Source organism: Chloroflexota bacterium, from assembly GCA_020161265.1.
In the GTDB taxonomy this organism is placed as follows: domain Bacteria; phylum Chloroflexota; class Chloroflexia; order Chloroflexales; family Herpetosiphonaceae; genus Herpetosiphon.
Genome location: JAIUOC010000005.1, coordinates 346,027 through 461,369, shown reverse-complemented (window position 1 = coordinate 461,369; position 115,343 = coordinate 346,027). Strand labels below are relative to the sequence as shown.

The 115,343-nt window shown below is 49.5% G+C and carries 96 protein-coding genes, 4 tRNA genes and 1 CRISPR repeat array (1 of these 101 running past the window's edge); of the genes, 54 read left to right on the top strand and 46 right to left on the bottom strand.

What is annotated here, in order from left to right:
• Positions 1–169: 169 nt before the first annotated feature.
• Positions 170–2,428: a discoidin domain-containing protein gene (locus LCH85_14010; protein MCA0353103.1), complete on the top strand. Its 2,259-nt coding sequence runs from the start codon at positions 170–172 to the stop codon at positions 2,426–2,428.
• Between the two features lie 92 nt (positions 2,429–2,520).
• Entirely contained in the window at positions 2,521–2,886 is a 366-nt protein-coding gene (locus LCH85_14005; GenBank protein ID MCA0353102.1) for a cupin domain-containing protein, read from the top strand.
• Between the two features lie 49 nt (positions 2,887–2,935).
• Here LCH85_14005 and LCH85_14000 read toward each other — a convergent pair whose 3' ends face one another.
• Together LCH85_14000 and LCH85_13995 are read right to left on the bottom strand one after the other, a co-directional pair.
• Positions 2,936–3,337, bottom strand: coding sequence for a hypothetical protein (locus LCH85_14000; GenBank protein MCA0353101.1), 402 nt, complete (start codon positions 3,335–3,337; stop codon positions 2,936–2,938).
• 125 nt (positions 3,338–3,462) lie between these two features.
• Positions 3,463–7,605: a hypothetical protein gene (locus LCH85_13995; protein MCA0353100.1), complete on the bottom strand. Its 4,143-nt coding sequence runs from the start codon at positions 7,603–7,605 to the stop codon at positions 3,463–3,465.
• Between the two features lie 588 nt (positions 7,606–8,193).
• On the opposite strand from LCH85_13995, the gene LCH85_13990 reads away from it, so the two are divergent.
• Entirely contained in the window at positions 8,194–10,095 is a 1,902-nt protein-coding gene (locus tag LCH85_13990; protein ID MCA0353099.1) for a cellulase family glycosylhydrolase, read from the top strand.
• Between the two features lie 293 nt (positions 10,096–10,388).
• Here the strand turns inward: LCH85_13990 and LCH85_13985 are convergent, their stop codons facing one another.
• Genes LCH85_13985 through LCH85_13970 form a run of 4 tightly spaced genes read right to left on the bottom strand, consistent with a single transcriptional unit; the run spans position 10,389 to position 14,600 of the window.
• The gene (locus tag LCH85_13985; protein MCA0353098.1) at positions 10,389–10,940 is read right to left on the bottom strand and encodes a sigma-70 family RNA polymerase sigma factor; all 552 of its coding nucleotides are present in this window, start codon (positions 10,938–10,940) and stop codon (positions 10,389–10,391) included.
• The gene (locus LCH85_13980; protein ID MCA0353097.1) at positions 10,937–12,031 is read right to left on the bottom strand and encodes an NAD(P)/FAD-dependent oxidoreductase; all 1,095 of its coding nucleotides are present in this window, start codon (positions 12,029–12,031) and stop codon (positions 10,937–10,939) included. The genes LCH85_13985 and LCH85_13980 overlap by 4 nt, the downstream gene beginning before the upstream one ends.
• Positions 12,024–13,250: an MFS transporter gene (locus tag LCH85_13975; GenBank protein ID MCA0353096.1), complete on the bottom strand. Its 1,227-nt coding sequence runs from the start codon at positions 13,248–13,250 to the stop codon at positions 12,024–12,026. The genes LCH85_13980 and LCH85_13975 overlap by 8 nt, the downstream gene beginning before the upstream one ends.
• A 45-nt stretch (positions 13,251–13,295) precedes the next feature.
• Positions 13,296–14,600 (bottom strand): NAD(P)-binding domain-containing protein, encoded by a 1,305-nt coding sequence (locus tag LCH85_13970; GenBank protein MCA0353095.1) that lies wholly within the window; start codon positions 14,598–14,600, stop codon positions 13,296–13,298.
• A gap of 278 nt (positions 14,601–14,878) precedes the next feature.
• On the opposite strand from LCH85_13970, the gene LCH85_13965 reads away from it, so the two are divergent.
• Together LCH85_13965 and LCH85_13960 are read left to right on the top strand one after the other, a co-directional pair.
• Positions 14,879–15,190, top strand: coding sequence for a hypothetical protein (locus LCH85_13965; protein ID MCA0353094.1), 312 nt, complete (start codon positions 14,879–14,881; stop codon positions 15,188–15,190).
• Positions 15,191–15,328: 138 nt separating this feature from the next.
• Entirely contained in the window at positions 15,329–17,458 is a 2,130-nt protein-coding gene (locus LCH85_13960) for a M12 family metallo-peptidase (protein ID MCA0353093.1), read from the top strand.
• Positions 17,459–17,544: 86 nt separating this feature from the next.
• Here the strand turns inward: LCH85_13960 and LCH85_13955 are convergent, their stop codons facing one another.
• The 3 genes from LCH85_13955 to LCH85_13945 all read right to left on the bottom strand — a co-directional run bounded on the left by LCH85_13955 (position 17,545) and on the right by LCH85_13945 (position 21,413).
• Positions 17,545–17,931: a response regulator gene (locus tag LCH85_13955; GenBank protein MCA0353092.1), complete on the bottom strand. Its 387-nt coding sequence runs from the start codon at positions 17,929–17,931 to the stop codon at positions 17,545–17,547.
• A 222-nt stretch (positions 17,932–18,153) separates the two neighbouring features.
• The gene (locus tag LCH85_13950; GenBank protein ID MCA0353091.1) at positions 18,154–20,556 is read right to left on the bottom strand and encodes a DUF3488 and transglutaminase-like domain-containing protein; all 2,403 of its coding nucleotides are present in this window, start codon (positions 20,554–20,556) and stop codon (positions 18,154–18,156) included.
• Between the two features lie 86 nt (positions 20,557–20,642).
• Positions 20,643–21,413 carry a TatD family hydrolase gene (locus tag LCH85_13945; protein ID MCA0353090.1) on the bottom strand — a complete coding sequence of 257 codons (771 nt, stop codon included), beginning with the start codon at positions 21,411–21,413 and terminating at the stop codon, positions 20,643–20,645.
• A gap of 140 nt (positions 21,414–21,553) precedes the next feature.
• On the opposite strand from LCH85_13945, the gene LCH85_13940 reads away from it, so the two are divergent.
• The 8 genes from LCH85_13940 (at position 21,554) to LCH85_13905 (ending at position 30,364) form a co-directional block, all read left to right on the top strand.
• Entirely contained in the window at positions 21,554–21,982 is a 429-nt protein-coding gene (locus LCH85_13940; GenBank protein MCA0353089.1) for an OsmC family peroxiredoxin, read from the top strand.
• 247 nt (positions 21,983–22,229) lie between these two features.
• Positions 22,230–22,769: an SCP2 sterol-binding domain-containing protein gene (locus tag LCH85_13935; GenBank protein MCA0353088.1), complete on the top strand. Its 540-nt coding sequence runs from the start codon at positions 22,230–22,232 to the stop codon at positions 22,767–22,769.
• Positions 22,770–22,864: 95 nt separating this feature from the next.
• Positions 22,865–23,956, top strand: a complete 1,092-nt coding sequence (locus LCH85_13930; GenBank protein ID MCA0353087.1) for an acyl-CoA dehydrogenase family protein — start codon at positions 22,865–22,867, stop codon at positions 23,954–23,956.
• A gap of 170 nt (positions 23,957–24,126) precedes the next feature.
• Complete coding sequence (locus tag LCH85_13925) at positions 24,127–25,398, top strand: acyl-CoA dehydrogenase family protein (GenBank protein MCA0353086.1); 1,272 nt, start codon at positions 24,127–24,129, stop codon at positions 25,396–25,398.
• 67 nt (positions 25,399–25,465) lie between these two features.
• Entirely contained in the window at positions 25,466–26,617 is a 1,152-nt protein-coding gene (locus tag LCH85_13920; protein MCA0353085.1) for a DUF2236 domain-containing protein, read from the top strand.
• A gap of 80 nt (positions 26,618–26,697) precedes the next feature.
• Complete coding sequence (locus LCH85_13915) at positions 26,698–28,002, top strand: NAD(P)/FAD-dependent oxidoreductase (protein MCA0353084.1); 1,305 nt, start codon at positions 26,698–26,700, stop codon at positions 28,000–28,002.
• The gene (locus tag LCH85_13910) at positions 27,999–28,859 is read left to right on the top strand and encodes a sigma-70 family RNA polymerase sigma factor (protein ID MCA0353083.1); all 861 of its coding nucleotides are present in this window, start codon (positions 27,999–28,001) and stop codon (positions 28,857–28,859) included. The genes LCH85_13915 and LCH85_13910 overlap by 4 nt, the downstream gene beginning before the upstream one ends.
• A 131-nt stretch (positions 28,860–28,990) precedes the next feature.
• Positions 28,991–30,364 (top strand): dipeptidase, encoded by a 1,374-nt coding sequence (locus LCH85_13905; protein ID MCA0353082.1) that lies wholly within the window; start codon positions 28,991–28,993, stop codon positions 30,362–30,364.
• A gap of 61 nt (positions 30,365–30,425) precedes the next feature.
• Here LCH85_13905 and LCH85_13900 read toward each other — a convergent pair whose 3' ends face one another.
• Complete coding sequence (locus LCH85_13900) at positions 30,426–31,310, bottom strand: GNAT family N-acetyltransferase (protein ID MCA0353081.1); 885 nt, start codon at positions 31,308–31,310, stop codon at positions 30,426–30,428.
• Positions 31,311–31,629: 319 nt separating this feature from the next.
• On the opposite strand from LCH85_13900, the gene LCH85_13895 reads away from it, so the two are divergent.
• Together LCH85_13895 and LCH85_13890 are read left to right on the top strand one after the other, a co-directional pair.
• Positions 31,630–32,208: a cupin domain-containing protein gene (locus LCH85_13895; GenBank protein ID MCA0353080.1), complete on the top strand. Its 579-nt coding sequence runs from the start codon at positions 31,630–31,632 to the stop codon at positions 32,206–32,208.
• A gap of 66 nt (positions 32,209–32,274) precedes the next feature.
• The gene (locus LCH85_13890) at positions 32,275–33,627 is read left to right on the top strand and encodes a hypothetical protein (GenBank protein ID MCA0353079.1); all 1,353 of its coding nucleotides are present in this window, start codon (positions 32,275–32,277) and stop codon (positions 33,625–33,627) included.
• Between the two features lie 122 nt (positions 33,628–33,749).
• On the opposite strand, the gene LCH85_13885 is transcribed toward LCH85_13890, so the two are convergent.
• Positions 33,750–34,346: a histidine phosphatase family protein gene (locus tag LCH85_13885; GenBank protein ID MCA0353078.1), complete on the bottom strand. Its 597-nt coding sequence runs from the start codon at positions 34,344–34,346 to the stop codon at positions 33,750–33,752.
• Positions 34,347–34,558: 212 nt separating this feature from the next.
• Between LCH85_13885 and LCH85_13880 the strand changes: the two genes are divergently transcribed.
• On the top strand, positions 34,559–36,397 hold the full coding sequence (locus tag LCH85_13880; GenBank protein ID MCA0353077.1) for a HAMP domain-containing protein: 1,839 nt from the start codon (positions 34,559–34,561) through the stop codon (positions 36,395–36,397).
• Positions 36,398–36,466: 69 nt separating this feature from the next.
• Here the strand turns inward: LCH85_13880 and LCH85_13875 are convergent, their stop codons facing one another.
• On the bottom strand, positions 36,467–37,468 hold the full coding sequence (locus LCH85_13875; protein MCA0353076.1) for an ABC transporter substrate-binding protein: 1,002 nt from the start codon (positions 37,466–37,468) through the stop codon (positions 36,467–36,469).
• A gap of 203 nt (positions 37,469–37,671) precedes the next feature.
• Between LCH85_13875 and LCH85_13870 the strand changes: the two genes are divergently transcribed.
• Entirely contained in the window at positions 37,672–38,097 is a 426-nt protein-coding gene (locus tag LCH85_13870) for an ester cyclase (GenBank protein ID MCA0353075.1), read from the top strand.
• An 88-nt stretch (positions 38,098–38,185) separates the two neighbouring features.
• On the top strand, positions 38,186–39,079 hold the full coding sequence (locus LCH85_13865; GenBank protein ID MCA0353074.1) for an SDR family oxidoreductase: 894 nt from the start codon (positions 38,186–38,188) through the stop codon (positions 39,077–39,079).
• A 33-nt stretch (positions 39,080–39,112) separates the two neighbouring features.
• On the opposite strand, the gene LCH85_13860 is transcribed toward LCH85_13865, so the two are convergent.
• Complete coding sequence (locus LCH85_13860; protein MCA0353073.1) at positions 39,113–39,697, bottom strand: TMEM175 family protein; 585 nt, start codon at positions 39,695–39,697, stop codon at positions 39,113–39,115.
• A gap of 119 nt (positions 39,698–39,816) precedes the next feature.
• Between LCH85_13860 and LCH85_13855 the strand changes: the two genes are divergently transcribed.
• Complete coding sequence (locus LCH85_13855) at positions 39,817–40,842, top strand: hypothetical protein (protein ID MCA0353072.1); 1,026 nt, start codon at positions 39,817–39,819, stop codon at positions 40,840–40,842.
• Here the strand turns inward: LCH85_13855 and LCH85_13850 are convergent.
• Positions 40,839–41,351: a hypothetical protein gene (locus LCH85_13850; GenBank protein ID MCA0353071.1), complete on the bottom strand. Its 513-nt coding sequence runs from the start codon at positions 41,349–41,351 to the stop codon at positions 40,839–40,841. The two genes, LCH85_13855 and LCH85_13850, sit on opposite strands and share 4 nt — an antisense overlap.
• A 555-nt stretch (positions 41,352–41,906) precedes the next feature.
• On the opposite strand from LCH85_13850, the gene LCH85_13845 reads away from it, so the two are divergent.
• The gene (locus LCH85_13845) at positions 41,907–43,115 is read left to right on the top strand and encodes a metallophosphoesterase (protein MCA0353070.1); all 1,209 of its coding nucleotides are present in this window, start codon (positions 41,907–41,909) and stop codon (positions 43,113–43,115) included.
• 55 nt (positions 43,116–43,170) lie between these two features.
• Here the strand turns inward: LCH85_13845 and LCH85_13840 are convergent.
• The 4 genes from LCH85_13840 to LCH85_13825 form a co-directional block, all read right to left on the bottom strand.
• Positions 43,171–43,247 (bottom strand) — tRNA-Glu (locus LCH85_13840).
• Positions 43,248–43,293: 46 nt separating this feature from the next.
• A complete protein-coding gene (locus tag LCH85_13835; protein ID MCA0353069.1) occupies positions 43,294–43,971 on the bottom strand; it encodes a hypothetical protein in 678 nt (225 codons plus the stop codon).
• Between the two features lie 90 nt (positions 43,972–44,061).
• Positions 44,062–44,874 carry a WYL domain-containing protein gene (locus tag LCH85_13830; GenBank protein ID MCA0353068.1) on the bottom strand — a complete coding sequence of 271 codons (813 nt, stop codon included), beginning with the start codon at positions 44,872–44,874 and terminating at the stop codon, positions 44,062–44,064.
• 144 nt (positions 44,875–45,018) lie between these two features.
• Complete coding sequence (locus LCH85_13825) at positions 45,019–45,495, bottom strand: aminoacyl-tRNA deacylase (protein MCA0353067.1); 477 nt, start codon at positions 45,493–45,495, stop codon at positions 45,019–45,021.
• 108 nt (positions 45,496–45,603) lie between these two features.
• On the opposite strand from LCH85_13825, the gene LCH85_13820 reads away from it, so the two are divergent.
• From LCH85_13820 to LCH85_13790, 7 genes are all read left to right on the top strand, one after another.
• Positions 45,604–45,676 (top strand) — tRNA-OTHER (locus tag LCH85_13820).
• 104 nt (positions 45,677–45,780) lie between these two features.
• A tRNA-Arg gene (locus LCH85_13815) sits at positions 45,781–45,852 on the top strand.
• 104 nt (positions 45,853–45,956) lie between these two features.
• Positions 45,957–46,028 (top strand) — tRNA-Trp (locus tag LCH85_13810).
• Between the two features lie 170 nt (positions 46,029–46,198).
• Entirely contained in the window at positions 46,199–47,518 is a 1,320-nt protein-coding gene (locus LCH85_13805; GenBank protein MCA0353066.1) for an SDR family oxidoreductase, read from the top strand.
• Between the two features lie 12 nt (positions 47,519–47,530).
• Complete coding sequence (locus LCH85_13800) at positions 47,531–48,694, top strand: ribonuclease inhibitor (GenBank protein MCA0353065.1); 1,164 nt, start codon at positions 47,531–47,533, stop codon at positions 48,692–48,694.
• 30 nt (positions 48,695–48,724) lie between these two features.
• Complete coding sequence (locus tag LCH85_13795; GenBank protein MCA0353064.1) at positions 48,725–49,309, top strand: hypothetical protein; 585 nt, start codon at positions 48,725–48,727, stop codon at positions 49,307–49,309.
• 149 nt (positions 49,310–49,458) lie between these two features.
• Positions 49,459–49,983 carry a hypothetical protein gene (locus tag LCH85_13790; protein ID MCA0353063.1) on the top strand — a complete coding sequence of 175 codons (525 nt, stop codon included), beginning with the start codon at positions 49,459–49,461 and terminating at the stop codon, positions 49,981–49,983.
• 117 nt (positions 49,984–50,100) lie between these two features.
• Here the strand turns inward: LCH85_13790 and LCH85_13785 are convergent, their stop codons facing one another.
• The 4 genes from LCH85_13785 to LCH85_13770 are packed head-to-tail and all read right to left on the bottom strand — an operon-like array spanning position 50,101 to position 53,927.
• On the bottom strand, positions 50,101–50,277 hold the full coding sequence (locus tag LCH85_13785) for a hypothetical protein (GenBank protein ID MCA0353062.1): 177 nt from the start codon (positions 50,275–50,277) through the stop codon (positions 50,101–50,103).
• A 19-nt stretch (positions 50,278–50,296) separates the two neighbouring features.
• The gene (locus LCH85_13780; GenBank protein ID MCA0353061.1) at positions 50,297–51,403 is read right to left on the bottom strand and encodes a YihY/virulence factor BrkB family protein; all 1,107 of its coding nucleotides are present in this window, start codon (positions 51,401–51,403) and stop codon (positions 50,297–50,299) included.
• Between the two features lie 41 nt (positions 51,404–51,444).
• Positions 51,445–52,653: an AI-2E family transporter gene (locus LCH85_13775; GenBank protein MCA0353060.1), complete on the bottom strand. Its 1,209-nt coding sequence runs from the start codon at positions 52,651–52,653 to the stop codon at positions 51,445–51,447.
• Positions 52,650–53,927, bottom strand: coding sequence for an AI-2E family transporter (locus LCH85_13770; protein ID MCA0353059.1), 1,278 nt, complete (start codon positions 53,925–53,927; stop codon positions 52,650–52,652). Before LCH85_13770 ends, LCH85_13775 begins: the two co-directional genes overlap by 4 nt.
• 216 nt (positions 53,928–54,143) lie before the next feature.
• On the opposite strand from LCH85_13770, the gene LCH85_13765 reads away from it, so the two are divergent.
• Together LCH85_13765 and LCH85_13760 are read left to right on the top strand one after the other, a co-directional pair.
• Positions 54,144–54,854: a response regulator transcription factor gene (locus LCH85_13765; GenBank protein MCA0353058.1), complete on the top strand. Its 711-nt coding sequence runs from the start codon at positions 54,144–54,146 to the stop codon at positions 54,852–54,854.
• Complete coding sequence (locus LCH85_13760) at positions 54,851–56,323, top strand: HAMP domain-containing histidine kinase (protein ID MCA0353057.1); 1,473 nt, start codon at positions 54,851–54,853, stop codon at positions 56,321–56,323. The genes LCH85_13765 and LCH85_13760 overlap by 4 nt, the downstream gene beginning before the upstream one ends.
• 128 nt (positions 56,324–56,451) lie before the next feature.
• Here the strand turns inward: LCH85_13760 and metG are convergent, their stop codons facing one another.
• The 3 genes from metG to LCH85_13745 all read right to left on the bottom strand — a co-directional run bounded on the left by metG (position 56,452) and on the right by LCH85_13745 (position 61,013).
• Positions 56,452–58,176: a methionine--tRNA ligase gene (metG, locus tag LCH85_13755; GenBank protein MCA0353056.1), complete on the bottom strand. Its 1,725-nt coding sequence runs from the start codon at positions 58,174–58,176 to the stop codon at positions 56,452–56,454.
• Between the two features lie 468 nt (positions 58,177–58,644).
• Complete coding sequence (locus tag LCH85_13750) at positions 58,645–59,934, bottom strand: NAD(P)/FAD-dependent oxidoreductase (protein MCA0353055.1); 1,290 nt, start codon at positions 59,932–59,934, stop codon at positions 58,645–58,647.
• Positions 59,931–61,013 (bottom strand): flippase-like domain-containing protein, encoded by a 1,083-nt coding sequence (locus tag LCH85_13745; GenBank protein MCA0353054.1) that lies wholly within the window; start codon positions 61,011–61,013, stop codon positions 59,931–59,933. Before LCH85_13745 ends, LCH85_13750 begins: the two co-directional genes overlap by 4 nt.
• Positions 61,014–61,418: 405 nt before the next feature.
• Here LCH85_13745 and LCH85_13740 point away from each other — a divergent pair, with 405 nt between their 5' ends.
• A complete protein-coding gene (locus LCH85_13740; protein MCA0353053.1) occupies positions 61,419–61,574 on the top strand; it encodes a hypothetical protein in 156 nt (51 codons plus the stop codon).
• Positions 61,575–61,618: 44 nt separating this feature from the next.
• On the opposite strand, the gene LCH85_13735 is transcribed toward LCH85_13740, so the two are convergent.
• Together LCH85_13735 and LCH85_13730 are read right to left on the bottom strand one after the other, a co-directional pair.
• Complete coding sequence (locus LCH85_13735; GenBank protein ID MCA0353052.1) at positions 61,619–62,767, bottom strand: hypothetical protein; 1,149 nt, start codon at positions 62,765–62,767, stop codon at positions 61,619–61,621.
• Positions 62,768–62,792: 25 nt separating this feature from the next.
• The gene (locus tag LCH85_13730; protein ID MCA0353051.1) at positions 62,793–63,779 is read right to left on the bottom strand and encodes a flippase-like domain-containing protein; all 987 of its coding nucleotides are present in this window, start codon (positions 63,777–63,779) and stop codon (positions 62,793–62,795) included.
• A 180-nt stretch (positions 63,780–63,959) separates the two neighbouring features.
• On the opposite strand from LCH85_13730, the gene LCH85_13725 reads away from it, so the two are divergent.
• From LCH85_13725 to queA, 6 genes are all read left to right on the top strand, one after another.
• Positions 63,960–64,514: an NAD(P)H-dependent oxidoreductase gene (locus tag LCH85_13725; GenBank protein ID MCA0353050.1), complete on the top strand. Its 555-nt coding sequence runs from the start codon at positions 63,960–63,962 to the stop codon at positions 64,512–64,514.
• Positions 64,515–64,524: 10 nt separating this feature from the next.
• Positions 64,525–65,517, top strand: coding sequence for a sulfonate ABC transporter substrate-binding protein (locus LCH85_13720; protein ID MCA0353049.1), 993 nt, complete (start codon positions 64,525–64,527; stop codon positions 65,515–65,517).
• A 103-nt stretch (positions 65,518–65,620) separates the two neighbouring features.
• On the top strand, positions 65,621–66,766 hold the full coding sequence (gene ssuD / locus LCH85_13715; GenBank protein ID MCA0353048.1) for an FMNH2-dependent alkanesulfonate monooxygenase: 1,146 nt from the start codon (positions 65,621–65,623) through the stop codon (positions 66,764–66,766).
• A gap of 295 nt (positions 66,767–67,061) precedes the next feature.
• Positions 67,062–67,880 (top strand): ABC transporter permease subunit, encoded by an 819-nt coding sequence (locus tag LCH85_13710; GenBank protein ID MCA0353047.1) that lies wholly within the window; start codon positions 67,062–67,064, stop codon positions 67,878–67,880.
• A 27-nt stretch (positions 67,881–67,907) separates the two neighbouring features.
• On the top strand, positions 67,908–68,663 hold the full coding sequence (locus tag LCH85_13705; protein ID MCA0353046.1) for an ATP-binding cassette domain-containing protein: 756 nt from the start codon (positions 67,908–67,910) through the stop codon (positions 68,661–68,663).
• 272 nt (positions 68,664–68,935) lie between these two features.
• A complete protein-coding gene (queA, locus tag LCH85_13700) occupies positions 68,936–69,976 on the top strand; it encodes a tRNA preQ1(34) S-adenosylmethionine ribosyltransferase-isomerase QueA (protein ID MCA0353045.1) in 1,041 nt (346 codons plus the stop codon).
• Positions 69,977–70,095: 119 nt separating this feature from the next.
• On the opposite strand, the gene LCH85_13695 is transcribed toward queA, so the two are convergent.
• The gene (locus LCH85_13695) at positions 70,096–70,344 is read right to left on the bottom strand and encodes a hypothetical protein (GenBank protein MCA0353044.1); all 249 of its coding nucleotides are present in this window, start codon (positions 70,342–70,344) and stop codon (positions 70,096–70,098) included.
• A gap of 50 nt (positions 70,345–70,394) precedes the next feature.
• The gene (locus LCH85_13690) at positions 70,395–71,369 is read right to left on the bottom strand and encodes a hypothetical protein (GenBank protein ID MCA0353043.1); all 975 of its coding nucleotides are present in this window, start codon (positions 71,367–71,369) and stop codon (positions 70,395–70,397) included.
• 42 nt (positions 71,370–71,411) lie between these two features.
• On the opposite strand from LCH85_13690, the gene LCH85_13685 reads away from it, so the two are divergent.
• Positions 71,412–71,768, top strand: coding sequence for an OsmC family protein (locus LCH85_13685; GenBank protein MCA0353042.1), 357 nt, complete (start codon positions 71,412–71,414; stop codon positions 71,766–71,768).
• A 253-nt stretch (positions 71,769–72,021) separates the two neighbouring features.
• Here LCH85_13685 and LCH85_13680 read toward each other — a convergent pair whose 3' ends face one another.
• Positions 72,022–72,753: an SIMPL domain-containing protein gene (locus LCH85_13680; GenBank protein MCA0353041.1), complete on the bottom strand. Its 732-nt coding sequence runs from the start codon at positions 72,751–72,753 to the stop codon at positions 72,022–72,024.
• Between the two features lie 220 nt (positions 72,754–72,973).
• On the opposite strand from LCH85_13680, the gene ltaE reads away from it, so the two are divergent.
• The 3 genes from ltaE (at position 72,974) to LCH85_13665 (ending at position 76,224) form a co-directional block, all read left to right on the top strand.
• Positions 72,974–74,008 (top strand): low-specificity L-threonine aldolase, encoded by a 1,035-nt coding sequence (gene ltaE / locus LCH85_13675; GenBank protein MCA0353040.1) that lies wholly within the window; start codon positions 72,974–72,976, stop codon positions 74,006–74,008.
• 87 nt (positions 74,009–74,095) lie between these two features.
• On the top strand, positions 74,096–75,175 hold the full coding sequence (locus LCH85_13670; protein MCA0353039.1) for a M24 family metallopeptidase: 1,080 nt from the start codon (positions 74,096–74,098) through the stop codon (positions 75,173–75,175).
• A gap of 11 nt (positions 75,176–75,186) precedes the next feature.
• On the top strand, positions 75,187–76,224 hold the full coding sequence (locus tag LCH85_13665) for a UDP-glucose--hexose-1-phosphate uridylyltransferase (protein MCA0353038.1): 1,038 nt from the start codon (positions 75,187–75,189) through the stop codon (positions 76,222–76,224).
• A 57-nt stretch (positions 76,225–76,281) separates the two neighbouring features.
• On the opposite strand, the gene LCH85_13660 is transcribed toward LCH85_13665, so the two are convergent.
• From LCH85_13660 to LCH85_13650, 3 genes are read right to left on the bottom strand one after another with little or no spacing between them, the layout of a single operon-like run.
• Complete coding sequence (locus LCH85_13660; GenBank protein ID MCA0353037.1) at positions 76,282–77,328, bottom strand: Gfo/Idh/MocA family oxidoreductase; 1,047 nt, start codon at positions 77,326–77,328, stop codon at positions 76,282–76,284.
• A 27-nt stretch (positions 77,329–77,355) separates the two neighbouring features.
• Positions 77,356–78,000: a DUF6483 family protein gene (locus tag LCH85_13655; GenBank protein MCA0353036.1), complete on the bottom strand. Its 645-nt coding sequence runs from the start codon at positions 77,998–78,000 to the stop codon at positions 77,356–77,358.
• A 53-nt stretch (positions 78,001–78,053) separates the two neighbouring features.
• Positions 78,054–80,099, bottom strand: a complete 2,046-nt coding sequence (locus tag LCH85_13650; GenBank protein ID MCA0353035.1) for a thioredoxin domain-containing protein — start codon at positions 80,097–80,099, stop codon at positions 78,054–78,056.
• A 263-nt stretch (positions 80,100–80,362) separates the two neighbouring features.
• On the opposite strand from LCH85_13650, the gene LCH85_13645 reads away from it, so the two are divergent.
• A complete protein-coding gene (locus tag LCH85_13645; protein ID MCA0353034.1) occupies positions 80,363–81,124 on the top strand; it encodes a hypothetical protein in 762 nt (253 codons plus the stop codon).
• On the opposite strand, the gene LCH85_13640 is transcribed toward LCH85_13645, so the two are convergent.
• The 6 genes from LCH85_13640 to LCH85_13615 all read right to left on the bottom strand — a co-directional run bounded on the left by LCH85_13640 (position 81,099) and on the right by LCH85_13615 (position 88,054).
• Positions 81,099–81,926: an NAD(+)/NADH kinase gene (locus LCH85_13640; protein MCA0353033.1), complete on the bottom strand. Its 828-nt coding sequence runs from the start codon at positions 81,924–81,926 to the stop codon at positions 81,099–81,101. The two genes, LCH85_13645 and LCH85_13640, sit on opposite strands and share 26 nt — an antisense overlap.
• Positions 81,927–81,996: 70 nt before the next feature.
• The gene (locus LCH85_13635; GenBank protein MCA0353032.1) at positions 81,997–83,004 is read right to left on the bottom strand and encodes an alpha/beta hydrolase; all 1,008 of its coding nucleotides are present in this window, start codon (positions 83,002–83,004) and stop codon (positions 81,997–81,999) included.
• Positions 83,005–83,272: 268 nt separating this feature from the next.
• Positions 83,273–84,079, bottom strand: a complete 807-nt coding sequence (locus tag LCH85_13630; GenBank protein MCA0353031.1) for a tetratricopeptide repeat protein — start codon at positions 84,077–84,079, stop codon at positions 83,273–83,275.
• Positions 84,080–84,183: 104 nt separating this feature from the next.
• Positions 84,184–85,122, bottom strand: coding sequence for a CPBP family intramembrane metalloprotease (locus tag LCH85_13625; GenBank protein MCA0353030.1), 939 nt, complete (start codon positions 85,120–85,122; stop codon positions 84,184–84,186).
• The gene (miaB, locus tag LCH85_13620) at positions 85,123–86,439 is read right to left on the bottom strand and encodes a tRNA (N6-isopentenyl adenosine(37)-C2)-methylthiotransferase MiaB (protein MCA0353029.1); all 1,317 of its coding nucleotides are present in this window, start codon (positions 86,437–86,439) and stop codon (positions 85,123–85,125) included.
• A 160-nt stretch (positions 86,440–86,599) separates the two neighbouring features.
• Positions 86,600–88,054, bottom strand: coding sequence for a DUF4832 domain-containing protein (locus LCH85_13615; GenBank protein ID MCA0353028.1), 1,455 nt, complete (start codon positions 88,052–88,054; stop codon positions 86,600–86,602).
• Between the two features lie 80 nt (positions 88,055–88,134).
• On the opposite strand from LCH85_13615, the gene LCH85_13610 reads away from it, so the two are divergent.
• Positions 88,135–88,488 (top strand): response regulator, encoded by a 354-nt coding sequence (locus LCH85_13610; protein MCA0353027.1) that lies wholly within the window; start codon positions 88,135–88,137, stop codon positions 88,486–88,488.
• A gap of 195 nt (positions 88,489–88,683) precedes the next feature.
• Here LCH85_13610 and hflX read toward each other — a convergent pair whose 3' ends face one another.
• The 3 genes from hflX to LCH85_13595 form a co-directional block, all read right to left on the bottom strand.
• Entirely contained in the window at positions 88,684–90,018 is a 1,335-nt protein-coding gene (gene hflX, locus LCH85_13605; GenBank protein MCA0353026.1) for a GTPase HflX, read from the bottom strand.
• Between the two features lie 191 nt (positions 90,019–90,209).
• Positions 90,210–91,310: a hypothetical protein gene (locus tag LCH85_13600; GenBank protein ID MCA0353025.1), complete on the bottom strand. Its 1,101-nt coding sequence runs from the start codon at positions 91,308–91,310 to the stop codon at positions 90,210–90,212.
• On the bottom strand, positions 91,303–91,599 hold the full coding sequence (locus LCH85_13595; protein MCA0353024.1) for a helix-turn-helix domain-containing protein: 297 nt from the start codon (positions 91,597–91,599) through the stop codon (positions 91,303–91,305). The genes LCH85_13600 and LCH85_13595 overlap by 8 nt, the downstream gene beginning before the upstream one ends.
• Before the next feature lie 89 nt (positions 91,600–91,688).
• Between LCH85_13595 and LCH85_13590 the strand changes: the two genes are divergently transcribed.
• Both LCH85_13590 and LCH85_13585 read left to right on the top strand, forming a co-directional pair.
• Complete coding sequence (locus tag LCH85_13590; GenBank protein ID MCA0353023.1) at positions 91,689–92,672, top strand: DNA cytosine methyltransferase; 984 nt, start codon at positions 91,689–91,691, stop codon at positions 92,670–92,672.
• Between the two features lie 38 nt (positions 92,673–92,710).
• Complete coding sequence (locus tag LCH85_13585) at positions 92,711–94,786, top strand: molybdopterin oxidoreductase family protein (protein ID MCA0353022.1); 2,076 nt, start codon at positions 92,711–92,713, stop codon at positions 94,784–94,786.
• 209 nt (positions 94,787–94,995) lie between these two features.
• Here the strand turns inward: LCH85_13585 and LCH85_13580 are convergent, their stop codons facing one another.
• The gene (locus LCH85_13580) at positions 94,996–95,607 is read right to left on the bottom strand and encodes an RNA polymerase sigma factor (GenBank protein MCA0353021.1); all 612 of its coding nucleotides are present in this window, start codon (positions 95,605–95,607) and stop codon (positions 94,996–94,998) included.
• A gap of 107 nt (positions 95,608–95,714) precedes the next feature.
• On the opposite strand from LCH85_13580, the gene LCH85_13575 reads away from it, so the two are divergent.
• The 7 genes from LCH85_13575 to LCH85_13545 all read left to right on the top strand — a co-directional run bounded on the left by LCH85_13575 (position 95,715) and on the right by LCH85_13545 (position 104,766).
• Complete coding sequence (locus LCH85_13575; protein ID MCA0353020.1) at positions 95,715–98,870, top strand: tetratricopeptide repeat protein; 3,156 nt, start codon at positions 95,715–95,717, stop codon at positions 98,868–98,870.
• An 11-nt stretch (positions 98,871–98,881) separates the two neighbouring features.
• Positions 98,882–99,478 carry a hypothetical protein gene (locus LCH85_13570; GenBank protein MCA0353019.1) on the top strand — a complete coding sequence of 199 codons (597 nt, stop codon included), beginning with the start codon at positions 98,882–98,884 and terminating at the stop codon, positions 99,476–99,478.
• A 13-nt stretch (positions 99,479–99,491) separates the two neighbouring features.
• Positions 99,492–100,268, top strand: coding sequence for a hypothetical protein (locus LCH85_13565; GenBank protein ID MCA0353018.1), 777 nt, complete (start codon positions 99,492–99,494; stop codon positions 100,266–100,268).
• A 198-nt stretch (positions 100,269–100,466) separates the two neighbouring features.
• A complete protein-coding gene (locus LCH85_13560; protein MCA0353017.1) occupies positions 100,467–101,504 on the top strand; it encodes a hypothetical protein in 1,038 nt (345 codons plus the stop codon).
• A 201-nt stretch (positions 101,505–101,705) separates the two neighbouring features.
• Positions 101,706–102,791 carry a peptide chain release factor 1 gene (prfA, locus tag LCH85_13555; GenBank protein ID MCA0353016.1) on the top strand — a complete coding sequence of 362 codons (1,086 nt, stop codon included), beginning with the start codon at positions 101,706–101,708 and terminating at the stop codon, positions 102,789–102,791.
• Between the two features lie 11 nt (positions 102,792–102,802).
• Entirely contained in the window at positions 102,803–103,843 is a 1,041-nt protein-coding gene (gene add, locus LCH85_13550; protein ID MCA0353015.1) for an adenosine deaminase, read from the top strand.
• A gap of 218 nt (positions 103,844–104,061) precedes the next feature.
• Positions 104,062–104,766 carry a hypothetical protein gene (locus tag LCH85_13545; GenBank protein ID MCA0353014.1) on the top strand — a complete coding sequence of 235 codons (705 nt, stop codon included), beginning with the start codon at positions 104,062–104,064 and terminating at the stop codon, positions 104,764–104,766.
• A gap of 63 nt (positions 104,767–104,829) precedes the next feature.
• On the opposite strand, the gene LCH85_13540 is transcribed toward LCH85_13545, so the two are convergent.
• The gene (locus LCH85_13540; protein MCA0353013.1) at positions 104,830–106,860 is read right to left on the bottom strand and encodes a hypothetical protein; all 2,031 of its coding nucleotides are present in this window, start codon (positions 106,858–106,860) and stop codon (positions 104,830–104,832) included.
• A 166-nt stretch (positions 106,861–107,026) separates the two neighbouring features.
• Between LCH85_13540 and LCH85_13535 the strand changes: the two genes are divergently transcribed.
• The 3 genes from LCH85_13535 to LCH85_13525 all read left to right on the top strand — a co-directional run bounded on the left by LCH85_13535 (position 107,027) and on the right by LCH85_13525 (position 111,157).
• Entirely contained in the window at positions 107,027–109,633 is a 2,607-nt protein-coding gene (locus LCH85_13535) for a CHAT domain-containing protein (protein MCA0353012.1), read from the top strand.
• Positions 109,634–109,720: 87 nt separating this feature from the next.
• Complete coding sequence (locus LCH85_13530) at positions 109,721–110,500, top strand: sigma-70 family RNA polymerase sigma factor (GenBank protein ID MCA0353011.1); 780 nt, start codon at positions 109,721–109,723, stop codon at positions 110,498–110,500.
• A 21-nt stretch (positions 110,501–110,521) separates the two neighbouring features.
• Positions 110,522–111,157 carry a hypothetical protein gene (locus tag LCH85_13525; GenBank protein MCA0353010.1) on the top strand — a complete coding sequence of 212 codons (636 nt, stop codon included), beginning with the start codon at positions 110,522–110,524 and terminating at the stop codon, positions 111,155–111,157.
• Between the two features lie 83 nt (positions 111,158–111,240).
• Here LCH85_13525 and LCH85_13520 read toward each other — a convergent pair whose 3' ends face one another.
• Together LCH85_13520 and LCH85_13515 are read right to left on the bottom strand one after the other, a co-directional pair.
• Positions 111,241–111,885, bottom strand: coding sequence for an HD domain-containing protein (locus tag LCH85_13520; protein MCA0353009.1), 645 nt, complete (start codon positions 111,883–111,885; stop codon positions 111,241–111,243).
• Positions 111,886–111,889: 4 nt separating this feature from the next.
• Positions 111,890–113,017, bottom strand: a complete 1,128-nt coding sequence (locus LCH85_13515; GenBank protein ID MCA0353008.1) for a glycosyltransferase family 4 protein — start codon at positions 113,015–113,017, stop codon at positions 111,890–111,892.
• Positions 113,018–113,556: 539 nt separating this feature from the next.
• Positions 113,557–115,343: a CRISPR direct-repeat array (repeat unit 37 nt; unit sequence GTTTTAATCCCCTTCCGAGGATTTTGGTTATTTGAAT) (it continues 10,815 nt past the right edge of the window).

Below are 115,343 nucleotides of genomic sequence, written 5' to 3'. Positions count from 1 at the left end.
TACACGGCAAAAAGGTCTTTGTATATAGCTATTCAAACAGCAGTGTCAAGTAGCAGACAAATTTTGTAGCTGTTTTTGTAGCACCTGTGGCATTGCAGCAGCAACTATTAATATGTTTTAATACTCTCACTGGAATAAGTCCGGTCTTTTCACCAAAGGAGCGACAACGATGTTCTCGAATGTACGGTTTTCTTCCCGTGGAGCATCACGCCTAGCTTTATTAGCATGTTTGGTGCTCAGCCCACTGCTCTTGTTGGGCCAGCCTCAAAGCACATTTGCCGCCACCAACCTCGCGCTCGGCAAAACTGCCGTCGCCTCGACCAGTGAAAACGCCGATTTTGGCGCAGCCCTGGCGCTCGACGGCAACGTTAATACCCGTTGGAGCAGCACGTTTGCCGATGGTCAATGGCTGCGCGTCGATCTTGGCAGCGTCCAAAGCTTCAATAATGTGGTGCTGCGCTGGGAAGCTGCTTACGCCAGCAGCTATCGCATTCAAACCTCAAACGATGCCAACACATGGACAACCATCCAAACCATCACCAATAGCGATGGTAATGTTGACGATTTGAATATCAGCGGCACTGGTCGCTATGTTCGCGTCGAAAGCATCACCCGCGCCACCCCCTATGGCATCTCACTATTTGAATTTGAAGTTTATGGCAATGCTGGCAGCAGCAATATTGCCTTGAACAAAACGACTAGCGCCTCAAGCAGCGAAAATGCCGCAACCACGGCCAATTTTGCGGTTGATGGCAATGTTAATACTCGCTGGAGCAGCACATTTGCTGATGGTCAATGGATTCGAGTTGATCTTGGCAGTGTGCAAAGTTTCAATCGGGTAGTCTTGCGCTGGGAAGCAGCCTACGCCAGCAGCTATCGCGTGCAAACCTCGAACGATGCCAACACTTGGACAACCATCCAAACCGTTACCAATAGGGATGGCAATGTTGACGATTTGAGCATCAACGGCACAGGTCGGTATGTCCGAATCGAAAGTGTTACTCGCGCCACCCAATATGGCATTTCATTATTCGAGTTGGAAGTTTATAGCGGCAGCATCCAACCAACGGTACAACCAACGGCGCAGCCAACTGCCCAACCGACGGCGCAGCCAACTGCCCAACCAACCAACGTTCCAGGCAACTGCACCACCTCAACCAATATTGCCTTGAACAAACCCGCTTACGCTTGGTTCTATGAATCGAAAACCTCGACCCCAGCCCAAGCCGTTGATGGCAACGCCACAACCACCCGCTGGAGCCATCTCTGGTATCCAAGCGGCCCAGCCAATGCTTGGTTGTATGTTGATTTAGGCTCAACCAGCGCCACGATCAACCGTGTGCGAATTCTGTGGGAATCAGCCTACGCCGCCGATTACCAAATTCAAGTTTCGAATGATCGCAGCAACTGGTCAAATATTCGCAGCGTGGTTGGCAACACCCAAACCACCAACGACTACAACCTCACTCCAGTCACAGGCCGCTACTTGCGGATCAACATGACCAAAAAGGGTACCGAATATGGCTACTCAATGTGGGAACTCGAAGTCTATGGCTGTAATGCAGGCAATCCCAGCTATGATCCAGCGCCAACCCCATTGACTGGTAGTTTCAGCCGCGTTTGGGTCGAAAACTTCGATGGCAACAGCCTGAACATGAACAATTGGGCCTATGATAACGATGTTCATGTCAATGGTGAACAACAACAATACACCAGCAACAACGTCGCTGTCAGCGGTGGCACCTTGAAAATCACCGCCCGCAAAGAAACCGCCAACGGTTATCCTTTCACCTCAGGCCGGATTTTCGGCTTAGGCCGCCAAAGTTTCTTGTATGGCAAAATGGTTGCCCGCATGAAAATGCCAGTTGGCGAAGGCTACTGGCCAGCCTTCTGGATGATGGGTGCAAATATCAATGAAGTTGGTTGGCCTGGCAACGGCGAGCTAGATATTATGGAAAATATCGGCTATGGCAACTGGACTTCAGGGGCACTGCATGGCCCAGGCTACTGGGGAGCAGGCTCGGCAGGCGGCTTAGTCAATTTGCCAGCAGGCCAAACCACTGGCGCTTGGCATACCTACGCCGTCGAATGGGACCCAACCTATATCAAATGGTTCGTCGATGATCGTGAAATTCTGAGCTTCACCCGTGCCCAAATCATCGCCGATTATGGTCAATGGACTTATAACAATCCTAAGTTCTTTATCTTGAATTTGGCCTTGGGTGGCGAATATCCCGCTGGCTACAACGGCTGTACTGGCAATCCATTGCCAGCAGGCTGTGCCTACTTCGGTATCAAACAATCAACCGTCGATAGCATCGTGGCGGGCAATGGCCTGCTCGAAGTTGATTACGTTGAAGTATGGCAAAAACCAGGTGCAACAACCCAAGGTGCTCAATATTTGCCTTTGGCACAACAAGAAAACTAACCAACTGTTAGTTCGATCAGCAACCCGACGGATGCATTAGTGCATTCGTCGGGTTATAGTTTAAGTGGCAAATCCTATCAAGGAGCGAATTCATGTCCACAGTTATCAATCTCGTCGAGAAATTTGGCCATTTCAACGATTATTGTAACCCCCGAGTCGTCGGCGAACTCAACGATCAGCAGGTCAAGCTAGTCAAACTTCAAGGGGCTTTCGAGTGGCATCATCATGAGCATGAGGATGAATTATTTTTCGTGGTACAAGGCCGTTTGCGCATGCAGTTACGTGATGGAGACCAAGTGCTCAACCCAGGCGAAATGATCATTGTTCCGCGTTGCGTAGAGCATTGTCCGGTTGCCGAAACCGAGGAAGTTTGGTTGATGTTGTTTGAGCCAGCCACCACCCTTAACACTGGCAACCTACAAAATGAGCGCACTCGCACAGAGCTAGAACACATTTAATAGCATCAGCCGCTCAGAATAGTAAATACTGAGCGGCTGATCACTTCGATTAAATCGAGCCGCTCACATAGGCTTGGCCGATCGTGAAAGTCATCAACACAAACAAAAATGAGCCAACCGTGACTAGTGCGGCAAAACGGGTTTTGATCTGTGGCCGCGCAATTGGAATCCAGTAGAACAACGAGCAAAAGAAGAGTGGAGCCAGCCCGCCCACATAATGGATATACAACTGCACAACACCCAAGCCCTGATCAAGCAGCTTAATGCCTAATAGTGCTTGCAGCATAATCACCAGTTGCATGCTAATAATTGCCAAATTTGCCCAACGATTAAGCTGTTTGCCCTTCCAAGCCAACCAACAGACATAGCCCATCGTCAAAATACTGACCGTTACCACCAGCATCCCCATGTTCAGGTGGACAGTCGGCGAAAGGAACAAGCGATCGATCACGAAGACCTCCTAAATAGATTCTGAGAACCATTCTCACCACAATCCGAACTGTATCATAAAAAGCCAGCTTAATAAAAAAACTGCCCTGTTCGTTGAATGAACAGGGCAGTCGCGATTTAGGAGATTTATTCGCCTTTCATTGCCATTGGCAAATAAATCAGGTTCGGAGTTGGCTGCGTTATATTGGTCGCCGTTGGCACTGGCGTATTGGTTGCCGTTGGCACTGGCGTATTCGTCATCGTCGGCACTGGTGTATTGGTTGCCGTTGGCACTGGTGTATTGGTTGCCGTTGGCACTGGTGTATTGGTTGCCGTTGCAATCGCGGTTGCAGTTGCGGTTGCAATTGCCGTCGCCGTCGCCGTTGGCACTGGTGTATTCGTTACGGTTGCAATTGCAGTTGCGGTCGCGGTTGCAATTGCGGTTGCCGTTGCCGTTGGGACATCGGTTGCCGTTGCCGTTGGGACATCAGTTGCCGTCGCCGTCGGGACATCGGTCGCTGTTGCAGTCGGAACATCGGTTGCCGTCGCCGTTGGCACATCGGTCGCTGTTGCTGTTGGCACATCGGTCGCCGTTGCTGTTGGCACATCGGTCGCCGTTGCAGTCGGGACATCGGTTGCCGTCGCCGTCGGGACATCAGTTGCCGTTGCCGTCGGGACATCGGTCGCCGTTGCCGTCGGGACATCGGTCGCCGTTGCAGTCGGGACATCGGTCGCCGTTGCCGTTGGCACATCAGTCGCCGTCGGTTCTGGTGTGTTGGTTGCCGTCGCGGTTGGCACATCGGTTGCTGTCGCGGTTGGCACATCGGTTGCTGTCGCCGTTGGTATATCGGTCGCCGTTGGTTCTGGCGTGTTAGTTGCCGTTGGTTCTGGCGTGTTGGTGGCCGCAGGAGCATCAAACACGATCGGGCTAGTACCGTTAGCAAACTCAGTTGCGTTATCGTAGCTATCACCATCAGGATTGCCACTAGCACCATCATCACCAACTGAACTCAATGGATCTAAGCCATAATTTACTTCCCAGCCATCAGGCAAGGTGTCGTTATCACTATCGCTATCATTTGGATTGGTATTGTTGGTAAATTCGCCAGCATTACTCAAACCATCGTTATCAGGGTCGCCAGCGGCACCATCATCACCAACACTGCTCAATGGATCAAGGCTATTTCCAACTTCCCATCCATCGGGCAAGCCATCATTATCACTATCACTGTCATTTGGATCAGTTCCAGCAGCGGCTTCTTGACCATCGTTCAAGCCGTCATTATCACTATCAGCATCTTGAGGATCGGTGTTATTGGCAAATTCAGCAGCGTTGGTTGAACCATCGCCATCGGGATCACCAGCGGCACCATCATCACCAACACTGCTCAATGGATTGAGGCTATTTCCAACTTCCCATCCATCGGGCAAGCCATCATTATCACTATCACTATCATTTGGATCAGTTCCAGCCGCAGCTTCCTGGCCATCGTTCAAGCCGTCATTATCGCTGTCAGCATCTTGAGGATCGGTGTTGTTGGCAAATTCAGCAGCGTTGGTCGAACCATCGCCATCGGGATCACCAGCGGCTCCATCATCACCAACACTGCTCAATGGATCAAGGCTATTCGCCACTTCCCAACCATCGGGCAATCCATCATTATCGCTATCACTGGCATTTGGATTCGTGCCAGCAGCGGCTTCCTGTCCATCATTCAAACCGTCGTTATCGCTATCAGCATCTTGGGGATTCGTGCCATTTTGATATTCTTGTAAGTTGGTCGAGCCATCGCCATCAGGATCGCCAGCGGCTCCATTACCTTCGGTTGTACTGGTTGGATTAAGATTATTGCTGATTTCCCAGCCATCAGGTAAGCCATCACCATCGGTATCAGCATTATTGGGGTTGGTTCCCAAACCAGCCTCTTGACCATCAGTCAGGCCATCGTTATCGCTATCAGCATCGTTGGGATTAGTGCCATTTTGAAATTCTTGCAAGTTGGTCGAGCCATCGCCATCGGGATCACCAGCGGCTCCATCATCACCAACACTACTCAATGGATCGAGGCTGTTGGAGACTTCCCAACCATCGGGCAAGCCATCGTTATCGCTATCACTATCATTTGGATTTGTGCCAGCGCTAATTTCAGCACCATCATTCAAGCCATCATTATCGCTGTCAGCATCCTGGGGATTGGTATTGTTGGCAAATTCAGCGCTATTATCCAAACCATCATTATCTGGGTCACCAGCAGCATCGTTTGGATTTAGCGGATCAAGCCCGTTGCTCACTTCCCAACCATCGGGCAAGCCATCATTATCAGTATCGCTGTCGTTTGGATTTGTACCAGCAGCAGCTTCTTGACCATCATTCAAACCGTCATTATCGCTGTCGGCATCGTTCGGATTAGTGCTGTTAGCAAATTCAGCGGCGTTGTTTGAACCATCGTTATCAGGATCGCCTGCGGCCCCATCATCACCAACATTGCTCAATGGATCGAGGCCATTGGCCACTTCCCATGCATCAGGCAAGCCATCGTTATCAGTATCACTGTCATTTGGATCAGTTCCGGCAGCGGCTTCTTGACCATCATTCAAGCCGTCATTATCGCTGTCGGCATCGTTTGGATCGGTATTATTAGCAAATTCAGCGGCATTGTTTGAACCGTCATTATCAGGATCACCAGCGGCTCCATCATCGCCAACACTGCTCAATGGATCGAGGCTGTTGGAGACTTCCCAACCATCGGGCAAACCATCGTTATCGCTGTCACTGTCATTTGGATCAGTTCCAGCAGCGGCTTCTTGACCATCATTTAAGCCATCGTTATCGCTGTCAGCGTCATTTGGATTGGTACCTGCGGCAAATTCAGCGGCGTTGTTTGAACCATCATTATCTGGGTCGCCCGCAGCACCATTGTTACCAGCATTGCTCAATGGATCAAGGCTATTGGCAACTTCCCAACCATCTGGCAAGTCATCGTTATCAGTATCAGTATCATTGGGATTCGTACCAGCAGTAGCTTCAGCACCATCGTTCAAGCCGTCATTATCACTGTCGGCATCATGAGGATTGGTACTATTTTGATATTCTTGCAAGTTGGTCGAGCCATCATTATCGGGGTCACCAGTAGCACCCTGGTTGCCGGTAGCATTCAATGGATTGAGACTATTCGAGACTTCCCAGCCATCGGGCAAGCCATCACCATCACTATCAGCATTATTGGGATTCGTGCCCAAAGCGGCTTCAGCGCCATCATTCAAACCGTCATTATCACTATCAGCATCGTTTGGATGCGTGCCAGCGGCAAATTCAGCAGCATTGCTTGAACCATCGTTATCAGGATCACCAGCCGCGCCGTTGTTCCCTGTTGCATCCAATGGATTCAGGCCATGATTGACTTCCCAGCCATCAGGTAGTCCATCATTATCGCTATCGTTATCCAATGGGTTTGTGCCCGCACTATCTTCGGCACCATCATTCAAACCATCGTTATCGCTATCGGGATCATTGGGATCGGTGCCATTCTGATATTCATCCAAATTACTGGAGCCATCATTATCGGGATCACCAGATGCACCATTACCACCAGTACCATTATTTGGATTCAGGCCGTTATCAACTTCCCAACCATCGGGCAAGCCATCATTATCGCTATCTGAATCATTGGGGTTGGTGCCATTGGTAATTTCTTCGCCATCGGTCAAGCCATCATCATCACTATCTGGATCGAGAGGGTTAGTGCCGTTGGTAATTTCATCAACATCATTCACCCCATCATTATCGCTATCAGGGCGAAACGTTGTTGCTGAAACTGCATCAATTTGATATGCAGTCAATAAGGAAACAAAGCGCACGTACCGATAGGGAGTAGGACTTTGGGGATAATCAACTGTAGTCGTATAGATAGTACCAAGTGATAAACCAACGATATCTAATGATGACGAGGCGATCACTTGGCGGCTAGCATTCAGAAACTGAACAGTCGCTGCCAGCTGCACGCCAATCCCGCCATAATGTACCACTAGATCGCCAGTACCTTCTTCATTAGCACCCATATCGAGAGTCAGGTTTTGTCCGAGCAAACCAATAACTGTTGCTACAGTACCATTTGGTGCTCCAACAGAATTAGCAGCATTAACAATTAGACCACTAGTACTCGAATCAACCGCATTAGCGTAGGGAGTCTCTCCAGCAGCAGCGGCAGAGCGCACCATACCAAGGTGAAGAACCACGATGAAGGCGAGTAAAAGTCGCCCATAATTACGCCGAGACCGATCGAAATTCATACGATTGCTCCTCTGAAATGGCTACATGTCGCGTTCAATGATGATGAAATCTGAGTATAGTAGGTCTGCTAGCCGCATCACATTCGTTAATCGCTGCATTTGATAGTGATCAATCGCTCCGATTAGGTGATGCAGCCTAAACGCTGGCTCACTCAAACTTCAAAGCTACGAATATCAATCACATAGACCACAAGACACTACATCAAATCATGGATGTATGCATATCAATCACAAGCTTGTTATCGATCAACGTTGATCGCCAATTGGCTGAAAATGCAGCTACATCCTATACCATACCGATTCAAATCTCGGTAATCTTTAGTCCTATCTCACCCAATAACCATGGTAATAGAGGGGATGGGCTAGTCCCACAAATTACTTGGGAATACTCCCCCAAAGTGGGATATTCTAGCTCTAGGTGGTTAGTTAGTTTTGCTATCAAATCTGGCTAAAACAGGGCTTCACAAATCAAAAATATTAAGGTATTTTTAGAATTGAATTGATTTGGGATGACCTTTCTTAGGGATCGGTCTCAATCAAGCTTGCTCTAATCGGTTCTGCTATCATTTCAAATACAAGGGAGTATCTATGTCGCAGAAACAACGTTCGTTTCGCACCCGCCTAGCCATAATCGGCGGGCTAGTTACCCTACTCTTGGCTGGTCAGCCTGCTACTACCAAGCCAACCGCTGCCGCCGCTGTTTGCGAGGTCACTTACACAATCTCGAATCAGTGGGATACTGGATTCACCGCTAATGTGAGTGTTAAGAATCTTGGAATCGGTCTCAATAATTGGCAGGTTGGCTGGAAATTTGCGGGCAATCAGGCAATTACCAATCTTTGGAATGGGGTGCTAACGCAAACTGGCGCTCAGGTCAGTGTGGCAAATCCGGCATGGGCCGCCAGTTTACCCAGCAATGGTACTGCGAGCTTTGGCTTCCAAGCTTCGTACAGTGGTAGTAATGCGATTCCAGGCGCGTTTACTCTAAATGGCGTTAGTTGTAACGGCGATCAGCCAAGCCCAACGCCTACCAACACTGCTATTCCTAGCATTCCACCTGCCACCAACACCCCTAATCCGCCAACCAATACGCCAATTGCTACCACAACCGGAACTCCCCGCCCAACTAATACGCCAACCAGCGTCATTCCAACAGTCACAAATACCCCCCGCCCAACCAATACGCCGATTCCAACCACGGTCAATCCAACGGCTACCAGTACCCCAACTGGCAATAACAATAATGACGATTGGCTGCACACCAACGGCAATCAAATTGTTGATAGCGCAGGTCGCCCAGTTTGGTTAACCGGAGTCAATTGGTTTGGATTTAATGCAACTGAACGAGTGTTTCATGGCTTGTGGTCGGCCAATTTGACCACCATGATGCAAAGCATTTCGCAACGCGGCTTGAACATTATTCGCGTACCAATCTCAACTGAATTGATTTTGGAGTGGAAAGCCGGGGTTTTCAAAACACCAAATGTCAACACTTACGCCAATCCTGAGTTGGAAGGCTTAACCTCGTTGCAAATCTTTGATCGCTTCGTGATGCTTTCAAAGCAATTTGGCATCAAGGTGATGATCGATGTGCACAGCGCCGAAGCCGATAATTCGGGCCATTATGCTCCACTCTGGTACAAAGGTTCATTTACCAGCGAGCAGTTTTATCAGGCTTGGGAGTGGATTACTGATCGTTACAAAAATGACGATACGGTAATCGCAATGGATATTAAGAACGAGCCACACGGCACAGCCCACGATAATCAAACCAGTGGTCAATTTGCCAAATGGGATAACTCGACCGATATCAACAATTGGAAATACGTTTGTGAAACTGCTAGCAAACGAATTTTGGCGATTAACCCTAATGTCTTGGTGTTGTGCGAAGGCAACGAGGTTTATCCAAAGGCAGGCGCAAGCTATACCTCAAGCAATAAAAACGATTATCACTTTACCTGGTGGGGTGGCAATTTACGTGGCGTGCGCGATTATCCAGTCAATCTTGGCAGCAACCAAGATCAATTGGTCTACTCGCCACACGATTACGGCCCGTTGGTCTTCAATCAATCGTGGTTCTACCCTGGTTTCACCAAAGAAACGCTTTACAACGATGTTTGGTATCCTAACTGGTTCTTTATCCATGAAGAAAATATTGCGCCATTGTTTATTGGCGAATGGGGTGGATTTTTGGATGGTGGTGCAAACGAGCAATGGATGAAGGCGCTGCGCGATTTGATCAAAGAGCACTATCTGCACCATACCTTCTGGGTACTCAACCCCAATTCGGGTGACACTGGCGGTTTGCTCGGCTACGATTGGGCCACCTGGGATGAGGCTAAATATGCCTTGCTCAAGCCAGCCTTGTGGGCCGATCGCAATGGTAAATTCGTCAGCCTTGATCATCAGATTCCGCTCGGTGGCGCAGCTACTGGCACAACCATCACCCAATATTATCAACAGGGCAACCCGGCTCCAAGCAATCCCTAATTGATCGATGAGCAACAAGACAAAAGCCTTGACAACTTAGGTTGTCAAGGCTTTTGCGACGTATGTCAATAAAATCTAGCGACAACCACAGCTGCTCGCTTGGCTTGAACCACAACAGTTGGTTTTTTCATCGGCTGAGCAGCAGGTTGCTTGTTCTTCGGCTGAGCAGCAATCGTTGTTCGATTTGGTGGTTTCGGTCGTTGGCATAATCGTTCTCCTTAGCATAAATTCAGTTGAAGCAGTATTCAAACGCTTCTACTATTAAAGACGGCCAATTTGCCAAAGGACGCAGCTTATTCGAATTGAATTAATTGGCGATGGGGATGACAACCCAAAACATGGCCAGCAGGATCACGCTCCACCGCACAACATTGATCGAACAATATCCGCAACTTTTGACGCGCCCGCTGAACCCGCGATTTTGTACCTGAAAACGATAAGCCCAACTCGCTACTCAAGGCTTGTTGGCTGATGCCCTCGAAGGCCGTGCGCTGCAAAACCCAACGATCTTGGCTTGGCAAACGATCCAACATTTGCTGAACACAAGCATCAAAGCCTGCTAAGATTGGCGGTTGCTGGTTGTTTTCGGCTACCTGCATTTCATCAAGCGTGCTAGTTTCACGCCGCACACGATAATGATCAATTAATTTGCGTCGGGCAATTTGCCAAAGCCAAGCCTCGCTACGCTCAGAATCCTGCAATTGCTCAGATTTGAGATAGGCCGCTAGAAAAATATCTTGCAACAAATCTTCGATTGCCGCTTGATCGGCTAAACGAGACTGCAAAAATCGCCGAATTGGTTGCGCTAGGTTTTGCCAAAGGTTGGTCAGATCAAGCTGATTCATCGCCCCACCGCCCAGCGACAACAACCTGCTGGTTGCTGCATGCGAGCTTGAACTTGGCGTACCACCCGCGCCGCATCTGGCCCAACTCCACGCAACGTAGCCGAGGCAAAATTGGTTTGTTGCTCCAAGCCAACGTAATACAAGCCCTCAACCGTGGTACTAACACCTGCCCGATGCAAGGGCAAACCAGCCTGATCAAGCGCATTGAGGCCTTGCAAATAGCTCAAATGAGGCCGATAGCCTGTCGCAAACAATACTATGTCAACTGCTTCGTGCTGTCCATCAGCCCAAACTACACCCGTTTCGCTAAAATATTCGAACATGGCTCGGCGTTGGGGTTGGTTTTGATTGATTTTTCTGCTGTACAGACCAGTATCGAGGACAATTCCTTGGGTTCGTTGCTGAATCCAACGGCCAACTCGCGTGTTAAGTGCCAGCCGATCAAAACCTGTCAGCCACCACCACCAATGGATATCACGGCCTGCAATCCGTTGGGCTTGAAAGCGAATTGGCTGGCGCGTAGCTAGGGTCACATCGGCAACTTGAGCCAATTCGATCGCAATTTGAATCGCCGAATTGCCCGCACCAACCACCACAACCCGTTTGCCAACGAAATCTGCTGCATCGCGATAGCGAGCACTATGTAAAATCTTGCCTTGAAATGCAGCTTGGTTGGGCAATTTGGGCATAAATGGCCGCGCAAACGCTCCACTGGCGGCAATAATTTGGCTAGCATGAAATACGTGTCCAGTAGTGCTCACTAGGCGAAAGCCACCATTCTGAGCTTCGATTGTGCTAATTGTCGTATTCGTCTGAATCGGCAAATCGAAATGTTCAGCATAGCGCTGCAAATAGGCCACAACAGCATCGCGCTGCGGGTAGCTATCGGCAGGCGCAGGGAAAGCCATGCCTGGCAAACTTGAAAATCGCGCAGGCGAAAACAAGCTCAAACTATCGTAATAGGCGGGCCACGAGCCACCAACGCTGGCTTGGGCCTCGATAATTTGAAATGGAATTTTAGCTTGTTGCAGCCAATAACCAGCCGCTAAGCCAGCCTGACCAGCCCCAATCACAATCGTTTGATTAGCCATTACTTGCACCTCGAATCAAATAAATTGCCGCTGCACTGATCAAACACATCAGCAACAACAAGCCAAACAGCGGTTGATAGCTATGCCACAATCCCACCAACAAGCTAGCCAAAACCGGAGCCAAGGCCCGAGCTGTTGTGGTCAACAATGCCAACGCCCCGCTAATGCTGGCATATTGGGCTGTGCCAAAAACATCGGCAACCAATGCTGCTCGCGTCGGGGTCAATGCACCTGATCCCGCCCCAAACAAGCAAGCAAACAGCAGCAGCCCTGTCACATTGGGCACAAACAGAAAGATGGCAAACGCAGCACTTTGCAGCAAACACAACATCCATGCCAATTGAACTTGGGGCCAACGTCGCCCAACACTGCCAATAACAATTCGACTGGGGATTTGCGAACCACCCAGCAACGCCACGGCCAAGGCTTGAATCTCTGGGGCATAGCCTTGGGCCTGAATCGCTGAAATCAAATGCACGCCCAAGGTGAATGTTGCCATTGTGGTCAGGCCAAAAGCCAGCGCCAACCACCAAAATGCGCCCGCTCGAACTGCTGTACCCAACGACATCGAAGGCTGAATCGTGGGATTTGGTGTAACGGTTGCCACTGCCAGCGATCCACCATCAGGCAATAAGCCCAAATCGGCGGGCTTACCACGCAACACCAAGCCATGCAACGGAATCGTTAGCACTGCCAAAATCGCTGCCAGCCACAGCAACACTTCACGCCAATTCAGCGTGCCGAGCAACCGTGTGATCAAGGGCACATACACGACGCTGGCCAAGCCCCCACCAACCGTCAAAATTGTCAGGGCATGTTGGCGTTTTTGCTGAAACCAGGCTGCCACCACGGCAAACGCTGGCTCATACAAAATTGCCGCCATCACCAAGCCTAAGCCAGCCCAAATCAGATACCAAGCCAAGAGCGATTGAACATTGGCCCATGCCACCACCAAAATCGTCGCCAAACATGAGCCAAGCGTCATCAAACCGCGTGCACCATACTGATCGAGCCAACGGCCAACTGGCAAAGCCACAATGCCTGAAATAAACACTGCTAGCGAAAATCCGCCAGTAAAATGAGCTTGCGACCAACCCAACTCACGCTGCATCGGGGTTAAGAGCACGCTAAATGCGTAGTAAATCACGCCCCATGAAGTCATCTCGGTAAATCCCAGCGTGCTCACAATCCACCAGCCATAAAACGGGCTTCGCCGCATAACCAAAATCCTTCAGCATTGCAAAAACGATGTTAAGCGACCATGCTACAACTGCAAAAGAATCTCGCTGCGGGTTGGAGTTGTACCACAGCAGGCTTCACCGCCGAATTGGGTTTTGCAAACGCCAGTTTCTGGTAGCACCAATTGCACCTCACGCGCCGCTTGCCAATCGCCAGCAATCGCCGCTACCACCGAGCGCACTTGCTCATAGCCTGTGCGCATAAGGAAGGTCGGGGCGCGGCCATAGCTTTTCATGCCCACAATATAGAAATTTGGCTCGGGCTGTTGCAATTCTTCTGCACCATGCGGGCGTACCGTGCCGCAACTATGCTCATTTGGATCAATCAAGGGAGCCAAAACGCGTGGACTTTCAACCGCCGCATCAAGATCTAAACGAATTTCACTGAGCATGCTTAAATCTGGGCGAAAACCGGTGGTTGAAATTAATTGATTAAAGCCAGTTAATTGCCGTTCGCCTGCCTGCAAATCAAGTTTGCCATTCAGTTGAGTAATGCGCTCAATACCAAAGCCTGTAACCAGTTTAAAGCGCCCGCTTGCCACTAATTGCTCAACCCGACCACCTAAAAGGCCACGTTGGACTAATTGATCGTTAGCTCCGCCACCATATAAGGTTGCATCAACCTGCCCACGCCGCATAATCCAAGTAACGCTGGTTTCAGGTGCTTGCTCAGCCAATTCAGCTAGATCGAGCAAGGCATTGAAGGCTGAATGGCCGCTACCAACGACCGCCACCGAGCGATTGGCATAACGAGCGCGATCGTTGCCCAAAATGTCGGGGATTCCATAGTAAATTTGGTTGTTAGCCGCTGTTTCGCCCAAAGCTGGCACGCCCGCCGCACCCAATGGATTGGGGCTGCGATAGGTTCCCGAAGCATCGATCACAGCTTTGGCAGATACTTGGTGGGTTGCACCAGCGGTTTCAATCGTCAACACAAATGGCGTGGTGGCGCGTCCAGCATTCTTTAATTTATCCAAGCCCAAACGGGTAATTGCCACAACCTTGCTATTGAGCTGTAAATGGGGTTGAATTTGGGGCAATTGGGCTAAAGGCTGCAAATAATTGCGCACCAATTCTGCGCCAGTTGGAAATTCGGCTAAATTGGGAGTTTGCCAACCTGCACCAATCAAAAGCTGCTCCGCCACAGGATCGATATTAAATTCCCAAGCCGAGAATAAACGCACATGGCCCCAACGTTGCACCGAATCGGCGACCCGTAGACCTGCTTCAAAAATAATCGGCGTTTCGTTACGGGCCAACAAATGGGCTGCCGCCGCCAAACCAACTGGCCCCGACCCGATCACCGCCACTGGTAATTGTGCAAAATCCATTCGAAACCCCCTATAAATAATATATTGAAAATTTTCAATATAAAACCTGAAAGAAAATCCATCAGGTAGATGGATAGATTGAAAAATTTCAATTGATTTGTGGTAAAAATACGCTAGCCCGATTGGGGCTAACGTGCACGAATTGACTGTTGCAGAGCATAGCATAGAGATTGAAAAAAATCAATATCGAAAATTGAGTCAATTTCAATCACATTGCGATTGCCAGCGAGCAACGCATTGGATATACTAACAGCACCACAATTTTAAGGAGAGAACCGATGAACATCTATTTATCAATGGACTCAATTCCAGAGCTACGCGGCTACCCCAAAGCTCAACAAAAGATATTATGGCGGCGGGCACTCAAGGAAAATGCTAAAAACAAATTAGTTTGGCTGGGCTATGGTTTGTTATTTCTGACCATATTTGGTGCAAGTATGCTGATTCCAGCGGCTTCGAGTATGCTGGTTGGAATCCTGATTGGTGGAGCAATTGGCGGGATTGCCGGATTAATCAGCAGCCAATTGATTATTGCGGCCATCCGCCCAACTTTAGCTAAATATCGCCATGAGTCAGATCAAGCTTCGTAATTGGGCCAATCCGTCGTAGCATTACCAAGCTACGGCTACAGACGATCACCAAACGAACAGGTGATCGGCATCACCTTCCGCTTACTGCTCACAGCCGTTATAATGAACCACGCTGTGTTTAGCGGAAAAGGATGGATTATGCAAACCAAACGTTCGTTGATCGCCATCGGGTTAGCACTTGCTATCGCCTTGTTGAGTGTGTTTGCGGCCAGTAGCCTCACACCATCCAGCGCGGCCTCGTCATCAGATGGGTTGTGGCAAGATGTTGCTGAACAACGAATTCAGCAAAAAGGTCAGCGCGAGATTGTGCCGTTGGTCTATCGCACGGTCAGCCTCGACCTCGCAGGTTTGAGCAAGCGGTTAGATCAAGCACCTTTGGAAAGCGCGGTGCAGGTGCAACAATCAGCATTTTTGCTGAGCTTACCGCTACCGAGTGGCCAATTTCGCCAATTTCGGGTGGTCGAGTCGCCAATCATGGAGCCTGCACTGGCGGCAAAGTTCCCTGAATTGCGCACCTACTTGGCTCAAGGCTACGACGACCCCGAAATGGTTGCGCGGCTTGATCTTACGCCAAGTGGCTTTCATGGCTTGATCTTGGCTCCAGAAGGCCGTTATTTTATCGACCCCTACAGCCGCAACGATACTGGCAATTATATTGTGTATGATAGCCGTAATTTTGTGGCCGACCCCACCAAACTCGCCAGCAAAGGCAAGACCGATTATGTTGGCGAAACTCCCATCACCAATCCATTCCCTGAGCGTTATAGCATTGGCGAAACCTTGCGCACCTATCGCCTGGCCATGGCTGCCACTGGCGAGTACACCAGTTTTCATGGTGGCACGGTCAATGGAGCAATGGCAGCCATCGTCACCAGCGTCAATCGCGTTAACACGGTTTACGAACGCGATATCTCGGTACGCATGGTTTTGGTTGCCAACAATAACTTAATTGTCTATACCAATGGCGGCACTGACCCTTACACCAACGACGATGGCTTTGAGATGTTGGGCGAAAATCAAACCAACCTCACCAGCGTAATTGGCAACGCCAATTATGATATTGGCCATGTCTTCAGCACTGGCGGCGGCGGGGTGGCGGCACTTGGCTCAGTCTGTGTCTCAGGCTCAAAAGGCGAAGGTGTCACTGGTTCACCAGCCCCCGTTGGCGATCCTTTTGACATTGATTATGTCGCCCACGAAGTTGGCCACCAATTTGCAGGTAACCACACCTTCAATGGTACAACTAATGCCTGTGGCGGTGACAATCGCGAAGGCCCAGCCGCCTACGAACCAGGCAGCGGATCGACAATTATGGCCTATGCTGGGATTTGTGGCTCGGAAAATCTGCAACCCAACAGCGATCCTTATTTCCATGTGAAAAGCTTGGAAGAAATGAGCGCCTTTGTTACAACAGGTGCTGGCGCAAGCTGTGGCACCACGGCGGCCACTGGCAATACACCACCAACCGCCAATGCTGGCGCAGATTACATGATTCCAGCCAATACGCCGTTTGAATTAACTGGCAGCGGCAACGATGTGAACGGCGATAGCCTGACCTACAATTGGGAACAATATGATTTAGGCTCAGCTTCGCCACCGAATACTGATAACGGCAATCGCCCAATTTTCCGTAGTTTCGATTCAACCACTTCGACCAGTCGTAGTTTCCCACGCTTGACCAATATTTTGAACAACTCGACGACGATTGGTGAATCGATGGCAACGACCAATCGCACCATGAATTTCCGCCTAACTGTGCGTGATAATCGGGCTGGTGGTGGTGGTTATGGCTTGGATACAGCACGAGTTACGACCGTCAATACTGCTGGCCCCTTCCAAGTAACCGCACCAAACACTGCCGTCACTTGGGCTGGCTTCAGCAGCCAAAGCGTTACTTGGAATGTGGCAAACACGACTGCTGCACCAGTCAATTGTAGCAATGTGAATATTTTGTTCTCAAGCAATGGTGGTACGGTCTTTAGCCCAGTGCTGAGCAACACGCCCAATGATGGCAGCGAAAGCATCACCGTACCAAACGTTGCTACCACAACTGGCCGGATCAAAGTGCAATGTGCTGGCAATGTCTTCTTTGATATTGGCAACGCCAACTTCACGGTAACCGCCAGCAATGCAACGGTTACGCCAACCAGCGATGCTACGGCAACCCCAACCCTTACGCCAACGGCAACCGCAACGGCTACTCCAAGCGTAACGGTTACCCCAAGTACATCAATGGTCTACTTGCCAGTAGCCATGAAACAACCCTAAAAATCCGAACACGGCCTACTTGAAATTTCAGGTAGGCCGTGTCCTCCACACAGGATTATAGAGCGTTGAGCTAGCTAAACCGCCATTTAGGCGTGATTAACCACCGAGACATCAAGCAACTTCTCAGAAACTTTGTCAATTAGTTGATCAATAAAAAAGGGCTTGGCAATCAATTCAGTTGCCCCAGCCTCACGGGCTTCACGTTGCAATTTTACGCTATCGTAAGCAGTAATCATCAGCATGGGTTGGGTTGCACCTTGCGAACGCAGTGCTCGAATCAGATCCAAACCAGACATTTCACGCATATGATGATCAGTCAAAAGAATATCGCATGGCTCGTGCAGCCATATATTCAAAGCTTCTTCACCATGATAGGCCCGAACTACTTCAACATCAGGGATACTTCGCAGACCAATCATTAGGGTCATTGCAATCGCTGTATCATCTTCGGCAATTAAAATGCGTTTGGTCACGGTCGGCCTCCTACTGTTCTGCTAGCATCCCCACACACTGATACAAGTACTTTGGTATCATATAGGTACTATTGTATAGTGCAGCAGGTACCGGCACAACACCCATATAGGTGAATAAATTGTGATCCTATGTCTAGTTAATGCCGTGGTAGCTCACCCCCGCGAGTGATCTACCACGGCTACGGGTTGTGCCAAAACTAAGTAAAGCAAGATTTGGGCCAGCTAGCGTCGCCAGCGCGGGCGCAAGATTTGTTGCAAAATCGAGCGCCAACCACGGCTGATCGAGCGCGGCCAAAGCGTGCGGCTGACCATAGCCCGATCATTTTCAATTTCCTCAGGGTCAAGCCGCACTTGGCTGCCATATTGCTCGGCGCTATAGGCATCGGCCAACCGCCGCAACGTTCGGCGCTGACCTGGCATTTCTTTGGCCAAATCGCTGGCAAACTCTTGGGGTGTGCGTTCGGGTCGTTGCTCTAAACCAGCCCAACGCGCCAATAAGCCAATAAAACCATAGGCCCGCGCCGCAGGTCGCAAACCACGAAATTCTCGCTGAAACAGTAACCACAGCAACAGAATAATTAAGCCAATCACTCCACAAATAATGGCCAGCCAACGCCAGAATGGGCTGCTTTCGACAACCTGCGCCGCTACATCTTCAGCTGGCAAAGCTTGCGGTTCGACTGTTGGAATTGGCGTGGTTTGGAAGTTTTCGCGTAAATCTTGTAATGCATCAAAATTGGTAGTTGGTGGCTCGACAATTCCCGCATTTGGCCCAATATCATCAGGGTTTTCGCTGTTATCTTCGGCTTGGGGCGGGCCATCAGGCCGAATTGGCACGGTTACATAGCCTGCTGGGGTTGGCTCGAAACGAATCCAGCCATAGCCCATAAAATAGACTTCGGGCCAGCTATGGGCAATCGTATCACGCACGACATAGACTTGGCGATCAGCATCATAATCGCCAGTGGCATAGCCCTGTACCCAACGCGCTGGAATCCCTTGCGCCCGCAACATCAGCACCATCGAGCCAGCAAAATAATCGCAGTAGCCCCGCCGTAGATTGAACAAGAAATTTTCGATCGGGTCGGCATCAGCTGGCGGCGCAGGAATTTGATCATCATAGGGGAATTCGCGCAAATAGCGTTCGATTGCCACCGCTTTATCATAGACGGTTTCGGCTCCTGCCGCAGTCGTTAATTGGCGCGATAAACCAGCAATATTGCGCATCGATTGACTATCGGGCAACTGAACATAGCGCTGCAACCAAGCCGGATAATCGGTCGCTGCTCCACGCAAACTTTGCTTATCAACATTGCTGATCAACGAAACTACACTGTATTCAAAGCCTTCGTTGGCTGGGCCTTGATTGAAATAGATCGCGCTATCGGCAAAGTTAGGCAAAGTGTTCTCGGTATCCGAAACGATAAATGAGTGCTGCACCAAAACTGGAACGCTCCAAGTTAGCGGTGAGGTTGCCGCAGGCAATTGTTGATCGCCACGGGTTTGCATCAATTTGATCGTTTGGGTGAATGGCACACGACCAGTTGTATCAAGCTGGGTTAGGGTATCTTCGGGGTTGATCGGGGTCAAGGCTTCGCGGCGGGTCGGGGTTCGCCTCACTTGCCAAGCCAACTCGCCAGTAGTGTTTTGCCAACCTTTGCCTGTGTATAAATCCCAAGCATTCGAGCGCCAATATTCAGCTGATGGCGCTTTGACTTCGAGCACGACTTCGTTGGTGGCTGAGCGTGCCCCGCCAAGGTTTACGGTATTATTGGAAAAACTAGCCCCACTACCATTGGGCACAACCACATTGCCCACACCTTGTGGCCCACGATCGGCGCGTTCAGCCCCATTATCGGGCAGAAAGAAATCGATCGGGCGGCTCAGATTTTCGCCAAAAATCCGCAATTGGGCATTAGTAATATTGGCAGGCATCAAGGCCGCCATAAACACCAAACTAAAACAGGCTAAAACTCCCGCCCACAGATAGCGCAATGAAAGCCATTCTTGTTGCTCAAGCAAGCCAGCATCCCAGCCGTTTTGGCGTTGGGCATAGGTCTGCGTTACCAAAAAGAGCAGCGCCATCAGCAAAAAGAGCCAGAACGAGGCAATTGGCTTGGGAATTGCATAGGTCAAATTGGCCATCAACAGGCTACCATTCAGCAGCACCAAACGCCAATTCCAGTTCCAACGAAACAGCAGCCAAATCGTGCTATAAGCAAAAATCCAAGCTAACAGTAAGCCTGCCAACGAAAAGAGATAATAATCTTCAATTTGCTCACCAGTTTTAACCGCCCGAATTGCTGCAATCCCCCGAATCAGCATATCCGTCCAGCGATCAACTTGGCTATCAAGCCGTTCATCAAGCGGTAAAAAGCGAATTGACCATGCCAAGCCCATGAAAAAACTAAACACATGGGCCAAAAACGAGGGCAAGGCTTGCCAACGCGCAAACAAGGCTGCCACAATCAAACCGCCGAGTGCCACAATCCGCATGCGTTCAAAACCCTCAACCCATTCCGATTCGACCACATTGGTCACAACCAACAAGGCCATCAGGCTGGCAAGCGTCCAGGTTAATAACCCATAGCCTGGTTGAACAAAAGCGCGAATTCGTTGCAGCATAGGGGATTCCTCAATCTAGCAGGCAGGCTACTTCTATTTTAAAATGGCTCTCGGCACTGCTGGGTTAGCAGTTGATGAGCATTGGTTTAGGCGAGCAAGCGCTGAAATAAGCGTTCAGCATTGGCCGTGGTGATCGTCGCAACTTGATCAAGGCTTAAATCGCGCAAACGAGCGATCGCTTCCGCCACATAAGCCACATAGCTTGGCTCATTGCGTTTACCACGATATGGATGCGGCGTAAGATACGGGGCATCAGTTTCAATTAATATGCGATCAAGCGGCACACGCTGAACCACATCCTGCAACTCAACAGCTTTTTTGAAAGTTACTGGACCAGAGAACGAAAGATAAAACCCCACATCCAAACAAGCTTCGGCATAAGCCCAATCGCCACTAAACGAGTGCATTACTCCAGCCTGGCCGCGTGCCGCCGAATCCAAAATCCGTACTGTATCGGCCATTGCATCGCGGCTGTGGATGACGACCGGAAAATCCAGTTCGCGGGCCATTGCCAGTTGTTGGCGAAAGAGTTGCTCTTGAATATCGTGGGGCGCACGATCATGGTAATAATCAAGCCCAATTTCACCCAAAGCAACCACCCGTGGTTGTGCCAATAACTCGCGAATTTGGGCTAATTCAGCCTCACCAGTGTTTAAGGCATAAAGTGGTTGAATACCAGCACTAGCCCAGACCATTGGCTGGCTTTGAGCTAAGGCAACGCTGGCACGTGACGAGGGCAAATCGTAGCCAATATTGATCATGCGAGTTACGCCAACGGCTTGGGCACGCTCAAATACTGCCGCTCGGTCATCATTAAATTGATCGCTATGAACATGAGTGTGGGTATCAATTAACATGGATTTTCCTACGGTGCTAAGGCTCTCTCAAAAGCAATAGTTGGCACAACACAGCCAAACACGATTATACCCAAACATCGCACACAATAGCAAAATTCTGTTACCATAGAACCACGATTAAGTTATGGAGGATGATTCCTATGGCAGTACGTTCGGCTGAAGCAACATGGACTGGCTCTTTACGCGAAGGCGCAGGCTCGGTCAAAACTGGCAGTGGCGCAGTGGAAGGTAGCTACTCATTTCCTTCACGCTTTGAAGATGGCACTGGCACCAACCCCGAAGAATTGATTGCAGCCGCTCACGCTGGTTGTTTTTCAATGGCATTGACTGCCGATCTCGGTCGCGGCGGCTTCGAGCCAAAGAGCGTTCACACGGTTGCCAAGGTTCATATCGAACGTGGCGATGCTGGCTTTAGCATCACCAAAATCGAATTACACACCGAAGCCGATGTGCCAAACATCGATGCTGCGGCATTTGCTGAATTTGCTGAAAAGGCCAAAGTAAATTGCCCAATCTCAAAGGCCTTGGCAGCAGTTCCAACCATTGAATTACACGCAACCTTGAAATAACATCAAGCGACTTGGTTAAGGTTCATTCCCCTTGGGCAGCCATTGCTCAGGGGGTTATTATTTTAAATTCTTCAGATTTTAGCCCTTGCCAAGCCTCAGGCCTTGTGAAATTTGGTGCAACATTGCAGCATTGTTAAAACCTCGCTATAATCATGACGCAGTATGTCATAAACTAATGATATACTTCAAATCAAGCAAACAAAAACCTCTCAAATTCATCTGCGTCAATTGCAAAGGAGCACCTTCGATGGCAGACCTCAGCACGATAACCGTTAGTGATTACATTGCGACCGCCCTGCCGGAACAATTGGCAAGCCAAAGTGGTGGCTTGGAAGATGCGACCTATGCAATTCAGTATTTGGTTGATGGAACGGCCTACGCGGTGAGCTATAGCGCTGGTCGCGGCGAAGTAGTCAATGGCACGGTAGAAAATCCATTATTAACCGTGATCCTCGACGAGCCAACATGGCGCGGGGTGATTACCGAAGAAACCGCCTCGGCAGATGCCTTGGTTAGCCCAGCCAAAATGAGCGCTAGCCGCATGGAAAAATTGCAAAATCTCAAGGGCAAATTCAACCTTGAATTGACCAAAGCCGATGGCAGCGTGGCCTATTCAACTACCACCTTCAACGGCGTTGATACCCCTGAAGTCACCCTCATGATGAAGGCCGAAGATTACGCCAAAATCCTCAAGGGCGAACTCAATAGCCAAATGGCCTTTATGACTGGGAAACTCAAATTCAAAGGCGACATGAATTTCCTCATGAAGCTCGGCACACTCATGTAATTGATGAAGGATGAAGGATGAAGGATGAAGGATGAAATAAGTAGCTGTTTCATCCCTCATCCCTTATCCCTCATCCTTCTTTTGAGGGAGCAACGATGATTTCCTTCTCTCCATCTGAAGAACAAGCCCTGATTGTTGATACGCTTAAACGTTTTGCCAAGGATCGTCTGCGCTCGATTTTTCGCGAGGCTGACGAAAATGGTGAATTGCCTGCCGATATTCTGAGCAAAGGCTGGGAATTGGGCTTGGTTGGTTCGTCGATTCCTGAGCAATACGGCGGTTTTGGTGAATTTTCGGCGGTAACTGGTGCGTTGGCACTCGAAGAGTTGGCTTGGGGCGATTTGGCTAGTGCTTTGGCTTTGAGCGCTCCTGCTAGCTTTGCATTCGCAATTTTGGCGGCTGGCACTGAAGCCCAACGCGAAGCGCTGTTGCCTCAATTTAGCGAAGAAAGCTTCGTCAACGCCACCTCAGCCTTGATCGAACCCCGCCTACAATTCAACCCACGCAAATTGCAAACCACGGCCACCCGCGATGGCGATGGCTATGTGTTGAATGGGGTCAAAAGCTATGTGCCACTGGCCAACAGCGCCGAACATTTCTTGATCTACGCTGCTGAAGATGGCCAAACCCAAGCTTTTATCGTGCCCGCGAAAACCACTGGCCTAACTGTTGGTGAGCGTGAAAAATTGATGGGTGTACGGGCGCTTGAAGTCGCTCGCATCACCCTCGATAAGGTAAAAATTGCCGCCGATGCCAAACTTGGTGGCGAAGCAGGCATTGATTTCGGGCGGTTGTATGCGCGTTCGCAGGTTGGCTTGGCTGCTTTGGCGGTTGGAGTTGCCCGTGGAGCCTACGAATACGCCCTCGATTATGCCCGTAATCGCCAAACGTTTGGCGAAGCGATCGGTCAACGCCAATCAATCGCCTTTATGCTGGCCGAAATGCTGGTCGAAATTGATGGCGCACGCTTGATGGTTTGGGAAGCTGCTTGGAAGCTCGATAACAACCAAGAAGTCACTCGCGATGCGCTGATGGCCAAACACAACGCCGACAAAACAGTGTTGATGGTTTGCGACCGCGCCTTGCAAATTCTTGGCGGTCACGGCTATATCCGCGAGTTTCCGGTCGAATTATGGCTGCGCAACGCTCGTGGCTTCAGCACCTTCGACGGCTTGGCAATGGTCTAGTAATAAGGATGAGGGATGAAGGATGAGGGATGAATAATCCAAAGGATGAAATCTAAATTCAGTGTTGCTGAATGTGTGTTCTCATTGAATATCACCCAGATTCATCCCTCTTCCCTCATATTTATTCATCCTTCATCCCTCATCCTTCATCCTTACAAACGGGGGTTCTCATGGCGATTGATTTTAAATTATCCGAAAGCATTGATACCCAACGCCAAATGGCGCAGATGGTTGCTGAACAAATGATGCGGCCTGTTTCACGCCATTTCGATGAGCACGAACACGATATTCCATGGGATTATATCAATGCGATGTGGCCAATTATGCGCCAAAATCCAATGTTTGGTGCTGTTGATAAACCCGAAACTGCAACCGACCCCAGCAAACCCAAAAAGCCCAAAACTGGCAATGTGCGCATGGTGCACTTGATCGAGGCGCTTTCGTGGGGCGATGCAGGTATGTATCTGACCACTCCAGGCGGCGCGTTGGGCGGAGCTGCCGTCGCCGCCGCTGGCACCAGCGACCAAAAAAATCGCTTCTTGGCACGCTTCGGCGAGAGCGAAACTCCGGTTTGGGGTTCGATGGCGATGACCGAGCCACAAGCTGGCTCGGATACCTCGGCAATTCGCACCACTGCCGTGCGCGATGGCGATTCGTGGATCTTAAACGGCGAAAAGATTTATTGTACTGGCGGACGTTTGTCGCTCGAAGAATCACAAGGTTTGGTCGTGGTTTGGGCGACGGTCGATCCCAAATTGGGTCGCGCTGGCATGAAGGCCTTTGTGGTCGAAGCTGGCACACCAGGCATGCAAGTAACCAAGCTTGAGCACAAAATGGGGATTCGCGCCAGCGATACCGCCGCAGTTGTATTCACCGATTGCCGCATTCCATTTGATAACGTGCTCGGCAACCCCGAAATTCCGAAGGCCGAGGCAACCGCTGCCAGCGCTGACGCGCCCAAGGGCTTCAAAGGTGCAATGAAAACCTTTGATGCTACTCGTCCAGCTGTAGCTGCTTCGGCTTTGGGAATTGCCCGCGCCGCCTTGGAATTGTTGCGCGAACAACTTAGCCTTGCTGGCATCCCAATCCGCGATGATGTGCCAGTTAATGAGATGAGCGCCATCGAACGTGATGTGTTGGAATTAGAAGCCCAACACAAAGCTGCTTGGTTACTCACCCTCAAAGCGGCTTGGATGATGGATTCAGGCGAAGCCAACACGGTCGAAGCCTCAGCCTGCAAAGTCAAAGCTGGCGAAGCTGCAACCGTCATCACCCAAAAAGCGGTCGAACTCTTGGGGCCATTAGGCTACACGCGCGAACTGCTAGCTGAAAAGTGGATGCGCGATGCCAAGATCAACGACATTTTTGAAGGCACTGGCCAAATTAACCGCTTGATCATTGCCCGACGGATTTTGGGCTTCTCGTCACGCGAATTGAAATAGGCTTTACTATTGAGCACGTGCTGGTTTGCCAGTACGTGCTTTTTGATTTTTAGCCAAGAGGTCGTTCATGCAAGCCCCTGCGAGTGTTATCAACCATTCCAAACTTCAAGCAACCTTTGGTCAAGCCAGCTTCGAACAACTCGTCCATGCCACCTATCAGGGTGATCCATTAGCCGATGCAGTGATTGCTGAATTTGCTCAATATGGGCGGCCTGCCCGCCAAGCGCTACAAACGGGCTTGGTTGAAGGGCTGGCTCAGATTGAGGGTGATTTTCCGGCAATTCGCGCCTTTGTTGCCGCTGCCGAAACGTTGCCCACTTGGGTTGAGCCTGCACGACTTGAACGCGGAGCACAAGCCTATTGCTCGATCGGCGTGCTTTGGCTAACCTTGGCGCTTGGCCCAGGTTCGTTGGTGCATACCTACAGTGCTCCGACAATTGCCGATCTTTTGGTGCAAACTGGCGATCTTGAGCATATGGCAACCAAACGCATCATCGAAACTGGCACATGGGGCATGGCGATTGCCATTCCACAACAGCTGCAACGCGGCGGCTTGGGCTATGTGCATAGTTTGCAAGTGCGCTTGTTGCATGCCCAAATTCGTAGCGTCATGCTCAAACGCGGCTGGGATCAAACCAAAACTGGCTTGCCGATCAATCAATTGGAGATGGTTCGGACGTGGCTCGATTTTACCTACGTACCGTTTACCGCGCTGGCGCGTTTTGGTATCGATTTCACTGCTGCTGAATTGAGCGATTTGTATCATCTTTGGCGATATATTGGCTATTTGCTGGGAATCGACCCCAGTATTTACCAGCATGTGGTCGATCAAGCTTCGGCAGCCCGCTTGTTGGAATGGGTTGATGGTAGTATGCAGCCGCCTAATGCCAACTCTCGCCGCTTGACCGCCGCTATGATCCAAGCCGTCAGCGAATTGGTTCAGCCGTTGATTAAGCGTTCGTTCAAATTTTCGTTTGCTTTGGTAACCGCGCTAACTCACCATTTTCATGGCCGCCAACTTTCGCAGCAACTGGGGATCAAACGCTCATGGATTAGCCTACTAGTTCCGTTGGTTGTTTTGGCAAATCGTTGGCAACGCCGCAAATTGCGCCGCAATCCCAACGCTTGGCAAACCCAAATTCAGGCTACTGCTGCCGATTTTCGCGAACGGGTGGTCAACGCCAATCCAACTGCTTATCAATCCAAAAAAGATGGCTAAAATCGAATAGCTTGCATGTCACATTACAGCCAACTCAATCGTCATAGCTCTAGAATGTTTTTTACAAACTGGAGTTAACGATGAACACTCAAAACCCTGTAGTGGTGATTGGCGGCGGGTTGGCAGGCTTGACAGCAGCAAATTATCTGGCGCGGGCTGGCAAGCAGGTGATCGTTTTGGAGCGGGCGAAGCACTTGGGCGGGCGTGCTCGTACCAATCGCGAACATGGTTTTGAGATTAATTTTGGCCCACACGCCTTATATTTGAAGGGCGCTGGGGCACGCGTGCTGCGTGAATTGAATTTGTTACCAGCAGGCTCAAAGCCAATCGCGCCCGACGTGCTGTTGGCTGAGCAACAGCTTTATCCAACTAAATCGATTAAAGCAGCACTCACAATACCGTTGCTCAATCACCGCGCCAAATGGCAATTTTTGCGTACCTTTGCCAAAATTCCATTCATCAACCCAGCCAATTATGCCGATCGTAGCTTTGCCCAATGGATCGAGCAGCAAGCCGATGAGCCACACGCTCGCCAATTGTTGGCAATGTTTGGGCGTTTGACCACCTACGGCGCGGCCAACGACCTGCAAAGCGCCGCCGCCACGCTCGAAAATATCAAAACTGGTTTGGCTGGAGTGTTGTATGTTGATCATGGCTGGCAAGTGATCGTTGAATCGTTGATCAACAAAGCGCGTCAAGCGGGCGTTGAACTACGTACCAGCCAACGGGTTCAAGCAATCCAACCAAGCCATGCAGGGGTAACGATTCAATTAGCTGATGGCACAACTATGCAAGCTGAGGCAGTAGTTTTAGCGGTTACGCCGCAGGCAGCCAACGAATTAGTCGGCACAAGCCAGCACTTTCAGCGCCACTATCAACGGTTGTTGCCGATTACTGCTGCTTGTTTGGATGTTGGCTTGCGTCAATTGCCTCAACCACAGCGACGCTTTTTATTGGGCGTTGATCAGCCTTATTATGCGGTTGCCCATTCTAGCTATGCCAAACTTGCAACGCCAGGTCAAGCATTAATTCATGTGATGAAATATCTCGACCCGCGCCAAACCTATGATCCCAAGCAAACCCGCGCCGAATTAGAACAATTATTGGATCAATATCAGGCTGGCTGGCGCGACCAATTGATTACTAGCCAATTTTTGCCATCAATTACTGTCAGTTATGATACGCCGCAGGTGCAATTTGGCGGCTTGGCGGGCCGCACCCCCGTGGTTTTGGATGATTGCCCGAACGTTTATTTGGCGGGTGATTGGGTTGGAACCGAGGGTCAATTGGCCGATGCCAGCTTTGCTAGCGGCTACACTGCGGCCAAACAGCTGCTACAACCAGCCACTCAAAGCCAGATGCGCAGCATAGGAGCCTTGGCATGAACCATGTTGAGCTATTTGAAAGCTATCGGGGCTACGTGTTTGGCATTGCCTATCGCATGCTTGGCAGCGTGATGGATGCCGAAGATTGTTTGCAAGAAACCTTTTTGCGTTGGCAAAGCCATGCCGAGCAAGTTGAAAACCCACGGGCTTGGTTGGCAACCGTGGCAACTCGCTGGTGCCTTGATCAGCTCAACACGGCGCGACATCAACGTGAGCAATACATCGGCGAATGGCTGCCAGAGCCATTAATTATTGCCGCGCCTAGCAGCAATCTAGAACAACTCGAATCGTTATCAACGGCATTTTTGGTGCTGCTCGAACGGCTTTCGCCTGCTGAACGCGCAGTTTTCTTACTGCACAAAGTTTTTGGCTACGAATATAGCGAAATTGCCGAGATTGTCGGCAAAACTCCAGCGGCCTGTCGTCAACTTGGCCATCGGGCTGCCGAACATGTGGCCCAAGCTCGTCCACGCTTCAAGGTTGAGCCAAGCGTGCAGCAACGGCTGAGCGAACAATTTTTGCAAAGTTGTGCAACTGGCGATTTAAATGGCTTGATGAGTTTGCTTACAGAAGATGTTGTATTGCGCAGCGACGGCGGTGGCGTGGTCCAAGCAGCACGAAATCCAATTTATGGGCCGACGGCGGTTGGGCGCTTCTTGCTCGGCGTATTGCCCAAATTGCCTGCCAATAGCATTTTTGAACCACGTCTGATCAATGGACAAGCTGGATTTGTGGCGCTGGTCGATGGGCATGCCAGCGGCACATTGATTTTAGATATGTTCGATCAACAGATTGCTGGGATTTATATTATGCTCAACCCGCAAAAATTGCAGCATCTAACGCAACCGTTGGGCTAATCTGAGTACTGGCGACACCACGATTAACAACAGCAGTCACAATTTGTTGAATCGGCACGCTTGGCCTATACTGCATCACGGGATCGATTTGGAGCACACTTGGTTGTGCTCCTCAGTGTGAGGTCTATCAGATGACGGTTGATGCTGCCTTGGCATGGGTCAACGATCGCCATGACGATCTATTGGCTCGATTTAGTGAACTGCTACGCATTCCCTCAGTGAGTACCGACCCCGCTTATGCTGCCGATGTCCAACTCTGTGCCGATTGGTTAGTTGGCGATCTGCAACGGATTGGATTTGCCAATTGCCAAGCGATCGCCACCAGTGGTCATCCTGTCGTTTATGGCGAGTGGCTCAAGGCTGGCGCGGCAGCCCCAACCATCTTGGTCTATGCCCATTATGATGTCCAGCCAGTTGAACCATTAGAATTGTGGGAAACCCCGCCGTTCGAGCCAGTCCTGCGCGATGGCAAATTGTATGCGCGTGGCTCGATCGACGATAAATGTGGCGCATTTGCCAATTTGATCGCCTTTGAGGCGCTGCTTGAGACCACTGGCACACTTCCGGTCAATATTAAAGTCATCTTCGAGGGCGAAGAAGAAACTGGCTCGCCTGCGATGGAGCCATTTGTGCGCGAGTATAAAGAGTTGCTCGCCGCAGATTTGATGTTAATTTGTGATGGCGGCTCAATGCCCGACCAACCGCTCATGTTCTACACTGCGCGGGGCATCATCGGAGCCGAAGTTAAGGTAACTGGGCCAAGCCATGATCTGCATTCGGGCTTAGTTGGGGGAGCAGTTCAAAACCCCATTCATGTCGTTGGCAAGATTATCGCCGCCTTGCACGACCAAACTGGACGCATCCAAATTCCTGGCTTTTACGCCGATGTGCAAACACCATCGGCCAAAGAGCAAGCACTCATGGATACTCAAGAACCAGATTTCTTCGAGATGTTGAAAAACGAAAGTGGCCGCAAAACGTTTTGGGCCAACGAACTTGGTTCGTTGGTTGCTCGTACCACCGCCTTGCCAACTTGCGATGTAAACGGTATTTGGGGCGGCTACCAAGGCGCAGGCACCAAAACAATCATTCCAGCTGAAGCGGGCTTTAAAGTCACGATGCGCTTGGTTGCCAACCAAGATCCTCATGGTGTTCTCGAAGCATTTTGCCAGTTTGCGCAAAGCTTTGCCAGCCCTACTGCCGATGTGAGCGTCACCAAAGGTCCAACCAGCCACCCTGTCAATTTGCTCTACGATGGGCCAGTCATCGAAGCCTTACAAGCCGCCTTTGAAGCAACGTGGGGCAAGCCCGCCATGCTCTATCGTCAAGGTGGCTCAGTGCCAATTATGGGCATGTTTCAGCGCGAATTGGGCATTGACTTGGCAACCTTGGGCTTTGGCACCGGTGATAACGGCCATGCACCCAACGAATATCTGTTCGTTGATGCATTCTTCCGTGGAGTTGCGACCGCCATTCATTTCTATACCCGCATGGGTCAGCAATAAACTAAACCAGCGCAGAGGGATTAGGTTCCCTCTGCGCCACAAGCCTATAGTAATTAACTAGTTAGGCTTGTAAGTTTAACACTGCAAATGGCTCGCCAAATGGCTGTTCGGTCGTTTCAACAAAACCACATGCCTGATACAAACGCCGTGCAACCTCATTCTCAGCTTCGTAACTAACCCCAACCGACCTGCCACCAGCCGCTCGAATCGCCAGGATCACCTGATCAATCGCCTGCCGCCCATACCCACGCCCTTGAAATCGAACATCAACTAAGAGGCGGAGAATCCCCCAGCCATATTCGGGATCATGGCCATACATCACAAATCCAACCATCACATCATCAAGATAGATGGCTTGGGTGATCCAGTGAGGCTCAAACCTAGATTGGACAAGCGAGGCTGCTGTACTGGCGACAAATCGCGTTTGATGGGGAGCAACGGTTAATGCCAAACAAGCACGCGCATTGGCAAGCGTAATCGGCTGAAGTTGAATGATGCTATCAGGGTAAATCCGTGGTGAAATTGATAATCCAACCGTTGGCTCCTCGGCTGCATCCGTCGGGATCGGCGACCATCCAAGCGCAGCCAAAAACGCTTGGGCAATAAGCTTTGATGGATAGGTAGCGTAGAGACAGTCCACCGCTGGGTAGAGTTCAAGCTCTGCTACCAACGAAGCAATTGCCGCCCGTCCATAGCCACGCCGAACATAACGCGAATCAATCACGAGATCATACAACCACCAGCGTCCATCATCGATCGAGCAACCAGAAACGAGAAGGCCAACAATATTGCCAGTTTCATGATCAACAATGGCGCGGATCTGAGTATTCGGAATCAGCGCGGCACGGGCATAGGCCATTGTTAAAGCAGATGGATCAGCATAAGCAGCACTTGAGCTAAGCGATTGAGCCATGACCAATGTCAATGGTTGTAACACCACATCCATACAATACTCCTTCCAAGATCAATCCCAACCAATAACAAAAGGGACGGCATCAATAGACCTTGCAGGTCTACTAGATGGCCGTCCCCAATGATGGTGGTCGGAATTCAATTAATACGAATAGATATTCGCTTAACGATCCTACATCAACATGCTAAGCATTGTCAATACGGCTGAAAAGACTAGGATGAACGGTGCAAACACAAATTTCTCAATCACAATCAGACATATTTAGCCTCATTGGTGACCATTGAGCATATCACCGCTAATCGTAAACTAATCCAACAATTGTGGTTTTGAGTTTAAGCTAGGAGCGCTGTCTATGCTGATTCGTCAAGGCGTTACGATTCATAATCCGCTAACCCAATCGCAAACCGTTGTCCTCGAAAGTGATCAAGAAACCCAAGGCATGGGTTGGTTGCTTGAGGTAACTTGCCAACCCAACACCAAACCCGATATCGCCGAACATCGCCATTTAACTTGGACAGAGACCTTTGAAATTATGAGCGGCATCGCTCACTATAGCCTCGATGGCAAACAACAAACGCTCAAAGCTGGCGAGTCATTTCAAGTTAAACCAAACCAAGCGCATATTCACCCCTGGAATGCTGGCGATCAGCCGATGGTTTATCGCCAACGCAATCTGTTTGCTCAAGCCAACCCCGCCGCTGTCCAAGATGTATTGGGCGTGTTCGCTACAGTCGCCGATTTGGCTCGCCAAGGCAAGGTCAATGCCGAAGGATTACCCAAAAATCCCCTGCAACTCGCTGCGACTGCAAGAACTTTAGGTCGGTATGGCGGTTATGATACGCGCATGCCGATCCCGGTGCAGAAAGTATTATCTGCAACCCTTGGTCGGCTAGCCGAATTGCTGGGGTATCGCGGGGTCTACCCCGCTTAAATCTCGTGGCGATGGAGCAAGTGTGTAGCTGCATTGCCAGGCTTTTAATTTGGAGGAAGGTTGTGTATGCGCTTTTCATGGCGAATGCTGGGGACGATTGTCGGCTGGTTAATCTTTGGGGCATGGGTTGGATTTGGCTATAGTATCGTTCAACAAAATGGCCAGCGCGGAATCCAAACTGTCGATTTTCAAAGCTATGCTTTGGCTGCTGAACGGATGCAACAACAGGCTAGCCCCTATCCTACCATTGCTGAGGCTCAGGCGATGTGGCGCAGCGTGCATCAGTGGGAGCAACGCATGCTCAACGCGCCGGATCCCGCCGCCAAACTTGCAGTCAAAGCCGAATATGATCAAGTTGGGCAAATCGTTGGGCCATATTTGTACCCGCCGACGTTGGCCACTATCGTAACTCGTTTGCAAATTAGCAGCCTCGGGATGGCCGCAAGCTTGAGCATTGCAACGATCATATTTGTGGCATTTTGGCTCTATCTAACCAAACAAAGCAGTGGCTGGACAATTTGGGTTATGTTGAGCATGGAGTGTTTGATCGGCATTGTAGCAGGCAATATTGAGTTTCTGCTCTTACTTGGCAGTTTGGTTGGCGGTTATTGGGCGCTCCATCACTCGCGTATAGCTGCCGCCCTGATTATTGCCCTCATGCTATTGATCAAACCATTTTATGCAATGTTTTTTGGAGCACTAGCGCTGCTGGCCTATTGTAGCCTCGCCGATCAGGCCGCTCGTCAGGCCTTGCTCAAACGAATTGCCAGCATCGCTGGGTTAGCTTTAGGCTTGATTGGGCTTGAAATTTGGCGCTGGGATCAGGCGCTGCGCAACGAAACTTTCAGTTATTTAACCCATACCTTAGAATATCAATGGTTTAACTTTTCGGCTGCTGAGCAAAGCCCAATGAGCATGTGGAATCGTACACCCTTACAAGGTTTGATCAACCTTGGCATCAGCGCCAATAGTGCTCAAATCTTAGCGCTTGGCTTATGGCTAGTGAGTTTAGGGTTGATCGGTTGGTTGGTTTGGCACAAAAATCTTGGTTTTCCAATGCTCTATGGTTTGAGTTTTATCTTGTTGTATTGGGGGAGGCCTGTTGGTTGGTCGTTCTCGTTTATCGAATTGATTGTGCTAAGTTTGGCTTGGCCTTGGCTCAAACTATGGGGCAAAATTGGTCTCAGCACCGCAATGCTAGGCCTGATTGGCTCACGTTGGGTTGCCCTCATGCTCACAGCCCAAGCCCAAGGAATGCCACTGAATACACTGCAAACCAATACCTTCGCTTGGGAATCGTGGTTGGTATTGCCATGTTGTCTGGCCTGTTTGGGCTATGCCATTCGCCAACAATCGCAGCATAATGTTTCGATAGCCATAAGCCAACAGCCGGTCGCGCACTCTGCCCCTCTAGGTTAAATTTGCTCTAGACAGGAAGGATTAGGGATCAAAAATTTTAACTACAAAGAACACGCAACGCACAACGGTTGCACAATCCTACGCTTAAAATCAAAATCCGATCCCTAATCTCTTGGTCTTAATTAAACAAAGGTTTGGGCAGCCAATGCCAAATGACCCACATCGCCATGACGAATTAAACAGCGCCAGCCTTGATCAGTAATACTTACCTCGGTTAAACCACAATGTTGAATATCGGCGTTGATCCAATGGGTATTGGCTGCTCCAAAAATCGCTGCAACTACCGCACTAATCAAATTGCCATGGCTCACCAAGAGAATCTGCCCGTCGGCTTGAGCTGGGCCAAAATACTTTTGCCAGAGGTCAGCAAATTGTGCTACCCCTGCATCAACAATCGCAGGCTCAATTTTAGCAAAAAAGGCTTGGGTCGATTGAGGCAAAGCTGGATCATTGGGAATCGAAGGAATTAATTCGAGCAACAATGGCTCAACTTGTAACGGAATATGAGGATGCTGTTGCTGAAGCCATTGGGCAGTTTCAGTTGCGCGAATACTCGGACTATGCCAAATTTGGCTGATTGGTAGTGCAGCCAAGCGCGTCGCCAATGCCTGAGCTTGTTGCTGCCCTAAATCGGTCAAGGCTCCATCGGGCAGCGCCGATTCGCCAGCTTGATTGAGATACTGCCCATGACGAACCAAATAGATTGTTCGTTTAGCCATCCAAACCCTCCTTTGATTGATCAATAGCCTCAGCATAGCAAATTTTAGCCGACAGCCAATGATAGCAAACTGAAATCCTAACCCAAAAAGAGCTAGCAAATGGAGCGTACTTTTGGCTATTGACAGCAGCCATTGGCTCTACGATGATATGGAAATCTCAAAACTTGTTTCCATGGCGATTTGTTGGCGTTGTTTTAGGGAAATGTGTGATTATGCATATACCAATCCTTTCGCGTATCAGCACAAAAATCACCTTAGCCAGTGCGTTCTTGCTGTTTGCAACAATTTTGCTGGTGGTAGTTGGGCTATTGCGTGGCTTTGCCCAAACCCGCACCGATGTTACCACCGCCAGCCAACATGGTCTGCAAAATCAAGGTCAGGTGGCTTTGTTTGATCTCACCCAAGTTGAGGCCAAATTGCTCAATGCCAACCTTGAGCAAGCTGCCAGCACGACACGCCATCTGGTCAGTTTGTTTAATAGCCTTGATCAAGTTCCAAGCCTGAGCTTAACTGACCCATTGAGCCAACTCACGACTGGCCCTGCCAACAATCGTTTTGATGCCAACCCCAACCGCAAGAGCGATTTAGTGATTTTTGCCAATACTCCTGATAGCGCGTTACTGCGCCAAAACCTACGCGATTCGCAGATTCTCGACGCGATTTTCCCTGGGGTTTTGGCCAATTTAGGCGATGCGCTAGCAATTTATTATGTTAGTAACGAAGGCATGACCCGCTATTATCCGGTTTCGAATTTGCAAGATATTGTGCCGCCTGATTTCGATGTGCCCAACGAAAATTTTTATACGATTGTGGCGGCAACCCGCAACCCTGAACGTAAAACGGTTTGGACAGATATTTACTCGGATGAATTGGGCAAAGGCTTACTAACAACCGTCAGTTCGCCAATTTACCAAGGCGATCAATTTCGTGGCTTTATTGGCATCGACATTACTTTGAATGAATTTTTGAAACAACTTGAAACGATTAAACCCACCCCAGGTAGCTATGCTTTTGTGCTCGATCAACATGGCGATGTAATTGCTGCGCCCCAAATTGCGCTCCAAACATTTTTGAATATTCCTAGCTCGCAAACCCTTAGCCCAAGCCAAACCCTCGAACTCCAGATGAACCCCACCACTGCCCCAGTATTAGCCAGTGTGCTTGAACGGATGCAGAATAACCAAAGCGGCATTCAAACGCTCCAAGCAAACAACCAAGATTTGGTTGTAGCCAACGCTGCACTTACCTCGATCAATTGGCATATTGTGGTGGTTGCGCCCAAAACCGAGATCACTAGTGAGGCCCAAGCAGTCACCGCCACAATCGAAACGAGTTCAGGTCGGATTGTTGGCAATCTATTATGGTTTTTGGCAGCACTAACGATTATTACCTTGCTAGCGACTTGGTTAATCAGCAATCGGCTGAGTCAGCCAATCGTGGCGTTGGTGCAAAATACCCAAGCTTTAGCTGAGTCAAATCAGTTTGTACAGTTGCCTGAGCAAAGCAAAGATGAGCTAGGATTTTTGGCTCGTGCCTTCAATCAAATGGCTAGTAAAGTGCAAGCCGCCCAACAAAGTCTCCAACAAGTCAATCAAAATCTTGAGCAAACCGTGCAGCAGCGCACCCACGAGCTAGAACAAGAGCGCGAATCGTTGCAACAAACCCTTGATCAACTCAAACTAGCCAATAGTACGGTGGCCAAACTGACCGCGCCAATTATTCCAGTGGCGCAAGGCGTGGTGGTTGTACCAATTACTGGCAGCCTGAATACCGAGCGAATCGAGCAATTGCAACAAGCCATGTTGCGTACTGCTGAGCGTCTACGGATTCATACTGTCATTCTCGATGTGACAGGACTTGAGGTTTTGGAAGATTCAGCGACCTTTGTCCGCAGCCTTGATGCCTTGCGCTTGCTTGGTTCAAAAGCAATGCTGGTTGGAGTAAGTGCCGATTTTGCCCAAGATTTGATTCAGAGCGGCATCAACCTTGATTCAGTTACGACCATGGCCAATCTGCAAGCAGCAGTCCGAGCAACATTAAATCAAGCCTAGAACCAATGACCACATACCAAAACCCCCGATCCACACTAAATGGATCGGGGGTTTTGGTTCGATGCGGGTCTAGCGGTCAGGAATAACATCTAAGAACAAGGTTGAATAGGCCCGACCCAACTCAATTGGCTCTTTGAGTGCGCCCTGGGTTTGCAACATTTGGTGAGTAAACGACCAAAGATCGGGTCGCATATCGCCAATTTTGGTGTTTGCAGGCTTGATCAACTTGAGCATTTCAGTTAAGCGCCGCAGTTGGGCATCGCGATTGAGCTTAACATCGTAGGTCACCACATAATCAACCGCTTGGCTTGGGTTAGCAATTACGTCATTCCAGCCTTTGAAGGTAGCTTTGAGGAAACGCGTGACCAAATCGGGGTTTTCAGTCGCCATTTTTTCGGTAGTAATCAGCACCAATTCATAGCTATTGATGCCGTAATCACTCATCAACATAATTGAAGGTGGGTAACCCCGCTCACTTAGTTCAATCGCTTCGTTGATATTCCAAGCCACCAACGCATCAATCTCGCCATCAATCAACTGATCGATGCCTGAATCAAAGCGCGGTAAAGGCTTAGCGCTTTCCAAATCGATACCTTGAGCCGAAAGCAGTGTATTGTAAAGCTGGGTAGCCCCGCCTTCCGAGGCCAGCACTTTTTTACCAACCAAATCTTGCGGCGTGCGAATATTAGCGCCAGGTAACGAAAGAATCGCCAATGGGCTATTTTGGGTTAGCACGGCGATCCCAACTACGGGCTTACCATTGGCGCGAGCTTGAATCACACTATCGGCGCTAGCTACTCCAAAATCGGCGGCTCCGCTACTGACTTTTTCAGTCCCATCAATATAGCCGTTGGCATCGAAACCGCCTGCAATCAACTCGACATTCAAATTCTGCTCGCCAAAGCGGCCATTCTTTTCAGCAGCAAAAAAGCCCGACGACGAATAATCAAAAACCCAGTTCAACTGAAGCTTGACCGAATCCTTAGGGGCAGGGGTGGGGGTTGCTTGGCTCGTGCTACAAGCAGCCAATAGCACCAGCATGAGCACACTGAGATAGCTTAACCGGCGCATCCTAACTCCTCGGCGAGACAGAAGCTTAACCATGGGCAACCTCCATGAACAAAAAAGCACTAAGCGCAATATAATCTAGATACGGGCTGTGTAAATGTCATTATTAGATCGACCAATGTCCTTGTCAAGGTCTATAAGTCCTAGCCAAGCGCTAGGCGTATGAAACACCAAAGGCTTAATCGCATACCAAAAGGATGTTTACCATGATCGAGCAATACAAACAATTATCGGCAATCGTCATTAATCAAATCTATAATCAGGCTCAATTTGAGCAGATCGAGCAGATTTTTCACCCGCAATATGTGCAGAAGCCGCTTGGTTATAATGGATTTAAGGGTGTTGAACGGCATGTCAATGAAGTACGCAGCGCATTTAGCGATTTAAATCTAAGCTTAATTGACCAAATCGCTGAGGCTGATGGCGTAGTTAATTTGGTGCTCTTTAATGGTACGCATACCGGTCAACTCTGGAAATTTGCGCCAACCCAGCGCCAAGTCAGCGTTATGTTGATCTTGATTCATCGTTTTGTGGAAGGCAAAATCGTCGAGGCAATCTTCAACCTTGATCAGCTAGGCCTCCTGCAACAACTTAAATTATTGCCAACGCCAATTTGGGCCAAACCTAATTAAGTGTCAGATTTTCAGGCCTGCTGGCCCTCTCTACTACACCATATAATTAATCTATATAGCTAGTTTGTGTTGAGTAGAAAGGATTTCCATGGCACACGCTCAAACAATTTTGGTAACTGGAAGCAGCAGCGGTTTGGGTCGGGCAATCGTCGAAACTTTGGCCGAGCATGGCCACACGGTATTTGCCTCAATGCGCGGGATTGCTGGCAAAAATGCCCAAGCCGCCCAAGAATTACGCGATTTTGCCAGCCAACATGGATTAAACATCGAGCCAATCGAGCTTGATGTAGTCAATCAAGCCTCAGTCGATCAGGCAATTGCCACCATTCAAGCCAAAGCAGGCCGCCTCGATTGTTTGATCAATAACGCGGGCGCTGGCTTGGCGGGCTTAACTGAGGCCTGTAGCATCGAGCAAGTTCAGCAATTGTTTGATATCAATGTGTTTGGGGCATTGCGGGTTACCAAAGCTGTTTTGCCATTAATGCGCCAACAGCAAGCAGGCCTGTTGATCACGATTTCTAGTACCAGTACCCAAATCGTTGTGCCGTTTTTGGCCGCCTATGGAGCCAGCAAAGCTGCCGAAGAAATTATGGCCCAAAGCATGTTTTACGAATTGACCTCGCTGGGGATCGATAGCGTAATTTTGCAACTGGGTGGCTATGCAACCAAGTTTGGCACAAATATTCAGGTTGCCGCCGACCAAAGCCTGAATGCCGCCTATGGCTTGGCTGGTCAATTTGCTCAAGGCATCAGCACCGGCATTGTGGCTGGGCTTGAGTATGCTGATAATCCAGTTGACGTTGGCAATAAAATCAATGAAATTTTGGCAATGCCCAGCGAGCAACGCCCACGCAAATATAGCATGGGCGGTGGTTCGCAAGGCCTGAATGAACTCAACCAACAGCTTGAGCCATTGCAAGCAAGCTTAATTAGCTTGATGCAAATGGAGCCATTGTTGTTGCGCAGCCAAACTGCCAGCTAGCCTACTCGTTGAGAGTCGAGAGAGGCAGCAATATTAATCTTCAAGCTCATTCAGATGCAATTCGATTCGGCGATCAGGCAAGAGCCACATAATTGCGACCGCCACATAGAAAAAGCCCGCCAAGGCTGGATGAATAAAGGCACAACCAATTGCTACAGCGTAGAGCAAGGGCGAGAGTTTACCTTTAAGATCACGCCCAATCAATTTCGCCAACGGAGAATTTGCGCCTTGACTACGAATAATCGTGAGTTGTAGGACCCAATAGGCAACCCCTGCACCCAACATCACAATCCCATAGGCGGCGGTAGGAATCGTGGCAAAGTGGTTTTCGCCCATCCAGCCAGTCGTAAATGGCACAAGTGAGAGCCAAAACAACAAGTGCAAATTAGCCCAAAGTATCGCCCCATTAGACTGGTTGGTCACATGCAACATATGATGATGATTGTTCCAATAGATCCCAATATAGACAAAACTCAAAATATACGATAGCAAGACTGGCACTAATGGCTGAATATCAGCCCAGCTATCCCCATGGGGAATTTTCAACTCCAATACCATAATCGTCAAAATAATCGCGAGCACCCCATCACTAAACGCCTCTAACCGCTGTGTTTTCATCACCACTCCTGAATCTTGCTGGAATTACCGCTATTTGACAATTTTTGTCATATTGTGTCAATACCCAATCGACTAGTCTTACCACTATACAGATTGATAGCGGTTACAGGAGGAACATTATGGGTTTGAAGAAATGGTCGTTGATTGGGGCTGCATTGGTTGGTTTATTGTTCGCTCAGCCAATTACCCCCAGCACAGCCAGCCCACAAGATTTAGATATCGCTAGCAGAGGATCGATTAGTTGTGCCTCGCCTACCACTGAGCGGATCGATTGCTTTGTGGTGGGCGATGATAAACAAGTTTGGCAACATTCATGGCAAAGCGGTCTTGGTTGGGGCAATTGGGTTAGTTTAGGCTTTCCCTATTTCACAATCGATACCAGCGGGGGTGTTTCGGCAGTTGCCCGTGATAGCACAACGATTGATATTTTTGTAAGTGGCAAGGATGGTAATTTTTTCAATCTATACCAACGCACCTGGAATGGCACAACTTGGAGCGATTGGACGAGCTTAGGCGGACCAAGCTCGTGGGATATTTACGAATTGAGCTGTACCTCAGCTTCGGCCAGCAACATTAGTTGTTTCGTTCGCGCCAGCGATAATCACCTTTGGCAAAAAACCTGGAGTGGCAGTGGTTGGTCAACATGGGGCGATCTCGGCGCATTTGTTAATGGCGGCCCATTTAAAGGCCTCACCTCAAGCAATTACAACACCGATAGTATTCTGCTTTTTGCCATCGGCAGCGATGGTCATGCCTATCGTCGTTTTTACGAAAGCGGCACATGGAGTGGCTGGCTCGATGATGGCGGGCCAACTGGCAGTAGCTTCGATCAAGTAAATTGCCAAGATCAAGCAGGCAGCAAGATCACATGTGCGTTTACCGATACCATGGGAGACGTTTGGTATCGCACATGGGAATCAGGCTGGAGCACATTTATACAGCTAGCAACCCCACCATCAAGTGCTAAGGGGGTGGCAGTAGCCCATTATTCCAGCTTGGGAACGGTGATTATTACCAACAGCTTTGATGGTAGGCTTTATCGAACATTTCAACCAGACCCAACCAGCGCTTGGTCTAGTTGGCTTGATGATGGTCGCCCGCAAGATCTTCAAATCTTTTTGCCAATGGCGATAAAGCCCAACTAAGCCTTGAGCAAGGCAAAATGGCGCATATCAGCAACTTGTTGCTTGTTACGTTTGAATAATTCTTGGTTGTAGCCCACAATCAAAGCCAAAGCGCTAGCTTCATATTCGCTGTAGTCTGCATCAAAATACATTGCAGCCGCCAGCATGAGGCTAGCGCGATCAGTATATTGATGGCCGATTAATTGGCGTTTCGCCGTAGCCAACGAAATTTCGGTAACTGGCAGGCCCGTCCCATAAATTAAGCCAATCAAGGCTCCCACAATCCGTTGACAGGCAATTAGATCGGCGGGCTGGGTTTTGGGCAATGGCGCATTAATCACACATTCAACCAATTTCGGATAATCGCGCAGCCATTGTTGGCATGATTGAACTGCGAGGATAATTCGTTGCTTAGGGGTGCAACGGCGGGCATCAAGGTCGAGGTGGGCATGTTCTACAACGCGGGCGGTGGCACGTTCAAAAACAACCATACCCAAATTTGCGGCTGAAATATCAAGTGCAAGAATCATCGTTCTACTCCCTTATGTCGTGTAATAGGTCAGGAGGTCGCATGAATGGCCATGAACATTTAACAATGGGCATGGCTCTAGCCTCAGAATCTCAGTACTAACCATTCGCTCAAGGGTTAATCCTTGGATGCTAACCCATAGGGGTGATATTTAATCCAGAATTGCCCCAAGTACTAGCCCTATTTAGGTTGCTGATACGACCTATTGTCTTAGGTCAGCCTTACCAAAAGGATTACCACCAAACCTGTGATTAACCATGCAAGGCATCAACGTTGTGGGTAGGACAATTGAAGAAGCAATAATGAAAAAAACGCCTAAAACCACAAACGGCTCGCAAAATGGAGCCGCTTGTGGGAGAGAAGAGAGAGGAGAAGGTTTGATATGAATATAGCAAAACTAGTTTAATTTGTCAAGTAGCAATTAACTGTTGCTTGAGGCCGCTGCAACAGATGTTTACAAAAAAAAGCGTAGCAAACGACGAACTCGTAGTACACTACTTAGGTGCTTGTTTATCGGCACACCAAGATCTGCAATCAATCACCGAGAGGAATATCTATGGCTGCATCCGAGGCAGATAGCTTGCCGAAAGCTCGCCCATCACAACGGCTTAATCGACGTAAAATTGCCAGCATTATTATGGCTTGGATGGCGCTGTGCTGGCTAATTATTGGTAGTGTGTTTTATAGTGTCATACCTGGTGGCTGGCTCAGCATCCTAGGCTTGATGCTCTTGAGTTACATTCCACTGCTATTCGTAGCACGTTCGTTTGGTGGGCCAGTTGCACCATCGGCGCATCTACGCTTGTGGGGCTTTCGGCCATTTTGGTATAGCCAATTGCTCTTGCCATTGATGGCAATCGGTGGCTTGATTGGCCTGATTATTGGCTTGCCTTTCCATAGCAGTGGGTTGCTAGGGCGTGGCTTGGCAGGTGGCATCGGGTTACTCTATTTGACGGGCATTGGTTTGGCTTATTTTGGCTCACGCCGCTTGGCAGTGCGCGAATTGACCGCCAATTTGCCCCAATTGCCCAATGAGCTAGCTGGCTTGAAAATTGTCCAGATCTCGGATACCCACGTTGGGCCGCATACCTCGCATCGCCACTTGCGTAACGTCGTCGCGGCAATTGAAGCCGCCAAGCCCGACCTGATTGTGATGACTGGCGATCAAGTTGATGATTATGTTGATGATGTTGAACCATTTGCCGCAGCCTTCGGCCAACTCTCAGCCCCATTAGGCGTTGTCGCCATCGCTGGCAATCACGATGTCTATGCTGGTTGGGATGGCGTGCGGGCCGGTTTAGAAACCATGGGCATCAAGGTTTTGGTCAATCAAGCAACTGCATTTAACTATCGTGGTGTGCGTTGGTGGCTGGCAGGCACTGGCGATCCCGCTGGAACCTACGTGGCCCAAGGTCGCGAAGTCGTAGCCCCTGATATTCCCAAAACATTGGTTGATGTTCCAGCCAACGAATTTCATGTGGTTTTAGCCCACAACCCAGCGCTCTGGCCCGCTTTAGCTCAACGCAACGTGCCACTAACCTTGAGCGGCCACACGCACTACGGCCAATTTGCCATCCCCAAACTTGGCTGGAGCATGGCCTCGGCCTTTTTGGAACATGCCATGGGTCACTATCAGCTTGAGCAATCGCTGCTTTATATCAACCCAGGCACAAACTATTGGGGTATTCCCTTCCGGCTTGGCACCAAGCCCGAAGTCACGGTGATTACATTGCAACCCAGCCAAACCGCCTCAATCATTGGGTAAATGGCCCCACTAAAACGTAGTTAAACAAAAAGACACTCGGCAAAACCGAGTGTCTTGGTGACGCATACGGGATTCGAACCCGTGATCTTCACCTTGAAAGGGTGACGTCCTAGGCCGCTAGACGAATGCGCCATGCAACGTTGTGTATTATATCCAGCAGCCAGTTTTTGTCAAATTGTTAGCTTGCGGCGATTTCCAGCGTTTCGGCACTGGCTTGATTTTGGTTGCCAGCCGTCGCTACACTTGGGCTAATTTGCCAGTGATAATCAGCATCTAGCACAGCGGTAATGGTATCATAGCCCGATGGGAACACCAGCTGTTGGGGCTTGGTAGTTGTGGTGATGGTTACACCGTTTTCAACCACCGTATAGCCAAATACAATCCAATAATCAATCTTTGGGGTAAACGTTGCGGTCACGTTTGGTTCGGAAGCAACTACAAAAACTGGGCTACCAGCAAAACTCACGCCTATTTGCACCGCATTTGCTCCGACCGTACTATCTTGCACAATCACCAACGAGCCTGCTATCTCAGCTTTGGTTTGGTCTTTGAAGGTATAAGCATCGTCGATTTGGGTTAGGGTCACTTGGTTGTTTTGGCTCTCATCGGCAGGCCAAAGCTGAATCAAGTTGGTCGTAATACCGATGTTATCAACTGGTGCTCTATTTTGCACCCAAGTAAATCCATACGCCTGATCGTTCCAACTAAAGCTTGCTTGGGTTGTAGGATGAACTGGTTGGTTGATAAAGCGATAGGCCGCTAAATCACCAAGATCAGGACTTTGGGTATAGACCATCATCGAGCCAAAAGTCGGCGATTCGTTGACCATTACCAACGTCAATTGATTGTTGCTCATTGTTCCTCCTAATTGCAAACTGTCAACACCCTAACGATAAAGGTCAAGCCAAGTCAGTTTGTTGACAGTGCTGCAACCAAGAGCAATGAATTACAATTCGACAATCGATAGTCGGTCGAGCGCGAACATGCGTTGAGCATTGCGCAAATAGCAGTAGGCGTGCAAAATGTGACGTTTGCCCTCGACTGTCAAGCCCATCGGCAGCACGCGCCGCTCAACTGGATCGCCGCCAGCAGTGCGGTAGGAGATCATCAACGATTGGCGGCTGGTCATCGCCGTTGAAATTTCTTGAATTAAAGGGCTTTCTTCGTCGCCAGGCAACAGGCCGCGCTGCGCTCGCAGCAAATCGGCCAAGGTATGCACCCCTTTACGATACAAAATATCGAGCAAGTGCTCAAAAACTGGGCGCAAGGCTACAACATCGCTCATCGCACGATGAGAAGGCGCTTTTTCGCCCAAATTGGTTGCGAGCGAGGTCAAATTGTAGCGGCGTGCGGTAATGTAGCGCCGCGCCAACGCCAATGTATCGATGACAGGTGTTTCAAGTGGTGGTAAATTAATTCGGCTTAATTCGCTGGTCAAAAAGCCAATATCGAAATAGGCGTTATGCGCAACTAAAACTGCCTCATGAAATAATTTATTGACTTTAGGCCAAATTTCGCCAAATGATGGTGCATTAGCAACCATTTCGGCACTAATACCGTTTACCGCAAACGCAGCGGGATCAATTTCGCGTTGTGGATTTACCAAAAACTCACAGCGATCAATAATCTCGCGACCTTGAATGCGCATTGCCGCCATTTCACAAATGCGATGCCCAATTTGAACATCTAAGCCAGTGCTTTCCATATCGAACAACACAAACGGAATGGTGTGCAACGGACGATCAAGGAGAGTATACATGCGTGCTTCATTTCTAGTTCCCAGCGTGGGAAACATTTAACAACATCGCTCGACAATCCGTGCAAAGAGCTTGCAGGGTTTGTCGTTACTGATTGTCAGTCTAACACGCCTATGTGTCAATATTTGTCATTGTTAAGAGCTGTTTTAGCTATCGTTGTCGCTAATATCGGCAACTAGGGCTTTGGCGGCTTGTTGCAAATGGCTTGGCGCTACCAACATTTGTAAGCCACGTTGACCAGCACTCAAGCTAATTCGTGCATGCTGAAAGGCACTAAAATCGAGGACAACTGGCATTGCGCGGCGCGTGCCCAAGGGCGAAACCCCACCTTTGAGATAGCCAGTCAAGCGGGTTAATTCCTCGATGGGAGCCATTTCAACCCGTTTATCGCCAAGCGCATCGGCCAATTTCTTGAGGCTCAGGCGATGATCACTTGGTACAACCGCTAAAACATAGCCTTTTTTCTCGCCTTTGGCCAATAAAGTTTTAAACAACATATTTAATGGTAAGTTAAGCTTTTCAGCGGCTTCCTCGGCAGTAAATTCGCTTGCCTCAAAACTCAACAATTCAAAATCGCTAGTCACGCGACACATCACATCAGTCGCCCGCGTTCGAGTTCCCATTATTGGCCTCCATGTACGTTCATTTACAGCATTATAGCGCTTGATTGGCTCGATTAAACCCGCCTAAAGATGCATGCAATCGCCCAAATAAACGCTATAATCACCTCTGAAATAGTAGCTCAATTGGAAGAGCGCTTAGCCCAAATACTTTGAGATGTGGTTTCGAGGCCCACCTATTTCAAGCCAAGCCTTAAACCGTCGCTTAATGAAAAGCATTACCTTGCCAAGGCAAAGATAGCGGTGCAAATCCGCTCGGTTTGTGGCTTTGGGATCATTGCAGAATATGAAATAGTAGCTCAATTGGAAGAGTGACGGACTTCTAATCCGAAGATGTGGGTTCGAGACCCACCTATTTCAAACCAAGCCTTAAACCGTCGCTTAATGAAAAGCGTTCCCATGCGACGGGAAAGATAGCGGTGCAAACCTGCTCGGTTTATGGCTTTGGGATCATTGCAGAATATGAAATAGTAGCTCAATTGGAAGAGTACTGACCTCCAACTTCGGGGATGTGGGTTCGAACCCCACCTATTTCACCCAAACTAGCGCTGTCGCTTAATGAAAAGCATTGGTTCGCTAAACCAAAGATGGTGGTGCAAACCCACCCAGCGCCTAGTTTGGCCAAATATTGATTGGCTTGTTTAACCACGAAAGGAGTCCATGTATACAATTCTCACCCGAACAAATCGAGCTTTGTCTGACGATTTTGCAACAGATTGCTGATGATCCCACCCAGATCGATCAGCATGATCGCTTTAAATCCTTAGTTGCCAAAATTTATAAACAAGGCCGCAAAGCCAAATCCGACCGCAAACGCCAACAAATTGTCGCCCACGACCAACAGTTGAGAGAACAAAGCCTACTATTGCAACAGAAACGCGGCCAGCATTCGCCGCCGTTGCTGCCAAACGACCCAACCAGCGAATTGCAACAAGCCAATCATTGTTATAGTTGCAAACAATCGTATACTAGCCTCCACTTTTTTTACCATGCCTTGTGCCCTGCTTGTGCTGAGCTGAATTATCGTAAACGCCAGCAAAGCGCCGATTTGCGTGGACGGGTGGCAGTGGTGACTGGTGGCCGAATTAAAATTGGCTATCAATTAGTGTTGCGTTTATTACGTGATGGGGCACGGGTGATTGTCACCACACGCTTTGCTCACGATTGTGCCAAACGCCTCAAAGCTGAGCCAGATAGCCACGAATGGCTTGATCGCGTGCAAATTTATGGCTTAGATTTGCGCATGCTGCCAGCAGTCGAGCAATTTATTGCCCATTTGCATGCCACCGAACCAAGCATCGACATCTTGATTAACAATGCGGCCCAAACGATTAAACGGCCTTATGAATTTTATCGGCCATTAGTTGAAGCCGAATATCAAGCCAATAGCCATGATCAAGCCTTGCTAGTGCATGATCAACAACAGCATTTGGATTGGCTCAAGCATGGCTCAAATTACGCCTTGCTTGGTGCAGGCCAGCACATGATCGACCATACGCGCCATGATTATGATGGCTTGCCATTGGATTATCGCGAGCAAAACAGTTGGTCGTTGCTGCTTGATCAGATTGATACGCGTGAGTTGCTTGAGGTTCAGTTAATCAATGCGGTTGCGCCGTTTATGCTCAATAGCCAGCTCAAACCCTTGTTGCTGCGTTCGCCATTCGCGCGGCGCTTTATCATCAATGTCTCGGCAATGGAAGGCCAATTTCAGCGAGCCAGCAAAACTGCGCGGCATCCGCATACGAATATGGCCAAAGCGGCGCTCAATATGCTCACCCGCACATCAGCCCAAGATTACGCTCAGGCTGGCATTTTCATGAATAGCGTTGATACTGGCTGGATTACCGATGAAAATCCCTATGCCAAACAGCAAATGTTACAACAAACCCAAGGGTTTTATCCGCCGCTTGACGCAATTGATGGCATGGCGCGGATCTACGATCCAATTGTGCAGGGGATTAACCACGCTGAAGAGCCATTGTTTGGCCATTTTTTGAAAGATTACGCACCATATCCATGGTAAGGGAGAGCCACAATGAGCGAGCCAATTCTGTGCCCAATTCAACAGCCACTTGAGCGGCTTGATAGCCATGCCGTTCTCCAACCATTGCTTGAATATTTAAGCCATAATCAGCCAGTAACCAGTCCTACGACGTTTCCGCGTGGCACAGTGCTGCCCGATGGCCGCCTCGATTTATGTAAGCAACAACTTGGGATTGAGGGCTGCCAACTGGTGGCCCAAGCCCTTGCCCAAAATACCACCATCAATAGCTTGTTACTGGGCACAAATGGCATCGGCAATGTTGGAGCCAAGGCCGTAGCTGAGTTGATTGAGCAAACCCCAGAGCTGGAAATTGTCTATCTTGGCTGCAATGCGATTGAGGCCAGTGGAGTTGAAGCATTAAGCCAAAGCCTACGCAATAATCGGCATGTGCATGGCCTCTGGCTCAAACGTAATCCCTTGGGGTTGGCAGGCGCACAAGCGATCGCCCAACTACTTGAGCATAATCAGCATTTACGCACGCTCGATTTGGTCAATACCGATTTGGGCATGGATGGATTTGGCGTGATTATGCAGGCCTTGATTCGCACCAATCGCAGCCTAGAACGAATTTACTTGAGCGGTAATCAACTTGGGCCAGAAGCTGCCGAACTCATTGTTGAGTTACTCCGCCATAATCCCAAACTGAGCGAATTGTATTTGAGCGTCAATCAATTTGGTGATCGTGGTGCCCAAACCTTGGCCGAAGGCTTAGCCGCCAATCAAACCTTGCGCGTTTTGGAGCTTTCCAGCAATGGAATTGGCCTTGAAGGTGGCACAACCTTGCTTGAAGTGGCCTTTGCCCATCCACGGCTTGAGCAATTTAAGCTTGGCTATGCCCCTTCAACCAAGGTATTGGGAGCGCAAGCCAACCAACTTGGGGATCGCGGCGCACAATTAATTGGTCAACTGTTGCCCAGCAATACCACCATGCGCCAACTCGATCTGACTCGCAATGGAATTAGCAAACTTGGTCAAACGAGCCTAGCCCAAGGCTTGGAGTATAATTATCGCTTAGTTGATTTGGCAATTAATCACCTGCAAGAGCCGTTGATTTCGCACTATTTAGAGCGCAACCGCCAACAATCTGGCCAGCCAATTCAGCCGCACACTGATATTGCACGAATCAAAAGTGTTTACCGTACAACTATCAAATAATCGTCGATGTTGTTCGATTGAGGAGAAACCATGTTCAGACCAAAATCACCACTTAAGCCATCCAAACAAGGCATCAATGCGATGTTGCTGATTGGCGGGCTTGGCGCAAGTTTCCTGTTGATCACCACCTTGATTATTGCCCTTTCGACCAAAGAACTTGACGCTTTTCTCTTTTGGTTTAATCTAGCAGGCTTTTCGGTTTTGATTGGTGTGATTCGATTAGTCATGCGGCGACCGGGTATGTATGAATTGCCGCCACCACCCGACATGCCAACCAATGTTGATCCCAGTCAAGGTTATTATGTACCGCCAGCTTATGTTAATCATTCACCTGGGCCGTTTGTGTATGGCGCTAATAAAAATAGACCGTTTGCGTTTGGTGCTGATGCAAAGCAAAAGCCTCAATTGCGGCTAACCAGACGTGGTAAGTTCGCCTTGACTGGAACATTCACACTCAGTTTTATATTACTGCTCGTCTTACTAACGATCGTAGGGCGTACAAACCATCTATCTACTCAAGAGATGAATAGATTTTTCGGCATTGGTGTCGTCGTAGTCGTGGCGCTATCACCCAACGTTTTGCGCTTACCAGGCATGCGCGAGCCAAAGCCATAACATGATCCACGAAGGACACGAAGGACACAAAGGGGATGAGGCTATTGGCGTTTGGCTGTAGGTATCGATGTTCCAATTCATCTCGATAGCCTATAGCCTTCAGCCAATAGAATCCTTCGCGCTCTTCGTGTCCTTCGCGATTAAACCATATGCCAAAGCAAAATCTCCAAATTGCGTATATTGGGCCAACCGCAGCGGGCAAACGCACCAATTTGCGTGCGCTGGCAGCACTTTTGCCAGACCACATTATTGAACCACGCCAACAGATTTGGCTGGGTACAGGCTTTGAGTTTTATCATGATCAGCTTCGCCTAAGCTATGCCGATCGAATTATCACGATTAAGGCAAATCATGGAGCGATTTTGTATCAAAGACATGAGTTATTGATATTAAGTGAGGTTGAGGGTGTGGTATTTGTGCTTGATTCGCAGCTCGACAAACTAGCCCAGAATATTCGTTTGCTGCGCACAAGCTGCGGCTACTTGGCACAACAAGGTAGGCTAGGGCAAATCGCCAAAGTTATTCAATTCAATAAGCGCGATCTGCATGGCATGCTCTCGTTAAGCGTATTGCAGCGCTATTGCAATGCAATGAACTGGCCAAACATCGCCGCCAGTGCAGCCAAACAGCACCATATTGTTGAAACTTTAGATTTGTTGGTTAGGCAATGCTAATTCACGAAGGAACACGAAGAATCACGAAACGAAACCGCGAAGAGCGAGAAGAACGCTAAGGGTTAGTTCTTATTCATTCGTGCTCTTCGTGTCCTTCGCGGTTAACGTGTCTATGTTCTAGGTTCTTTGCTCTATGTTCTTGGGCGGGTCGCCGATTGGGGGCTGGGGTTGGCTCGGCGGGTCGCCAATTGGTGGCGGGTCAGCGGTCGTTGGATCTGGCGGTGGGTCGCCGATCGGCTTGGGTTCTGGCGCTGGTGGCTCGATTGGCGTTGGCTGTTCGCTTGGGTCGCTCATATTCACATCCTCAATAACGCTAGGCTTTGCCTTTACGCAAGGTCTGAATAAATTGGATAATCGCAACTAACGTACCAACGATACTCATTAGCACCCCTAAAACCACGCCCAAGGCTGTGCCGCCAACTGCATAACGGGCCTTTTGCTGAGCCGTAGCCAAGGCTGGCGGCAAGGCTGTGGTTGGCAAATCAGGCGGGGTTGGCAAGGCGATCGCTGGCGCTTGCTTAGCCCGTTTGGTGCTATTCCAATCGGTATACACCCGACAAAACTCGGCTCCAAAAAAGATAATTTGGCTGGCATAGTAGATCCAAGCCAAAAGCGCGATAAAAGCCGCCACAGTGGTTGAAGCGGTATATTTATTGCCGCCAAGAAACAGCGAAAGCACAATTTTGCCAATTTCCCACAGCGCAGCGGTCAGAATCGCCCCGGGCAAGACATCACGCCAGCGCATTTTGGGCTTGGGCATGGCAAAAAATAATAAAAAGAATACTAATACATTGATAGCAAAGGCCGTTGCAAACGTGAAAATTTGCCAGCCAACCCCAACTCCAGGCAAATCGAAGCTTTTGGAGAGATTTTCCAAGGCTTGCAAGACTGAGGAAAGAATCAACGAGCTAATCAGCAATAAGCCAATCACCAATACCAAGGCAAAGGCTTTGCCACGTTCGATCAAGGTGCTTTTGACAGTATGCAAAAAGTTGCCTTGCTGCGGTTGAATATCCCAAATCACATCAAAGGCTTTATCAATTTGCACGAAAATCCCGCTGGCGGCAAAAAAGGTAGTGGCCAAAGCAATCGGGGCGTTGGTGCCAGCTTGTTGGCTGAGGCTTTTTAGAATTTCGGTGAGGGCTGTACGAATCGCTGAATCATCAACCCCAACTTGTGGGCTAGTTTGAAACACTTGCATCAACGAATTAACTAAAGTTTCTTCAGCATTGGTGTTGGTATCGCCTTGCAAACGCAGCCAAAAACCCAAAATCGAAAGCAACAGCAAAATCAACGGGAAGATTGAAAACACCGCATAGTAGGCCAATGATGCAGCCATGCGCGAACAATCATCGACCGTCCACGCTTTAAAGGTGCGTTGAGTCAACGGCCAAATGGTTTTGGTTATCCATTCTTTCATGAATTGCGCCTCATCTTGCTCTAGGCTCGTGCCCGAACGAACTAGGATTGCTCACGATTGAGCATGCCAGCATTGCCCAACGCAGCTTGAGTCTGATCCATTAGCGCCTCAATTTGGCGAATATACGATTGATGTTGGGCGGTCGCTGCGACTTCTGCTGTCACCTCGTCGCGCTCAATCGTCGCCAGCCGTTGGCGTAGGGTATCCAACTGATTGCGATAATCATCAGCCAATTGCTCCTCTGGCGATTTGCTAAACCACAGTTCGCGCCCCAAAATTTGAATGGTTGCCGCCAAGGGTGGGGCAATCAGCATGCCCAAAATCCCAAAGGCTTGCGCCATCACCATTAATATCAGCACCACCAAAACTGGACTGACCCGATTGGCTCCATACAAACGTGGCTCGACCCAAATTTGCAAAAAGGCAAACACGGCGATTGTCGATAAGCCTGCCAATAAGGCCACAGGAATGTTGACCAATAAGCCTACGGCCACCGCTGGAATCAAGGCCAACAATACCCCAACCCACGGCACCAGCCAAGCAATGGCAATCCACAAGGCCAAAAGCGTTGGATAGGGCAAGCCAATCAATTCAAAAATAATCCCTAAACTTATGCCTGCCAACGAGCTTTGGGCAACTTCGCTGCGAATATAGGCACCAACTTCTAACTCCACTGCCCGCCAAATGGTGCGAGCGCGTTGGCGATGTTTGGCACTGATCAACGAAAGCCATAAACGCTCAAAGCGATTTTGATCAACCGCCCAATAGGTGCTCAGTGAGAGCAAAATCACCAACTGTGCTAGAAAATCGAATACGCCGCTGCCAAACCCGACAATGCTATCAACAACCGCTGTACCATCAGCACCCGCAATATAATCGAGCAATGCTTGACGTGAGGGCAATTCGCCAGCAATCGTTTGTTGCCATTCTTGGCCTTGAGGCCAGGTCAGCGTGACGCGAGTGTAAAAATTCAATAATTGGTCGCCGGCTAGCTGTAATTCGCTCAGCAAACCACGGCTGATCACCGCAAACAAGCCTCCAAAAAACACAAAACTAGCAAAATAGACCAAGCCATAGGCCGCCCCACGGCTCATGCCTCGATCAATCAAGCGCTGAGCAAAGGGCCGCACAGCCGAGGCAATCACCAGCGAAACTAAGAAAAGCAATACCGCATCGCTGAACATCCACATTAATACCACAAGCGCCAGCGTAAACAGGATGGTTGCGGTAACGCGTGCAAGCTGTTTCATGCCGCTACTTCCTCGCTGCTATTGATCGCCGCCAACATCCCATCCAAATCGACGACCACATGTTCGAGCTGATCGTCAAACACAATATTGGCTTCATCTTCAGTTTCATCGGCCCGATTATGGCGTTGCAAGGATTGGAGCAATTGCTGTGATTCATAATGCAGCACGCCAAAGCGATCACGGCGGGTGACGTTGGTGCTGGTTTCAGCTTGATTAAACACCAAGCGAGTGAAGATAATTTGCACAATGGCTGCCAATGGCACGGCCAAAATCCCCCCAGCCAAGCCTAAGGTCGCACTAAAGGCCGCAAAAGCGACCAAGGTCAGCACCGCATTCACCCCAACTGCCCGATCCATCACTTTGGGAACTAAAAAAGTGCCTTCAATTTGTTGAATCACCACGGTCGCTACAATCACCCAAATAAAGGCGGTTGTGTCACCTTGGGCCAGGGTAATCAGCAAGGGTGGCACGGCCCCAAGCACTGGCCCTAAAATCGGGATGGTTTCGAGTAAACCAGCCAAAATACCCAGCACAATCGCATAATCGATGCCAATTAGCAGGTAGGCGGCGGTTGAAAGCGCTCCAATCGAGAGATCAAGGATGAGTTGTCCGCGAATAAATGCGCCCATTTTGGCCTGAATTTCAGCAATCAGCGAACGCCAATTCTCACGCTTTTCTGCTGCGACGAGCTGAAGCAAGGTTCTCAGTACCCGATCGCCATCAAGCGTCCAATAAAACCCCAGCAGCAAAGTGGCGATCAACACAAATACGCTGATGCCCGCATTTTCTAAAACAGTGACCAATTGGCTCACTGCCACATCGGTTTGTTGTTGGCTGGTTTCGCTGGGCGCAACGCCTGCCAGTGAAACAGGCGCATCGACTGGCAAACGCGCCGCTAAATTGCGAATAAAACTACTGCGCGAGGAGATCAAAAATTGACGGGCATCATGATAATAATCAGGAATTTTAGCGGTAATTGCCGTAATTTGCTCGGTGATCAGCGGAGCCATCAACACAACAATGCCCACCAGCAGCGCCAATAACAGCAGGTAGGCAATAATCACCCCCAGTTGGGGCGAGATTTTGAGCCGTTGCAATAATTGCACCAATGGGCGAATCGCGGTGCTCAGCACAAAGGCAATAAAGGCCACTACAAACACACTATAAAAATTAACAATCACAAAAGCGAGGCCGATGATCGCGAGGACGACTAAGGTAGCGGTCATGACACGACGAGTTGTCCAACGAGCAAGAGTCAACGAAAGCTCGTCCATGGCGACTCCCATACACAAATATGATTGGCTGGATTGATACAGGCGTGACTTAAGCAACAACTATACCAAAAACATCGCCTGTAGCAAACTAAAAATTAAGCCAATCCTTAACCGATTCTTGCCAGATTTTCAGCAGAATGTGCTATGCTAGGGGGAATAATTCCGAATCTCACACCTTAACGGTGTTGTTTATTATTCAAAGAAGGAGTGTGCTGCATGAGCCAACCGCAAGCTGCTGCACGAATTTTGGTTGTTGAAGATGAAAAAGAAATTGCTGGCTATTTGCGGCGTGGTTTGGCCTTCGAAGGTTTTACAGTTGAAGTTGCCCACGATGGGCCAACTGGGATTGCCGCTGCTCGTGAGCGCCCCGCCGATCTGGTGATTCTCGATATTATGTTGCCAGGCATGGATGGATTTGAGGTTTGTCGGCGACTACGGGCTGGTAGCGATGTACCAATTATTATGTTAACTGCCAAAGAAACTGTGCCCGACCGTGTAATGGGCTTGGAAAGTGGCGCAGATGATTATTTGATCAAGCCGTTTGCCTTTGAAGAATTGCTAGCGCGGATTCGGGCCTTGCTGCGTCGCCATGTAGCCCGCACCGAAGGCCCAGTTGTGCTTCAAGTCAATGGCTTGGAGATGAACACGGCTTCGCGCGAGGTCACAATTGCAGGCCGCGCTGTCCAACTTACTGCCAAAGAATACGAATTGCTCGAATTATTTATGCGCCATCCAGGTCAAGTGCTAACCCGCGATGTGATTTATGATCGGGTTTGGGGCTATGATTTCGGCGGCGAATCGAATATCATTGAGGTCTATGTGCGCTATCTGCGCCAAAAACTCGAAGAATCGGGCGAAGGCCGCATGCTGCACACCGTGCGCGGAGCAGGCTACATTTTACGTGAACAACCCTACGGTGAACGATGACTTTACGCTATCGGCTAACCTTCATTTCTGTGGCCTTTATGACCCTTGGATTGTTAATTCTAGGGTTGACGCTCTATTCGGCGGAACGGGCGATTTTGCTCAACGGCGTGCGCGACGATTTGGTGCGGGCTACCAACCAAATTCAGAGCCAATATGCCGAGGCCAAAAAACCACTTGAGCGCTATTTCAGCGGCACAAGTGTTTCGTTGTTGCCAGTGCCCAACGAAGATTTTGAAGGTTCGCCAATTTCGGTGGCGGTGTATTACCCCAATGGCGTGCGCTTGGCCTCAACGCCTTCGTTTATGGGCGAAGGTCCAACGCTCGATAGCACAGAACTGGCCTCGGCGCTAGAGAAAAATTCAGTCATTAACACCAAACCCTCATCATATGGTCGCACGATGCAGGTGGTTTCGCCTTTGACCTTTGATCATACCGTGGTTGGGGTTTTGGTAGCCAGTCAATCGCTGCGCACGGTTGATCGCGCCTTGGATACCTTGTCGTTGGTGTTTTTGATTGCTGGCTCGCTCACGGTGGTGCTAATGTTTTTGGGCATCAGCCAAATCACCAAGCGCGGTTTACGCCCAATTGATATGATCGCCAACACCGCTGAGCAAATTGTGCGGGCCGAAGATTTGAGCCGCCGTATCGCCGTGGCCAACCCCCACGATGAGCTTGGGCGATTAGCCACGATTACCAACGATTTATTGGCGCGGATGGAAGGCTTGTTCAATACCCAAAAACGCCTGACCGCCGATGTTTCACATGAATTGCGCACCCCACTGGCGGCGATGCGCGGTAACCTTGAGGTGCTGCGGCGCGGAGCCATGCGCAACCCCGAATTGCTCAACGAATCGCTGAGCGACTTAGAACGCGAGGTAGCGCGGCTCAATCGTTTGGTCAACGATCTCCTGTTTTTGGCTCAAACCGAGGCTGGCGTGCAAATGCGCAGCGAACCAGTTGAGCTTGATACCTTGATTTTGGAAGTGTTCCGCGAATTGCGCCCACTAGCCGAACATGTCAAGCTGCAAATCGGCAGCGAAGATCAAGCTACCGTTATTGGTGATCGCGATCGGCTCAAGCAGGCGATGCTCAATTTGGCCTATAACGCGATTCAGCATACGCCCGAAGGCGGCGCAGTAACCCTCAGTTTGGAGCGGGTTGGGCGTGAGGTGGCTTTACGGGTGCAAGATACTGGTGAGGGCATTCCGCCCGATATTCTGCCTAATATTTTCCAGCGTTTCTATCGCGCCGACAAATCGCGGGTGCGCAAAGGTGGCGGAGCTGGCATCGGTCTGGCGATCGTCAAATGGATTACCGATGCCCATCGCGGTACAATCGAAGTTCGTTCAAATGTTGGCGAAGGCAGCCTCTTCACCTTGTGGCTACCCCTCGCTCCCGCCACCGATCGCTTGATTACTGGGCAATTACGTGAATCGCCATCGCAACCGTTGCCAATTGTTAAGCAGTAGGGATCAGAGGCCAGGGGCTAGGGTTCAGTATCCTCGTTTTTTAACCGCGAAGAACGCGAAGAACACGAAGTCATTAACCTTAGTGGTTCTTCGTGTCCTTCGTGGTTAAATCGTCGTTCTATCCGCTCCTACTCGGTTGGTAATTCGAGCTTTTTGAACAGCACGCTTGGCGCGGCCAACTCGCGGCCTGCTGGCAAATCGCTCCATTCCCAGCGACCAATCCACGTATCAGGTTCACAGGTAAGCACTTCGTGGCTATGCTGGCTTTCTTGGCGTTCTTCAAACAGCAATGGTCCAGCCAAATAGCCCTCGTTGCCCAAAAGTTCATGCAATTTTTGGCTGGTGAAGGGCAAAAATGGCGTGAACAAGGTGCGCAAATTATTAATCGCTTGCAAGGCAACATACAAAATTGTGCCACCGCGCTCACGATCAGTCTTGAGAACTTTCCATGGTTCTTGGCTGGCCAAATATTCGTTGACCGAACGCGCTGCTGCCATCGTGGCGATCAAGGCGGCTTTGAAATGTGCTTGCTCTAATTCTTTGCCCACAGTCTCAAAAGCGGCTCGCACGGTCGCCAAGGCGGCTTCATCCTCGGCGGTGAGGGCTTGCGGCGTTGGCACATGGCCAAAATTTTTGTGGGTGATTGAAAGTACCCGATTGACCAAATTACCCCAGGTTGCTACCAACTCTTCGTTGTTGCGTCGAATGAATTCGCCCAGCGACCACTCGGTATCCGAGGTTTCGGGGCCAGCAATCACCAAGAAATAGCGCAACGGATCGGGATCATACTGGGCCAAAAATTCACCTACAAACGGAATGCTATTGCCTTCGGCGCGTGATGATGAGATTTTCTCGCCGCCTGCTAAGGTCAAAAACTCACTGCTGACGACTTCATAGGGCAATTCGAGTTCGCCATGACCAATCAGCATGGCGGGCCAAATGATGCTATGAAACACAATATTATCTTTGCCCATAAAATAGTAGTGGCGTGCTTCAGAGTTGAGCCACCAATCGCGCCAAGCCTCAGGCTGCCCAACGTTAATCGACCATTCAACTGCTGCTGAAAGATAGCCAATCACCGCATCAAACCAGACGTAAATCCGTTTACTATCAAATTCTTCGCCTTCCACCGGAATTGGCACGCCCCACGTCAAATCGCGGGTAATCGCGCGGGCTGGCACATCATCGAGCAAGCCCAACGAGAAGCGCTTAACATTTGGTCGCCAGTGATTTTGACTTTCGATCCACTCGCGCAAACGTTCAACAAAGGCTGGCAAATTTAAGAAAAAGTGGGTCGTTGGCTTGAACACAGGTGTTGCGCCGCTCAAGGTCGAACGTGGCTCGATCAAATCAACTGGATCAAGCTGCTTACCACAGTTATCGCACTGATCACCGCGAGCTTTGGTATAGCCACAATGTGGACAAGTGCCTTCAACGTAGCGATCGGGCAAAAAGCGTTTATCGGCTTCGCTGTAGGTTCCAATCATTTCTTGCGAAAAAATATAGCCTTTTTCCTGCAAGCGGGTGAAAAATGCTTGAGTTATTTGGTAATGGTTTTCGGTTGATGTGCGGGTAAACAAATCATACGATAAGCCCAAATCACGCAAGTTGTTGCGAATTTCGGCGTTGTAGAAATCGGTTACTTCGCGTGGCGTTTTGCCCTCGCGATCAGCTCGCACAGTAATCGGCGTACCATGATCGTCGGTACCGCTGACCATCAGCACCTTGTTTCCAACCAAGCGTTGATAGCGAGCAAATACATCGCTCGGCACACCAAAACCTGCAACATGGCCAAGGTGACGAGCGCCCGAGGCGTACGGCCAGGCAACCGCCACTAAAATATGTTTCGACATACACACATCCTTAACAACAATTGAGGGCAACAAAAAACCGAGCGCAAGTCGCCCGGTTGTACGAATCAACGAGGTGGGCGCATCTTCTAGTTGGCGGGGATGCCCGCCATGAAGCCGCCAGCGGTAAGGCGAATCCCGGCCCATAGCCAAAAATCGGCTGCTGCTTGCGCCGCTTCGGGGGAAGTTTTGGCTGTGGTTTGCTGGGTTTGCATTGGGTTTCCTCGCCTAGATAGGCCCATTGTACCACACTGGTTGGTTGCTCGTATAGGCCTAAAGCTGTAAGCATTGGGGATCGGGGATCGGTTGTTGGGGGATGGGCCAGAAGTCAGGAACCGAAACCGCGAAGAACGCCAAGAGTGGATTAGTTAAGATGATTGCATTGCTAACTAATCCACTCGAACGATTAATCAACCCTTCGTGCTCTTCGTGCTCTTCGTGGATCAAAAAATCAATCCCCAATCCGATGTTCTATTTAGACAACATCTCTTTGGCGACACGTCGGCCAATTTCCACCGCGAAATTCGTGCCGCGATCCCATGGGTAGACTTGGCTCATACTCGCCCACCATAAATCTTCAAGCGGCGTTTTCAAGGCTGGAATCGCTTGGCTATGGTTGACTGGCACAATTGGCTGAGCATAGGCCTCGCGATGCAACCACACCCCCTCGATCCAATCGGGCTTGAATTGAGGATTGACTTTGCTCAACGATGGCATAAAGCGTTCGAGGAGTTCTTCTTTGCTCAACTGAAAATATTCGTGTGATGGCTCAAGATAATCGCCAAGGTAGACCAAATGTTGGCCGCCATAATGGCGACGATCGATCATCTGAGTATGCTCAACCAAGGCCAAAAAGGGAAAATGCTTTTTGTCCATGTTCATCCAATACATGCCATTGGTCAGCGATTGTTTGAGCGCCACCGTCAAGACCACCGCCCCAATCGATTTGAGTTGATCAAGTTTGGCGGTGTAGCTGGCAGGCAGATCGGGGGTCATGCGTTTGAGCAAACCAGGCGAGGTGGTTGAAAGCACTTGATCATAGCTCGCTTGATCGTTGCTGATCACCAGCCAACCTTGCTCGATTTTACGCAGCTCTTGAACTGGACTGTTGAGCCGAATTGTGCCGCCCTTTTGGCGAACCGCTTCGGCCATGCGTTCGCCCAAGGCTTGGAAGCCGCCACGAAAATAGCCAAGTTTGAAAGTCCGTGAGGCGATGCGTGCCCAAAACCAGGCTGCATTAACTTCGGGCGTGTATGGCCCAAACTTGCCTTCAAGCACAGGTTTCCACATGGCTTCGTAGGCGGGCTTGCCCATCAGCTTTTGAATGTAGCGCTCGGCAGTGGTTTGTTCGAGGTGTTGCCAGCGATCGATAATCGCCAAAAATTTAAGCCAAGCCCCGCCAGCAGCATTACGCAAACGGTTGAAGACTGAAAGGTGGGGATAAGTCAAGAGCGGAATGATCCCACCAATTTCAATCGAGCCACGCTGAGCATCCCATTGACCAGAAACTGGGCTATTGAAAAAGAGCAAATCATCGGCGCGAATTTCTTTAATAAAATCCAGCAGCGCCTTATCCGAGCCAAAAATATGATGATAGAACTTTTCCAGCGACCAATCCCAGCCTTCAGCCTGAAAGCCCGCAGCCAAGCCACCAACTTGGGGCGCTGCCTCATAAACCGTGACCTGGTGACCAGCACAAGCCAAATCATAGGCGGCGCTTAATCCAGCGAAGCCCGCCCCAATTACTGCAATTGTTTTCAACGGAGTACCTCAACTTCAGCATGCGGCAGATTTGCCGACTCGCCTAATTCATCTCGCAAAGCGGCCTCACGCTGTTGAATACGATTTTCGGCAGCTTGACTTTCGTTGACAGCTTGATCAAATTCGTTCCAAGCCACCCGCTCACGCCACATATACCAAAAACCGAGCACAGTAATTGGAATCCACAGGGCGAGGTGCAGCACCAAGGTATAGCCTGTCGCAATGCTTTCAGCCACATTGAACGATTTGAGCACGCTAATTCCAGCAGCATCGAAGGTTCCTGCGCCACCAGGCGCAGCCGGAATGATCAAGGCCAAATTAGCGACGGCAGTCATCAACATCAGCACATCAAACGAGACATGAAAATCGAAGGCCTGCATAACAAACCAATATTTGGTGGTTTCAGTCAGCCAAATCGCGGTTGAAGTGACGAAAATCATCAGCATCTCGCGTGGGGAGCGCAACGAGTGCAAGCCCAGCATAATTTTATCAAACAAGCCATGGGCTTTGCTATGAAAGCGTTGGGGCACGATGCTACGCAAGGCCCACGAATACAGCTGCTCGGTGCGACGTTGGTTGGTAGCAATCATCAAAAAGACCACTAATGCTACCCCAAACAAAACTGATGAAATAATCACCAAGTTATTCCAGAGGCTGGGTAACTCAATAAATGGCAAGGTAACAAACACAAATAAGAGCATCACCAAGCCATCAAACAAGCGTTCGAGGATAACGGTCGTGAGCGATGCGCCCATGCCGATGCCTTCTTTGCGCTTGAGCACATACGAACGAATCACTTCTCCGGCACGGGCGGGGTAGACATTATTGCCCATATAGCCAATCACGACTACTGGGAACAAGCGGCGGATCGAAACCGCTTTGATGTGACGGAGCATATAGTGCCAACGCCACGTTCTGGCCCAAACAGCCCCGAAGTAGACCACAACCCCAGGAATAATCCACCAATAATTGGCGGTGCTTAGCGCATCCCAGAAGCCAGCCCAATCGAGGCCATTAAACGACCACCACAAAAAGAATGCACTAATCGCGATTCCAAACCATAATTTTGGTCGTCGCACAGCGTCCTCCACCATGCCAGTAGCCATTGCTACCAGCCGTACTTCAATGTCAATGCTATGATGTGTGCCGCGCTGTGTGATAGAGCATCACACCACACACCCAACTTAAGATCATAGCCGATCGGCGACAAGACTGCAAATAGCCCAATAGGTTGAGTTTTGCCCCTCACAAACACTATGTTGGCTAGCCTTGGCTAGCTCTAGTTGTCATTAATTAATCGCACGCTATTGCCAAATTGGATTAATTAAATGACACTGGTTGTCACACCAAAACCATATACTCAGGCCAGCAAACGCAATAAAAGCCCATTTTGTTAACAAATAGGCCTTGATCATCACGAACGTTTGTGCTAAAATATTCGTTACTGGGTTATCGACAACGTACCATAGAAAGCGAGTACATCCATGTATCGCAAAATGATTGTATATGATCGAAAGACTGGCGATTTTGCTATGTATCTTGATGGGGAATTGGTCGGCTATGCGCCAACCTACCTCGAAGCCGAAACGCGACTCAATCAATTAGTCTATCAACTGCTCACCAAAAATGGCGCAGCCTAAAATACAGCAACCCACGGCAAATACCGTGGGTTGTCGGTTTAAATTTAGAATGAAACTTGAATTAAGGTTGGTTTGAGGCGATTGGTGGGGTAATCAACACCTTCATGGGCCACGCCAGCATAAAAGGTCATACGATCTTCGCGTTGTTTGATTTGCACGCGCCCAATAATTGTGGCTTCTTCACCTGGATACAGGTAATCAAATTTGTTGGGGTCGTACCATTGTTCAGGGCTGCGCGGCGAAATTGCCCAACGAAATGGGTAGCGAAAACCCGAGCCACCATTGCCATCCCAATCGATTGCCACCCGCCATAAGCCACCACCAAGGTTGGCATATTGCTCGTTTTCAATCGACGAATAACTTTGGTTGGTGCTATAGGTGTAGCCCGAAGCTGGCCCAAAGGTGCGCAAGGCCACATCGCTATTATTTTTGACCTTGAATGTGACGGTGATCACGTCATTTAATAAGATCTGTTCAGGGCCAATTTCAACGCTCAGCACATCAAGCGCCCCGATCCCAGCACTGCTGAGGGTCACATCGCCGCGCTTGGTCACGCGGTTGCCACGGCCGTCATCAGCCCGCAATTCATATTGATAGGTTCCTGCGGCCAAAATACCGCCAACCACAGGCCGCCCCGACCAAGCCTCACTATGTTCGCCCAAGCCTTGTAACTCACGATTGAGAATTGGATAGCGCGTCGCATTGGCGGAATCAATCACATCCAACGAGACGGTCGCGGTAATCGGCAAACGATACGAGAAGGTTGTAAAATCTTCAACTGCATCATCATTTGGCGAAAATGGATTGGGCGTAACCCGCAGATCATACACATCAAAGCTATCGCTTGGCGCTTGATCGATTTGCAAATTCAGCCGTTGAGCTGCAGTATTTTCCGCCTCAATCACCACTGTGTAGCTACCACTGGGCAATAAACGATTCGTATCAGCATCAATTGGCACACTACCATCAAACAGCACTTGATACGCATCCTTGGATGGCTCACGCGTGACTGCTTGGCGCAACGCATAACGTTCACCAGCACTGGTTTCGAGCCAAATCGAAACCTTAGTTGGCTGCCCAACCAGATAGCTGATCGTGGTGGTGCGCGGGCCAGTATTCAAGTTGATAATTGGCTCGCTCAGCGTCACTTCGCCAAGCGCGGCTTCCGAGCTACAGCCAATTAAAAGTACCAAGCCAAATCCTAAACCGAATAAATAGTTAAGCTTCTTTCGCAAGATTGGTTGCCTCCGACTCGATCAGGCCATAACGATGGGCGAAGATGCTCATTGCGACAATCCCCAGCAACACGCCAAACCACAATGTGCAAAAGCGAATGACAATCGTGGCGGCGGTTGCCGCGCCCTCGCCTAATTTGACCAACGTGGTAATCAATAAGGTGCTCGAAACTTCTGAAGCTCCCAAACCACCTGGTAAGAATGATACCAGACCAAACAGCGTCGAGGCGGCAAAAATAAAGGTCGATTGTAACAAAAGTGATCCAGATGCTTCGGCTCCAAAGCCACGTAGCACATAATACATGGCTACACATTCGCCAGCCCACGAGACCACCGAGATAATGGTTGAGACCACCAACAAGCGTCCGCTCAACAGCTCGGCGCTGCTTTCATAAAAGCTATGCAATGGTTTGGCGAAACGCGCCAAGCGCCCACGCTCCAACCACCCAATAAAACCAAGGGCAATTCGGCGATTTTGGAACAACGCCAAACCCAGAACGCTCAAAATCACCAAGACCACAAAGGCTGGACGAGCTGGCGGATAGAGTGCCAAACCTGTAGCCATCAGCAAGAGCATCGCCAAACCATCAGTCAAGCGTTCGGCCAAGACAATCGGCGCTGAGCGGCTAATCGGTGTGCCATTCAGGCGTTTGAGTAAGCCTGATTTCAGCACCTCGCCAACTTTACCAGGCGTGACCGCCATTACCATGCCAGCAGTAAACAGCAAAGCACTTTGGCCATAACTTACATTCGTGCCTTGGCCCAGCTTGCGTAGATAGTAATCCCACTTGAGCCAGCGCAACACATAATTGAAAATCGTAAAGCCCAGCACTGCTGGCAGCATCAGCCAATTAAAAGTGCTGAGGCTATCACCAACTTTGCCAATATCGCTAAACAGGGCTAGACCAAGCATGACAATCACGCCCAGCACCACTGAAATAACCACTTTTGAACGTAATGATTTATCCACACAAGCTCCTTAGGCCAGGTATTGTTCGGGTTTGATCACAACGTCTGATTATACTCCATCCCTCATGGCCTTGATTTGGAACTAGCTTGCTACCAGCATGGAACCTTTTTTGGAACCGCGACTGCCTATACTAGCAATTGTTAAGTATTCTTATCAAGAAAGTCATCAAAGGGGTGTGTGGTGGTTGATGTAGTAACTTTAGCGGGAAGTCCAGCGCCCCGCTCAACAGCAGCAGCACTTTTGGAGCATTCCAAAACAATTTTAGAGCGCCATGCACTCGTGGTTAAATCGATGAGTGTGCGTGATATTCCACCAGAAGAATTAATCGGCCAAGCCCAATTTAGCCCAGCAGTGCGCCATTATAGCCAACTGATTCGCCAAGCTGGGGCATTAATTGTGGCAACACCAGTGTATAAGGATACCTATGCTGAATTATTACGTGCCTGGCTTAATCTACTTCCAGCAGGAATTCTACGGAATACGCTGGTATTACCAATAATCACTGGTTCATCGGCGCGAACCGAAGCCCAAATCTACGCTGATTTGGCAACGCGGTTTCGCCAGCTTGGGGCTAAGCATATTATTCCGAGCCTGTTTGCCGCCGAGCAGCAAATTCAGCTACTCGGATCAAAATTACCACCACGGATTCATCGCAGTTTAGAAGAACGCCTGGGGCTAGCACTTGATGATATCGCCCAGCAGTTAGGGGTTTTGCCACTGGCAGCAGTGGCCTAAGGAGCAGATCATGGCACACCGTTTTTTAATTGGTTGGCAACGCTTGGCCTTGGCTTTAATCGTCGGGCTTTTGGCAAGCTGTGGCTCCACCAGCAATGATGCTGCTTCAGATGGACAAACGAGCACGCGCACCCTACGGATCGGCTATCAAAAGGGTGGCTCGTTGCCGATTCTCAAGGGCAACGGCGCTCTTGAGAATCGGCTCAAGGATGTCAAGGTTGAATGGGTTGAGTTTGCCGCAGGGCCGCCGCTGCTTGAAGCACTGAATGCAGGCAGTATCGATCTTGGCTCGACTGGCCAAACTCCGCCAATTTTTGCCCAAGCTGCTGGCACGCCGCTGGTTTATGTGGCCTCGGTTGCGGCTTCGCCCACTGGCCAAGCCTTGCTCGTACCGAAAGATTCACCAATTCAAAGCGTGAGCGAACTCAAGGGCAAAAAAGTTGCCTTTGCCAAAGGTTCGAGCGCCCATTATTTTGCAATTGATGTTCTGCGTGAAGCCGGCTTGCACTATAGCGATATTGAGCCAGCGTTCCTGACTCCGCCCGATGCGCGGCCAGCATTCGAGGGTGGCAGCGTCGATGCTTGGATTATTTGGGAACCCTATTTGACGATTGCGCTCAAGGCAACCGATGCACGGATTGTGCACGATGGAGCCAGCCTTGCGCCGAGCCATAGCTATTATTTAGCAGCCAAAAGCTTTGCCGAGCAACATCCCGATCTGGTCAGCGCAACCTTGGAAGAAATTCAAAAAGTTGAGCAATGGTCAGCTCAAGAACCCCAAGCAGTTGCCAAGATTCTGGCTCCCGTGATTGGGGTTGATGCAGCAATCCTAGAAGAAGTGGCCAAAAAACAGGCCTTTGGGCTTAGCCCAATCAATGACGCACTTGTGAATGAGCAGCAGCAAATTGCCGATACCTTTTTTGAATTAGGCTTAATTCCCAAAAAGGTTAGCATTCGCGAAGCAATTTGGACGTGGCAACCAGCCCAAGCCAGCGCTCAGTAGCGTCGATCTGTATAATCATCAGTGATGATTTCCTGCTGTCGTTGGTGTTCGCTGGGGTGGTGTGACCCAACGACAGCGCTCATTGATAAAGGAGCTTGGCTTTATGGAAATCCTATGGTTTATTCCAACCCATGGCGATGGGCGCTATCTTGCCTCAACCGTGGCCAGCCGCTCGACAACGTTTCCCTATTTGCGCCAAATTGCCCAAGCTGTCGATGAATTGGGCTTTACTGGGGCATTGCTACCAACTGGCCATTATTGCGAAGATGCGTGGGTTTTAGCCTCGGCCCTATCAGCAGTCACGCGCCAGATGAAATTTTTGGTGGCAATTCGCCCAGGACTGATGCTGCCTGGACCTGCCGTGCGCATGGCTTCAACCTTCGACCGCATCTCCAACGGACGGTTGTTGATCAATGTGGTGGCTGGTGGCGATAGCGCCGAAGTCGCCAGCGATGGCTTACATCTCGATCATGATCAACGCTATGCCCTGACCGACGAATTTTTGGAAGTTTGGCGGCGCGTGTTGGCTGGCGAACATGTAACCCTCGAAGGCCAGCATATTCATGTAACCGATGGCAAATTAATGTTACCGCCGTTGCAACAACCGCATCCGCCGCTCTATTTTGGTGGCTCCTCGCCAGCAGCGCTCGAAGTTGCCGCCAAACATGTCGATGTGTATCTGACTTGGGGTGAGCCACCAGCCCAAGTCGCCGAGAAAATTGCCCAAGTTCGCGCCTTGGCCGCCAAGCATGGCCGCACAATTCGTTTCGGCATGCGTATGCATGTGATCGTGCGCGAAACCAACCAAGCCGCATGGGATGCCGCCAACGATCTGATTCGGTATGTTGATGATGCGGCAATTGCTAATGCACAAGCGGCTTTTGCCAAGATGGATTCAGTCGGTCAAAAGCGCATGCAAGCCTTGCACAATGGCAATCGCAACCAGCTAGAAGTTAGCCCAAATTTGTGGGCGGGAGTTGGCTTGGTACGCGGTGGCGCTGGCACAGCCTTGGTTGGCGATGCCGGAACCGTCGCCGAACGCATGCTCGAATATAACGAACTAGGCATTGATACCTTTGTGCTCTCAGGCTATCCCCACCTAGAAGAAGCGTATCGCGTGGCTGAATTGCTGTTCCCGCGCTTGCCGTTGGGCAGCAAACCAACCGCGCCTACCAACCAAACTGGGATCTTTGGTGAGTTGCTGCAACTGCACGAATTTTCGCGGCGCGAAGGACAAGCAAGAACATAGAACATAGAGCATAGAACATAGGGATCAGGAGTCAGGATTCAGGGGCTAGAATATGAGCGTCTGATCCACGAAGGACACGAGCACGAAACCCAAAAAGTCATTAACGCAGAGACGCAGAGAAACAATGGCGCCAGGCTGATGGCTATCGGAACAAATGTTGGTACATCGATGATCTATTGCGCCAAAAGCCGCTAGCCTATAGCCAATTTCCCTTCGCGCTCTTCGTGTCCTTCGTGGTTTCAGCTAACTTCTGACCCCTGATCCCTCCCTTGTCCCTACGAAAGGAGCCTTAGCAATGGCATTGGCGATTGAACAACCAACAACCGCGCCGCGCTCAGCCAAAAAACGGCTGCAATTACGCCAATTGGACCAACGCTGGCTCCCATGGCTGGTGCCAATCGTGCTCATTGGGATATGGCAACTTGCCGCAACGATTGGCTGGCTGAGCGCCCGCGTGTTGCCAGCACCCAGTACAATTCTGCAAACAACCTGGGAGCTGTTGCTGCACCAGAATTTGCTTGGCGATATTGCAATTAGCACCCGTCGGGCACTCCTTGGCTTGGCAATTGGCGGCAGCCTTGGCTTTATCTTTGGCTTGCTGAATGGCACATTTCCAACCAGTGAACGCCTGTTTGACAGTACCTTCCAAATGATTCGCAATATTCCCCATTTGGCGTTACTGCCATTGGTGATTTTATGGTTTGGCATTGGCGAAACATCACGCCTATTTTTGGTAGCCTTTGGCGTATTCTTCCCACTCTATTTGAATACCTATCATGGTGTCCGCAGCATTGATCCCAATCTACGTGAGATGGGCATCGTTTATGGGTTATCAAAATGGGGCTTGTTTCGCCATATTATTTTTCCTGGGGCATTACCCTCAATTTTGGTTGGCCTACGCTTTGCATTGGGAGTAATGTGGTTGACCTTGATCGTCGCTGAGAGTTTGGCATCGAACGCTGGTATCGGTCATTTGACGATGAATGCCCGCGAATTTATGCAAACTGACGTGTTGGTAATGGGCATTGTGATCTATGCCCTGCTCGGCAAATTGGCCGATACGATTGCGCGTTTGATCGAACGCCGCAGCCTTCGTTGGCGAGTTGGCGCATAAACAATAAATCTCGTAGGAGTGTGTGTGATGAGTATCCGTGGAGTTGAATTAGGGTTACGTGGCTTGGGCAAGGCAATTGCCAATCGGACAATTTTGCACGACATCAACCTTGAGATTAAACCTGGCGAATTTATCGCGATCATCGGCAAAAGTGGCTGTGGCAAAACAACCTTGTTACGCTTGATTGCTGGCCTAACCGAGCCAACCATTGGCCAAGTAGCGCTTGATAATAGCCCATTGGCGGGCTTAAATCCTGCCGCCCGTGTGATGTTTCAAGATGCTCGCTTGTTGCCTTGGAAACGGGTTTGGGAGAATGTCGCGCTCGGTTTGCCTAACCTCAATCCTGAGCATGCCCTACAAGCTTTGCATCAAGTTGGCCTTGCGGATCGAGCGTACGATTGGCCATTGGGCTTATCAGGTGGCGAACGTCAACGCTTAGCGCTTGCCCGTGCGATCGCCAATACGCCCAGTTTATTGCTGCTTGATGAGCCATTTGGCGCACTCGATGCCCTGACACGAATCGAAATGCAGCAATTGGTCGAGCAACTTTGGCGGGCACAGGGCTTCACCGCCATTCTGGTTACCCACGATGTTGAAGAAGCGATTGCCTTGGCTGATCGGGTATTGTTGATTCAGAATCAGCAGATTGCGCTCAATTTGCCGATTCACCTGCCACGCAGCCGCCAACGTGGTAGCGCCGAATTCGCCGCAATCAAAGAGCAATTGCTCGGCGCGATTTTTGGGGCGGGCTATCCATTGACCAGTCGCGTGGTTGGGGCATAGAAGAACAAAGAACATAGGATTCAGGGGCTAGGGTTCAGCGGCTAGGGGTCGAGTTCTGATAACCATCAATGATCTTCATTTAAATTTCACTATCTAGTCCCTGAATCCTGACCCCTGACATCGCATTCCTCGCCCTCCATGTCCTTCGTGATTTCGCCCCTATGCTCTATGTTCTATGTTCTTTGCTCTATGTTCTATGTTCTATGGTATCCTATCAATCCTGAACCCATACTTATCTATAGCCTATCGCCCATAGCCTATAGCCAATGATCATGCTACCAATTGCCGATTTTGATTATCACTTGCCACCCGAACGCATCGCCCAAACCCCAGTTGAACCACGCGACCATTCGCGCTTGTTAGTGCTCGACCGCGCCACGGGCCAGCTTGAGCATCGCCATTTTTATGAGATTGGGCGCTATTTGCGACCTGGCGATCTGTTGGTTGCCAACGATAGCCGCGTTTTGCCTGCCCGTTTGTATGGCCAAAAAGCCAGCGGCGGCAAAACTGAGCTACTGCTGCTCAAACAACGCGATGCCCAACATTGGGAAGCCTTGATCAAAGGCAAGGTTGCGGTTGGCACAAACTTAATCATCACTGGCCATAGTGGAGCACAAGTCCAAGCCACAGTCGAGGAATTATTGGAGAGTGGCAGTCGCATTGTTCGTTTTGAGCAACCAATTAATGATCGTTTGCCCGAACTTGGTTCAATGCCCACCCCGCCATATATCACTGCGCCACTAACTGATCCTGAGCGGTACCAAACAGTTTATAGCGCTCAAGCAGGCTCAGCCGCCGCCCCAACCGCTGGCTTGCACTGGACTCCAGAATTAATCGAGCAAGTTAAAGCGCTGGGGGTTGGCTGGGCCAATGTTACCTTGCATGTTGGACTGGATACGTTTCGGCCTGTGCAAACTGAAAACGCGCTGGAGCATCAAATTCATAGCGAATGGTATGAGCTTTCGGCTGAAACCGCCCAAGCAATTAATGCAACTCGCGCTGCTGGCGGGCGAATCATTACAGTTGGCACAACCAGCACCCGCGTGCTTGAAACCGTGGCTCAAGCCCAAGCAATTAGCTTAACCACTGGCGAAATCCAAGCGGCGGCGGGCTGGAGCAGTATTTATATCTACCCACCCTATGAATATCGCCTAGTCAATAGCTTGATCACCAATTTTCACTTGCCTAAATCGACTTTGTTGCTCTTGGTAAGTGCTTTGGCAAGCCGCGATTTGATTATGCAAGCCTATGCCGAGGCGGTTGAACGCCAGTATCGCTTCTTCTCGTTTGGCGATGCCATGCTGATTATCTAGACTTTATGGCTATTGGCTGGTGGCTATAGGCTGTTGAGACTGAGGTATTGGATACAATCGACAAATCTTCCGACAGCCCATAGCCTATAGCCTCATTTCTTTGCGCAGATCCTCAGGTATTAACTGTTTTGCTGAGCTTGATAGGCTTGCCACAAGGCTTGAGGATCTTCGGCATACAGCATAATGTGGCCACACTCACCGCAAATGGCACAAGTTACCCACGTATCAACCCCGCCCTTAGCAAAAACAGCCTTGGGATTGGTATAGACCGTCACCATCAGGCGTTCATTGCGTTTTTCCATCTCGTGAATGGTTGCAGTTGGAATAATGTTGTTGGATTGACACATCGCACACTGAACTGGCAGCATCTAAGCCATCCCTTCTAAATTTGCAGCTACGCTTCATGGTTAAATTCAGCTCAACGATTGAATACTGGTTGCATCAAATCAAGCTCCGTCATGCTGATCGGCACGCTCACTTGCAGCGTATTCAAATCCAAGCTACGCAGGGCCGTATGATAGGTGTTCAAATCATAGGTGGTGAAGACAATCCGCTGATCAAGCCATTGGGGATTGAAGGCATTATCTTGCAATAACGTTGCATCGCTGCCATCACGCTTGATGGTATAGATTGTATTACTCGCAACATCTCCGCCAACCATAGCACTATCAAAAAACACATAGGCCAATTGCTGGCTATCAGGCGACCATGCAGGGCTTTGAGCGCGGCCACGAGCTTTGGTTAATTGCTGTAAGTTTTGACCATCAGGCTGAATCAAATACAATTCACGGCCCGCTGATTCCTCGTTGTTGAACCCACGCGATGAACTAAATGCGATCAAACTACCATCAGGCGACCAACTTGGCATCCAATCTTGGGCTGGATCATTGGTCAGTTGCAGCACGTTGCCACCATCACGATTAACGCGATAAATTTCATCATTGCCCGAGCGATTTGATTGAAAGACCAATTGTTGCCCATCAGGTGACCAACTTGGGTGTTGATCGTCACCAGCCTCGGTGGTTACTTGAACGAGATTACTGCCATCAGCAGCACTGATATAAATGTTGAAGCCATCACTATCTTGCACCGCAAAGGCCAATTCATTGCCATCAGGCGACCAACTTGGGTCAAGCGCCATCGGAAAATCAGGATTGAGCACTTGGGCAGGACTGCCATCAAGCGCTGCCAGCATAATTGTCACAGCATTGGGCTGATTGGCAACAAAAGCCAAACGTTGCGGCACTTCGCCCATAGTTGGCGTTGCAATAGCTGCAAGCGTAGGGGTTGAAGGCACAGTAGTAGGTTGGCTAGTTGGCTCGGCGGTTGTGCTCATACAGCCAGTTAAACAGCCAAACAAGCCAATTAATGTTAAGCTACGCACAAGGTTCATAGATTCCTCACACAGATTTTGATCATTTGGAAAAGGTGTTTTATGCGAATTTCAGTTACACAATCCGATCAACTTGATCTCATTTTTGATGGCCAGTCATTTGGCTATCCCGCTGATCTCAATCCTGTCCAATTGCAGGCAGCCGCCTTGGTTGGTTGCACCGCTGCGGTGATGGAGCGCTACGCCCAAACTGCTGAGCTTGATTTAAGCGAAACCAGCTTGGTCATTCGCTGGAGTTTTGGCAGCGAGCCACGCCGAATCGATCGCTACGAAATTGAGGTTATGCTCCCAGTCAGCATCTCCGCAGCTCGTCAAGCTGCCGTATTACGCGCCGCCCAACATTGTACAGTTCATGCAACCTTGGAGCATCCGCCAGTAATTACGATTCGCCAAGTTTGAAGATCCATGAAGGACGAAACCACGAAGGACGCGAAGAGCACGAAAGTTATTTTTAGCCACGAATTCCACGAATTCCACAAATAATCTTCTAATTCCCAGTCCTTATTTATGCTCTATGTTCTATGCTCTATGCTCTTTATTCGGACTTACTAGCCCCCAACAACCAACCCCCACTATAAAAAACAGGCTTGCTCAAGCATAATACTTGAGCAAGCCCCCGATTTAATCTAGCCTCGATTGAAATTTAGCTAGCTTACTTTAGTTCGAAAATCACTTGAACTTCGATAACTTGGCTTTGTTGGCCTGGTTGGATTGGTGCGCCAGCGCCGGCGGCCATATCGCGTGATTCGTAGGCCACTGGGTAGGTTACAGGAGTTGACGTTTCGCTGATAACCAATACTTCGCCAACTTGAGCGTTGCTAACAGCGGCGTATTGTTCGGCCCGCAATTGAGCATCTTTGATTGCAGCTTGGCGAGCGGCTTCCAATGATTTAGCTGGGTCGGCGACATCAAAACTCAAGCCTGAAATGTTGTTTGCGCCAACTTCAACCACTTTATCCAATAAACCACCAGCATCGCTCACCGAAACTTTGACGCGCACGCTGTTGTTGACATCGTAGCCCTTCAAAACTGGGGTGTTGCCCGAGTAATCGTAGCTTGGCGAGATGTTAAGGTTGGTGGTTTGAATATCGGCTTCGGCAATGCCAGCGGCTTTCAATTGCTCGATCAAGGCATTCATTTTGGTGTTATTTTCGCTCAAAGCGCTTTTGGCATCTGCTGCGTTGGTGTTAACCCCAATCGTCACATAGGCAATATCGGGCGTTACCTTGACTTCGCCGCGACCAGTAACTGAAATTCGTTTGCGGCTCTCGGTATCGGTTTGGGCGGCACTACCACGGGGTAAAATCACCAACGAGGTAATTCCAAACCCAACAATCAACAACAGTGCCAACGACCAACCAATAATTGAGTTACGAGCGTTCATTATCCATTCCTCATACTAACAAGCAATTAAGTGAACTCTACAAGCAGTGCTCAGCTCCATCCGGCTTGGGTGATGCGCTGCTTATTTGGTTTCTGTATACTCAACGCCACAGGCTTTCAATTTGTTCCCGAAAGCTTTTGATATAATTGTTTGGTGCTTCAGCAGCCACTTGCCAGTAACTTTAGGCGGGTAATTGGCTAAAATTTTGAAGGAGTTAACCATGATCGATTTGCGCAGCGATACCGTTACGAAGCCAAGTTTGGCCATGCGTGAGGCCATGCATCACGCCGAGGTTGGCGACGATGTGTTTGGCGATGATCCAACGGTCAATCAATTACAGCGCTATGCCGCCGATCTGGTTGGCAAAGAGGCGGCAATTTTTGTGCCAAGCGGCACGATGGGCAATTTGGCGGCAATTTTGGCCCATGCTGGGCGTGGTCAAGAGCTGTTGCTTGGCGATGAATCGCATATTTATCATTATGAGGCGGGTGGCGCTTCAGCCTTGGGTGGCTTGGTGTTTCATCCCATCCCAACCAATGCCCAAGGCGAGCTGGATTTAGCGGCCTTGAATGCAGCAGTACGCCCAGCCTACGATGCCCATGCCGCTCAGGCAGGCCTGGTGTGTCTAGAAAATAGCCACAATCGCTGTGGTGGCACGGTGCTTTCGTTGGAATATTTGGCACAGGTGCAGCAATGGGCCAGCAGCCAAAACTTGCCAGTGCATATGGATGGCGCACGGGTGTTCAATGCAGCCGTGGCGCTCGGCGTGCCAGCTAGCACCATCACCAAGCATGTCGATAGCGTGCAATTTTGCTTATCCAAAGGCTTGGGTGCGCCAATTGGCTCGATTGTGGCTGGCTCAGGCGAGTTTATCAAAAAGGTCCATCGCTGGCGCAAAATGCTTGGCGGCGGCATGCGCCAAGTTGGCGTAGTCGCAGCGGCGGGCATGATTGCACTCAACGAAGGCCGCGAACGCTTGATCGATGACCATGTGAATGCCAAAATGCTGGCCGAAGCACTCAGCCAATTGCCGCAAATCGAGCTTGATTTGGCTTCGGTGCAAACCAATATTATCGTTTTTGGCTTGCGCGATAGCACGTTTAGCCCTGAACAATTGGTTGAACGCTTGCGCCAAGCCGGGGTTTTGATCGTGCCATTCAAAGGTCGTTTACGGGCTGTAACCCATGTTGATGTTAATCGCGAGCAATGCGCCGAGGCCGCCAGCATCATCGCCGAGGTGCTGCAAAGCGCTTAATCCCGTTACAAATTTTGCACTTTCGCGCCCTACGGCTCGTGTATCCTATAGACATCAATAATCGCATCTAGACAAGGATTTTGGGCTATGACTGAAATAGCTAACAAGCTTGCCATTGTGCGTGCAGCGATGGCACGTTATAAATATGGCGCTGTGCGGTTGCGCGGTGTCGATTGGTTTGCATGGGCCACAGCAGGCTTAGATAATGTGGTGATTTTAACCACCGAAACCGGGATTGCCGAGGTGGTGATCACCGCCGATCAAGCGTTTATCGTCACTGATTCGGTCGAAGTTGATCGTTTGCGTGACCAAGGCATTCCTGCCGAATATCAACTTTGGGCGACCAGTTGGGCTACACCCTACGTACTCAATCAGGCAGTGCGCGAATGGAGCAACGCGACCTTGGTGGCCTCGGATCGGCCAGCCCAAGGCGAAGTTAGCCTACCACCCGAATTAGTTGCAGCTAAATTGCGCTTAGTGCCCGAAGAAATTGCCCGTTATCAAACGCTTGGCCGCACGACTGCTCAAATTATGACCAAGGTGCTGAGTGCTGCAAAACCTGAGTGGACAGAATTTCAATTGGCGGGAGCCGCCGCTGCCGAGCTTTGGAGCCATGGCATTCACCCAGCCTTGACCTTGGTTGGTGGCGAGCGTCGTTTGCCGTTGTATGGCCACTTGCCAGCCACCCACGAGCCAATCGGCCAACGCGCGATGCTAGTGGTTTGTGCGCGTCAAGGCGGTTTGTATGCCAACGTCAGCCGCTATATTCATTTTCGGCCTGAAACTGCTGCCGAACGCGCCAGCTACGAACAAGTGATTGCAATCGAAGCCGAGATGATCGCCGCCGCCCAAATTGGCAGTACAGTTGGCGCGGTTTACGATGCAGCCGTAGCGGCTTATACCAAGCGTGGTGTCGTTGAGCAGATGCAGCGGTTGCATCAAGGTGGCACAACTGGCTATCGTTCACGCGAAGTTGTGGCGCGGCCAGGCGAACCAACGATCATCGAAGCCAACACAGCAATGGCTTGGAATCCCAGTTTAGCTGGCGTGAAAATTGAAGATACAATTATTCGCAGCGCTACTGGAATCGAAGTTCTTTCGGTTGATCCTGCTTGGCCAAGTGTGGAGTATGCAGGTTTACGCCGAGCATTACCATTAGTCATTTAGGAGCAAGCCCAATGAATCTCAGTGATACGCCCCATCGCCGCTACAACCCGCTGACTGACGAATGGGTCTTGGTTTCGCCACATCGAACTGCCCGCCCATGGCAAGGCCAGGTCGAAAAAACCATTCCCGACCAGCGCCCAGCCTTTGATCCGCAATGCTACCTTTGCCCGGGAGTAACTCGGGCCAATGGCGAGATCAACCCAGCTTACGCTAGCACCTTTGTGTTTCCCAACGATTTCGCCGCCTTGTTGCCCGATAGCCCAAGCGCAGCACTTGATGATGGATTATTTCAAGCCCATAGCGAACGAGGCATTTGTCGGGTGATTTGTTTCTCGCCACGCCACGATTTGACCTTGGCCGAAATGGAGATTCCTGATATTCGTTTGGTCGTCGATTTGTGGGCCAGCCAATTTAGCGAGCTAGCTGCGATCGATTGGATCAAGCATGTTGAGATTTTTGAAAATCGCGGGGCAGCGATGGGGGCGAGCAATCCACACCCGCATGGTCAAATTTGGGCCAACGAAAGCATTCCAACGCTTGTCGCCACCGAACAGCGCAGCCAAAAAGCTTACTTTGCTCAACACCAACGCCCATTACTCATCGATTATGTCGAGCAAGAATTAGCACGAGGCGAACGGGTGGTCTATGCCAACGATTACTGGGCAGCGGTCGTGCCATTTTGGGCAGTTTGGCCGTACGAAACCATGCTTTTGCCACGTCGGGCGGTGAGCACCTTGGCCGAATTAAGCGAAGCTGAACGCGATGGCCTCGCCGATTTACTCAGCCATACCCTGATTCGCTACGATAATTTGTTTCAAACCTCGTTTCCCTATACGTTTGGTTGGCACAATGCCCCCTGCGATGGCGAACAATATCCCCATCATGTGGTGCATGCCCATATTTACCCGCCATTGTTACGCTCGGCCACGGTGCGCAAATTTATGGTTGGCTACGAAATGTTGGCCCAACCACAGCGCGACTTAACCGCCGAAACCGCCGCGCAACGGCTACGCGATTTACCCAGCCTGCATTGGACTAAAGCTCAGTAACCTGATTAAATTCAAAAGCCGCGCTCTTGTGCAGAGCGCGGCTTGGCATTTAACCAGCTAGATCGTAATCCAGCCACCGTCGTTTTCATCGGAGCGATGAGCAGCATCAAGCAAACTTTGGGTCAACAAGCCATCGCTAAACGTGGCTGCTTGCTCCAATGCATCAAGCTGACCACGGCTGTAGGCCTTCAAGGCATGACCAAGGTAGACCGTTCCCACTGGAAAGTTACCACTAATTTCGCTTGGAATCGCTACCGTATGGGCGGGTGTGCGCTCTTGCCACTCGCCATCACGCTCGGCATGCCACAAACGAGCACCTTCAATTTTGATCGCACCATGTTCGCCGTGAATGATCATGCGATCGTTTTCATTCAGCGCCGCCACGCCGCTAATCATAATTGAAGCAAAACCACCATTCGCCAAACGCACTTGAGCCGTGGCAAAATCGTCACTGGTCACAGGCAAAAGTTGATCGTCGAGTGGTCGTTCAGTTACAAAGGTGTGCAAGCTTGCGCGAATTGAGCTAAAATCGCCACACAACCAGCGCAACATATCAATTTGGTGTGAGCCAATCGCGCCCCAAGCGCCGCCAGCTTGTTCTTTATCGCTCCACCAGTTCCAAGGGCGTTGCGGGTCAGCTCGCGAAGAGAAGATCACGCTGCTATTGACATGGCGAATCTGGCCGATCGCACCATCATTAATCAACGCCCGCGCCATTTGAAAAATTGGTAAAAAGCGCAATTCATGATCGATCAAACTCAATTGCTCAGGATGGGCTTGGGCGGCTTCGAGCATGGTTTGGGCTTCGAGCACATTTAATGCTGTTGGTTTTTCGCACAACACATGCTTGCCAGCTTCTAAGGCCGCTACGCTGATTTCGCAATGCGTCCCTGGTGGGGTCACAATCGAAATCAAATCGGCATCGCTGCTGAGCAAATCACGCCAATGCTCAAAGGCTTCAACATTTAAAGTGGCAGCTTCACGCTGAGTTTTTTCATAATTTTGGGCGGCGATCCCCACGATTTTCAGCCCAGCCGAACGAAAGGCTGGCACCTGAACGCGAGCACCCCAACCGGTTCCAATAATTGCAATTTTCATCGACATAAACCTCCCTTGGAGCGCAATGCAATCCTAATGTGCGGCGAGTTGGCCAAGGCTTTGCTCGATCTCCTGCCGTGGCAAGCCCAATTGCTCAAGGCTGGCATCGCTGCGAGTGAGCAATTGATGATACCACGCCTGAGCATCGCTGCATGCGGCTTCGGCAAATTCGGTTGCCTCAAGCCACTGCCAGAGATAATCTTCGGCATTGGGATAATCGCCGACTGCTGCATAGACGCGCCAAGCATCATCAAGAGTTGCAGGCTCTAGCTCATAATTGTTCAATTCGTGTAGCCCAACCTTAGCCGCCTCACGCACTTCAGGCGGAATTTGCTGGCCTGAACGCACCAAGGAGCCATAGAGCATCAAGGCTCGATCAAAACGCCGATAGGCCTCATCGATCATTCCTTGTGCTTGGAAACACTGGCCTTCGGCAACATGCAAGGCTGCCAGCACTGCACAACGATCAAGATCAATCGTGCCCTCGAATTGAACTAACTTGAGCAAATCTTCATCGGGCAATAAATCGACAAAATGGCTATGGGTATCGAATAAATCGCGATAGGCTGTGTTGATTGTGGCTTGGGCCTCTTCGATTGATCCAGCCTCGTACAAACGCACAATCTTGCGCCAAATAAGGCCAAATTGTTCGATCAGGCGTAAAATGTAATCTCGCATAGCTCCTCAAAAAATAGCGCAGCCTGTGGTTACCCATAAACTGCGCCAACAATTTAGCCTAATTGGTTGATCAACTCTTTTGAATCGTTGGTTGGCAACTTGCAAGCTCGCCGCACACACACATACGCCGTGGCTTGTTGGTTGAGCAATGGTCGTTCAGCCAACAACGGAATCAACTGCTGAGCCGCTTGATCATCAGGCTTGCAGGCAGCCACGACTTTGTTGGGCTGATAGTTGCGATAGGTCGCTTGCAACAACGCTTTGAATGCAGGATCAGCTGGATCGCCAATTAAGGCAACTTCGCGTGGTTCAGCCAGCGCAAAATCGGCGGCAGCCAGCAAGCGCCCAAATGCCCCAGGCAGTTGCAACAATGCACCGCTCAAATTCGCCAATACGGTTTCGGCATATTGGCGATATTCGTAGCGATCAAGCAGGGTGGCCAAACGCAGCAACACATCAACCGCCACCGAATTACCAGCAGGCGTAGCATTGTCGTAAAGGTCGCGGGGCCGCGTGATCAATTGTTCATGATCGCTGGCCGTGTCGAAAAAGCTGCGTTGTTGCGCATCCCAAAAGCGCTCGGTCATGCTTTCGGCCAATTCAATCGCCACGTGCAACCAGCGCAGATCAAAGGTTGCCTCGTACAAAGCCAGCATGCCATCGGCAACACAGGCATAATCTTCGAGGTAACCCTTAAATTTGGCCTGACCATCTTTATAGGAGCGATACAATTGGCCGTTTTGATACAGCTTGCTGGTAATAAATTCGGCGTTGCGAATCGCCGCAGCGCGATAATCGGCGTTATCGAGCACATTGGCGGCAAAGGCCAAACTGCGCAGCATCATGCCATTCCACGAGGCCAAAATCTTTTCATCGCGGCCTGGGCGAATGCGCGTATTGCGCTGCGCCAAGAGCGTAGCACGAATTACGGCAATCCGCTGCGCCAAATCTGCCTCGCTAATGCTTAACTCTTTGGCAACCACGCTCGGATCTTGGGGCACATACAAAATCGCATGGCCCTCAAAATTGCCTTCGGGCTGAATATTCCAATATAACTGGGCAAGGGCAGCATCCTCAGGGCTAAGCAATTGCTGAATTTCAGCCAGGCTCCAAACATAAAACTTGCCCTCTTCGCCTTCGCTATCAGCATCTTCGGCAGCATAAAAACCGCCATCAGGGCTGGTCATATCGCGTAAAATGTAGGTGATGCTTTCCTCAGCAATTCGGCGATAAAACGGCTCATGGGTGGCTTGGTAGGTTTCGAGATAGAGCTGGCTGAGCAAGGCATTATCGTAGAGCATTTTCTCGAAGTGTGGCACGAGCCACTGAGCATCGACCGAATACCGCGCAAAACCACCACCAAGTTGATCATACATACCGCCGTTGGCCATTGCTTGCAAGGTTTGGGTCACTTGATTGAGCGCATCTTGATCCTCGCTGCGCAGCCATGTGCGCAAAACCATACCAAAAATCAAGGCTTGCGGGAACTTAGGTGCACCGCCATAGCCACCAAAGCGCGAATCGAATTGGCTCATTTGGCGTTGAGCAGCCACATTCAATTGGCTTTTGCTCAGCTTCACTTGCTCAAGATCAAAGCTCAAAATATCTTCTAAATGCTCACGCATCTGCTCGGCACTCTGAAACACTTCTTCGCGACGGTCGCGGTAGGCTTCGGCCACGCCATGCAGCACCTGTTGGAACGAAGGCATATTGTGGCGCGGCTCTGGGGGAAAATAGGTTCCACCATAAAACGGTGCACCATCGGGGGTTAAAAAGACCGTCATCGGCCAGCCGCCATGGCGGGTCATGGCCTGGACAGCGGCCATATACAGCGAATCAATATCAGGTCGTTCTTCGCGATCAACCTTGATATTAACAAATAATTCGTTCATAACCGCAGCAGTCGCTGGATCTTCAAACGATTCATGAGCCATAACGTGACACCAATGGCAGGCGCTATAGCCAACACTTAATAAAATTGGTTTATCATCTTGTTTGGCACGTTGCAAAGCCTCTTCACCCCAAGCATACCAATCGACGGGGTTTTCGGCGTGTTGCAACAAATAAGGGCTAGTTTCATGAATTAAACGATTTGCCATAGCGGCTCCTTAACTAATCTACCAGTAGTATATAGCAGGTCGTGGTGCGAGGAGATTAATGGAATACTAACTTTTTGCGCTGAATAGAGAAAGGATGCTGTTTAAATGCCAAGAAACCAGCATTGCCTAGCAATTATCGTCGTGTGAATCTGAAACCGCGAAGAGCACGAAGTCCACGAAGGCAGGGCGGAGAAGTGGTGATTACAATCCATTAAATGTAGCAAGTTGAATAGTAAAGTCTAGCCTAAAATTGGAGCACTATTATGGATGAAAATGCCTTGCCCGACCCAATGTTGCTAACATGGATGGGCAGTTATACCCATGCCGATTTGCACCATGTGACCCGTGCCACCCAACTGTTACATCATTTAGCGCCATTTCGCGATTTGAGCGAGGCGGCGGTGATTGGGCGCTGGTTCACATGGCTTTTGATGCTAGAACATCACACATTAACCTACCTTGATTTGAATATTGAGCAAGCCCAGCGTTATTGGCGTGGCTTACGGGCGGTCGCCGAACAGCGTTCAGCCGCTACCTCGCCGCTTGGTCAGGCCTTAGGCGATTTCGTCGGCAATTTGCCACGCCTGCCAGCCTTCAGCAGCAGCGATTTGATGCTGGTCAGTTTGGCGATTGGCCATACGCTCGATGGCTTAGCATGGCGTTATAGCTGGCAACGCCAAAATAGCGAGCCAGCCGCCAGTTCGTTGTTAGATGCGATGGGGCGTTCGAGTGGGATGTATACTGCCTTGACCTTGCTCAGTGGCCTGCGCGGTTGGCGTTTATCCGAGGTATTGCTACAGCATCCGGCGCGGCGTTGTATTAAAGTGGTCGAGGCGGTTGCCGGCACGTTGCGCATCCAACCAACCTCGGCCTTACCCGATAATTTGTGGCAAGCCCTGGAGCATGCCTTCAATCCGCTTGAATCGCGCTGGGCTGATTATCGCCAAACCAGCGGCCTCCTGTTGCAGCGCTACCAAACATGGCTCGCCAGCGAGCAGATTATTGCCGACGCAAACGCTGAGTGAGCGATTGATAAAAATGGGCTTGAGGATAAACATGGGCAAAACGGCAAATCTCTTTAGCCCGCGTAACCTCAATCAGATCATCAGGCTCAATTGGAAACGACCACTGCCCATCAAGGCTAATAATTGTGGGATGATGGCGGGCCAGCGTCCAGCTAATTTTGGTATCTGGCGGGAGCACGAGGGCTGGCAAACTGGTTAAGTGGCCAGCCACCGTCACCAACAACAACGAATCGGAGCGTGGGTCGAGCACCGGGCCACCAGCGGCCAAAGCATAAGCAGTTGAACCAGTTGCGGTCGAAACCAAAACTCCATCAGCGCGATAGCTCGTCAATGGCATATCATCAATAGCAACCGATACATGGACTACTCGCGCCACATCACGCCGCGACAGCAACACCTCGTTCAAAGCCAGATCATTAAAAATCTCTTGGCCTTGGCGTAAAACTCGTGCTCGTACCAACGTGCGCTGATCGTACCAACCACCGCCGTTGAGCAACACCTCTAAGCCTTCATAGACCGATTCTTCGGTAACTTCGGCCATAAAACTCAAGTGGCCCATCGCCACACCCAAAATCGGCATATTGTGGGTGATGCCAATGCGGGCGGCACGGAGTACCGTACCATCGCCACCAAGCGCCAACATTAATTGGCATGGCGCGACCAGATCTGGCTCATCACGGGCACTTTGTGATGTGCCTAGCCACACACTTAACCCTCGTTCGCCCAACCAAGCCGCAATTCGTTCCCCTGCTTGGGCTGTTGCAGGCGCAAGCGGATTATACAAAACGCCAATTGTGTGCATAGCGCCTCCTGTGGTGGCCATTCTGCGCTGCATCATAACACACTCACCGAGCGCTGTCCTACGCCGCTAGCTATTTAGCTTGTTGGCTGATCACCCATTCAACTGCCGCAATGACCAACTCTGGTTGGTCGAGATGAATGTAATGACCACTAGTTTCAGCTATCTGATGTTGGCTGTTGCTCGAAAGCTGGGCTAATTCTTGCTGCAAGCTATCCCACGTCTGTTCAAATTCCACTGGCATGGTGCTATCAGCAATCCCACGAGTTAATACCACCAACGGGAGATCGTTCAGCGATTGCGGAGCTTGAGCTTGATTCAGATCTTGGGTGATTGCTGCCAAGGCCTCATCCATCGCGCTACAGGTGCTCGTTTGATATTGGCTAGCCGTAATCGAGGCTTGGGCTGGTTGCGAAAGTTTGGCATAGGTCGATTGCGATTGCTCAAACAGCTTGGTCAGCCGAATAATTCCAAATGGAGCCAGCACATCACAGGCTTGCATCGACTGACGCATGATTGCAAATGGATCTTCAGCAAGCTGTGGCTGACGTTGGCGTTGTTGTTCATGTGATGAATCGACCAGCACCAAACCAGCCACTTGCTCAGGGTAGCGCTGGGCATATTCGCGCACATACAAACCACCAGCAGAATGGCCAACCAATACATATGGCGCTGATACGTTGGCTTGGCTCAACAGTTCATGCAAGGTTTGGGCAATCGAAGCCCGATCAGCCTTGTCGGCTACTGCTTCGCTCCAGCCCATGCCAACCCGATCATAGGCACACACTCGGTATTGCTCGGCTAAGGCTGGTTGGACTAAGCCCCAAACATCAGCACCATCGCCTAAGCCAGCTTCGAGCACGATTGTTGGGCTGCCGCTGCCCATACAAATCAGCCGTATCGCATGGCCATTGAGCATAATTTGCTGCTCGGCTGGCAAAAATCGTTGGCGATCACGCTGGCTCGCCCAGCGCTGAAACGCCCAGCCGCCGATCAGTAAGCCAACAATCAACAGGCCAATCCAACCGAGCCAGCGCCCAATCCGTCGTAACAGCGAGCGTTTTTGTGGTTTTATATTCATTGGGTATTCCTTAGCTAGAGATATAGCGCAACTATAGCCAAGAACTAACCAAACCACAGGGTTAATCAGGGCGAATGGCACTCAGCAATTAGAGCGATAGCAGCATCGATCTTCAGGCCGCTGAATATCTATAATTCGATTGTATAACAAAAAAAAGCCCTTCATCTATGAAGGGCTACAGCAACGATAAAAGTTTATGAGATTCTACGATAGATGGTTCCCCCTCGTCTCGCATGCGGGAGAGAGGGCTAGGGGTGAGGGTAATAACCTAACTGCCTAGTTCATCGTCATCGTCGCCATCGTCGCTATCGACATCATCGAGGCTCATTTCGTCAAGATCTTCTTCTTCTTCCTCACCCATTTCGTCAACTTCATCATCGTCATCGCCATCGAAATCGTAGCGCAACGAATAATCGCGAACATACGGGCGGAAAGCTCCCATATCGCCGCTAAGTTTGCCAGGGAAGGAGATTTTGGTGCGTTGTGATGGGTGTTGGAAGGTTTCACGAATCACGATCCGCACTTGGCCGTTTTCGATATGGGCGATCGCTGCGGCATATTTGTTGCCACCATCGATCAATTCAGCTAAGCGTTGGGCCAGTTTTGGCTCAATCCGCCCAATTAAAATCCCATCGCTGGTGTAGGCATTCAACAAGCGGCCTTCGTGGCGCAGCTCAACGATCTCGCCACTACCCAATTGGCTTACCAAACCGGGATTGGCGAGATTGGTCAGTGTGGTAATGCCAGTTTTGCCAGTTTCGCTGACAAACAAGCGCAAATCGACCAATTCGCGACTGCGTTGGTTGGTTTTGCCTTCGCTGCTCAATAATGGAGTCAGCTTATCGATATTGCGACGGGCAATAATATTGCTTGGGGCAAGTTTTAACGTCTTTTGATAGGTTTCAAGCGCTTCAGCATAACGATTTACTTCCTGCAAAGCCTTGCCTAAACGATTATAGGTTTCAGGATCTTCGGCCATTTCGATTGCTTTGCGGTTCAGTTCAATCGCCGATTCCCACTGATTGTTAGCAGCTTCGCTAATCGCTTGATCGATCAGGCGATTACGAATACGCATCTTATCATCTTGCTTGGACACTGGGTTCCTCCAGGCTTTAATCACACAGAACGGACGCAGCTCACACCGCATCCGCTCAAACTAATCCTAAAAACATCGATTTACTATACGTCGAACTTCAAGGCCACAATCAGGCCGATAAATCCAATAAAGTTATTGATCGAGTGCGCTAAAACCGCGCTCCATAGATTGTTGGTGTAGTGGTAAACCAAGGCCAAAATCGCCCCACCAAGAAAAATCGGAATCAACAGGGCAATATAACCAGTTGTAACCCCAAAGGCATGCGGCAGAGCAAACAGAATGCCACTGAGCACAACCCCCCAGGTAACCCCTAGTTTTTGGCGGATCGCCCGAAAAGCGTAGCCGCGAAAAAAGACTTCCTCTAAAAATGGCCCAATAATTACCACAAACAAGCCAAATATGCCAATTTGTAGATTACTAGCCTCTTTAAAAGGGCCGATCAACTGTGCTTGCTGATCGGGGCTGCTGTCTAAAGCTTTGCTAATCGCACCTGAAATAAAGTTGGTCACTAAGAAACTAATGCCTGCAATAAAGCCAAAACCCAAAGCAACCCCCAGTTTTTGGCGATTCAGGCCAAACCAAGCTAGGGGCAACTTGCGCAAGATATTGACCCGCAAGATGCTGGCTAAAGTAAACCCTAAACCTAAAGTTGGGGCGTTGAGCAAAATAAAGGTTGGGTCATTCAATAAGCCTTGGATTTGCTCCAAATCGCTTAATCCATTGGCCAGCATGTAAACCACCATGATGATCACTTGCAACAGTACTGCCAGCAAAAAACCAAAAATTAAATCAGGCAATACCCAGTAGGCCATTGGCGTGCGACTGTTGCCTTCCTCTGAGCCAGGAACCGCCGCACCAGTTGATGGCACCTGATAGCCATAATCTGCTGGATACCAACCAGGTTGGGCCATGGGTTGCTGCGGCTGCATGGGCGGAGCAACGGGCGGTTGCGGCACGCCACCAAGCGCCTTCAAAACGGCATCGTTGCGTTCACGTTGGGGATCATCATTGCCATAACTCATTTATGCACCTATTGCTAGCGTTTCACCGATCAGGTCGCCACCCAACCACCATGGGCGAGTTTCTGTGACGTGAATATTGACCACTTTGCCATACCAATCGCCTTCGGCCTCGAAAAAGACCAATTTATTATTGCGATCGCGGCCACGCCATTTGCCTTTGGTGAATTCCTCAACCAAAACTTCAACCTCATGCCCCAAGCATTCTTCGTTGCGCTCAGTGGCAATTTGTTCTTGCAGGCGCTCAAGCGCAATTCGCCGATATTGCTTTTCGCCATGTTCAACTGCCAAGGCTGGGTCAAGCTCCATATCGGCGGCTTTGGTGCCAGGGCGCGAGGAGTAGGCAGCAATATGCACTTTATCAAACCGAATATTGCCAACCATCTCCAAGGTGCGCTCAAACATCTCGCGAGTTTCACCTGGATGCCCAACAATGATATCAGTTGATAATGACACGTTGGGGATAATCTCACGAATCCGTTCGATCAATTTGGTATATTTGGCCACGGTATAGCCACGCTTCATCACCTTGAGCAATTGATCATCGCCTGCTTGAATTGGCAAGTTAATATCAGGCATAACTTTAGGCAAGCGGGCAATCGTATGCAACAATTTTTCGCTCATAAAGGCTGGGTGCGAGGTCAAAAAGCGTAAGCGCACTAAACCTGGAGTTTCATGCAAATATTCCAGCAAATCAGCAAGGTCAGGCCGCCCTGGCAAATCATGGCCATATGAATCGACAATTTGGCCCAGCAAGGTAATTTCTTTGGCTCCACGGGCACAAATTCGCCGCACTTCTTCAGCGATTTCTTCCATTGGACGCGAACGCTCTTTCCCACGGCGCAACGGAATCACACAATAAGCACACGACATATTGCAGCCATAATTAATTGGCACATGCACATTGACAGGCGGCACTTCCCAATCGGCCACCGGCAAAGCTGGTTCATCAAGCTGGTAAATTGGGTTAGGCGCTAAAGCCAAAACCTCATCAACTGCCGATGGCGAGACAAAATGGTCAACCATTGGCAATTTTTTCTTGAAGATTGATTGATTATTTGGGCCGACCATACAGCCCCATAACACAATTTTGGTATCAGGCCGCTCGCGCTTGATGCGTTGAATATCGGTGATTTTGCCGATAATCTTTTCTTCGGCATTGGCCCGCACTGAGCATGAATTTAATACAATAAAATCGGCATCTTCAGCTTGCTCAGCAGGAGTATAGCCTACTCCTTGCAGCGCCGATTCAAGTCGCTCTGAATCAGAGACGTTCATTTGGCAGCCAACTGTCCATACAAAATAGCGATTTCGTTCCATAACCCTATAGCCTTTATGTCGTTAATAGCAAAAGTCGCAGCATTATAGCCTATCAAGCAGGCCATCGCAACCGTCGCAAGCGTGAAATCAAGCCAATCGCGCCAACTATTGACGTGTTTGTATTGTGCCACGATTTTGCAACGAGACACAGAATTAGATATTAACGAATGCTCAGAATTCCAATCCGATATGCCCCATCATCCAGCTGGCCTTCAATTGCCAATTGCAAAGGCCGAACATAGCGATTGATCGCCGGAGCAACCAGTCGCAATTCATATTCGCCCGCTGGCAGATTGAATTGTTCAAATTGTTGGCGATGCTCGTAGGCTTGGGTTGGCAATAGTTGGCGTAAATCAAGGCTTGATTCGGCTTGCCAAACCACAGCCTGAGTAGCATCGCGTAATTGCCAAACTAACGGCCAGCGCTCATACATCGGGGCAACCCCAGCGTTGTGCCAGCTACTTTCGATCTGGAGCTGCTGGTTATCGATGGCGAGTTTGATCGTGGTTGGCGCATAGCGATAACCGGCTAATTTGCCTGCCAGCATAAAATTCTCAATATCAATGTTCGTCCAATTGCTGGCTTGCGCAGGACAATTAATTGGATCACGCCAGAAATCCCACGGACTTTCACGATAGGGCTGGGCAAAATTGCCGTTGCTCACATACGAAATATGATACGAAATGACTTGGGTTTGGGCTGCCAAAAACTGGCCGCTATAATCGCGCTCGCCATATTCGCCGATCATCTCGCTAAAAATCGGCGCTACTTTCCAACGCTCAGCCACCAACGGTCCAATTGCTTGGTCATCAACCTTAATATCACTTTGAATTAATTGATCGATATTGCGCATTTGTTCAGGCATGCCCAAGGCATCACGGGTAATGCTCCAATAGGGTTGTTTAGTCATGGCGTAGTAAAATACTGGATTATTGCTCAGCGGAATCGAAATCAGAAAATGCTGGCTAAGACGGGTATGCCAAGCATCAACCAGCCAGCGTGCCGTACTTTCGCTGGCCCACATTCCATGGCTTTTATCGGCGTTCCATGGCAAATAGCCCTCGCCATAACGGCCATAACTGCGCATCTGCACACCCAAAATCCGCTGATCGCCCGCAAATTCGGCTACAAAGGCTGCTAGCAAAGCTTCGAGGCGGGTTTGCACAAAAGGATGATTGTAATTTGGATACCAATCGCCTTCAAAGCTTGCGCCAAATTCGGGCTGTTGCAAATAATTTGGTAAAAACGGGTCATTATTGCTCGGCCCAGCACTTGCCCCCAAACCCAGCCAAACCCGCTGACCATTCTGCTCAGCCATATCGAGCAATTGATGAATTTCTCGCCAATCGTAGTCATTTTCGCTTGGCTCAAGTTCGGCCCATGTCCAGCGATCGTAGCGTTCACGATTCGAAATCAATTCGCTAGGGCAGATCATGGTTTGGCCACGCCATTGATACAGCCCGCGCCCAGGATTGGCCAACTCAGCCTGTTCCAGCGGGATAACCGTAGGGGTGAATGTTTGCCAAACAAGGCTATTTTGGGGCCGCAAAAGATACCATGCCAAGCTAAATCCTGCTACAATCAATAGCACAAACAACACTCTAAACCATCGCATTACCCAATCCTTTGTACCGATCGCGGTTGTCCCATCGTTGAAGCTGATCGATCACACTACCATTGTTATGAAGGGTTTCCATGCCAACCATTCTTGCTGTTGATGACGATACCACGGTTTGCGCCTTGATTCGCCATTTCTTGGGCGCTGATTATACAATTTTAATTGCCTCAAGCGTCGGCCAAGCGCTGCTGCTGCTTGAAACAAGCATCCCCGACCTGTTATTAATTGATGAATTGCTGCCCGATATGCGAGGCCATGAGTTTTGCCACAGCCTTGAGCACAACCCTCGCCTACGCCAGATTCCGCGCATTATGATGTCGGCCTCGACGCATTACATCGTGGCAGGCACGCCCAATGTGTTGATGTATATTCGTAAGCCGTTTCGCCGTGAACAATTGTTGATGGCGGTGAGCGATGTGCTCGGAGAGTAAAGAACATAGAGCAAAGAACATAGAACATAGTTGAAGCAGGGTTCAGGTCTCAGGGGCTAGGGATCAGAAGATTATTCGTGGCTAAAAAATCTTCGTGACCTTCGTGTTCTTCGCGGTTTCAAACCGTCGCGAATTATTATTAAAAATGCTGTGTTAGATCGACGATTAATCTAACACAGCAGCATGTGAATCGGCTTATTTGACGCGATATGGCTCGAAGCGATGGGCAAATTGGCGGGGCACTGCACCACGTAAGGTTGTGCCTTCAGCTCCAAATTCCTCGCTTTCGATCATCCCACGTTCATGCCAAAGCGCCACTAGCTCGTTGGCGCGATAGGGAATCATGACCTCAAATTTAACCATACGCTCCATCAACATCTGTTCAATCGCCGTTTGTAAGCGCTCAATTCCAATGTTTTGTTGGGCCGAAATCGCCACCCAGCGATCGATCGGCAGGCCCAATTCGGTGATCATGCGCACAATTTCGGTATCGCTGGGACTATCAATCTTGTCGATTTTGTTGAACACGGTCAGAATTGGTTTATCCTGAACTTTGAGTTCGCTGAGCGTATCGATCACGGTTTTAAATTGTTCTTCAACGTTAGCATGGGTCAGATCCAAAACGTGCAACAACACATCGGCTTCGGCAATTTCTTCCAAGGTTGCGCGGAAAGCTGCGACTAAGGCAGTTGGTAAGCGTTGAATAAACCCGACAGTATCAGTCATCAAGACTGCGCGACCGCCAGGCAAGGCCACTTTGCGCGTGGTTGGGTCAAGCGTGGCAAACAGCATATCGGCGGCCAGCACATCGGCTTGAGCCAAACGATTGAGCAAGGTTGATTTGCCAGCGTTGGTGTAGCCAACCACTGAGATAATTGGCAAGCCCGATTCTTGGCGGTTTTGGCGATACAACTCGCGATGGCGATGCACATCAGCCAATTGTTCTTTTAACAAGGCGATGCGTTTGCCAATAATCCGTTGGTCACTTTCGAGCTGGGTTTCACCAGGCCCGCGCAAACCAACCCCAACCCCCGAACCACCGCCACCGCCGCCAGATTGGCGCTCAAGGTGAGTCCAAGCGCGGCGCAAACGCGGTAACAGATAATCGTATTGCGCCAACTCCACCTGCAAGCTCCCTTCGCGGGTGCGAGCGTGTTGGGCAAAAATATCCAAAATCAAGGTTGTGCGATCGATCACTTTAACTTTGATTGCTTCTTCGAGGTTACGGGCTTGCGAAGGCGAAAGCTCCTCATCGAAAATCACCACATCATAGGGCGTTTCCGAACGCAAATCAGCGACTTCACGCACTTTACCTGGCCCGATATAGGTTTTAGGATTGGGATGATCAAGCTTTTGCGAAACTGTACCTACCACCTCAAGACCAGCGGTATCAGCCAGCAAGGCCAATTCATCAAGTGAATCGTCGATGTGCCAAGCTTCGCGATTGTTATAGATATCGCCCCCGACTAATAGGGCGCGTTCCTTGGGTTTGGCGGTGACATGCATCCGTTCACGGACAGAATTACTCATAGATCTCCTTAAATTTCGTGACCACAGCGTAGCTTACTACAAAACAACAAATCTGCTCTTTTACCATATCTTTATCATTTGGGTTCCGCCTTTCACCAAGGAATCGCTGTGGTTGCTCTTTGCTGATACTCTAGCATAGGTTTGGCCATGGCTCATCCCTCGCACGACTGATTTTGCTATGCGATAATGGCTCATGAATGATAAAAGTTACCCCAGACTTCTTTGACTGCACGGCTGGTATTTTTATGGCCAATATATGCTTGAAGTTGATTGAAAAATGCAACCCGCATCGGTTCATTCATGCGTAATAATTGAGCCATAATCCACTCGTAGATATCAATAAAGTGAAATAGCGTATCACGATATAGAATCTTACCAAGGTAGATTGATGTTTGAGGTGAATGTTCAAACAATGGTGCATCTTTTTTACGACATAACACCAATATTTCGATTGGCTCTAAAAATCGAAAAGTATATTTTTGTTGGTAGGCTTTAATCGCATTATAAGCCTCTCTAATCCGCTGATCATTAAATTTCTTCACTGTTATCTCATAAATTATCAGCATATCTTTGCTATTGATTTCGGTTATATCGCCAATTTTATTACTTGTGGTACTTGTAGTTGAAGCATGACTAAGATGTCCAAAAACAGAAATACTCGTCTCAAAAATTTCATGATAGCTTGATAATAAATAGCCGATAATTCTTTGTGGTGTATTACCAGCATCAGGTGTTTTCTCAATTAACGTTTTACAAATTGTATATAGATATTCGATATCAACATTTATTTCAAGCTGAACATAGCTAATTTGGACAATAATAGCCTCTTGGAGAAACCGATACAGCAAAAGCTTTATAAAATTATGAAGTGATTTTCCATCCATATTTTTTATTAATTGTACAAGCAACACTACTTGATTTGCAACAGCTTGTGGTTCACGTCGAGCAGCCCATTGCTCATTCAAGGCTTCTGCACCTTTCGCAACATTTAATGGGCCTGATTGGCGGCAAGGTATTGCATAGAGATCCAGTACATAATGAATTGCTTTTTCATACAATGGCCGTGGATGACATGCATAAAAATCAATCGAAGCATCAAATGTCGGATCAAGCCACGTTGCAACTGCGACAACTAAAACAACCTCACGAAATCCCCAAGCTCTAGTATTAAATAGGATTTCGATTTTTGATTGTAACTCTTCATCGGCAATAAATAAGCCTTGTTGAACCTCCGTAATAAATTCAATCAATCCTTTTATAATGTACTGTTCGCGTTGATCTGAGCTATTCATTCATTAAATCCCTTGTTAAATTAATGATCTGGTCTATTGAAATATCAAGAATTATTGATAAGGCAATAATAATGGCGATACTTGGATCTTTGCGCTGACCTGATTCAAGTCGTGAGATATATCCTTGAGATACATAAATACCATACGTTTGCAGGCAAATACATAGCCTGTGCTGGCTTAAACCCTTTGTAATTCGCTGTTCACGGATTCGGGGAGCAAACAGCGTTATAAAGCATTCATTCACGCGCAGTCTAGGCAATGCATCGAGTTTTGGGGTAATATTTGACATTATCTGCTCTGCTTGACAAACAAACGTTCTGCTGGTATGTTTCAAAAACTATACCTATCAGGCATAAATTAACATACTTTAGGTACTCTATGCAACTTCAAGCAATCGATCTCTTTGCTGGCGCTGGCGGTTTATCCTTAGGTTTGACAAGGGCAGGCTGGGATGTTGTTGCAGCTTGCGAGATCGATCAGTCAGCTGCTCAAACACATCATCTCAATTTCCCCAGTACAAAACTCTTTGGTGATGTAAGAGAAATAGATTTTCGTGCATTTAAAAACATTGATTTACTGGCAGGTGGCCCGCCATGCCAGCCTTTTTCGGTTGCAGGAAAACAATTAGCGGGATCTGATGGGCGTGATATGATTCCAGAGTTTATTCGGGCCATTACCGAAGCCCAGCCTAAAGCATTTTTGTTAGAAAATGTTCCAGGGCTTATTGCGGCTAAAAATGCTGATTATAGCCAGAAAATTATCAACCAACTCAATGATTTAGGTTATGACCTTTCTATAAAAAAGGTAAATGCTGCTGATTACGGTGTTGCGCAAAAACGCGAAAGAATCTTGTTTATTGGATTTAAAAAAAAGCTTGATTTTCAATTTCCGGCCCCAACTCATGGTATTTCAGCCCCAAATCCCTATATTAACTCAAGCACAGTATTAATTGATGTGCCAGATTGTGAACCAAACAAGGCAATTGTCACCTATGCCAAAAATCCTGTGCTTCGACCAAGCCCTTGGGCTGGAATGTTGGTAAATGGTCAAGGCCGCCCTATCAATCCAAATACCCCCAGTCAAACGATCCCTGCAACGGCTGGCGGCAATCGAACTCACATTCTCGACCCGCACGGTATTCTTTTAGCCTATCATCAGCACTTGATCCAAGGTGGTAAGCCCTATGTTGGCAAAGTTGAGGGAGTTCGACGGCTTAATATTCGCGAATCTGCGCGAATCCAATCTTTTCCCGATTCATTCGAGTTTTTAGGTTCCAAGTCAAGCCAATATGCTCAAATCGGTAACGCAGTCCCTCCCATTTTGGCCCAAGTTATTAGCGCAGCCATTAAACAATACTTTTAGCGAGTTAACCGAAGAGCCTAACGCAAGGAGGCGTAGCGATGACTGAACAAATTCATTATCGAACCTGCCCGCTCTGTGAGGCGATGTGTGGCTTGGCGATTACAGTCGCCGACAATGCAGTCAAGCAGATTCGGGGCGATCAGGCTGATCCGCTCAGTCGTGGGCATATTTGCCCCAAAGGTAGTGCCCTCGGCGATATTCATCACGACCCCGATCGCTTGCGCCAGCCGCTTCAACGCCGAGCTGACGGTTGGCATCAGATTGGTTGGGACGAGGCTTTTGATTATGCTGCTACCCAATTAAAACAACTTCAGGCTCGCTATGGCCCCGATGCAATTGCCATTTATCAGGGCAATCCTTCGGTGCATAATCTGGGCACGGCTTTAGGTGCTGGCGCATTTGTCCGCAGTTTGCGCACCAAAAATCGCTTCTCGGCTAGCTCGGTCGATCAATTGCCGCATCAGTTGGTGGTTTATCACATGTATGGTCATCAATTAATGTTGCCGGTTCCTGACTTAGATCGAACTCAATTTTTGTTGATTTTTGGGGCGAATCCAGCGGTTTCAAATGGTAGCATTATGAGTGCCCCCGATATTAAACGCCGTTTGAAAGCAATTCAGCAGCGCGGCGGCCAAATTGTGGTGTTTGACCCACGCCAAAGCGAAACAGCGCAATTAGCCGATCAACATTATTTTATTCAGCCTGGTAGCGATGGTTTGGTGCTGGCAGCGCTGATTCATACTATGCTCAAAGAAGGTTGGGCTAATCCTGATCGGCTAGCTGGCTTTACCAATGGGCTTGATCAGCTTGAATCGCTGTTCGAACGATTTAGCCCAGCGGCAGTCGCCGAGTCAACGGGAGTAGCTGCAGATACGATTTTGCAATTAGCCCACGATTTTGCCCATGCCAGCAGCGCTGTTTGCTATGGCCGAATTGGGGTTTCAGTCCAGCAGTTTGGCACGCTCAGCCAGTGGCTGATTCAGGTACTTAATATCATTACTGGCAACTTGGATCGTGAAGGCGGTTCGATGTTTACTACTCCAGCCTTCGATACCTTGCCCCTAGGTAGCAAAGGTAATGTTGGGCGTTGGCATACCCGCGTGCGCCAGCTGCCCGAATTTGCTGGTGAACTGCCCTCAGCTGCCTTGGCCGAAGAGATTTTAACCCCAGGCGAAGGCCAAATCCGTGGGTTAATCACCTCGGCAGGCAATCCAGTGCTTTCTACGCCCAATGGTCAACAGCTTGATCAAGCCTTGGCTGGGCTTGAATTTATGCTCTCGATTGATTTTTATTTGAATGAAACCACCCGCCATGCCCACCTGATTTTGCCACCAAGCTCGCCCTTAGAGCATGATCATTATGATGTGCTATTTCACAATTTGGCGATTCGTAACACTGCTAAATACAGCCCTGCGCTATTCGAGATCGATCAGGATGCTCGTCACGATTGGCAAATTTTCGGCGAATTAACCCAGCGCATGAGCGAAAAAGAGGGGCGCATTTTCCCACCAAAGGCCATGCTTGAGCGTGGGTTGCGCTCAGGGCCATATGCCATCCAACTTAGCGAATTAGCCCAACAAACACATGGCATCGATCTTGGGCCATTGCAACCACGCCTGCCAGAGCGGCTTTTCACCGAAGATAAACAGATTCAGCTTGTGCCACCAGCAATTGCCAACGATTTGGATCGACTAGCCGAATTGTTACAGCAAGCACCAACCAAGCAACTGCGCTTAATTAGCCGCCGACAACTGCGCAGCAATAATTCATGGATGCACAATAGCCAACGCTTGGTCAAAGGCGATGATCGTTGTACTCTGCAAATCCATCCGGCTGATGCAGCGCAACGCCAACTGAACCATGGTCAGCAAGTCAAACTTAGTTCACGAGTTGGCACAATCGAGGTTGCCCTGGAAGTCAGCGATTTGATGATGCCTGGGGTGGTCAGTTTGCCGCATGGCTGGGGGCATCGCTATCCTAATACCAAAATCCAAATCGCCCAAGCCCACGCTGGCAGCAGCATCAACGATTTAACCGATGATCAAGCAATCGATCCACTAAGTGGCAATGCCGCTTTGAATGGGATTATTGTCGAAGTTCAGGCCATTGGATAGGCATCAGGGGTTAGCTGTCAGGGGCTAGGGTTCAGATTACCAAAACCACGAAGAGCATGAATGGGCGAGGAATCAGGGATCAGGGGCTAGGGTTCAGGTTACCAAACCACGAAGGACACGAAGACTTCTACTTACAAGGCCTGAATCCCAACCCCTGATCCCTAGCCCCTAATCTCAACTATGCTCTATGTTCTTTGCTCTATGTTCGTTCACCCCTCAACAGTGCTTGGGCGTAATTGTGGTTGCAGCATATCGCGGGCTTGTTGCAAGCGTTTATAGACATTGGCCAACGAAATTCCTTGATGCTGAGCAATCGCATCGCACGACATATCGTTGTAGAGCCATAACGAAAAAGTGCTATTCAAGCGTGGCGATAACGCTTGCAAGGCTTGATTGATCGTTTCATAAACTTCACGCTTCAACAACGCCGTTTCGGGCGAGGGCGTTGCGCTATGTGGCATGCTGTCGTCATTGCCCAGCAGGCTATCCAGCGGTTGGAGCCGCTTGAGTTCGCGTTGTTGTTGGCGATGAATATCGATGCAAATGTTGTAGGCCATGCGCATGAGCCAAGCCTTGGCGTTGGTAATTTTATAGGCATGGCGTGGCAACGATTCCCACGCTTTGAGCACCAAACGGCTTAATGCTTCATCGGCATCGTGGGGATTGCCATGCATCCAAACCAAACATTGCTGTGACAGTTCAGTGTGGTACAAACTATACAACTCCCAAATGGCTGCATGTTCGCCTCGGCAAATTTGTTCGACGAGTTGTAATGCCACTGTTTCGCTGTGATGGTTTTGATTCCGAACTTCGCTGTTCATAGCTCATCCTTCATTCACTATCTATTGAATATCCGCTACAAGGTCTGCTACAATTCACAGCATAGCGGCCCAGCGTTTCAAAATCGTTTTATTGGAGATGTAGCTCCGTGAATGTCACGCATCAGCCTGATGATTCGGCTCAATCGGTGCCAAGTTTACGGATTCACGTTTTTGGCGGCTTGCGGATCTTTATCGACAATCAACGTATTAGTGATCTGGCAACGCGCAAAGTGGAAGCACTGCTGATCTACCTTGTAGTCAATCCTTACCCCCACGAACGTGAGGTTTTGGCACAATTGTTATGGAATGATTTATCGGCAGAACGCACAGCGGGCAACTTACGCCTCACACTCAATCAATTACGTAAAGTGATGGACCCGTTTATTGAGGTCACGCGCCATACGATCGGATTACACCCCCAAGCCCGTTATTGGCTCGACCTTCAGCATTGCACCCAAATTTTCGACAACCCAGCTAGCCCAACCAACGAATTAGCCAGCGCGATCGAACACTATCAAGGCGATTTTCTCAATGGGTTTTATCTCCGCGATGCCGATGGCTTCAGCAGCTGGCAACTCCAACAGGTGGAATATTGGCGACAACAAGCCCTGGTCGCGATTCGCCGCCTGATCGAACGCTATAGCGTGGTAAGCAACTACAACGAGGCAATTCGTTGGCTTCAGCGCTTGGTGACGCTTGATGAATGTGATGAGGTCGCCCATCGCCAGTTGATGTTACTCTTGATGCGCACTGGCCAACGTCACACGGCCCTGCGCCAATATCGGCTGCTCGAACAAGTTTTAGAGCGTGAGTATGGATTAAAACCCGAGCCAGCGAGCGAGGCTTTACAACGCCAGATTATGGCAACACCCGCCCAACGTCCGCAGCGTTTGATTCGGCCAACCCCAATGCTCTATGGTCGCCAAGCCGAGCTAGAACGCATCACCCATTGGCTGGCGGCTGAACGCAACCAATTGCTGACGATTATGGGCGCTGGCGGTAGCGGCAAAACCCAATTAGCTCTGACCTTTGGCTGGAAGGTGGTCAACGAATATTTAGGGGCTTCGAGCAACGGAGTTTTTTATATTTCCTTGGTCAGCGCCGATCAACAGCCGCGCCTATTGGATGCTGAACCTGTGTTGTTGGCAATTATGCAGGCTTTGACCCTACCACCACCACGCACCAACGATCTGGTTGAACACCTGATTCTCCAATTGCAACAGCATGAACTGATCATCATCATTGATAATGGCGAATTATTGGCAACCAGCGCTCGCTTAGCCCTCAGCAGTCTGATTCAACATATTCCGCAATTACGCTTCATTATTGGCTCACGTGAGCGCATGCGCCTGCAAAACGAATATGTCTTGGAATTAGCAGGCTTGGCCTATCCCCAGATTAATGATGATTCAGGCTATTCGCCGTTGTTGGCCGAGCAACTTCAGCATTTTGCAGCGGTCGATTTATTTGTACATTGTTTGCAGCGTCAAGGCAAATCGGGCGATTTAGCCGATTATGGCCATGCAGATCGTCAAGCGATTGGCCAAATTTGCCAGATGGTCCATGGCTTGCCCTTGGCAATTGAATTGATTGCCCCATGGATGACGATTCGCAGTGGCAATGAAATTGTCGCAGCACTCAGCAATGACATGCAGCTTTTTCATAGCGATGTAGTCGATATTCCAACCCGCCATCGCAGCATTCAGGCCGCATTTGATTATTCGTGGCAATTGCTTGATCCACATGAACAGGCTTGTTTAGCACGCTTGGCGGTATTTCCTAGTAGCTTTAATGCTGAAACCGCCACAATCATTGCCGAGGTCGATTTGAACGTGCTGGCCAATTTACGCGCCAAATCGTTGCTCACGCTTGAAATTTTGCAACAACAAACCCGCTATGCCTTACATCCATTACTGCACCAATTTGCCCAAACCAAACTCCAAAGCTTGGCCGCCGATCAGCAAACGTTGTATCAACGCCATGCTCGTTACTTCGGCCAATTTAGCCGTCAGCAAGAGCAATTAATTCATGGCAACGCCAGCCAGCAAGGGTTAATGCTCTTAGAACAAGAGCTTGATAATATTCGGGGTGGCTGGCTCTGGGCAGTTCAAGCTCAACAAATTCACATTTTAGGCGATTATTGTATTGCTTTACACGATTTCTTTGCAATTCGCAACCGTGAGATCGAAGGCCAACAGCTTTTTGCTCCAGCCGCAGCGTTATTAAGCACACTTGATCATCAGGATGTTGAGACTGAGATCGTTTTAATTGTAGTGCGAATTGTTTCATGCTACGCCGAGTTTCATTATATTTTGGGCGAATTAGCACGTTCTGAGGCATTATTACAACAGTGTATCGATATCTTGTATCGAATGCAATTGCAGAATGTAGCTGAATTGCTGTTTATTTATAAGCAACTTGGGGTAATTACCCAACGCCGAGGCGAATATACCCGCGCCCTTGATCTGTTACAACGCTGTTTGGCTCAAGCTGAAAACGTCAATGATCCAATTAAAGTCAGCGATACATGGTTATCAATGGGCGCGGTGTTGTTGGCGCAAGGCAATTGGCAAGCCGCCGAACAAGCCTTTCAGACCTGTAGCGATCACTATCAAGCCCAAAAACATCTGTGGGGTTTATGCCATAGTCAACGCTTTTTGGGGGTGGTGGCGCTGGCGCAGGCCAATTATGATCTGGCGCAACATCATTTTGAGGCCAGCCTTGATTTGGCCTACCAACTCAAGACCCCGCTTGGCGAGGCATTAATTCGCGATCAAATGGGCATGTTGGCGCTGCGCCGCGAAGATTTTTCCCAAAGTGCGGGCTATTTGCATAAAGCCTTTGCCATTTTTCAAGAACTTGGGGTGGAGGCTATGATTGGGCGGGCGGCGATTCACCTAGCCCAACTCGAATTGGCGCAACGTAATTTTCAATATGTGCAGCCATGGTTAGCGCGGGCGATTATGGTAGCCCAGCAACGCCAAGAAATACCCTTATTGCTCGAATGTTATGCAACGGTTTTGCAATTTTGGGCGGCAGTTTGCGATGGCGAGCCAAGCCATTGGTTCAAACTATGGCATAGCTTGAGCCAACATCCAGCCTGTAGCGCCGAAACCAAAAGCTTGCTCAATCGTTTACAGTTGCACCAACATTCCGCAGGCCAAAGCAGGCCGATGGTTGAGGTTGAACTGTCAGGAATTGAACGCTATGTAGCCCTTTGCTTAACCCAAATTGAGCAAAGCCAGAGTATTGCGGTTTATTAGGAGGAATATTCATGGATATGGTCGATTTCGTCCAAACCCTCGTCGATGACCCAAGCCGTTTAGCCTCGTTCAAGCAAAATCCTCAGGGCTTTTTGCAACAACTAGGGCTTGGGCAAAAACTCGCCAAAGCAGACCCAATTCAAGAAGTTACCACCGTGATGACCTTGCGAAGTGTTGGCACTGTTGCCCAAACAGAAACCCAAGCTTATCAAGATGTTCCGGTCACAGTTTCATCGTATATGAATGTATTTATCGAAGCCGCCGATAAATCCAAAGATTATAACGTGACCTGTTGGCTGCTCAATCATAGCTATATGATCGAAGATGATAATGGTAATCCTTATTTCGATTTACATGTTTGCTATGTTGACCCAAACGACCCTGATGATATTCCCCAGGTTTTTTATATTCGCAGCAAAAACCAAATCGAACAACCAACCTACAATTGTGCCAATATCCCAATTGAGTTACATATTCCAGCCAATAATTATATTTTGGTCGGTAGAACTCGCCCAGTTCATACAAAATTAACGAATTTTGTCTATCATCGCCAAAGAGATGATCAGCCACCATTATTTGAAATAGCCTTCGATGAGCAACCACAATAGCATGGGATTAGCAGTGAAACAAGGTTCGCTGACAATTGTTGGCACAGGCATCACCATGATCGCGCATTTAACCAATGAAGCCCATGCCTGGATCAGCAAAGCCGACCAAACTTTTTACTTGGTGATGCATCCGCTGGCCGATGAATGGATTCACAAGCTGAATCCGCAGGCCGAATCGTTAGCGCATTTTTATCAAGCTGATCAGCCACGTGAGCAGGTTTATGCAGCCATGGTCGAGCATATTTGGGCCGCAGTCTGTCAGGGGTTGCGGGTTTGTGTGGCATTTTATGGCCATCCAAGCGTCTTTGTGACCCCAACCAGCGATTTGGTGCAGCGCGGGCAGCGCGAAGGCCTACGGGTCAACATATTGCCGGGTATTTCAGCTGAGGCTTGTTTGTTTGCCGATTTGGCAATCGATCCAGGGTTGCATGGCTATCAAAGTTATGAGGCCAGCGATTTTTTGGTACGCCCACGGCGCTTCGACCCCAGCACACCCTTGGTTTTATGGCAAATTGGAGTGATTGGCTATTTCAAGGTGGTGCACGATCAGCTTGATTCACGGGCTGGCTTAGCCCGTTTGGTAGCCCATTTACAAACATTTTACCCTGCTCAGCATGAAGTGACGATCTATCAAGCGGCAATTTTGCCAATTGAAGAACCAAGCATTCGGCGTGTGCTGCTCAAAGATTTGGCTGAACAGCACGTTTCGGCCTATGCCACCTTGTATGTGCCAGCCTATGGTGAGGCTCAGCTTGATCAAATATTAGCCCGTGAGTTTGGTTTGATCTAGGGCTTGAGCAGCCAGCGGCTAGTTCGAACTGCAAAAGACATGAAAACGACGCTTCATGTCTTTTGCAGCAAAATGTCATCCCTCATCCCTCATCCCTCATCCCTCATCCCTCATCCCTCATAATTGCTGCTTGACTCTGCCATTGTGTCAGGCTTTATGGTCAATCTATAAAATCTGTGTTTCATAAGGAGCAATACAATGGCAACTCAAGCGCCAACTAAACCAGTCCAAGCCCAACGATCATGGCTATTAAATCTATTAAGTCATCGTGGGGTTCAATTAACGATTTTTTTGTGGATCATAGGCCATGGTTTAATTATTCTTCTAAGCGATGGTGCGCTACCATTTGATCGACCAGCCTTTGCGGGAAGTCCCTTTGTGCTTCAGATGTTTGTACCAAGCGTCATGATGCTAGAAATATTTGTACTGATGGGCTTGGGCTATATGCTGACCCGTAATCGCCCAGTCATAGATGTAGCGGCGCGTGCCCCTGAACGTAGCCAAGCCCTGCGGGAAACGCTTGGTTTAGTGGCTTATGCCGTATTTGGTCAGGCGTTGGGATGGGTTTTAGGGCCACTGTTAGGCTTTCAGCCGTTTAGTTTTCACTTGGCGGGAACCTTGGTTGGTGGGCATGGCGATTTATCGATTGCCGAAGTATGGAGTTGGGCCATCTACAATTTTGGGTTCTATGCAGTCGTTCCATATCTATGGTTTCGCCGCCGCTACAGCGCCGTCCAACTTAATTTAGTCTCAACTAATCGCCGCAACGATTTTTTGGTAATTGCCGTAATTGCGATCTCGGAATCACTGTTTGAACTAACTACCTTGGGTACAAGCCTCAATCGCCTAAGCTTTAGTCAATTGGCCTTGGGCTTACCACTTTCACTGGTCATTTATGGCTTGGGAACAGTCTTACCAACCATGATCTTAATCTATTCAATTCTAATTCCGCGCTTTCTCAAAATTACTGGTTCAGCGATTACAACCGTATTGCTGGGTGGGGTAAGTTATGCCGTCGTTCACATGGCCGAGGCTTGGACAAATTTTAGCACCCCAACCAATGGATTGATCTCGATTATATTTGTGTTGATCAGCTATTTTGGTGCAGGAATGATCAAAACAGTCTTGACGCTCCGCACAGGCAATGCTTGGGTCCATGCCCTAGGCTATCATACGATTGCGCCCCATGTGATCATTGATACGCCGCATATCGTCAAGATCTTCGGTATTCGCTAAGGTTTGCCTTAATTAGGCGATAGGCTTTTGGCTATCGCCTAGATCCTCAACTTAATGATCTTCATATCCTGCGTGGATTAATCACGCATCCTCTACTATGTTAGATGTTCTTTGTTCGATGCTCTTTGTAAACGCCTTATGCTATAATGGCGCAGATACACCACCAAGACAAGGAACATCCATACAACTATGGAACCAGAAATTTTAGCTCGTCTCGCTCGTGTCGAGGCGCGATATATCGAACTCAATGATGAGATGACTCAGCCCGATGTGTTGAGCGACCATGTGCGTTTAACCACCTTGGCCCGCGAACAAACCGAACTTGGCGAATTAGTTGGGCGGTATCGCGAGTTTATGCAAGCTGAGAAATCGGTCGAAGAAGCCAAAGCCCTTTTGCGCGAGGAAAATGATCCTGAGCTGCGCGAAATGGCTCAATTGGAGATCGATGAGCTTTCGGCTCGCATGGAAGCAATTGGGGCTGAAGTACGGATTTTGCTGTTGCCACGCGACCCCAACGACGAAAAGAACGTGATCATCGAAATTCGCCAAGGCGAAGGTGGTGATGAAGCAGCTTTATTTGGAGCCGATGTCTACCGCATGTACCAACGCTATGCTGAAACCCGTGGCTGGAAAACCGAAGTCATGTCGCTCAGCGAAAACGGTATCGGCGGCTTCAAAGAAGTGATTTTTGAAGTCCAAGGCCAAGGTGCTTGGAGTCGGCTTAAATATGAGGGCGGTGTGCATCGCGTCCAACGCGTTCCAGCAACTGAGGCTCGTGGCCGGATTCATACCAGCACAATTACGGTGGCGGTGTTGCCCGAAGTCGAAGAAACTGCCGTTGAAATCAAGCAAGAAGATTATCGCATCGACGTGTATCGCTCAGGCGGTCACGGTGGCCAAGGGGTTAACACCACCGACTCAGCCGTGCGGATCGTCTACAAGGCTGGTACACCCGAAGAAATTGTGGTCGTTTGTCAAGACACTCGTTCACAAATTAAAAATCGTGAAAGTGCCTTGAACGTGTTGCGGGCACGCTTATACGCGCGTGAGCAAGAAAAACGCCAAAAAGAGCTTGGGGAATCGCGCTTGGCTCAGGTTGGTAGCGGTGAGCGAGCTGAAAAAATGCGCACCTACAACTATCCTCAAGACCGCATTACCGATCATCGGATTGGCCAAAACATCTCAAACCTGCCGGTTGTGCTTGATGGAGCGCTTGATCGCTTGATCGATGCGCTGGTTACCTTCGACAACGCCGAACGGCTTAAGGCCTTGGGTATGGGAGCCTAGGAGTTTGTTGCATGCACTCGCCGCTTGCTGAATTTATTCGCCGCATGCCCAAATGTGAGCTTCATGTTCACTTAGAAGGCTCGATTACCCCCAAGACGCTTTTGGAGCTGGCGACGAAAAATGGCATTAGTCTGCCTGCTAGCGATTTGGCCGGGGTCGAGCGCATGTTTCAATATGAACACTTCCTAGGTTTTTTGGATGTGTATCGCACCTGTGCTCGTTGTTTGATCCACGGTGAGGATTTTGAGCGGGTTGCCTATGAATTAGCAATCGATTTGGCTCAGCAGCAGGTGCGGTATGCCGAAGTAATGCTCTCGCCTGCTCAGCACATGCTCCGCAACATGGATTTCGATGAGATTCTTGGTGGTGTTGCGGCTGGGTTTGCTCGTGCTGAGCGCGAGACAGGCATTGTTTGCCGGCCAGCTTTCGATTTTGGCCGGCAGTTTAGCCTTGATCAAGCCCTCCGAGCGGTCGAGTTGGCGCAAGCTGGCATGCAATATGGGGTCGTAGCTTTTTCAATTGGCGGCGATGAGGCCAACTATCCACCTGAGCCGTTTGTTGAGGTTTTTGCCTTGGCCAAGGCGGTTGGGCTACACGTTATGGCTCATGCTGGCGAGGTCGCTGGAGCCAACAGCGTGCGCGGCGCGGTCGAAATGCTGGGCGTAGATCGAATTGGCCATGGCTTTCGGGTGCTTGAGGATGCCGAATTAACCCAATTTCTGGCTCGCCGTGGTGATATTACCTTTGATGTTTGCCCAACCAGCAATATTCGGACTGGCGTGATCGCTTCGTTCGATCAGCATCCCTTACGCCAAATGCTCGATGCTGGTTTGCCAATCACCCTCAACTCCGATGATCCAGTCTTGTTCGATACGACGGTGACTGGCGAGTTTTTGCTGGCCGCCGAACGCTACGATTTCACAGTTGATGATATTTGTAAAGTGGCCCGCCAAAGCGCCAAAGCCGCCTTCTTGCCCGCCGAACAGCGCCAACAATTGCTCCAAGAATTTGATCAACAACAAGCCCAACTGCGGCGTGAACTCGATTTATAGCCCTTTTTAACGTTAACCGCGCAGCGCACGAACGTTGGGATACCCAGTTCTCGTGCGCTTCGCGCTTTCGTCGTTCGTGCGCTTTATTGATCATTTTGTCTTTTGATTTCTGCCTTTTGACTTTACAGACCTGTCATCAAGCTGTAACCCCTGCATCCTCTCAGCGAGCAGGCTTTTTTCTATAATGAAGCCAGATGCTATTGCTATGGAGGTTGGTTATGCAGATTGTCTTTTTATTGATGAGTGGAGCATTATTGCTCTTGGCGGTACTGCTTTTGTGGTTTGTGCCGCATTTACTGGGCCAGCAAGAACATCGCGCTAAGCAAGAAACCCAGCAACTCAAGGCGTTGTTAAGCGATGTTTTGGGCGAGCAAGAAGTGGTGGCACGTCGTCAAGCCCAACTCGGCTCATCGCTTGGTCATTTACAAGACCAATTGGAAACCCTGCACACTTCGTTTCCGGCTACGGTTGCCAAATTAGCGGCTCAGCCTGCCGATTTTAGTCGCCCGCTGATCGAGCACCTTGATAATCGGCTGAACAATTTACATTGCCAACTTGATGGCTGGATGAACGAACGCCGCCAACATTCAAAGCAAGTCAGTCAGCAAGAAAACGAATCATGGGCCTATTTAATGAGTTTGTTGGGTACGATGCAAGATCAACTTGGCGATGTTTCGCAGCAGCGCCCGCGCCGCCTGTTGCGCGAACCACAGCGAGTTGAGTTTGGTTCTTCAGCAGTCGTCGAGGATTTACGTGATGAGGTCGAGAGTTTGCGGGCGATCTCCGAAGAAATTGCCGCATTGCAATGGCGGTTGCGACGCACAGTTGCTAGTGCCAGTAAGCCCAATAATCCAAATAATCAGCAGCAGCCAATGAGTTTGCTTGGGGCTAATGAGCCAGTTCGGAGCGTGCGCACGCTCTAAATCTCGCCAACAATCTGCATAAACCGAGCGCCCATGACCAACATCATGGGCGCTTTATGCTGTTTAGATGGTAAATTGCTGGCCATACAATCGGAAGAATTCAGGCGTTGGGTTGCTAGCGAATAAACCGCTAGCACTGGTAGCGTTCAATGCCAAAGCCACATACCCACGATCAACAAAATGCTTGGAAGCTTCGGCTTGCGGCGTGGCTCCATTAGCACTGTACACCTTCAAAACTCCAGCGATTCCAGCGGTTGTACCAAGGCTGAGCAAGGCTGCATTATCGTAGTTCAACACCAGAGTTGGCTTGAGTGGCACACTCGCACCCACATCGCTGGGCAAGGCGGCATTGCTCGCCAAGGCAAAAATATAGCCACGACTTAGAGCGCCACCAGTGGCATTGGGCAAATTACTACATGAACCATACATTGTGGTGGTAATCACCCGTAAATGGTTAAGCTCGCTGGCACGGCTTTCGGCGGCTTGATTGAAAAAGACCATCAAGTTGCCTTCCGAGGAGCCAGCAGTTAATGGAATCGGCGCGGTTGGATTGTGGCTAGGTGGATTGCCGCCCTCAGAATAGGCTGCGACAGCCAGTTGAATCCCAGTTTGGCCTTCAAAAACCAGCAAGGCTGTGCCATCAAGCGAGGGCAAATTACTGACTACACCATTGACATCAACGGCATAGGCGGTTTGCTCGCCAGCAGCGGCAACATAAATCGCCGTTGGAGTTAGGCCCGATTCAGTTACAACTTTGACGCTATACGAGCCTTGCGTTACTGAGCCATAGGGCATCACCGCCACCAGCGGAAATTGACTGGGCGTGCATTCAAGCCAGTTGCATTCAGGTGGATTACCCTCAAGCTGCGCGACATAGACCGCCGTGGAACCATTCGCTTGATCGCCAATTACCACCACATAATCATCGGAATTTGCGCCCAGCAACTTGAAACCCTGCGAATTCACCCGTGAATCAAGGCTACCCTGAGGAATAATTGTGCTGGGATCGTTCAGGCTGCCGCGCAACACATACACCCAGCCATGCTTGAGTCCAGCCAATGGCGTTTCAGCAATTGGTAAGCTGATCACTTCAGCAGTTGGATTGCTGCCAAAACTATGCTGAAACAACGGCAGTGGCAAAGGCAGGCGTTCGGGGCCGACTCGTGGCTGATCAAATGGGGCCGTTGCCATAGCGCTATAGGGCAAACCAGCGCCAGTTTGGGCGCGAAATGGCTGCCAAACATCATCGCCACCCTCAATGCGCATCACTTCGCTCGAACCAACCAAGTGGGCCATAATCGACTCAGCCGTTGGGTTGAACGAAGGCAAGGCCAAATCTGGGTGCTCAGCATTATTTGAATTAATATATTGATCGCGCAAGCCAATTGCGTAATGCATCCATTCGTGGACAATCACGCGATAGCCTTCTGGCTCGTGCCAAGGAATACTAAAGCTGCCTTGGCGCTCCCACATACCACGCCCCAAGCGAATCGGCATATGCTTGGCATCGGTGTAGAGGCCTTCGCGCCAACTGCGGGGGTGATAGCGGTTTGAAGCTAGAATTTGAATATCGGCAGCTCGCATATGCTGCACGCCGCCAAAAACCACCTGACCAAAAGCCATCGTGCCGTTGCTCACATCGAACAAGAAATCAGAGGCTCGCCGAAAAGCCCATTGCAATTGATTGAGTTCATTGGCACTCGGCACCCATTCGATCGCCACTAACACATTAAATAAACAAACTTTGGTTGCAGTCGTGCTTTGGGTGGTATTGTGGGTTGCTTGGACTTGGGCATAGGCCAGCGGCGCATTTGGCAAATCATCGGCACTGGCGCTCGTAGCTAATTGTTGTTGAAGATCATAAACACAAAAAGCCCAATTGAGGTCTTGCAGTCCGAGCAAATTGGCGCTTGGCAACGACCAATTGGTCAGCAACGCTGTTTGGCTTGGCACGCGTTGGGTCAATTGCGGGTTGCTCAGTTGCATAATTGGTTGGTTGGTGTACCAATCGGTATTGCCGCTTGGGGCTGGGTTGGGCGTAGTGTTAAAAAGATTGTAGCGGTTGAAATAAACTTGGGCATGTGGTGTGGACATGATCGCATTCCCCCAATGTCACAAAACAAGGGCTACTCTGGTAGCAAAGCCGATCAAAATCGAGTATAGTAGCACTAGAATGTTGCTTCAATTACGCGGATAGTTTGCCTGGCCTCTCACAAACCTAGGCATGCTGGATGGCGTTGCATACACCAAGGGTGATGGTATGGTTTTACTTGATGATGCCTTCGAATCAACGGTTACACCGGCACTTACTTCTTACATCTGGCTCCTGCGTTGGTGTGATTCGGCTCAGTTGGCTAGCCTAACGCCTTATTCACCCGAACAGATCGAACGTTTTTGGCAAAGTGCCTTGGTTATCGAACACCCCCATCATGGTTGGTATCAACTCCGCGAAGCACCCAGCTTAAATGAACGACCCTATCGTGAGCACGAAGTCTTTGCTGCCGCCTTTGAGTATAGCCAGCAACAACTCAATCGTCTAGAGGCTGAGGCCTGGCAATTTGAGCTACAACGCTGGCTCTACTACCTTGAGGAATATTTGGAAGTGCTTTCGGCTCGCCGCGATTGGTCAACCATCGCCGCAGTGCTCGAAAAAGCCACCAGCATTCCACACGCCAATCTGCGCCAACAGCAACTACTAATGCTCTACAAGGCGATTATCACCATGCGGCTTGAACGCCAGTATGATACCGCCCAAAGCTTATTACAACAATTACGCGATGATATCCAGCTCGAAGCCGATTTAGTGCCGATGGTGATCAACAGTATGGGCACGTTAGCATGGTTTCGCGGAGCCTACGATCAGGCAATTCAACATTATATTGAGCAACATCAACACGCTCAGCACGTGCAAAATTGGCTGTATCAAGGCCATAGTTTGCTCAATCAGAGCATTTTATCCAATCAATTGCAACGCCCAGAATATGCCTTGGAGCTAAGTTTGCAAGCGCTCGAAGCCTTGCAACGGGCCGGCAATCGCTATCGCGAGGCTCATGCGCTCTACGAAGTTGGCTCGAATTTGCTCTATTTGTGCCGTTGGGATGAGGCCGATAGCTATTTTTCACGCTCGGCAGCGCTCTATGAAACCCTCGATACAATCGGCGATTTGGCCAATTTGTATTGGCATATTGGCTTTTTGAAGCATTTAGCAGGCGATTTGCCGGCCAGCGAACAAGCGTATCAAATTAGTATTGAGGCGGCGCGGGCCAGCGTTGTGCCCAATGATGATAGCCTGCGCGATTCATTGGCATTTTTGGGCTTGCTCTATTGCAGTATGCACGATTATCAAGCGGCCTTGGAAATTTATGCCCAAGCCGAGGCCTTGGCCCGCCAACACAACAATCGCCATGAATTAGCCCTCATTCTCAATCAGCGCGGCGATGCTGAACGGCGGAGCGGAGCAATTGATGCAGCATTTGCAGCGTTTGCCGAATCAATCGCAATTATTGAAGATTTACGCACCTCGTTCGGCGATGAAGATACGAAATTGGGCTTAATTAGCACGGCCCAACAGGTTTATGAGCATATGGTTGTGTTGTGCATCGAGCGCGGCGATGCGGCTCAAGCAGTCAATTATATCGAGCGAGCACGTTCGCGAGCCTTCCTCGATGCGCTGCAAGCTGGCGATGAAAGTACCGCAATTGAGCTTTCGCAGCAATGTGCCAATTTGGCCGAAATTCAAGCCCAACTTGACCAACGCACAGCGGTGATCGAATACTTTACGGTTGGCGTATTGGGTCGATCATTGCGTTTCTTGGCAGCGTTGGCCGAACGTAAATCGCCAATTCTACATCATTTCAGCCTTGATCCAGCCTTGTATAGCGTAGCAATTACGGCCAACAACGCCACAATTCAGCAGCATAGCTTTAATCCACTGAATCTGACGCGCGGCCATGGTGGGCATCATCGCTTGCTGCAACCACGGATTTTGAAGGCAATTTCGCAAGCCTTGATTGAGCCATACGAAGCCATGTTGGCAACGGTTGATTTAGTGTATGTTGTGCCGCATGGTCCGCTGCACGATGTGCCATTTATGGCTTTGCAAACCAGCGACGGCAATTGGTTGGTGCGCGATGAAAACCCGGCGATCGCCTTGGCTCCGAGTGCCACTATTTTGGTGCGTTATGCCCTAGGTCGCGCCGCCAGCAGCCAAACTGAGCATTATTGTTTTGGTTACAACAGCATTGGAGCCGAAGCCCTGACCTATGCTGAACACGAAGCCCAAGAAATTGCCAAATTAGTGGGTGGGCAGGCTTGGACAGGCGCATTAGCCACCGATCAATTTTTGCGCTATGCCCACGATGCGCGAATTATTCACATTGCCTCGCACTGTGTGTACGATGCCCAACAACCGTTAAACTCACATCTGATTCTTGGCCACGAAACGCTGAGCGCCCAAACAATTATGGATCAGGTTGAAATCGACACAGATTTGGTGGTGCTGAGCGCTTGCGTCAGCGGGCGCAGTTTTGTGGCTGTCAGCGATGATCAATATGGCTTGCAACGGGCATTTTTATATGCCGGAACCCGTAGTTTGCTCTGCTCGTTGTGGAACGCCTCGGATGTCGCGGCGTTGTTCGTGATGGATCGCTTTTACCGTGAATTGCAGGCCGGAATACGGATTGCCATAGCACTTAAACACGCCGTGATTGCTGTACGCGACTTGACGCGGGCTGATATTATTAAACAGTTCCAGCTTTGGCAGCTACCAGCTAGCGCAATTCCGCTTGAACCAGACGGCCAGCACAGCGAAAGCCCCTTGGCAGACCCGCGCTTTTGGGCTGGCTTTATGGTGATTGGCAAAGCCTAAAGTGTAAGTCGCCATTGTTCGTTCGACCATTGTATAACTGTTTACGATGCTTCTCGAAGCATCCGCCTGAAAGCAAAGGTGCGCACCATGTTCGAGACCCAATTATCTGATAGCGAGCAGCTCTATACCGAACGTGCAACTCTTCTCATCAAAAAATATGGATGGACACTGCTCTCAATCGACGAGCTGGTACAACGAACTGTGCGCCGTCGCGCGACCGATTTTCAAGGAACCCTTGATCAAGCCTTGATTTGCACCTACATGGTGTCGTTATACGATGCCTGTTCTGGGCGCGAAGGCTTAAGTCGGCGCGAGGATGGCTATACGGAGCTTTTCCGCATGGTCTATAGCTATGCCATGCTTAAACGTTTTGAACCAGCCGAGGAAATCGCCCAAGCTACGATCGAACGTGTCCTCAAACATTTTGACGATTGCCGCAAGCCTGGCGCATTTTGGGAGTTTGTGCGTTTACAAATGAACAATGCCTTGCGCAGCTTACGCCGTTGGACAAAATATCCCGCTGATTCATTAGATCAACCGAGTATGAATGATGAGGGTCAAAACCGTTACGATGTATTGGAAGACACCCAAAGCATCGCTCCCGCAACGGTGGTGATTCAACATGAAACCAAGGAGCGAATCTCAGCCTGTTTAAATGCCTATCTACGTGAACACCCACGTTCACACAATCAATTAGCCGCATTGTGGCTCAAATATATCACTGGCCTTGATGACAATGCGATTAGCCGGACGTTGGAAACTACCGTAAGCCATGTGCATACCCTGCGCAGCCGAGCAATCAAGCGGTTGCGTGACGATCCTCGCTGGCAAGCTGTTGCCACCGATCTAGGGATTGCTTACGAATAACTATTTTGGTGAGGAACTACCATGAACACGCCACTTCCGACCGCATCTCACGAGATTATGCGTCAACGTCTTGTTGAGTATGCCCATGCTGTTGCGCTCGGTGCGCCACTTGATGCCGCGCTCCAAGTCGTCGCCGACCATGTTGAAACATGTGCAAGCTGTCGCGCCGAGTTGTTTGATGCCTTGGATGCGAGTTATGCTTTATACAGCAATTCGCTGTCGCTGGTCGATAACATTCCCGCGCCGTCATTGAAGTTCTTGCGCCAGCATTCGCTGATCACCAGCGCTGCGCCCGAAACCGTTGGCTACCGTTTTATGATTGAGTTCTCCGACGAGATGCTCAAACACATGCAAATTCAATTGCAATATACGGGCCAAATGCGCGGCCAACGCCTGATCGGCACCTATCGTCAATCATCAGTGAGCATTCCCGATGTGACGATTGAAATGTATGAGAGTATGCAGCCTAAACATGCGGTTTTGCACTGCTACATTCAAGTGCCTGAGCGTGATCCCTTTGATCAAGCTGGAACCCAAGTCATGGTGGTTTCGCCAACCTATGAAAATAATGGCACAACCGATGCCGATGGGTTTGTCTTGTTTGATCGGATTCCGATTGAAGAATTGGCTCGTTTGAAGATCAAAATTCTCAATTAGCACGGGTGGGTAGTACGGGTTGTGTTGTGTTCTACCCACACTGCTGCTAATCGAGCAAAGCTAAACCAAAGAGAGAATCATTGCTACGATTCCCCAACTTCTTGCGCTAATTGATCTAAGAATTGGTTAAGAATGCCAGTTCGTTGTTCTGCTAATGCACGGCCTGTGGCTGTTTGCATTGTTTGTGGCAGTTTTAAGAGTTTGGTATAAAAATGGTCGATGCTGTTAATTTGATCATCGGCTGGGCGGGTGCGCGGAATTGGCTGCTGCGGATCGTAGAGTCGGCGGCCAAGCTCAACACTGAGCATTAAACAACGGGCTAAGCCAATCGCGCCGAGCGAATCAAGCCGATCGGCATCTTGGACGATTTGCGCCTCTAAAGTTTCTGGCTGAATGTTGCCCGAGAAGCTGTGAGCAGCAATCGCATGGCTGATCGCTGGTAAATACTGTTCGGGATAGCCTTGGCTGGCCAGCCATTGGGTTGCGTGTTCGGCGGCCATGCGCGAGGCTTGGCTGCGTAACGGCGAGGCCTTAGAAACAACCACACAATCATGCAACCAGGCTGCCGGAATAATGATTGCCAAATCGCCGCCTGCTTCAGCTTGAATTAATTGAGCATTGCGCACCACCCGCCGAATATGTTCAGGATCGTGCGAAACGTCAGCCTGACCAAGCTCTTGCTCAATCCAGGTTGCAAACCGCGCTTGCCATTGGTTCAAATCCAACATTCTATTAGCCCCCAACCTTACGATAAACCTCAAGCGTGGCTTTGGCTAAATTCTCCCACGAGAAGGCTTGGGCACGTAGCAAACCGCGTTCACGCAGATCGTCGCGCAAGTTGGCATCGTTGGCAATCCGCACTAATCCTTGAGCCATCTGCTCAAGATCGTCGGGGTCAACTTGAATCGCTGCATCGCCCACGACTTCAGGAATGCTGGTGGCATTGGTGGTCAGCACAGGTGTGCCCGAAGCCATCGCCTCAAGCGGCGGAATGCCAAAGCCTTCGTAGCGCGATGGATAGATAAAGGCTGTCGCGGCGTTATACCACAGCGGCAATTCCTCGCTTGGCACATAGCCCAAGAAACTGACACTATCGTGCAATTGTAATTGCTCGTAAGTACTGAAAATTTCGTCAAAATTCCAGCCTTTGCCACCACCAATTAACAACGGCATGCCAATTTCGTGTTTAACTTTGGCATAAGCTCGCAGCAAATTGGGGATATTTTTGCGTGGCTCTAAGGTGCCAAGATACAGTAGAAATTGCTCAGGCAGTTGCTTTTGCTGCTTCCAAGCATTAATCTCAGCGGTCGAACGCGGGTGATATTGCGCTCCAGCAGCATTATAGGCAATACTAATCTTCGTCGGATCAAGCCCAAGCCGATCAACCATCGCAGCCTTGGTATACTCAGAAACTGCAAATAGATGGGCAGCTTGACGCACACCTTGGCGGGTTGCCGCCGCAAGATAACGCCGATTGGCCTTGCGATGTGAGCCAGTCACATCCATAAATGCCAAATCGTGAATGGTAACGATGGTGGGTACTGGCGAAAGCAACGGCGAGATATTCAACAAGCCATGAAACAAATTGACCCGGCGTTTGGCTAATAACCATGGCGCAATCAACTGCTCCCAAGGAATGCGATATTTGGGCTGAATCGTCGGCAAGCGCGATTCGACAATTTCCCAATTGGCGGGCAAATTGAGGTGTTGGCGCACATTTGGCCCAACAAACAAGGTGTATTGGTTATCGTGATCGAGTTTGGCCAGATTTTCAATCAAAAAACGGGTGTGATTAGAAACCCCAGCCTGTCGAAAAGAGCTATCAAATGAGAGCAAATGCCCATTAATTGTAAAATGCATAAACTCAATTTCTAAAACTACAAATAAGCGATTCTTCAGCGAGTATAACATACCTCACTTTTAGCATTATCCAAACGTCATTCTCACCCTTAGCACATCTCGCGGCTGCAAGATTTGAGGCTTAATCTATACCATACTTCCTTATTATGTCAATATCAATTCAGCAAAATTATTCCAATCAAGCTCTAGGAATTTATTAAAGAATTCAATCAATTGCGAGGATTTATGATATTCAAATGACTGCCGTATTGACATCAAGCTACACAAAGCTTTGATCTCCTTCCAAGAATGAAAGTTCTTTTTATTCCATGATCTTGAAAGATGTTGGAATAGAAAAAATTTTTTAATCCCCTTCCGAGGATTGTAGTTCTTTGAATGCAAGCACACGCGCGAGGCGCATGAAACGATTGCCGAAGGGTTTTAATCCCCTTCCGAGGATTGTCGTTCTTTGAATGCGCCAGAATTTGTACAGGAAAACCTTCACGGTCGTGCGGTTTTAATCCCCTTCCGAGGATTTTGGTTATATGACACAGTTATGGGTTTTAATCCCCTTCCGAGGATTTTGGTTATTTGAATGGTTGGCTACCTATGCACTGATGATTCAAGCCACTATGTTTTAATCCCCTTCCGAGGATTTTGGTTATTTGAATTGCAACGTGAACTCACCACGATGCAAGGTCGATTTGATGTTTTAATCCCCTTCCGAGGATTTTGGTTATTTGAATATACACGATAATGCGAAAACAATGGATGTCACGAAAGGTTTTAATCCCCTTCCGAGGATTTTGGTTATTTGAATTAATCTCCGCCGCTCGTTCCGTATTTTCGAAGCTGACAAGTTTTAATCCCCTTCCGAGGATTTTGGTTATTTGAATCTGTTACAGCCTTTGCAAACTTGGTGAGCTAGTGGGAATTTGTTTTAATCCCCTTCCGAGGATTTTGGTTATTTGAATTTTAGGGTCTATCCCTAAAGAGTTTCATTGGCTCTTTAGTTTTAATCCCCTTCCGAGGATTTTGGTTATTTGAATCCATGTAGGACGCAACACAATTGTCGCTATCCTTTGGAGGTTTTAATCCCCTTCCGAGGATTTTGGTTATTTGAATGTATCGATCTTATGCTTGCTGAGCATCCACGCGATCGTTTTAATCCCCTTCCGAGGATTTTGGTTATTTGAATCTCGTTCCGAACCGACTTCGGCGGGTACGACGAAGAAAGTTTTAATCCCCTTCCGAGGATTTTGGTTATTTGAATTGCTATCACAGTACTGGACTGCTGCTCGGCCTGCTGCCGTTTTAATCCCCTTCCGAGGATTTTGGTTATTTGAATGGAGGATACACGAATGCGGTATATGCCAAACCATCGGGGTTTTAATCCCCTTCCGAGGATTTTGGTTATTTGAATCGTGGGATACCGCCAAACGAGCCGATGCGAGAGAAACGGTTTTAATCCCCTTCCGAGGATTTTGGTTATTTGAATAAACTTCCAAGGCCGACCGCGTAAGCGTCTGTATCAAGATCGTTTTAATCCCCTTCCGAGGATTTTGGTTATTTGAATTGACTAATCGGTCAGTTATTCGCTAACACAGCGTTAACAGTTTTAATCCCCTTCCGAGGATTTTGGTTATTTGAATAAATACAATCAGCCGCGCAACTTCTAGTAGAGGTGGTAGAGTTTTAATCCCCTTCCGAGGATTTTGGTTATTTGAATTTTGCCTCTCAAGTGTGCCTATTATTGGTACAGTTTTTACGTTTTAATCCCCTTCCGAGGATTTTGGTTATTTGAATCTTCCCAGTCGCTGCGCCTGTGCTTGCGCCAACGGACAAGTTTTAATCCCCTTCCGAGGATTTTGGTTATTTGAATGCAATCGACACACAATCGCAGTGTTGGGAAGACTTGTTCGTTTTAATCCCCTTCCGAGGATTTTGGTTATTTGAATGTTGCTTATTCCTTGCAATAAGTCAATGGCATTAGTTGAGTTTTAATCCCCTTCCGAGGATTTTGGTTATTTGAATGCAAGTTTTGATTGATATTACAGAAAACCGTAAAGGGAGTTTTAATCCCCTTCCGAGGATTTTGGTTATTTGAATAAAGGCATTCCGCCTCAGCCCCAAAGCCGAGGCAGATCTGCGTTTTAATCCCCTTCCGAGGATTTTGGTTATTTGAATGCTATATCAGTCTGGGCGCGGCAACCGAGAAATTCAAAGTTTTAATCCCCTTCCGAGGATTTTGGTTATTTGAATTCGCCACGGCGCCGAGCTACTGGACGCCCAAGCTCGTCGGTTTTAATCCCCTTCCGAGGATTTTGGTTATTTGAATATCAATACA

Coding starts and splice junctions, on each gene's coding strand:
- LCH85_14010 (MCA0353103.1), top strand. CDS start 170: ATGTTCTCGAATGTACGGTTTTCTTCCCGTGGAGCATCACGCCTAGCT.
- LCH85_14005 (MCA0353102.1), top strand. CDS start 2,521: ATGTCCACAGTTATCAATCTCGTCGAGAAATTTGGCCATTTCAACGAT.
- LCH85_13995 (MCA0353100.1), bottom strand. CDS start 7,605: ATGAATTTCGATCGGTCTCGGCGTAATTATGGGCGACTTTTACTCGCC.
- LCH85_13990 (MCA0353099.1), top strand. CDS start 8,194: ATGTCGCAGAAACAACGTTCGTTTCGCACCCGCCTAGCCATAATCGGC.
- LCH85_13985 (MCA0353098.1), bottom strand. CDS start 10,940: ATGAATCAGCTTGATCTGACCAACCTTTGGCAAAACCTAGCGCAACCA.
- LCH85_13980 (MCA0353097.1), bottom strand. CDS start 12,031: ATGGCTAATCAAACGATTGTGATTGGGGCTGGTCAGGCTGGCTTAGCG.
- LCH85_13975 (MCA0353096.1), bottom strand. CDS start 13,250: ATGCGGCGAAGCCCGTTTTATGGCTGGTGGATTGTGAGCACGCTGGGA.
- LCH85_13970 (MCA0353095.1), bottom strand. CDS start 14,600: ATGGATTTTGCACAATTACCAGTGGCGGTGATCGGGTCGGGGCCAGTT.
- LCH85_13965 (MCA0353094.1), top strand. CDS start 14,879: ATGAACATCTATTTATCAATGGACTCAATTCCAGAGCTACGCGGCTAC.
- LCH85_13960 (MCA0353093.1), top strand. CDS start 15,329: ATGCAAACCAAACGTTCGTTGATCGCCATCGGGTTAGCACTTGCTATC.
- LCH85_13950 (MCA0353091.1), bottom strand. CDS start 20,556: ATGCTGCAACGAATTCGCGCTTTTGTTCAACCAGGCTATGGGTTATTA.
- LCH85_13945 (MCA0353090.1), bottom strand. CDS start 21,413: ATGTTAATTGATACCCACACTCATGTTCATAGCGATCAATTTAATGAT.
- LCH85_13940 (MCA0353089.1), top strand. CDS start 21,554: ATGGCAGTACGTTCGGCTGAAGCAACATGGACTGGCTCTTTACGCGAA.
- LCH85_13935 (MCA0353088.1), top strand. CDS start 22,230: ATGGCAGACCTCAGCACGATAACCGTTAGTGATTACATTGCGACCGCC.
- LCH85_13930 (MCA0353087.1), top strand. CDS start 22,865: ATGATTTCCTTCTCTCCATCTGAAGAACAAGCCCTGATTGTTGATACG.
- LCH85_13925 (MCA0353086.1), top strand. CDS start 24,127: ATGGCGATTGATTTTAAATTATCCGAAAGCATTGATACCCAACGCCAA.
- LCH85_13920 (MCA0353085.1), top strand. CDS start 25,466: ATGCAAGCCCCTGCGAGTGTTATCAACCATTCCAAACTTCAAGCAACC.
- LCH85_13915 (MCA0353084.1), top strand. CDS start 26,698: ATGAACACTCAAAACCCTGTAGTGGTGATTGGCGGCGGGTTGGCAGGC.
- LCH85_13910 (MCA0353083.1), top strand. CDS start 27,999: ATGAACCATGTTGAGCTATTTGAAAGCTATCGGGGCTACGTGTTTGGC.
- LCH85_13905 (MCA0353082.1), top strand. CDS start 28,991: ATGACGGTTGATGCTGCCTTGGCATGGGTCAACGATCGCCATGACGAT.
- LCH85_13900 (MCA0353081.1), bottom strand. CDS start 31,310: ATGGATGTGGTGTTACAACCATTGACATTGGTCATGGCTCAATCGCTT.
- LCH85_13895 (MCA0353080.1), top strand. CDS start 31,630: ATGCTGATTCGTCAAGGCGTTACGATTCATAATCCGCTAACCCAATCG.
- LCH85_13890 (MCA0353079.1), top strand. CDS start 32,275: ATGCGCTTTTCATGGCGAATGCTGGGGACGATTGTCGGCTGGTTAATC.
- LCH85_13885 (MCA0353078.1), bottom strand. CDS start 34,346: ATGGCTAAACGAACAATCTATTTGGTTCGTCATGGGCAGTATCTCAAT.
- LCH85_13880 (MCA0353077.1), top strand. CDS start 34,559: ATGCATATACCAATCCTTTCGCGTATCAGCACAAAAATCACCTTAGCC.
- LCH85_13875 (MCA0353076.1), bottom strand. CDS start 37,468: ATGCGCCGGTTAAGCTATCTCAGTGTGCTCATGCTGGTGCTATTGGCT.
- LCH85_13870 (MCA0353075.1), top strand. CDS start 37,672: ATGATCGAGCAATACAAACAATTATCGGCAATCGTCATTAATCAAATC.
- LCH85_13865 (MCA0353074.1), top strand. CDS start 38,186: ATGGCACACGCTCAAACAATTTTGGTAACTGGAAGCAGCAGCGGTTTG.
- LCH85_13860 (MCA0353073.1), bottom strand. CDS start 39,697: ATGAAAACACAGCGGTTAGAGGCGTTTAGTGATGGGGTGCTCGCGATT.
- LCH85_13855 (MCA0353072.1), top strand. CDS start 39,817: ATGGGTTTGAAGAAATGGTCGTTGATTGGGGCTGCATTGGTTGGTTTA.
- LCH85_13850 (MCA0353071.1), bottom strand. CDS start 41,351: ATGATTCTTGCACTTGATATTTCAGCCGCAAATTTGGGTATGGTTGTT.
- LCH85_13845 (MCA0353070.1), top strand. CDS start 41,907: ATGGCTGCATCCGAGGCAGATAGCTTGCCGAAAGCTCGCCCATCACAA.
- LCH85_13835 (MCA0353069.1), bottom strand. CDS start 43,971: ATGAGCAACAATCAATTGACGTTGGTAATGGTCAACGAATCGCCGACT.
- LCH85_13830 (MCA0353068.1), bottom strand. CDS start 44,874: ATGTATACTCTCCTTGATCGTCCGTTGCACACCATTCCGTTTGTGTTG.
- LCH85_13825 (MCA0353067.1), bottom strand. CDS start 45,495: ATGGGAACTCGAACGCGGGCGACTGATGTGATGTGTCGCGTGACTAGC.
- LCH85_13800 (MCA0353065.1), top strand. CDS start 47,531: ATGAGCGAGCCAATTCTGTGCCCAATTCAACAGCCACTTGAGCGGCTT.
- LCH85_13795 (MCA0353064.1), top strand. CDS start 48,725: ATGTTCAGACCAAAATCACCACTTAAGCCATCCAAACAAGGCATCAAT.
- LCH85_13790 (MCA0353063.1), top strand. CDS start 49,459: ATGCCAAAGCAAAATCTCCAAATTGCGTATATTGGGCCAACCGCAGCG.
- LCH85_13785 (MCA0353062.1), bottom strand. CDS start 50,277: ATGAGCGACCCAAGCGAACAGCCAACGCCAATCGAGCCACCAGCGCCA.
- LCH85_13780 (MCA0353061.1), bottom strand. CDS start 51,403: ATGAAAGAATGGATAACCAAAACCATTTGGCCGTTGACTCAACGCACC.
- LCH85_13775 (MCA0353060.1), bottom strand. CDS start 52,653: ATGAAACAGCTTGCACGCGTTACCGCAACCATCCTGTTTACGCTGGCG.
- LCH85_13770 (MCA0353059.1), bottom strand. CDS start 53,927: ATGGACGAGCTTTCGTTGACTCTTGCTCGTTGGACAACTCGTCGTGTC.
- LCH85_13765 (MCA0353058.1), top strand. CDS start 54,144: ATGAGCCAACCGCAAGCTGCTGCACGAATTTTGGTTGTTGAAGATGAA.
- LCH85_13760 (MCA0353057.1), top strand. CDS start 54,851: ATGACTTTACGCTATCGGCTAACCTTCATTTCTGTGGCCTTTATGACC.
- metG (MCA0353056.1), bottom strand. CDS start 58,176: ATGTCGAAACATATTTTAGTGGCGGTTGCCTGGCCGTACGCCTCGGGC.
- LCH85_13740 (MCA0353053.1), top strand. CDS start 61,419: ATGTATCGCAAAATGATTGTATATGATCGAAAGACTGGCGATTTTGCT.
- LCH85_13720 (MCA0353049.1), top strand. CDS start 64,525: ATGGCACACCGTTTTTTAATTGGTTGGCAACGCTTGGCCTTGGCTTTA.
- ssuD (MCA0353048.1), top strand. CDS start 65,621: ATGGAAATCCTATGGTTTATTCCAACCCATGGCGATGGGCGCTATCTT.
- LCH85_13710 (MCA0353047.1), top strand. CDS start 67,062: ATGGCATTGGCGATTGAACAACCAACAACCGCGCCGCGCTCAGCCAAA.
- LCH85_13705 (MCA0353046.1), top strand. CDS start 67,908: ATGAGTATCCGTGGAGTTGAATTAGGGTTACGTGGCTTGGGCAAGGCA.
- queA (MCA0353045.1), top strand. CDS start 68,936: ATGCTACCAATTGCCGATTTTGATTATCACTTGCCACCCGAACGCATC.
- LCH85_13695 (MCA0353044.1), bottom strand. CDS start 70,344: ATGCTGCCAGTTCAGTGTGCGATGTGTCAATCCAACAACATTATTCCA.
- LCH85_13690 (MCA0353043.1), bottom strand. CDS start 71,369: ATGAACCTTGTGCGTAGCTTAACATTAATTGGCTTGTTTGGCTGTTTA.
- LCH85_13685 (MCA0353042.1), top strand. CDS start 71,412: ATGCGAATTTCAGTTACACAATCCGATCAACTTGATCTCATTTTTGAT.
- LCH85_13680 (MCA0353041.1), bottom strand. CDS start 72,753: ATGAACGCTCGTAACTCAATTATTGGTTGGTCGTTGGCACTGTTGTTG.
- ltaE (MCA0353040.1), top strand. CDS start 72,974: ATGATCGATTTGCGCAGCGATACCGTTACGAAGCCAAGTTTGGCCATG.
- LCH85_13670 (MCA0353039.1), top strand. CDS start 74,096: ATGACTGAAATAGCTAACAAGCTTGCCATTGTGCGTGCAGCGATGGCA.
- LCH85_13665 (MCA0353038.1), top strand. CDS start 75,187: ATGAATCTCAGTGATACGCCCCATCGCCGCTACAACCCGCTGACTGAC.
- LCH85_13660 (MCA0353037.1), bottom strand. CDS start 77,328: ATGTCGATGAAAATTGCAATTATTGGAACCGGTTGGGGTGCTCGCGTT.
- LCH85_13655 (MCA0353036.1), bottom strand. CDS start 78,000: ATGCGAGATTACATTTTACGCCTGATCGAACAATTTGGCCTTATTTGG.
- LCH85_13650 (MCA0353035.1), bottom strand. CDS start 80,099: ATGGCAAATCGTTTAATTCATGAAACTAGCCCTTATTTGTTGCAACAC.
- LCH85_13645 (MCA0353034.1), top strand. CDS start 80,363: ATGGATGAAAATGCCTTGCCCGACCCAATGTTGCTAACATGGATGGGC.
- LCH85_13640 (MCA0353033.1), bottom strand. CDS start 81,926: ATGCACACAATTGGCGTTTTGTATAATCCGCTTGCGCCTGCAACAGCC.
- LCH85_13635 (MCA0353032.1), bottom strand. CDS start 83,004: ATGAATATAAAACCACAAAAACGCTCGCTGTTACGACGGATTGGGCGC.
- LCH85_13630 (MCA0353031.1), bottom strand. CDS start 84,079: ATGCGTATTCGTAATCGCCTGATCGATCAAGCGATTAGCGAAGCTGCT.
- LCH85_13625 (MCA0353030.1), bottom strand. CDS start 85,122: ATGAGTTATGGCAATGATGATCCCCAACGTGAACGCAACGATGCCGTT.
- miaB (MCA0353029.1), bottom strand. CDS start 86,439: ATGGAACGAAATCGCTATTTTGTATGGACAGTTGGCTGCCAAATGAAC.
- LCH85_13615 (MCA0353028.1), bottom strand. CDS start 88,054: ATGCGATGGTTTAGAGTGTTGTTTGTGCTATTGATTGTAGCAGGATTT.
- LCH85_13610 (MCA0353027.1), top strand. CDS start 88,135: ATGCCAACCATTCTTGCTGTTGATGACGATACCACGGTTTGCGCCTTG.
- hflX (MCA0353026.1), bottom strand. CDS start 90,018: ATGAGTAATTCTGTCCGTGAACGGATGCATGTCACCGCCAAACCCAAG.
- LCH85_13600 (MCA0353025.1), bottom strand. CDS start 91,310: ATGAATAGCTCAGATCAACGCGAACAGTACATTATAAAAGGATTGATT.
- LCH85_13595 (MCA0353024.1), bottom strand. CDS start 91,599: ATGTCAAATATTACCCCAAAACTCGATGCATTGCCTAGACTGCGCGTG.
- LCH85_13590 (MCA0353023.1), top strand. CDS start 91,689: ATGCAACTTCAAGCAATCGATCTCTTTGCTGGCGCTGGCGGTTTATCC.
- LCH85_13585 (MCA0353022.1), top strand. CDS start 92,711: ATGACTGAACAAATTCATTATCGAACCTGCCCGCTCTGTGAGGCGATG.
- LCH85_13580 (MCA0353021.1), bottom strand. CDS start 95,607: ATGAACAGCGAAGTTCGGAATCAAAACCATCACAGCGAAACAGTGGCA.
- LCH85_13570 (MCA0353019.1), top strand. CDS start 98,882: ATGGATATGGTCGATTTCGTCCAAACCCTCGTCGATGACCCAAGCCGT.
- LCH85_13560 (MCA0353017.1), top strand. CDS start 100,467: ATGGCAACTCAAGCGCCAACTAAACCAGTCCAAGCCCAACGATCATGG.
- add (MCA0353015.1), top strand. CDS start 102,803: ATGCACTCGCCGCTTGCTGAATTTATTCGCCGCATGCCCAAATGTGAG.
- LCH85_13545 (MCA0353014.1), top strand. CDS start 104,062: ATGCAGATTGTCTTTTTATTGATGAGTGGAGCATTATTGCTCTTGGCG.
- LCH85_13540 (MCA0353013.1), bottom strand. CDS start 106,860: ATGTCCACACCACATGCCCAAGTTTATTTCAACCGCTACAATCTTTTT.
- LCH85_13535 (MCA0353012.1), top strand. CDS start 107,027: ATGGTTTTACTTGATGATGCCTTCGAATCAACGGTTACACCGGCACTT.
- LCH85_13530 (MCA0353011.1), top strand. CDS start 109,721: ATGTTCGAGACCCAATTATCTGATAGCGAGCAGCTCTATACCGAACGT.
- LCH85_13525 (MCA0353010.1), top strand. CDS start 110,522: ATGAACACGCCACTTCCGACCGCATCTCACGAGATTATGCGTCAACGT.
- LCH85_13520 (MCA0353009.1), bottom strand. CDS start 111,885: ATGTTGGATTTGAACCAATGGCAAGCGCGGTTTGCAACCTGGATTGAG.
- LCH85_13515 (MCA0353008.1), bottom strand. CDS start 113,017: ATGCATTTTACAATTAATGGGCATTTGCTCTCATTTGATAGCTCTTTT.